This is a genomic window from Balneolales bacterium ANBcel1, assembly GCA_029688905.1.
In the GTDB taxonomy this organism is placed as follows: Bacteria; Bacteroidota; Rhodothermia; order Balneolales; family Natronogracilivirgulaceae; genus SLLW01.
Map to the genome: position 1 here is coordinate 57,672 of JARULB010000001.1, position 115,343 is coordinate 173,014.

The 115,343-nt window shown below is 54.6% G+C and carries 103 protein-coding genes (2 of these 103 cut by a window edge); 54 read left to right on the plus strand and 49 right to left on the minus strand.

Going from position 1 to position 115,343, the window contains the following annotated elements; all coding sequences use genetic code 11:
• The 4 genes from QA596_00225 to QA596_00240 form a co-directional block, all read right to left on the minus strand.
• Window positions 1-1,107: the 5' portion of a glycosyltransferase gene (locus QA596_00225; protein MDG5765868.1), read on the minus strand. The gene continues 96 nt to the left of window position 1, outside the view; 1,107 of the gene's 1,203 nt are visible here — the first part of the coding sequence; its start codon is at window positions 1,105-1,107; its stop codon lies beyond the left edge, outside the window.
• 75 nt (window positions 1,108-1,182) lie between these two features.
• Window positions 1,183-1,623 carry a CBS domain-containing protein gene (locus QA596_00230; protein MDG5765869.1) on the minus strand — a complete coding sequence of 147 codons (441 nt, stop codon included), beginning with the start codon at window positions 1,621-1,623 and terminating at the stop codon, window positions 1,183-1,185.
• A gap of 161 nt (window positions 1,624-1,784) precedes the next feature.
• Window positions 1,785-3,896, minus strand: coding sequence for a S9 family peptidase (locus tag QA596_00235; GenBank protein ID MDG5765870.1), 2,112 nt, complete (start codon window positions 3,894-3,896; stop codon window positions 1,785-1,787).
• 24 nt (window positions 3,897-3,920) lie between these two features.
• Window positions 3,921-4,367, minus strand: a complete 447-nt coding sequence (locus tag QA596_00240) for a CoA-binding protein (GenBank protein MDG5765871.1) — start codon at window positions 4,365-4,367, stop codon at window positions 3,921-3,923.
• Window positions 4,368-4,664: 297 nt separating this feature from the next.
• Here QA596_00240 and QA596_00245 point away from each other — a divergent pair, with 297 nt between their 5' ends.
• Together QA596_00245 and trxA are read left to right on the plus strand one after the other, a co-directional pair.
• Window positions 4,665-5,813 (plus strand): PQQ-dependent sugar dehydrogenase, encoded by a 1,149-nt coding sequence (locus tag QA596_00245; GenBank protein MDG5765872.1) that lies wholly within the window; start codon window positions 4,665-4,667, stop codon window positions 5,811-5,813.
• Window positions 5,814-6,094: 281 nt separating this feature from the next.
• A complete protein-coding gene (gene trxA / locus QA596_00250) occupies window positions 6,095-6,436 on the plus strand; it encodes a thioredoxin (GenBank protein MDG5765873.1) in 342 nt (113 codons plus the stop codon).
• A gap of 3 nt (window positions 6,437-6,439) precedes the next feature.
• Here trxA and QA596_00255 read toward each other — a convergent pair whose 3' ends face one another.
• Window positions 6,440-7,291, minus strand: coding sequence for a carboxylate/amino acid/amine transporter (locus QA596_00255; GenBank protein MDG5765874.1), 852 nt, complete (start codon window positions 7,289-7,291; stop codon window positions 6,440-6,442).
• Window positions 7,292-7,306: 15 nt separating this feature from the next.
• Window positions 7,307-7,831: an isoprenylcysteine carboxylmethyltransferase family protein gene (locus QA596_00260; protein MDG5765875.1), complete on the minus strand. Its 525-nt coding sequence runs from the start codon at window positions 7,829-7,831 to the stop codon at window positions 7,307-7,309.
• 444 nt (window positions 7,832-8,275) lie between these two features.
• Between QA596_00260 and QA596_00265 the strand changes: the two genes are divergently transcribed.
• Window positions 8,276-8,818, plus strand: coding sequence for a vitamin K epoxide reductase family protein (locus QA596_00265; protein MDG5765876.1), 543 nt, complete (start codon window positions 8,276-8,278; stop codon window positions 8,816-8,818).
• 53 nt (window positions 8,819-8,871) lie between these two features.
• On the opposite strand, the gene QA596_00270 is transcribed toward QA596_00265, so the two are convergent.
• The 4 genes from QA596_00270 to ggt form a co-directional block, all read right to left on the minus strand.
• On the minus strand, window positions 8,872-10,074 hold the full coding sequence (locus QA596_00270; GenBank protein ID MDG5765877.1) for an ABC transporter permease: 1,203 nt from the start codon (window positions 10,072-10,074) through the stop codon (window positions 8,872-8,874).
• Window positions 10,071-11,003 (minus strand): ATP-binding cassette domain-containing protein, encoded by a 933-nt coding sequence (locus tag QA596_00275; GenBank protein ID MDG5765878.1) that lies wholly within the window; start codon window positions 11,001-11,003, stop codon window positions 10,071-10,073. The genes QA596_00270 and QA596_00275 overlap by 4 nt, the downstream gene beginning before the upstream one ends.
• 106 nt (window positions 11,004-11,109) lie before the next feature.
• On the minus strand, window positions 11,110-13,803 hold the full coding sequence (locus QA596_00280; protein ID MDG5765879.1) for a S9 family peptidase: 2,694 nt from the start codon (window positions 13,801-13,803) through the stop codon (window positions 11,110-11,112).
• A 217-nt stretch (window positions 13,804-14,020) separates the two neighbouring features.
• On the minus strand, window positions 14,021-15,997 hold the full coding sequence (gene ggt, locus QA596_00285; protein MDG5765880.1) for a gamma-glutamyltransferase: 1,977 nt from the start codon (window positions 15,995-15,997) through the stop codon (window positions 14,021-14,023).
• Between the two features lie 249 nt (window positions 15,998-16,246).
• On the opposite strand from ggt, the gene QA596_00290 reads away from it, so the two are divergent.
• From QA596_00290 to QA596_00360, 15 genes are all read left to right on the plus strand, one after another.
• Window positions 16,247-17,077 (plus strand): serine acetyltransferase, encoded by an 831-nt coding sequence (locus QA596_00290; GenBank protein ID MDG5765881.1) that lies wholly within the window; start codon window positions 16,247-16,249, stop codon window positions 17,075-17,077.
• Window positions 17,078-17,137: 60 nt separating this feature from the next.
• Window positions 17,138-18,034: a cysteine synthase CysM gene (gene cysM / locus QA596_00295; GenBank protein ID MDG5765882.1), complete on the plus strand. Its 897-nt coding sequence runs from the start codon at window positions 17,138-17,140 to the stop codon at window positions 18,032-18,034.
• A gap of 132 nt (window positions 18,035-18,166) precedes the next feature.
• Entirely contained in the window at window positions 18,167-18,763 is a 597-nt protein-coding gene (gene nusB / locus QA596_00300; protein ID MDG5765883.1) for a transcription antitermination factor NusB, read from the plus strand.
• A 294-nt stretch (window positions 18,764-19,057) separates the two neighbouring features.
• Window positions 19,058-20,158 (plus strand): redox-regulated ATPase YchF, encoded by a 1,101-nt coding sequence (gene ychF / locus QA596_00305; protein ID MDG5765884.1) that lies wholly within the window; start codon window positions 19,058-19,060, stop codon window positions 20,156-20,158.
• Window positions 20,159-20,401: 243 nt separating this feature from the next.
• On the plus strand, window positions 20,402-22,357 hold the full coding sequence (gene thrS / locus QA596_00310) for a threonine--tRNA ligase (protein ID MDG5765885.1): 1,956 nt from the start codon (window positions 20,402-20,404) through the stop codon (window positions 22,355-22,357).
• A gap of 123 nt (window positions 22,358-22,480) precedes the next feature.
• The gene (infC, locus tag QA596_00315; GenBank protein ID MDG5765886.1) at window positions 22,481-23,035 is read left to right on the plus strand and encodes a translation initiation factor IF-3; all 555 of its coding nucleotides are present in this window, start codon (window positions 22,481-22,483) and stop codon (window positions 23,033-23,035) included.
• A 140-nt stretch (window positions 23,036-23,175) separates the two neighbouring features.
• The gene (gene rpmI, locus QA596_00320; GenBank protein ID MDG5765887.1) at window positions 23,176-23,373 is read left to right on the plus strand and encodes a 50S ribosomal protein L35; all 198 of its coding nucleotides are present in this window, start codon (window positions 23,176-23,178) and stop codon (window positions 23,371-23,373) included.
• A gap of 33 nt (window positions 23,374-23,406) precedes the next feature.
• The gene (gene rplT, locus QA596_00325; GenBank protein ID MDG5765888.1) at window positions 23,407-23,760 is read left to right on the plus strand and encodes a 50S ribosomal protein L20; all 354 of its coding nucleotides are present in this window, start codon (window positions 23,407-23,409) and stop codon (window positions 23,758-23,760) included.
• A gap of 227 nt (window positions 23,761-23,987) precedes the next feature.
• Window positions 23,988-25,007, plus strand: a complete 1,020-nt coding sequence (gene pheS / locus QA596_00330; GenBank protein ID MDG5765889.1) for a phenylalanine--tRNA ligase subunit alpha — start codon at window positions 23,988-23,990, stop codon at window positions 25,005-25,007.
• Between the two features lie 151 nt (window positions 25,008-25,158).
• On the plus strand, window positions 25,159-27,666 hold the full coding sequence (gene pheT, locus QA596_00335) for a phenylalanine--tRNA ligase subunit beta (protein ID MDG5765890.1): 2,508 nt from the start codon (window positions 25,159-25,161) through the stop codon (window positions 27,664-27,666).
• A gap of 47 nt (window positions 27,667-27,713) precedes the next feature.
• Complete coding sequence (locus tag QA596_00340) at window positions 27,714-28,157, plus strand: hypothetical protein (GenBank protein ID MDG5765891.1); 444 nt, start codon at window positions 27,714-27,716, stop codon at window positions 28,155-28,157.
• Window positions 28,158-28,276: 119 nt separating this feature from the next.
• Window positions 28,277-28,588: a cell division protein ZapA gene (locus QA596_00345; protein MDG5765892.1), complete on the plus strand. Its 312-nt coding sequence runs from the start codon at window positions 28,277-28,279 to the stop codon at window positions 28,586-28,588.
• Between the two features lie 325 nt (window positions 28,589-28,913).
• Window positions 28,914-29,729: a TIGR00282 family metallophosphoesterase gene (locus QA596_00350; protein MDG5765893.1), complete on the plus strand. Its 816-nt coding sequence runs from the start codon at window positions 28,914-28,916 to the stop codon at window positions 29,727-29,729.
• Complete coding sequence (locus QA596_00355; protein ID MDG5765894.1) at window positions 29,726-30,427, plus strand: ABC transporter ATP-binding protein; 702 nt, start codon at window positions 29,726-29,728, stop codon at window positions 30,425-30,427. The genes QA596_00350 and QA596_00355 overlap by 4 nt, the downstream gene beginning before the upstream one ends.
• A 75-nt stretch (window positions 30,428-30,502) precedes the next feature.
• On the plus strand, window positions 30,503-31,189 hold the full coding sequence (locus tag QA596_00360) for a tetratricopeptide repeat protein (GenBank protein ID MDG5765895.1): 687 nt from the start codon (window positions 30,503-30,505) through the stop codon (window positions 31,187-31,189).
• A 259-nt stretch (window positions 31,190-31,448) separates the two neighbouring features.
• Here the strand turns inward: QA596_00360 and QA596_00365 are convergent, their stop codons facing one another.
• Both QA596_00365 and ppc read right to left on the minus strand, forming a co-directional pair.
• Window positions 31,449-31,850: a DUF2721 domain-containing protein gene (locus QA596_00365; GenBank protein MDG5765896.1), complete on the minus strand. Its 402-nt coding sequence runs from the start codon at window positions 31,848-31,850 to the stop codon at window positions 31,449-31,451.
• Between the two features lie 205 nt (window positions 31,851-32,055).
• A complete protein-coding gene (gene ppc, locus QA596_00370; protein MDG5765897.1) occupies window positions 32,056-34,851 on the minus strand; it encodes a phosphoenolpyruvate carboxylase in 2,796 nt (931 codons plus the stop codon).
• A 285-nt stretch (window positions 34,852-35,136) separates the two neighbouring features.
• Between ppc and QA596_00375 the strand changes: the two genes are divergently transcribed.
• From QA596_00375 to QA596_00405, 7 genes are all read left to right on the plus strand, one after another.
• Window positions 35,137-35,823 carry a thymidine kinase gene (locus QA596_00375; protein MDG5765898.1) on the plus strand — a complete coding sequence of 229 codons (687 nt, stop codon included), beginning with the start codon at window positions 35,137-35,139 and terminating at the stop codon, window positions 35,821-35,823.
• Window positions 35,824-35,850: 27 nt separating this feature from the next.
• A complete protein-coding gene (locus QA596_00380) occupies window positions 35,851-37,191 on the plus strand; it encodes a nucleoside transporter C-terminal domain-containing protein (protein ID MDG5765899.1) in 1,341 nt (446 codons plus the stop codon).
• 149 nt (window positions 37,192-37,340) lie between these two features.
• Entirely contained in the window at window positions 37,341-39,305 is a 1,965-nt protein-coding gene (locus QA596_00385; GenBank protein MDG5765900.1) for a peptidylprolyl isomerase, read from the plus strand.
• Window positions 39,298-40,191, plus strand: coding sequence for a peptidyl-prolyl cis-trans isomerase (locus tag QA596_00390; GenBank protein MDG5765901.1), 894 nt, complete (start codon window positions 39,298-39,300; stop codon window positions 40,189-40,191). Before QA596_00385 ends, QA596_00390 begins: the two co-directional genes overlap by 8 nt.
• Before the next feature lie 98 nt (window positions 40,192-40,289).
• Entirely contained in the window at window positions 40,290-41,687 is a 1,398-nt protein-coding gene (locus QA596_00395) for a peptidylprolyl isomerase (GenBank protein MDG5765902.1), read from the plus strand.
• 187 nt (window positions 41,688-41,874) lie between these two features.
• Window positions 41,875-42,873, plus strand: coding sequence for a MoxR family ATPase (locus QA596_00400; protein ID MDG5765903.1), 999 nt, complete (start codon window positions 41,875-41,877; stop codon window positions 42,871-42,873).
• A 38-nt stretch (window positions 42,874-42,911) separates the two neighbouring features.
• Window positions 42,912-45,050, plus strand: coding sequence for a VWA domain-containing protein (locus QA596_00405; GenBank protein MDG5765904.1), 2,139 nt, complete (start codon window positions 42,912-42,914; stop codon window positions 45,048-45,050).
• Window positions 45,051-45,297: 247 nt separating this feature from the next.
• On the opposite strand, the gene QA596_00410 is transcribed toward QA596_00405, so the two are convergent.
• From QA596_00410 to QA596_00420, 3 genes are all read right to left on the minus strand, one after another.
• Window positions 45,298-46,542, minus strand: a complete 1,245-nt coding sequence (locus QA596_00410) for a hypothetical protein (GenBank protein ID MDG5765905.1) — start codon at window positions 46,540-46,542, stop codon at window positions 45,298-45,300.
• A 36-nt stretch (window positions 46,543-46,578) separates the two neighbouring features.
• On the minus strand, window positions 46,579-47,103 hold the full coding sequence (locus QA596_00415; protein ID MDG5765906.1) for a hypothetical protein: 525 nt from the start codon (window positions 47,101-47,103) through the stop codon (window positions 46,579-46,581).
• Window positions 47,104-47,247: 144 nt separating this feature from the next.
• Entirely contained in the window at window positions 47,248-47,790 is a 543-nt protein-coding gene (locus QA596_00420; GenBank protein ID MDG5765907.1) for an adenine phosphoribosyltransferase, read from the minus strand.
• Between the two features lie 166 nt (window positions 47,791-47,956).
• Between QA596_00420 and tadA the strand changes: the two genes are divergently transcribed.
• Window positions 47,957-48,421 carry a tRNA adenosine(34) deaminase TadA gene (gene tadA / locus QA596_00425; protein MDG5765908.1) on the plus strand — a complete coding sequence of 155 codons (465 nt, stop codon included), beginning with the start codon at window positions 47,957-47,959 and terminating at the stop codon, window positions 48,419-48,421.
• Window positions 48,422-48,472: 51 nt separating this feature from the next.
• Here the strand turns inward: tadA and nadD are convergent, their stop codons facing one another.
• From nadD to sufB, 12 genes are all read right to left on the minus strand, one after another.
• Window positions 48,473-49,081, minus strand: coding sequence for a nicotinate (nicotinamide) nucleotide adenylyltransferase (gene nadD, locus QA596_00430; GenBank protein ID MDG5765909.1), 609 nt, complete (start codon window positions 49,079-49,081; stop codon window positions 48,473-48,475).
• A gap of 4 nt (window positions 49,082-49,085) precedes the next feature.
• Window positions 49,086-49,904 carry an outer membrane protein assembly factor BamD gene (bamD, locus tag QA596_00435; GenBank protein MDG5765910.1) on the minus strand — a complete coding sequence of 273 codons (819 nt, stop codon included), beginning with the start codon at window positions 49,902-49,904 and terminating at the stop codon, window positions 49,086-49,088.
• Between the two features lie 24 nt (window positions 49,905-49,928).
• Entirely contained in the window at window positions 49,929-50,918 is a 990-nt protein-coding gene (locus QA596_00440; GenBank protein ID MDG5765911.1) for a polyprenyl synthetase family protein, read from the minus strand.
• 58 nt (window positions 50,919-50,976) lie between these two features.
• A complete protein-coding gene (gene fni / locus QA596_00445; GenBank protein ID MDG5765912.1) occupies window positions 50,977-52,002 on the minus strand; it encodes a type 2 isopentenyl-diphosphate Delta-isomerase in 1,026 nt (341 codons plus the stop codon).
• A gap of 13 nt (window positions 52,003-52,015) precedes the next feature.
• Entirely contained in the window at window positions 52,016-52,639 is a 624-nt protein-coding gene (locus QA596_00450; protein MDG5765913.1) for a DUF2480 family protein, read from the minus strand.
• Between the two features lie 19 nt (window positions 52,640-52,658).
• A complete protein-coding gene (locus tag QA596_00455; GenBank protein ID MDG5765914.1) occupies window positions 52,659-52,997 on the minus strand; it encodes an iron-sulfur cluster assembly accessory protein in 339 nt (112 codons plus the stop codon).
• A gap of 1 nt (window position 52,998) precedes the next feature.
• Window positions 52,999-53,553: a NifU family protein gene (locus QA596_00460; GenBank protein MDG5765915.1), complete on the minus strand. Its 555-nt coding sequence runs from the start codon at window positions 53,551-53,553 to the stop codon at window positions 52,999-53,001.
• A 62-nt stretch (window positions 53,554-53,615) separates the two neighbouring features.
• Complete coding sequence (locus QA596_00465) at window positions 53,616-54,071, minus strand: SUF system NifU family Fe-S cluster assembly protein (protein ID MDG5765916.1); 456 nt, start codon at window positions 54,069-54,071, stop codon at window positions 53,616-53,618.
• 157 nt (window positions 54,072-54,228) lie between these two features.
• Complete coding sequence (locus QA596_00470; protein MDG5765917.1) at window positions 54,229-55,485, minus strand: cysteine desulfurase; 1,257 nt, start codon at window positions 55,483-55,485, stop codon at window positions 54,229-54,231.
• Entirely contained in the window at window positions 55,485-56,822 is a 1,338-nt protein-coding gene (sufD, locus tag QA596_00475; GenBank protein MDG5765918.1) for a Fe-S cluster assembly protein SufD, read from the minus strand. The genes QA596_00470 and sufD overlap by 1 nt, the downstream gene beginning before the upstream one ends.
• Window positions 56,822-57,589 carry a Fe-S cluster assembly ATPase SufC gene (sufC, locus tag QA596_00480; protein ID MDG5765919.1) on the minus strand — a complete coding sequence of 256 codons (768 nt, stop codon included), beginning with the start codon at window positions 57,587-57,589 and terminating at the stop codon, window positions 56,822-56,824. The genes sufD and sufC overlap by 1 nt, the downstream gene beginning before the upstream one ends.
• Before the next feature lie 167 nt (window positions 57,590-57,756).
• Window positions 57,757-59,199: a Fe-S cluster assembly protein SufB gene (gene sufB, locus QA596_00485; GenBank protein ID MDG5765920.1), complete on the minus strand. Its 1,443-nt coding sequence runs from the start codon at window positions 59,197-59,199 to the stop codon at window positions 57,757-57,759.
• A 507-nt stretch (window positions 59,200-59,706) separates the two neighbouring features.
• Here sufB and QA596_00490 point away from each other — a divergent pair.
• On the plus strand, window positions 59,707-61,071 hold the full coding sequence (locus QA596_00490) for an alpha-amylase family glycosyl hydrolase (protein MDG5765921.1): 1,365 nt from the start codon (window positions 59,707-59,709) through the stop codon (window positions 61,069-61,071).
• On the opposite strand, the gene pta is transcribed toward QA596_00490, so the two are convergent.
• From pta to QA596_00510, 4 genes are all read right to left on the minus strand, one after another.
• Window positions 61,065-62,051 (minus strand): phosphate acetyltransferase, encoded by a 987-nt coding sequence (gene pta / locus QA596_00495; GenBank protein ID MDG5765922.1) that lies wholly within the window; start codon window positions 62,049-62,051, stop codon window positions 61,065-61,067. The genes QA596_00490 and pta overlap by 7 nt on opposite strands.
• 42 nt (window positions 62,052-62,093) lie before the next feature.
• On the minus strand, window positions 62,094-63,884 hold the full coding sequence (locus tag QA596_00500) for a caspase family protein (GenBank protein ID MDG5765923.1): 1,791 nt from the start codon (window positions 63,882-63,884) through the stop codon (window positions 62,094-62,096).
• 9 nt (window positions 63,885-63,893) lie between these two features.
• Entirely contained in the window at window positions 63,894-65,117 is a 1,224-nt protein-coding gene (locus QA596_00505) for an acetate kinase (GenBank protein ID MDG5765924.1), read from the minus strand.
• A 95-nt stretch (window positions 65,118-65,212) separates the two neighbouring features.
• Window positions 65,213-66,496, minus strand: a complete 1,284-nt coding sequence (locus tag QA596_00510) for a hypothetical protein (GenBank protein MDG5765925.1) — start codon at window positions 66,494-66,496, stop codon at window positions 65,213-65,215.
• Window positions 66,497-67,101: 605 nt separating this feature from the next.
• Here QA596_00510 and QA596_00515 point away from each other — a divergent pair.
• Complete coding sequence (locus QA596_00515) at window positions 67,102-67,506, plus strand: DUF2914 domain-containing protein (protein ID MDG5765926.1); 405 nt, start codon at window positions 67,102-67,104, stop codon at window positions 67,504-67,506.
• A 75-nt stretch (window positions 67,507-67,581) separates the two neighbouring features.
• Here the strand turns inward: QA596_00515 and QA596_00520 are convergent, their stop codons facing one another.
• The 3 genes from QA596_00520 to greA form a co-directional block, all read right to left on the minus strand.
• Window positions 67,582-68,517 (minus strand): SDR family oxidoreductase, encoded by a 936-nt coding sequence (locus QA596_00520; protein ID MDG5765927.1) that lies wholly within the window; start codon window positions 68,515-68,517, stop codon window positions 67,582-67,584.
• Complete coding sequence (locus QA596_00525) at window positions 68,510-69,856, minus strand: UDP-glucose/GDP-mannose dehydrogenase family protein (protein ID MDG5765928.1); 1,347 nt, start codon at window positions 69,854-69,856, stop codon at window positions 68,510-68,512. The genes QA596_00520 and QA596_00525 overlap by 8 nt, the downstream gene beginning before the upstream one ends.
• 93 nt (window positions 69,857-69,949) lie before the next feature.
• Complete coding sequence (gene greA / locus QA596_00530; GenBank protein MDG5765929.1) at window positions 69,950-70,423, minus strand: transcription elongation factor GreA; 474 nt, start codon at window positions 70,421-70,423, stop codon at window positions 69,950-69,952.
• 192 nt (window positions 70,424-70,615) lie between these two features.
• On the opposite strand from greA, the gene QA596_00535 reads away from it, so the two are divergent.
• From QA596_00535 to QA596_00555, 5 genes are all read left to right on the plus strand, one after another.
• Window positions 70,616-71,167 carry a TrmH family RNA methyltransferase gene (locus QA596_00535; GenBank protein MDG5765930.1) on the plus strand — a complete coding sequence of 184 codons (552 nt, stop codon included), beginning with the start codon at window positions 70,616-70,618 and terminating at the stop codon, window positions 71,165-71,167.
• A 42-nt stretch (window positions 71,168-71,209) separates the two neighbouring features.
• Entirely contained in the window at window positions 71,210-72,565 is a 1,356-nt protein-coding gene (locus QA596_00540) for an N-acetylmuramoyl-L-alanine amidase (protein MDG5765931.1), read from the plus strand.
• Window positions 72,566-72,599: 34 nt separating this feature from the next.
• On the plus strand, window positions 72,600-73,220 hold the full coding sequence (gene udk / locus QA596_00545) for a uridine kinase (GenBank protein ID MDG5765932.1): 621 nt from the start codon (window positions 72,600-72,602) through the stop codon (window positions 73,218-73,220).
• Window positions 73,221-73,668: 448 nt separating this feature from the next.
• Window positions 73,669-75,684 carry a methyl-accepting chemotaxis protein gene (locus QA596_00550; GenBank protein MDG5765933.1) on the plus strand — a complete coding sequence of 672 codons (2,016 nt, stop codon included), beginning with the start codon at window positions 73,669-73,671 and terminating at the stop codon, window positions 75,682-75,684.
• Window positions 75,685-75,787: 103 nt separating this feature from the next.
• Entirely contained in the window at window positions 75,788-76,219 is a 432-nt protein-coding gene (locus QA596_00555) for an energy transducer TonB (GenBank protein MDG5765934.1), read from the plus strand.
• Between the two features lie 59 nt (window positions 76,220-76,278).
• Here the strand turns inward: QA596_00555 and QA596_00560 are convergent, their stop codons facing one another.
• Window positions 76,279-77,022, minus strand: a complete 744-nt coding sequence (locus tag QA596_00560; GenBank protein ID MDG5765935.1) for a type III pantothenate kinase — start codon at window positions 77,020-77,022, stop codon at window positions 76,279-76,281.
• Window positions 77,023-77,153: 131 nt separating this feature from the next.
• Here QA596_00560 and QA596_00565 point away from each other — a divergent pair, with 131 nt between their 5' ends.
• From QA596_00565 to QA596_00575, 3 genes are all read left to right on the plus strand, one after another.
• On the plus strand, window positions 77,154-77,570 hold the full coding sequence (locus QA596_00565; protein MDG5765936.1) for an energy transducer TonB: 417 nt from the start codon (window positions 77,154-77,156) through the stop codon (window positions 77,568-77,570).
• A gap of 280 nt (window positions 77,571-77,850) precedes the next feature.
• Entirely contained in the window at window positions 77,851-78,576 is a 726-nt protein-coding gene (locus QA596_00570) for an SDR family NAD(P)-dependent oxidoreductase (protein MDG5765937.1), read from the plus strand.
• A 70-nt stretch (window positions 78,577-78,646) separates the two neighbouring features.
• Complete coding sequence (locus QA596_00575; protein ID MDG5765938.1) at window positions 78,647-79,051, plus strand: DUF4296 domain-containing protein; 405 nt, start codon at window positions 78,647-78,649, stop codon at window positions 79,049-79,051.
• A gap of 133 nt (window positions 79,052-79,184) precedes the next feature.
• On the opposite strand, the gene QA596_00580 is transcribed toward QA596_00575, so the two are convergent.
• The 5 genes from QA596_00580 to QA596_00600 form a co-directional block, all read right to left on the minus strand.
• Entirely contained in the window at window positions 79,185-81,107 is a 1,923-nt protein-coding gene (locus QA596_00580; GenBank protein MDG5765939.1) for a RecQ family ATP-dependent DNA helicase, read from the minus strand.
• A gap of 48 nt (window positions 81,108-81,155) precedes the next feature.
• A complete protein-coding gene (locus QA596_00585) occupies window positions 81,156-81,515 on the minus strand; it encodes a DUF1330 domain-containing protein (protein MDG5765940.1) in 360 nt (119 codons plus the stop codon).
• A gap of 325 nt (window positions 81,516-81,840) precedes the next feature.
• Entirely contained in the window at window positions 81,841-82,602 is a 762-nt protein-coding gene (locus tag QA596_00590; GenBank protein MDG5765941.1) for a succinate dehydrogenase/fumarate reductase iron-sulfur subunit, read from the minus strand.
• Between the two features lie 95 nt (window positions 82,603-82,697).
• Window positions 82,698-84,632: a fumarate reductase/succinate dehydrogenase flavoprotein subunit gene (locus tag QA596_00595; protein ID MDG5765942.1), complete on the minus strand. Its 1,935-nt coding sequence runs from the start codon at window positions 84,630-84,632 to the stop codon at window positions 82,698-82,700.
• A gap of 15 nt (window positions 84,633-84,647) precedes the next feature.
• Window positions 84,648-85,325, minus strand: coding sequence for a succinate dehydrogenase cytochrome b subunit (locus tag QA596_00600; protein ID MDG5765943.1), 678 nt, complete (start codon window positions 85,323-85,325; stop codon window positions 84,648-84,650).
• 495 nt (window positions 85,326-85,820) lie between these two features.
• Here QA596_00600 and glmM point away from each other — a divergent pair, with 495 nt between their 5' ends.
• The 7 genes from glmM (at window position 85,821) to QA596_00635 (ending at window position 92,314) form a co-directional block, all read left to right on the plus strand.
• A complete protein-coding gene (glmM, locus tag QA596_00605; protein MDG5765944.1) occupies window positions 85,821-87,167 on the plus strand; it encodes a phosphoglucosamine mutase in 1,347 nt (448 codons plus the stop codon).
• A gap of 96 nt (window positions 87,168-87,263) precedes the next feature.
• Window positions 87,264-88,145, plus strand: coding sequence for a YicC family protein (locus tag QA596_00610; protein MDG5765945.1), 882 nt, complete (start codon window positions 87,264-87,266; stop codon window positions 88,143-88,145).
• Window positions 88,142-88,756 (plus strand): guanylate kinase, encoded by a 615-nt coding sequence (gene gmk / locus QA596_00615; GenBank protein MDG5765946.1) that lies wholly within the window; start codon window positions 88,142-88,144, stop codon window positions 88,754-88,756. The genes QA596_00610 and gmk overlap by 4 nt, the downstream gene beginning before the upstream one ends.
• A gap of 11 nt (window positions 88,757-88,767) precedes the next feature.
• Entirely contained in the window at window positions 88,768-89,073 is a 306-nt protein-coding gene (locus QA596_00620) for a DNA-directed RNA polymerase subunit omega (GenBank protein MDG5765947.1), read from the plus strand.
• A 5-nt stretch (window positions 89,074-89,078) separates the two neighbouring features.
• Window positions 89,079-90,440, plus strand: a complete 1,362-nt coding sequence (locus QA596_00625; GenBank protein MDG5765948.1) for a bifunctional phosphopantothenoylcysteine decarboxylase/phosphopantothenate synthase — start codon at window positions 89,079-89,081, stop codon at window positions 90,438-90,440.
• 26 nt (window positions 90,441-90,466) lie between these two features.
• The gene (locus QA596_00630; GenBank protein ID MDG5765949.1) at window positions 90,467-91,444 is read left to right on the plus strand and encodes a hypothetical protein; all 978 of its coding nucleotides are present in this window, start codon (window positions 90,467-90,469) and stop codon (window positions 91,442-91,444) included.
• 18 nt (window positions 91,445-91,462) lie between these two features.
• Entirely contained in the window at window positions 91,463-92,314 is an 852-nt protein-coding gene (locus QA596_00635; protein ID MDG5765950.1) for a hypothetical protein, read from the plus strand.
• Between the two features lie 2 nt (window positions 92,315-92,316).
• Here the strand turns inward: QA596_00635 and surE are convergent, their stop codons facing one another.
• The 6 genes from surE to QA596_00665 form a co-directional block, all read right to left on the minus strand.
• Window positions 92,317-93,090, minus strand: coding sequence for a 5'/3'-nucleotidase SurE (surE, locus tag QA596_00640; protein ID MDG5765951.1), 774 nt, complete (start codon window positions 93,088-93,090; stop codon window positions 92,317-92,319).
• Window positions 93,083-93,910 carry a 3-methyl-2-oxobutanoate hydroxymethyltransferase gene (gene panB, locus QA596_00645; GenBank protein MDG5765952.1) on the minus strand — a complete coding sequence of 276 codons (828 nt, stop codon included), beginning with the start codon at window positions 93,908-93,910 and terminating at the stop codon, window positions 93,083-93,085. The genes surE and panB overlap by 8 nt, the downstream gene beginning before the upstream one ends.
• Window positions 93,907-94,344 carry a 3-hydroxyacyl-ACP dehydratase FabZ gene (fabZ, locus tag QA596_00650; GenBank protein ID MDG5765953.1) on the minus strand — a complete coding sequence of 146 codons (438 nt, stop codon included), beginning with the start codon at window positions 94,342-94,344 and terminating at the stop codon, window positions 93,907-93,909. Before fabZ ends, panB begins: the two co-directional genes overlap by 4 nt.
• A 102-nt stretch (window positions 94,345-94,446) precedes the next feature.
• Entirely contained in the window at window positions 94,447-95,145 is a 699-nt protein-coding gene (locus QA596_00655; GenBank protein MDG5765954.1) for a ubiquinone/menaquinone biosynthesis methyltransferase, read from the minus strand.
• A gap of 6 nt (window positions 95,146-95,151) precedes the next feature.
• On the minus strand, window positions 95,152-95,808 hold the full coding sequence (locus QA596_00660; protein ID MDG5765955.1) for a hypothetical protein: 657 nt from the start codon (window positions 95,806-95,808) through the stop codon (window positions 95,152-95,154).
• A 260-nt stretch (window positions 95,809-96,068) separates the two neighbouring features.
• Window positions 96,069-96,770, minus strand: a complete 702-nt coding sequence (locus QA596_00665) for a ComF family protein (GenBank protein MDG5765956.1) — start codon at window positions 96,768-96,770, stop codon at window positions 96,069-96,071.
• Between the two features lie 484 nt (window positions 96,771-97,254).
• On the opposite strand from QA596_00665, the gene QA596_00670 reads away from it, so the two are divergent.
• The 6 genes from QA596_00670 (at window position 97,255) to mtnA (ending at window position 105,873) form a co-directional block, all read left to right on the plus strand.
• Window positions 97,255-98,580 (plus strand): helix-turn-helix domain-containing protein, encoded by a 1,326-nt coding sequence (locus QA596_00670; protein ID MDG5765957.1) that lies wholly within the window; start codon window positions 97,255-97,257, stop codon window positions 98,578-98,580.
• 334 nt (window positions 98,581-98,914) lie between these two features.
• The gene (ligA, locus tag QA596_00675) at window positions 98,915-100,909 is read left to right on the plus strand and encodes an NAD-dependent DNA ligase LigA (protein ID MDG5765958.1); all 1,995 of its coding nucleotides are present in this window, start codon (window positions 98,915-98,917) and stop codon (window positions 100,907-100,909) included.
• A 135-nt stretch (window positions 100,910-101,044) separates the two neighbouring features.
• A complete protein-coding gene (locus tag QA596_00680; protein ID MDG5765959.1) occupies window positions 101,045-101,401 on the plus strand; it encodes an STAS domain-containing protein in 357 nt (118 codons plus the stop codon).
• Window positions 101,402-101,478: 77 nt separating this feature from the next.
• Window positions 101,479-103,902: an HDIG domain-containing protein gene (locus QA596_00685; protein MDG5765960.1), complete on the plus strand. Its 2,424-nt coding sequence runs from the start codon at window positions 101,479-101,481 to the stop codon at window positions 103,900-103,902.
• Window position 103,903: 1 nt separating this feature from the next.
• Window positions 103,904-104,809, plus strand: coding sequence for a site-specific tyrosine recombinase XerD (xerD, locus tag QA596_00690; protein MDG5765961.1), 906 nt, complete (start codon window positions 103,904-103,906; stop codon window positions 104,807-104,809).
• Window positions 104,806-105,873 carry an S-methyl-5-thioribose-1-phosphate isomerase gene (gene mtnA, locus QA596_00695; GenBank protein ID MDG5765962.1) on the plus strand — a complete coding sequence of 356 codons (1,068 nt, stop codon included), beginning with the start codon at window positions 104,806-104,808 and terminating at the stop codon, window positions 105,871-105,873. Before xerD ends, mtnA begins: the two co-directional genes overlap by 4 nt.
• Before the next feature lie 9 nt (window positions 105,874-105,882).
• On the opposite strand, the gene QA596_00700 is transcribed toward mtnA, so the two are convergent.
• Complete coding sequence (locus QA596_00700; protein MDG5765963.1) at window positions 105,883-106,554, minus strand: L-threonylcarbamoyladenylate synthase; 672 nt, start codon at window positions 106,552-106,554, stop codon at window positions 105,883-105,885.
• 354 nt (window positions 106,555-106,908) lie between these two features.
• Window positions 106,909-108,213: a diphosphate--fructose-6-phosphate 1-phosphotransferase gene (gene pfp, locus QA596_00705; GenBank protein ID MDG5765964.1), complete on the minus strand. Its 1,305-nt coding sequence runs from the start codon at window positions 108,211-108,213 to the stop codon at window positions 106,909-106,911.
• 224 nt (window positions 108,214-108,437) lie between these two features.
• Here pfp and QA596_00710 point away from each other — a divergent pair, with 224 nt between their 5' ends.
• On the plus strand, window positions 108,438-109,148 hold the full coding sequence (locus QA596_00710; protein ID MDG5765965.1) for a metal-dependent hydrolase: 711 nt from the start codon (window positions 108,438-108,440) through the stop codon (window positions 109,146-109,148).
• Window positions 109,149-109,221: 73 nt separating this feature from the next.
• Here QA596_00710 and QA596_00715 read toward each other — a convergent pair whose 3' ends face one another.
• Window positions 109,222-109,668 carry a DUF420 domain-containing protein gene (locus QA596_00715; protein MDG5765966.1) on the minus strand — a complete coding sequence of 149 codons (447 nt, stop codon included), beginning with the start codon at window positions 109,666-109,668 and terminating at the stop codon, window positions 109,222-109,224.
• Window positions 109,669-110,001: 333 nt separating this feature from the next.
• On the opposite strand from QA596_00715, the gene QA596_00720 reads away from it, so the two are divergent.
• The 4 genes in view from QA596_00720 to QA596_00735 are tightly spaced (at most 54 nt apart) and all read left to right on the plus strand, a layout consistent with a single transcriptional unit that may run on beyond the window.
• Window positions 110,002-110,649 carry a cytochrome c3 family protein gene (locus tag QA596_00720; protein MDG5765967.1) on the plus strand — a complete coding sequence of 216 codons (648 nt, stop codon included), beginning with the start codon at window positions 110,002-110,004 and terminating at the stop codon, window positions 110,647-110,649.
• Window positions 110,650-110,688: 39 nt separating this feature from the next.
• On the plus strand, window positions 110,689-113,718 hold the full coding sequence (locus tag QA596_00725) for a TAT-variant-translocated molybdopterin oxidoreductase (GenBank protein ID MDG5765968.1): 3,030 nt from the start codon (window positions 110,689-110,691) through the stop codon (window positions 113,716-113,718).
• A 54-nt stretch (window positions 113,719-113,772) separates the two neighbouring features.
• Window positions 113,773-115,167, plus strand: coding sequence for a polysulfide reductase NrfD (gene nrfD, locus QA596_00730; protein MDG5765969.1), 1,395 nt, complete (start codon window positions 113,773-113,775; stop codon window positions 115,165-115,167).
• A 9-nt stretch (window positions 115,168-115,176) separates the two neighbouring features.
• Window positions 115,177-115,343: the 5' portion of a DUF3341 domain-containing protein gene (locus tag QA596_00735; GenBank protein ID MDG5765970.1), read on the plus strand. Its footprint extends 376 nt past the window's final position; the window shows 167 of its 543 coding nt (coding positions 1-167); its start codon is at window positions 115,177-115,179; its stop codon lies beyond the right edge, outside the window.

Consider the following 115,343-nt stretch of genomic DNA (forward strand, 5'->3'; position numbering starts at 1 on the left):
CAGCGTGCCGATGGAGTGTTCTGCCGCTACCGCGCATGCTCGGACCATCGCGGGCCTGTCACGGTCAAGCATCCGCAAGATCGCCTTTGAGAGATCCACGGAATCACCCGGTTCATACACTTCGGAATACTCGCTGTCGGCAAGGTCTCCGGCCCCTCCATGCGCAGGAACAATTACCGGCAGGCCACTGCAAATCGCTTCGGCTACCACCAGTCCGTACGTTTCGGCTGCCGAGCCATGCACAAAATAGTCGGCGCTGGCCAGATAATCGGCGAGCTCCTCCCGGTTTGATTTAAATCCCATCAGTTTGATGTGAGGAATCCCCCGGGCCTGATGCTTGACCATCCATCGAAACGGCCCGTCACCAAAAATCACCAATCCGATTTGACGATGCTCCGAGGCCATCCGAAATCCCTCAAAGATGGTTCCGAGGCGTTTTTCCGGATGGTGCCGGCTGATGCCGATCATAAGGATGGCATCTTCAGGCAGACCGAGCTCTTCGAGGATTATCTTCCGGAGCTCCGTGCTCCGTCGGTTGGGAGTAGAGAACAGTTTATCGATACCGAAGGGCACCGTAACGGGGTTATTGATCTTGAAACGGCTCAGCCGGTTGGCCAGCCACTCTCCGCTGACGATCGTCGCATCGTACCGTTTACTCAGCCTTCGCAGGTAATTCCAGTAAAACAGGAAAAGTTTGTCAACCCTGGCCGATTTGATGAATTTTCCCAAAATCGTATGCGGATAGACGGCCACCGGATCCTGGTGGAAAATGAAGGCTTTAACCGCATCGCCTTTCCATCGGGCGGCAAACCACCCACCGGTCCATGGTGACGATCCTTCCACAACATCGGGTTGTTCGCGGTCAAGAATTTCATGGACCATGCGTTCACGCCACAAAATATAATAACGCCGGTCTACTGGAAGCGCGGGCCCCGGAACCCAGATGATACGGCCGCCATTGCGTTCCGTCTCCCCTGCTTCAGCACCGGGTGCTACAACCACGATCTCGTGCCCCAGCTTACTGCCTGCGAGAAGCTTCTGGTTGATGTAGGTTTTAACCCCACCCCCCTTCTCCGCGTAAAATTCTGCGATATCAACAATCTTCATAGGAATATTCTGTAAAAGTCCTAGAAGTTATCGCAGTTGCACCATTTAAACAATGTGAATCGCCAAATCGAAGAATCAACCGGGATAACCGGAGGAGATGTATTTTCTCAGGTCCTGTATTTCCAGTTTTTGTTCGTCAATAATGGCTTTCACGATATCTCCGATGGAGATCACCCCGATTACGCTACCTTGTTCATCAAGCACGGGAAGGTGGCGGATTTTTTTCTCCGACATGATTCCCATGCAGTCGTGAAGGTCATAATCGGCCCTCACGCAAAAAACGTTCTCGGTCATGATCTCCTTGACTGCGGTATCTTTTGAACGGCGGCCTTTCAGAATAACCTTATTGCGGTAGTCCCGTTCGGATACAATTCCACTCATTTTCCCGCGGGTCATTACGATCAGCGCTCCGATGTTCTTGTTCGACATCGACGCAATGGCATCGAAAACCGAGGAGTCGCAATCCACACTGAATACTTCCCTTCCTTTCTTGTGTAAAATGTCCTGTACTTTCATTGATCCGTCCACTTTATTTTAAGTTGAACCGACTTCGCCTTTCTTCATACAAATAAATGAAATTACAATAAGTTACAAGGATTTTTTCAGAGCCAGCCGCAGGTCGCAAAGCCTGCTGTAATGAGACCGGCCCGGGAGGCAGCACCTTTCATTTACATGGCTTATCGCGGTCCCGGTTCCGCGAAACGGGCCATCCAGCTTCTTACCTCATCATACCATTTCAGGGAGTTGTTCGGCTTGAGGATCCAGTGGTTTTCGTCCGGGTAATAGATCAGTCGGGATTCAATTCCTTTGTGCTGAAGTGTGCGGAACAGTTCAAAAGCCTGACCCACAGGAACCCGGTAATCCAGCTGCCCGTGAATGATCAGGGCCGGAGTTTCAAAGTTTTCAGCAAAGTAGTGCGGCGATATCTGCTCGTAAATATCGTGTTCCCAGTAATCGCCGAAGCGGGTGGTATGCACTGCGAAGTCGGCAGCCAGCTGGGAGTACATGTTATATACGGGCGCGTGGATGAGCAGCGTGTTGAACGGATGCTCTTTTCCAAGCAGGATGCTGGAGAGATATCCACCGTAACTGCCACCCCCCGCAACCATGCGATCGGCATCAATCCAGGGTTGATCGGCAAACCACTCTGCGGCTTTTCTGGTATCGGCATAGGGCTTGGTAATCCAGTCGGGATTGATGGCATCGGCAAAATCCTGTCCGAAGCCGGAAGAACCGTGGAAGTTGTGCCATGCGGTGACATAGCCCCAGGAAGCGAAGGTCTGGGCATTCCAGCGAAAGTGGAATCCGTCGGGTATGGCGCTGTGCGGACCGCCGTGAATCAGCAGAAAGAGCGGATACTCCTTGCTTTCATCGAATCCCGGAGGATAATGGACCCACATCTGGATTTCGGCACCGCCATAGCCCTCGTAGGTAACCGATTCGTATGTACCAAGTTCCACCTTATCCAGGATGTCGTCATTGCGTGTATCCAGCCGGGTGACACGGCCACCGGACGGATCCACAAGTACCAGCCGGTTGGGATAGAGAAAACTCTGGTTCAAGGCGGCAAGTGTGCCGTTTCCGGCAACGGACAGGGAAGAATAGCTCGTCTGGCCGGTAACAGGCGCGGGGGCGCCGGTAGAAGCATCAATCCGGTAGATACGATAGGTTCCGGCATCGTCGATGGCACCATACAGGGCGGAGCCGTCCGGGGCCCATACCAGTCCGTCGGCCGAGCGATCCCAGTCGCCGGTCAGTTCACGATGCTCCTCACCGGCCACATCATACAGGACGAGGCGCCGCGTATCGGCGTAAAAACCCTTGATCTGCTGCCGGTTGTAGGCGATTTGGGAGCCATCCGGACTAAAAAGCGGGTTGCTGTCGCCCGCGTCGTTATCAACGGTTATGTTGACGGCTTCATCGCTTCCGGGCCCCATCAGATAGATATCCATTTTGGGATCGGTATCGTCGTGATTGGTGTCGCTGACAAATGCCACCAGGGATTCATCAGGAGCAACATCATAGCTTCCGGGACCCTGGGTCGAGCGCGGAAGCTCCCGGCCCGAAGTTCCGGTCACCGCTTCGATCTCATCCCGGCCGACCAGGGCCTGGTCGCCGGAAACCCTGTTCATTCGAAGTGACAATTCAGACGCGGGAACCCGGTAGACATGTGCCTGGCGCTCTTCATCAAGCCAGTGATCCCAGTGGCTGAACGGAAGCTCATTCCAGATGCGGGCAGAAACATGGGAATCGCGCTGAGAGGCGATCTCCTCTTCCATCTCGTCCCAGGTTTTGCCGTGCCAGACGCTGGTGATGAAATATATGTGATCGCCCACCCATTTGATCACATTGACACCGGTAGGCACATCGGTCACTCTGCGGGCTTCGCCGGGCTCGCCGATCGGCAGCACATAGACCTGCGATGCGTTGTCATCATCGCGGCGAGTTACAAAGGCGATCATACTGCCGTCTGCGTTAAATGCAGGCTGACCATCAGCGGAGCCGTGCCGTGTCAGCGGCCGCTCAACGGAACCGTCCGAACCAAAAAGCCAGAGGTCTGTATGGCTTTTGTCGTCATCCAGGGTATAGCGGGTGACCGGTGCCACAACCCAGCGGCCGTCGGGCGAAATTTCCGGGGAACCGATGCGCTCCATTTTCCAGAGTACTTCGGCAGAAAGCAGTTTGCTGTTGCTGTCGTTTGCAAGGGCGACGGATTGTGTCGTAAACAATCCCTGCAACAGAAATATTAAAATCAGGAAAGCGAACAATGGTGATTGTCGGGAAATCATATTATCGATTGATGTGGTTGATAGTTAACGAAAAGTAAACCAGCGCAGGCATTTGTGGAATACATCCACCGGTTCGCAAAACATCATGGGACATCCGCGGGGGATAACGGTGATGCCTGCCTCCCGGGCCTGACGGGCAGCTTCTTCATCATAACTGCCCTGACCGATGGAGCGATGAAACCAGATTCGGGAAACGCCCGCATCGCGGCATTGCCGAACCAGATCCGGGGCCTGATCCGGATGACACCCGATGACCAGGCCGTCGATACGCTCGGGAAGAGCGGAGATGTCCGGGTAACAGGTATCTCCCTCCACCTGCCCGGCATTGGGATTAATGGCATAAACCCGGTAACCTCTGTCGCGAAGCTTGCGGTAAATATAATTTGCGGCGGTATCCCCTTTTCGGGAGACTCCGGCAACTCCGATCGCTTCTCCCCCGAGAAAATCGGAAACGCTGTCTTCTGGTTTCATCTTGTTCCGGATGCTTGTGTGATTCCATACCGGCCGGCATGGCCGGGCTATCGCGCAATCTATCGCTTTTGGCAATAATACGTAAATAAAAAAACGGTTTCGGCGGCGCGGGCAGACCGGAACATATTCTGCGGGCATGGTGTTACTAGACAAGCGGCTGAACGATTGTCAACCGATACGGAAGGTAACCCAGGATACGCTGAAATATGATTGTTATCCGATCGTCCCGTATCACCACACAAATTATCTCTCATGAATCATCACATGAAAAGCGCAGCTCACCTGTTAATCGCCTCAATGGCAATGTTGCTCGCAATATCCGCATGCAGCCCGTCCAATTCCAACGAATCCCTGAGCAACACCGATGAAAGCGAAAGCTGGGTTGTCTCCAGCCAGTATACCGATATCAGGCTGACAAAGATTGCCGGCGGACTCGAACACCCCTGGTCGCTGGCTTTTCTGCCGGATGGCCGCATGCTGGTGACCGAACGCCCCGGACGGCTTAACATATTGGACAACGGTGAGATCACATCCGTTGACGGGCTTCCCGATATACATGCAAGGGGCCAGGGCGGACTCATGGAAGTTTCCCTGCATCCCGATTATGAATCCAACGGCTGGATCTATCTGACCTACTCCAGGCCCAATGACCAGGGTCAGACCGCCACCGCATTGGCACGTGCCCGCCTGGATGGAAACAACCTGATCGACTCTGAGGATATCTTCATCCAGAACCGCTACTCGCAGCCCGGCCGACATTACGGATCCAAGCTGGCATGGGACCATGACGGCAAACTGCTTATGAGTATCGGTGACCGTGGTTCCGAACCTCCCAGAGCCCAGGACCTGATGGATCATGCCGGTACCCTGCTCCGGCTTAATGACGACGGCACCGTCCCGCCGGATAATCCTTTTGTGGGAGATGACAGCGCCCTGGATGAAATATTTACATACGGCAACCGAAATATCCAGGGACTGATCGTCCATCCAGAAACCGGTGAAATCTGGGCCACCGAACATGGGCCGCGCGGCGGCGATGAACTCAACCTGCTGGAGGCGGGAAAGAATTACGGGTGGCCGACCGTCACGCTCGGACTCGACTACCGCACCCAGGAGGAGTTCCCGCATTCGGAAGCACGCCACAGCGTGGAAGGCATGACGGACCCTGTTTACGAATTGCTGCCCACACACGCCCCCTCCGGACTCGCCCACATTTCCGGTGACCATTTCACAAGCCGCTGGGATGATAATCTGCTGGCCGGCGGCCTTCGCGCCGAACGGATCCGCAGGCTGGTTATCCAGGACTATGAAGTCATCCACGATGAAGAGCTGATCCTGCAGGAGATCGGACGCATCCGCGATGTCCGTGTCGGGCCCGACGGCAATATCTATGTGCTCACCGACCACCCGGACGGAGGACTCTACCGGCTGGAACCCGGAAGCTGACAGAAAGGCATCCAAAGTGAAATCTTGTCCGATAACGGCCATCGCATAACCGGCGTGGCCAGCCGGTTATAATTGGGTGGAAACGTTCCACACGCCCAATTGATACGTGGGTTAGTCACCGATACTCCCAGTGTACAGACATAATACCCGTTATCAAATTGAAACGGTATAAGACTTACCCGGTTTGCAATTTTTAATGAGCTTAACGGTTGGCTCCAGAAATGGAAGCAACCTGTGCCATCGGCAAAACAATGTTCCCATCCACCAAAACAGATATGGTTATGAGTCCGGATATCAAAGACAAACGGTTTTCTGAAGTGATCAGGGGCGAAACGCCGGTACTGGTCGATTTTTATGCCGACTGGTGCGCGCCTTGCCGGATGATGCCACCCATTCTCAAAGAGCTCAAGAAGAGGATGGGCGATTCGCTCCACATCCTTAAAATCGACACCGAGAAGAATGCCGACCTGGCGATACGTTACCAGGTACGCGGAATTCCAACACTGCTCCTGTTCAAGGAAGGCCGGGTTATCTGGCAGCAATCGGGTGTGATGCAGGCGCCGCAACTGGAGGAGGTAATCCGGCGCGAGCTGGAGGATTACGAAACAAAAATGGGTGCATAGATATTATATGCGCGAGAAACGGCGGTTTACCCAGTAGGCCGCAACAAGAATGACGGCACCGGCGGCCAGCCGGATGAGGTCCGCGTCCCTGTTCCAAATCAGCAGGTTGACCAGCAGTCCGGCCGGGATGACCGCATTGTTCATGACCGCAAGAGTTCCGGCATCGACTTTGGTGGCGCCGTGGTTCCATAAAAAGAGTCCGGCTGCTGATGCGCCGAAGCCGAGCCACAGCAAAACGGCCCAGTGCGTGCCGGTCTGCGGCATCAGCGTGGTGTCACCAAAAATCAGATAGGACGGCAAGGTGATCAGCAGGGCGCCGGCATAGAAGTAGCCGAAAAAGCGGACAGGCGGGATTTCGGTGGGATACCACCGGACCAGGTTTTTATATCCGACCTGGCCTGCGGCGAACGAGGCATTCGCAACCTGCATCAATAAAAACCCGAACAGATAGCCGCTTGTGATGCCGTCGTAGCGGATCACGCCCGCACCTACAACCGCGAGAATGGCGGCAATCAGCGCCACCGGCGAAAAGCGGCTGTTCAGGGCATCATCAAGGACGGTGACAAACACCGGTGTCATGATGGTGAAAAGCAGCACTTCCGGTGCCGTCAGAAACTGAAATGAGCGGTACAGGCACAGGTAGGTCACACCGAACTGAAGCGCGCCGACCAGGATCATACCGGTTACCAGTTCGCGCCTAACACCGGTCCACCGGGTAAACGGAAGCATCACAAGTCCGGCGAAAACCACCCGGGAGAGAACGGCAAAATCACTGTCCACCTGTCCGGCCAGGTACTCATCGATAAGGCTGAACGAAAAGGCCCAGAGCAGGGTCACAAAAACGAGGTACTTCATACCGGCGGTCCTCCGCTACAGCCAGCGCGGTGTGCGATCGGTATAGGCGTCATAATCCTCCCCGAACTTTTCACGCAGGGCACGCTCCTCGGAAATAATTTGAAACCGGGTCATATATATGTAGAACAGCGGCATGAGCATCAGGCAGAGCAGGTCGGAGAGAAAGATCGCCCAGCCAATAAGCACAAGCGACAGAGAAAGATACATGGGATTGCGACTGTGCCGGTACGGCCCATCGGTGACCAGCGCTGTCGTTTCGGCGGGTTTTCCGGCATGCACCGTTGTTTGATTCTTCATGAAGAGATAAATGCTGTATGCGGCGGTCAGTATCGCTGTACCCATCAGAAAAGCGGTCAGATAATACTGAAACGGAATATCTACGGCAAAAACCGGGAAGTAACGGGCTATCGCCCACATCGCCAGGGCAAAAAAACCAAAAACCACAACTGGGGGAATCTTCCGTTCCAGAGGATGTTCTGCCGGGACCGATGCCGTGTTTTCCCGGCTGTCTTCATTTTCGTTGCTGCTATCAGGATTCATAAAGCCATATTGGTTGACAGGTTTTTTTCGGATGTCCTGCTTTTAGGAGGCCACCCCGAATATCAAAGGTCCGGACATTACATGCTCTGCTTTCGTGTTCCGCAAATTCGGGTGATGCCGGATAACAATGCGCAAATACCGGTTGAAAAGGCCTCTGTACTGATAATGTCGGATACTTTCACCAGCCCGCCGCGTGGCAATATAACACTGACGGACCAAGCCGGCAAGCGCCTGCCACGCCGATGAACAGACAGGGCTATATGCCGCGATACACCGATCGGGCTTACCCAAAAACACTGCAGGTAACAGGAAAAGAGACAGCCGGGACTTGACAGCCATCAACCCTTTACTTATATTTGTATATAAATATTTAAATATATATATTAAGCACATCTTCTAACGAGTGTTGCTTATTTGATTTCATAACCAAAAAACGGAGTTGTCATGAACAAGTTCATTATCGGTTTCATTGTTGTAGCCATGCTGGGTTGGGTAGCCAGCGTCATCCTCACTGCGGTACATTTCTGGGCGATACCGCTGATTCCGGCCGGTGCCGATTTACCGGGAAGCATGCAGGTCATCACCAGCCAGTGGGCGTATGTCGGACCGATTCCTCTTGCCACTATCGGAGCCATTTATTACATCGCCATGATTGCACTTGGTGCTTTCTGGCTTTCCACAAAAAACGAGCAGGTGGAGAGATGGCTGCTGCCGGTCACGGCTCTCGGATTCCTTGCTTCACTCGGGTTTGTCTATCTTCAGCTGGGAGTGATTGGAGCCATTTGTCCGTTTTGCATGATGTCGGCTGCCGCGACCACGATTTTGCTGGGGATTGAGCTGTTTGTGAAATACCGCGGCGGAGCGGCCTCCACCCCGTCCGTATCGCCTTCAAAAGTCTGGCCCACGGTATTCGCGGCGACCATGCTGCTCACGATCTTTGCGATGTGGACCCTCACTGTGCTCCCCCTTCCGGGTGGCGGGGCGTAAAGGATTGCGTTTTCAGAGGGTGGGAGGTTTATGCAGTGGCCGTCCCACCCGATTCAGGCCCTGCGAAACCAGTAGTACATTTCGCGCAATCCGGGCTCCTTGCCGTAAATGAGCATGGCGACGGCGAAAATTCGTCCGGCTGCCTTCCGGAAGAGCCATACGGTTGCAACCAGAAGTACCAGTGCCAGAATCGGTTCCCAGAACGCAACGTCGGTCAATACCATCCTGGCGGGCAGTACGGCATAGGATGTGAGCGGAAACCAGCCCATGAAAGTAATTGCGGTACTGTCGGCATTTACCAGTGCGTAAAACGCGAACATAACCGGAACTGTGGGCAGCAACATCAACCCGGAACGTTCCGAAGCATTGGGGTCGTCGATGGTGGCGGCAACTGCTGCAAGGAACGAGTTCCACATGAGAACACCCAATATCGCAAGCAGCAGAAACGTAACCAGTAGAACAGGATCGATCATCAGGATCACGTTTTGAAATGCCGATGGCGCGATAAACCAAAAAACCATTGCGCCGAAAACTCCCATAGATCCGTAAATCAGCACGTAGGCGATGCCGATAGCGCTGATCCCCAAAATTTTTCCGTCAATCCAGGCCTGCGGTTCGATAGCTGCGACAACCTGCTCGGTTATCCGCTGCTGTTTCTCACCGGTGATGGCGGTGAACTGGTAGGCAAATCCCAGAAACACGGCCATCAGAACCAGGCCGATGGCGGCCCCGGCGAGAATTTTATCGGCGGTTCCCACACGATGCTCGCGGGTATTCAGAATTTCAAGCGCGACAGAGGCGGTCAGATCCTCAAATTGCCCGGCATCAATGCCATGTTCGTCAAGCTTGACTCCGGTGCGCAGTTCGTCAAGAAGCCGGGAAATCTGGGTTGTCCACCCCGGTTCGCCATGCACCTTCAATCGGGCCTCATCCGTGGAATCAAAAAAGAGGATCCCGTCAATGTTCCCTTCTCTCAGTGAGACCATCATGGTATCGGGCGAGCCCTGACTGTAATCCATAAAATGGAATCTTTCGTGCTCCACTTCCTCCACGGTATACGGACCCCAATCGGCCACGGCGATGTCGATTTGTCCGTGAACACTGGAAGCGGCCAGCCAGTATCCGCCAATTCCGCCGATCACGGCAAAACCGATCGTCCACAGAACACCGGAGATAACATTCCGAATTTTGAAAAAACGGTTGAATTCCCACCGGGCCACCTGCATCACGGTGCCCCATTTGTTTGCCGCTGTCATTTCGACTCCATATTTGTGTTCGTAAAACTGTGCAGAAAGATTTCATGCAGGCCCGCATCGGCGGTTTGCAGGTGTCTGACCCGGCCGGCCTCTGTGAAGCCATTCAGGATGCGGTTCAGGTCGGCGTTTTCTTCCGGGTAAACCGTCCATACTTCCTGTTCCAGCGATTCCACCGCTTTGATTCCGGGGATGCGTGACAGAGCGGACGGGTCCACTCCGGCATCAAAACCGACTTCAATTTTCCGGGCCGAGATGGTTTTTTTACGAATTTCTGCGAGAGTCCCGCAGATACGCTCCCGGCCGCTGTCCAGAAGCAGGATACGGTCGGCGATACGCTCAACCAGCTGCATCTGGTGCGCGCTCAGAAGTATGGTGGTGCCGGCATTTCGCAGATCGCGGATCACATCCGACATCAGCTCCTGGTTGATGGGGTCGAAGCCCGAGAACGGCTCATCCAGCACGGCCAGAGCGGGGCGATGAAGGATGGATGCGATGAACTGGATTTTTTGCTGATTCCCTTTGGAGAGAGCCGAAACCTTGTCGCGCTTTCTGTCTGCCAGCCCAAACCGTTCCAGCCACTGCAGGGCTTCCTTTCTGATACTGTTCGGGTCATTCGAGCACAGCCCTGCCAGATAGACCAGATTTTCCAGAACTGGCATATCCTGATACAAGCCCCGCTCCTCCGGGAGATAGCCCAGCCTGGAGCGCATCACCCGGCCCTGCCCATTGATGGCCGGATCAAAACGTATCTCTCCGCGGTCGGGCTGGATGATCTGCATGATCATGCGAACCGTGGTGGTTTTTCCGGCACCGTTGGGCCCAAGCAGGGCAAAGATCTCCCCATCTTCCACCGAAAAAGAGAGCTCGTCAACGGCCTTCGCTTTTTGAAACTCCTTGACTACCGAAGACAAGGTCAGAATAGTTTTCATAGCTGCATATCGTTACGTAATCAGATAAAAAAACGGACGGCGCCCGGCCAACAAGTACACACTATTACCCAACGGCCCGGAACCGTCCGCTCATCACTGCAAATCGTTAATCCTGTTTTAGTGTCATTTTCATGGTGCCTCCACCCATCTGTGCGGGGAGGGAATCCTCGATGGAGTGGATGACTCCATCGGCTGCCACCCGGTAGGTCCGGGAGCTGCTTTTGCCGTCCAGCGCTTCAAAACGAACCTTTGTCAGTTCTTCTCCCGGACTGGACACCGCGCGCACATAGCGCACTTCCTGGCTGTTGATGTCAAAGTAGCGCAGCATGGCCGCCTCCATTCCGCTTTGAACCATGTGCGAGACAAAGAAATCGGCATGAATACCTTCCGCAAAAACCGGCGCTTCGAGGGCAACATCGATCTGATGCTGTTGTGGTCCGGCCTGAATGGTGCCGGCCACCTTGTCGTCGCTGAACGCGACCTCGATTTGGGCCATCGGCTGCTCCATCTTCCTGAGAAGCGGAATAAAGGTGGCGGGATCGGTATGGACGGCATCGGTCATGGATCCCATCGGCGAAGAGATGGCATCTTTCAGTTCGAGCACTTCGCCCTCTCCGGTTTCAACCAGCGTGGCGGTGCGTACGAGCTCCATTCCGATCTCGTTACCCTGGACATTCATGGTAATGCCGTACTCCAGCGAAGTTCCGTCGAAACCGGTGGCATCAAACCGTGGCAGAACCACCATTTTGGCCGCCTCCAGCTCCGGAGACTCCTCGGGAAGCTCTACGGTATCAACATCCACGGTTATCTCCCGAAGACGTTCGCGGTACTCCTCTTCGAGCTCCGCCTGATAGCGTCCGCCCAGATGCTCGGCGAAGAATTGCTCCATGGCATAAGTGAAGGCGAGGCGGTTGACCTGCCGGGCGAACCCGTGGCCTTCATCCTCGGCAACCAGATACTCCACATCGCGGCCCAGATCGCGCATGGCCACTACAATCTGATCCGATTCGGCCTGGACAACGCGCGGATCGTTGGCGCCCTGGACCACCATCAGCGGCGCGGTTATGTTTTCGGCAGAAAAGAGCGGCGACTGCTCCATCAGCCGGGCGTAATCCTCCGGGTCGTCGGGATCTCCGACGCGGGTGTGGAAAATCTTGCGAATGGGTCCCCAGTAGGCCGGGATGGAGTTAAGCAGCGTAATGATGTTGGACGGGCCGACGAAAGAGATGCCGGCGGCGTACAGATCCGGGGTGAATGCCAGTCCGGCAAGGGTGGCGTATCCGCCGTATGATCCGCCAAAAATGGCGATGCGGTCGGGATCGGCGATTCCTTCATCGATCAGGTAACGGACTCCGTCGGTGATGTCGTGCTGCATGGCGCCGGTCCCCCACTCCCGGTTTCCGGCATTCAGAAACGCCTTGCCGAAGCCGGTCGATCCGCGGAAATTGATCTGCAGGACGGCATAGCCTCGATTGGACAAGAACTGTGCGTACGAGTCGTAGCCCCAGTAATCGCGGGCCCAGGGTCCGCCGTGCGGAACCACTATCACCGGAAGGTTTTGCGGCTCCATGCCGTGCGGGACGGTGAGATAGGCCGGGATTTCGAGTCCGTCGCGCGCCGTATAGCGAATCGGCGTCATCTCCGAGAGATACTCCGAAGGCAGATCCGGGCGGGTCTGATAAAGCAGTTCCAGGTCACCGGACGAGAAATCATGGTAGTACACCGATCCGGGGTCGACATCGCTGCCCACATGAAAGAGCCAGCGCTGCTCGTCATGGGTGCGTGAAGTCGGACTCACCTCGCCGGGACCCAAACGGCTCTGGACATCCTCGAACATCTCTTCATATTCGGCATCCCTGAAATAGGTGCGCCGTTTGTCGCCTACATAGTAGGTTGCCAGAATTTCGTTGGTGATCTCCGAGAATGTGGCACCGCCGAAATCAACCTTCCCTTCGGGATCGCGTTCGATGAGTTCAGATTCCCTGGTATCGGGATTAAACAGCACGAACTCGGCAAGGTCGCGGTCGCCGGTGTTGGTACTCATGTATATATGTATACCATCTTCATGATAGCGCAGCGGTGAGAAAGACTCTTCCGGTCCGGCGGCATACACCTGTTCAAAGCCGTCATCACGAATCATGAGCAGTTCGGAGCCGCCGTCGGGTGTCTGGCGGATACCGGCACGGATGTTCGCTTCGCGATCGGCGACCCATCCGGCAATATTATCGGTGTTTTCAATGAGCAGGGTACGTTCACCGGTTTCGATGTCCAGATGATAGGCATCGTGAAGGGCGGGATCACGGTCGTTGATACCGACGATCATGCGGTCGGGGAACTCGCGCGGCAGCGAATAGATCTGGGCACGGATTCCATCGATCGGTGTGAGGTTGACCGCTTCCGGGACGCCCGTCTCAGGATCGGGCTCCTCATTGATATCTACGCGATAAATATGAAAATTTTCGTCCCCTCCCCTGTCCTGTACATACAGGACATAGCGGTCGTCATGGCTCCAGAAATAGGAGCTCACCGGTCGCTCGGTGTCGGCGGTAAGCGGACGAGCCGCTTCAAAGTCCTCATCCACCCCCTTGATCCAGATATTCATTACTCCGTTGTACTGCTTTCGGAACGTGATATATCTGCCGGTGCGGGAGAGCTGGGCGCCGGCGTATTGCGGATCGCCGAAAAAGAGGTTGCGATCGATCAGGGGTGCCGTGTATGGGTCGGTGGCAGGGCCCGACACACCCGAATCAGCAGCATCAAGCGGCCTTTCGGGCGAACAGCTGGAAAACATCATCATCATACCTAAACTTAACAGCAGTGAATAAAAAAGCGGGTAACTGCAGGTAACGGTTCTCATGGTGACTGGGATTGGTTGCAAGTAAAATACAGCTTCGAAGATACCTGTTTTTCAGGAAGTTGCACACTGTACAAAAGCAGATTAACCTCGGGTTTACGTGCTGTCTGAAGAAAAGTTGCAACACCCGGCGGATGGTTCTTAACATGCGCCTTTACTGCGGTCAATCGCCTTTCGCCACGCCCTCCATGCGAGGGTCGGCGCCTCCGCGCCAACGATAACGGACACCCTGGGCCGGCTCCCTGTCTACTCCGGTTTCGAGCGCGGCGGTGTTCCGGCCGGCCGGATGGTCTGTCTGCCCCTGAGGAGATCTCTTATCGCGCGCATCCGTTGCTCCCGATACGCGGTTTGCCGCGCCGCCCCGGTATTCGTCCGGGATCCGTTCGATGCCGTGCACCCCGCTCTCGAGCGGCAGCACGCTCACCTGATGGCCCATGCCGGAGAGCAGCTCCGCATATTCGGCCCACTCCGTGCCCTTCTCGATCTCCAGCTCATTGCCGCGATGCAGCAGATTGGGCAGTGCGATGGCCTCCTGCAGGGGGAGCCCCCAGTCAAGGACCCCGATCAGGGTTTTAAGCACATAGCCGATAATCCGGCTTCCTCCGCGCGATCCCACGAGCAAAAGGACGTCACCATCTTCATCCAGAACCATAACGGGTGCCATGGAGCTGCGCGGCCGTTTGCCGGGTGCCACGGCGTTGGGGGAATAGTAGCCGTTCCGGTGCGGGTCGAAGGTGAAGTCCGTGAGCTGGTTATTCAGCAGGAACCCGTTGGCCATGATTCTGTTGCCGAATGGCGCCTCTATGGATGTCGTCATGGAGACCATGTTGCCCCTGGCGTCTGCAATTGAAAAATGGGCCGTGCCGGTGGTTTTGAGGTCGTCGCCATGTTCGGACGGGGATTTGCCCGCGGTATGGAAGATCTGCGGATTGTTGCGTTCGGCATCATCCGGCTGGGGGTGCCACCCCGGAGGCCGGCCCGGAGCTGCCGACGTCATGGCGTGACCGGGATCAATCAGCGCCGCACGGGCGGCGAGGTAGGTGGAGTCGATGAGTCCGGCTACCGGAACCGGGACAAAAGCCGGATCTCCGATAAACCGGGCCCGGTCGGCGAATGCGAGCCGGGATGCCTCGGCTATCAGATGGAGTGCTCCGGGATCACCCGGAGGCATTTCGTCGATGGGAAAGTGCTCCAGCATCCCGAGGATCTGCAACAGGGCGATTCCTCCCGAAGAAGGAGGCGGGATGCCGCATATCGTCCGGTTCCGGTAGCGGGCGCACACGGCGTCCCGGTTTACCGGCTGATAATCCAGAAAGTCGCGGCGGGTAAGGTCGCTCCGTCCCGGCCAGCGTGCATCGGCGGCATCGATCATCGGACCGGTAAGGGGTCCAGAATAGAAGGCTTCGGGGCCTTCGGCGGCGATGAGGCGGAAGGTGCGCGCCAGTTCCGGATTCCTGAGTACGGGGTCATCCGCCCTGCGCGGTCGCACAAAGTGCCGTCGTGTATCACGAAAGATCCAGAGTGTCGGGTCGTTGTCTATTTGTCGTTTCAGCCGGCCGGACATCGGCACGCCGCTTTCGGCGAGGGCCGCCGCCGGCTCGAACAGTTCGCTCCACGGGAGGCTGCCGAAATCACTGTGTGCCCTGTGAAGCATGGCCGGGATTCCGGGCACTCCGGTGGCGAGTCCGGTGGGAACCGCTGCCCACAGCGGGAGAGTACGGCCACCCACCATGAAACGGGTATCGGTTGCAGCGGCCGGGGCGGTCTCTCTGCCGTCATAAACCGTCAGTTCTCCCGTCACTCCATCCCTGTAAAGCATAAAACCGCCACCGCCGATTCCACTTTCCGGCGGCTCAACGACGGTCAGCGCCATTTGCACGGCTACGGCGGCATCGACCGCATTCCCCCCATTCCGAAGAATTTCGAGTCCGGCTTCGACAGCCAGAGGATGGGAGGCAGATATCATGTACTCTTCGGCAAGCATCTGCTTACCGGCTTTCTCGTCGAGGCGGTTCACATCATACCCTTCCCCGCAGGAAGTCAGTGTCATGGCGACGATCAGCAGCAGGCATCTGCTCACGGCACTTGCGGCATCCTTTCCCGGTATGTCATTAAAAAGCGGACTCATATCTGTTACCATGTATTGATGAAAACCGTTTGCCGGGTTCGCACCCAGAATCGGTCAACCGTGCTACGCAGGAACGTTAACCTCCGTTTCGACTGAAATCAACTCCTTTCTTTCCGCGTGTTCGGGCAGAAGGCCGGCGGCGGAAATCCGGATGAACCCGTGGCGCGCCATACTTGTTGCCATCAATGCAAGGCGAAAAACAGTGATAATTTCAATATCTTTCGGGCTGATCAGATACAGACAGACCCGAGCAGGCATAACATGGAGAAAAAATTCCTTCAGGAACTATTTGACGAACACAGAAGGGCGGAAAGCTGCCCTTCTCCGGAACAGGTGGTGGCCTTTTTCAACCGGTTGCTGGGATTGCTGTTTCCGGAATACAGCAACACGCGATACCGAAGTATCGAGAAGCTGGAGAAACTCGACGCCGGGCTGAAGCGGGAGTTCTGTGATGTTCTTAAAAAGTGTTCGGAGTGTCCGGGCACCCATGTGGAGGAACTTGCCGAGGCGTTCTGGTCAGAGTTGCCCAACATCAAGGCCGGACTGGAACATGACATTCAGGCCATTTACGAGGGCGATCCTGCGGCAAAAAGCCGTACCGAAGTGGTGCGCACCTACCCCGGCTTTTACGCGATCACCTCATACCGCATCGCCCATTATCTGCATGGCAAAGGGTATCGGCTCCTCTCGCGCATGATCACCGAAAACGCCCACAGCCGTACCGGGATCGATATCCATCCCGGTGCAAAAATCGGGCAACATTTCTGCATCGACCACGGAACCGGAATTGTAATCGGGGAAACGACGGTCATCGGCGATTATGTCAAGATCTATCAGGGGGTTACCCTGGGCGCGCTGAGTGTGCGGAAGGAGGATGCGGCGGTGAAGCGCCACCCGACCATCGGCGATCATGCCGTAATCTACGCCGGAGCCACCATCCTGGGGGGTGAAACCGATGTCGGCTCCCACAGCGTGATCGGCGGGAACGTCTGGCTCACCGAAAGTGTACCGGAATGGACACGGGTCACTTATGTCGCCCGTCAGGAAAACCGCAGCGCCCTGAAGAATTCCGTTCAGGACAGCGGCGAATAACAGATTACGAACCAGTTCCGGTTCCGGTACATGGAGCCGGGCAACACATACCAATCAGCCATGACTCTGGAAGACCTTATCGGCAATACTCCCATAGTGCGCCTGCCACACCTGTCCCCTTCGCCAGATGTGGCCATCTACGCGAAACTTGAAGGGCGCAATCCCGGCGGGAGTGTCAAGGACCGGGCGGCTTTCGGAATGATCAACGCCGCGCTCGAACGGGGTGACATCCAACCCGGAGACAAGCTGGTGGAGGCAACCAGCGGCAATACCGGGATCGCCCTGGCCATGATCGCCCGGCTCAAGAACCTGCACATGACGCTTGTGATGCCGGACAACTCAACCCGGGAACGAATCGACACCATGCGTGCCTACGGTGCGGAGCTGATTTTGACTCCCGGCGAAAAAACGATCGAATACTCCCGTACCGTTGCCGAAGAGATGGCCGAAACCGGGGAGTACTATCTGCTCAACCAGTTTGCCAATGCCGACAACTACCGGATGCACGAACGCACCACCGGACCGGAGATCTGGAGGGACACCAAAGGCTCCATCACCCACTTCGTCTCCTCGATGGGTACCACCGGTACTATCATGGGCGTTTCACGTTATCTCAAGGGACAGAACCCGGATGTTCAGATTGTTGGCGTACAGCCTACCGAAGGGTCGCAGATTCCGGGAATCCGCCGCTGGTCGCCGGAGTTCCTCCCGAAGATATTCGAAGCCGACCGTGTTGACCGTATCATCGACGTAAGCCAGGAGGAGTCGACGGCCATGACCCGCCGGCTTGCCCGGGAGGAGGCCATATTCGCCGGCATGAGCAGCGGCGGGTGTGTCGCCGCCGCCGTGAAACTGGCAGAGGATTTGGAGCAGGGCGTGGTAGTCTGCATCGTTTGCGATATCGGTGACCGGTACCTGAGTTCACCATTGTTTGCCGAAGAAGGGCACGCCGGATAGGGGCATTGCTCGCGGCCGGCCGCTGCGAGTCTTCCGCTGCGATAACACCACACGATTATCCCTCCCATTTTTAGTTGTAACATTCGTATCTTGTAAAGATTTAACCGACGGCAGCAATCACGAAAACAAGGTATGTCCAACAGGCGAAAAATTCGGGAAACCGTACTTCAGGCGATTTATTCTTCCATCATCGGCGACCATTCTCCCGAGCATGTTCTTCAAACCATTGTCAAACCGAACCTGAGCCAGGACACCGCCGGTCTTGCCTTCGCCGAAAAACTGTATCTGCGGTCTTTGGACAACCGGAGCGATGTTGAGGAGATCATCAGTAAGCATATCGCCAACTGGGAAATCGAGAGGCTGGCAACGGTGGACCGTTTTATTCTTCAGATGGCCATAACGGAGCTGCTCACGTTTGAAGACATCCCCACAAAAGTGACCATCAACGAGGCCATTGAAATTGCCAAAGAGTATTCTACGGCAAAATCGGGGCGGTTCGTGAACGGCATCCTCGACGCCGCCCTGATATCGCTTCAGCAGGAAGGCAAGCTGAAGAAAAAGGGCCGCGGCCTTATCGATGCCCCGGCAAGAAGGCCGCACGCCGGGCCGGTGGATTACGGGCAGGATGAGGATTTTCCGGAGGATGCTTCTCAGCAGGAGCCGATAGACCCCGACCGGCCGGCTGCAACCAAAAAAAAGCGGATCAAACGGCCCAAGCGATCACCGTAATCCGCGCAATCGGTGGCATGGAAACCCCGCAAAGCTCTTCCTCCGTTAAACCGGCATCGCAAAAATCTGCCGGATGTCACGGTTTTCAGAAGAACGTGCCGGCACGCATTCATCGCAGGAGCCGTTTCCAAACCCTTCCGGTCGACGAAGTAAATATGGCCGGCAAAGCGGCTCACCCGGCCAATTGATATACCTGGCCGAAATCCCGGCGGCCTGCAGCAAACCCGAGTATTATCTGGCGCGATTACCGTTGCCAGTCCGTTTTTTCAATTTAACCCAATCAGTCATTTACCTATGAGTCTCACCTGTGGAATTGTCGGTTTGCCGAATGTCGGCAAATCAAGCTTGTTCAATGCGTTAAGCAACGCCGGAGCCGAGGCGGCCAACTTCCCGTTCTGCACTATCGATCCAAATGTGGGCATCGTGCCCGTACCTGACGAACGTCTGGATCATCTGGCGGAGCTGGTCAATCCCCGCCAGGTGACCCCCACATCCATCGAGTTCGTGGATATTGCCGGCCTGGTAAAAGGGGCTTCGGAAGGCAAGGGCAAAGGCAATGCGTTCCTGTCGCATATTCGGGAGGTGGACCTGATCATCCATGTTGTCCGGTGTTTTCAGGATGATGACGTGGTGCATGTGGAGGGCGGCATAGACCCGGTCCGTGACATCGGCATCATTGAGAGCGAATTGTTGTTCAAGGACCTCGAAACACTGGAGCGGCGGGAAGAGCGCGTGAAAAAAATGGCGAAATCCGGCGACAAGGCGCTTCAAAACCAGCTCTACAGTCTGGAGCAGCTCCGCCACCACATTGAAGAAGGCAAGCCGGTGCGTTCGTACAGTGGCTGGGACCCGGCCAATCCCGCCTTTCAGGAGCTGTTTTTCCTGACGGCAAAGAAAGTGCTCTACCTGTGCAACGTCTCCGAAGACGACCTTCCCGAAGGCGAGGGCAACAGTTACGTTATGAGCGTTCAGGAACACGCGGAGAAAGAGGGAGCGGAAACGGTGGTCGTATGTGCCAAGATCGAAGCGGAGATCGCCGAACTGGATGAGGAGGAGAAGCGGGAGTTCCTGGCTTCGCTGAACCTGAAGGAGTCGGGACTGAAGCGGCTCATATCGGCGGCCTACAGCAAGCTGGGACTGATCACTTTCTTCACCGCCGGCCCGAAAGAGGTGCGGGCATGGACCATCACCCGAGGGACCAAAGCGCCCCAGGCAGCCGGGGTCATTCACTCCGATTTTGAAAAGGGATTCATCCGGGCGGAAACCATATCGTTCGACGATTACTCCGCATGCAAATCGGAAGCGGCAGCACGGGAAGCGGGAAAAATGCGATCGGAAGGGCGCGGGTACACGGTCAAGGACGGAGATGTGATCCTGTTCCGCTTTAATGTATGATCCGAAGAGAATTTCTGTTATTGTAGTCTTATATTGCGACGTTCCGACCGTTTCTGATCCGGTACCGATGGCGGAGAATGCCGACATCCCATCCGCAGCAACAGATTGCGGAAACCGGTCAGGGACCCTTCCTCCCGCAAATGGGCGTCGTTGCAAATTCGGCCCTGCCCTTGCAACCGGATGCAGCCGGACGAAAAGGGTCAGAGGATATCATTTCAAACCAACAAGTCAAAACCGCGTTACATGTCAGCACAGACCACCGACAAAGAGCAGCAACTGACGTTTACCTTTCCCGACGGTAGTGAAAAACAGTTCCCGGCAGGCGTTACGGGACATGAAATTGCCGGATCGATTTCGGGCCGGCTGGCCAGGGAAGCCCTCAGCATCACCATCGACAACACGGTAGTGGATTTGCATCGACCGCTGCACTCCGGCGGCAGGATCACGATTAACACCTGGGATGATGAAGACGGCAGGATGGCGTTCTGGCACTCATCGGCCCACGTTCTGGCCGAAGCGGTGGAAGCACTCTACCCCGGCGTAAAACTGGGTATTGGTCCGCCCATCGAACAAGGTTTTTACTATGACATCGATTTCGGAGACCGTCACATCGGCACCGAGGACCTTCCGGCGATTGAGAAAAAAATGCTGGAGCTGGCCCGTCAGAAAAACCGATTTGAGCGGTTCGAAATTTCAAAAGACGAGGCGGTCGACCACTATCGCAAGAAAGACGATCCCTACAAGCTGGATCTTCTGGATGGGCTGGAAGATGGCACCATCAGCTTTTACAAGCAGGGCGCTTTCACCGATTTGTGCCGTGGTCCGCATATCCCCGATACCGGGAACATCAAGGCGATCAAACTGCTGAACACCGCCGGGGCTTACTGGCGCGGGGACAACAGCAGCAAGCAGTTGACCCGGATTTACGGCATCAGCTTCCCCAAGAAATCGATGCTTGACAGTTTTCTCACCCAGCTGGAGGAGGCCCGCAAGCGGGATCATAAAAAACTGGGTCCGCAGCTCGGCATCTATATGATCGACCGGATGGTGGGAAGCGGCTTGCCCATGTGGCTGCCCAACGGAACCATTCTGCGCCGAACCCTCGAGGCTTTTTTGAGGGATGAGCAGGTGCGACGCGGTTATGAGGAGGTGATCACCCCCCACATCGGGAACCTGGAGCTGTACCGCACATCCGGCCATTACCCCTATTACAAGGATTCGCAATTTGCCCCGATGGAGATCGACGACGAGGGGTACCTTCTGAAGCCGATGAACTGCCCGCATCACCACCGGATATACGACCACGAGATGCGAAGCTACCGTGATTTGCCGGTAAGGCTCGCGGAGTTCGGCACGGTTTACCGCTACGAACAAACCGGCGAGCTCAACGGCCTTTCGCGCGTCAGGGGATTCACCCAGGACGATGCGCACATCTATTGCACCAACGACCAGCTCAAGCAGGAAATCATTCACTGTATCGAGCTCACCCAGTTTGTTTTCTCCACATTCAACATGCCGGTCGATATCCGTCTCTCCTTCCGGGACGAAAGCGAGGAGAAATACGGCGGCGACCTGGAGCTGTGGGAACGCGCGCAGCGGGAAATCCGGGAAGCGGCCGACGAAATGGAGCTGGAGTACAAAATCGCCGAGGGCGAAGCCAGCTTCTACGGACCCAAAATCGATTTTATCATCCACGATGCGCTGGGTCGAAAATGGCAGCTTGGCACGGTGCAGGTGGATTACGTTATGCCGGAGCGGTTTGACCTGACCTATGTGGGTTCCGACAATCAGAAACACCGGCCGGTGATCATCCACAGAGCGCCATTCGGCTCGATGGAGCGGTTCACGAGCATACTGATAGAGCACTTTGCAGGATACTTCCCGCTGTGGCTGAGTCCGCAGCAGGCGGTCATCATTCCGGTATCGGACCAGTTCAATGACCTGGCGGAGACTTACAGGGAGCAGCTTGAACAGGCGGGCATTAGGGTGAAAAGCGACCTTCGGGGGGAGCAAATCGGCGCAAAAATCCGAAATGCGGAAACCCGAAAGATCCCATATATGTTAATAGTGGGTGAAAAAGAGGCTGAAAATCACAGCGTGTCGGTCAGAAAACACAAAAAAGGTGACATCGGCAGCTTTAATTTTTCAGATTTTCTTTCGATTATAAAAAAGGAAGTGGACGAAAAAGTGTTGCCGTAACGTTCATTCGGGGTCACATGCAGCGAAATGTGCGGCATGATGCATTCACCGGGAAGCCCTGGTGACTCCCCGTGGAAGCCGGCACGATCGTCTTAAATTTTAAAAAAAAACGGAGAAACAGCCATCGGAAAACGATTTAAAAGTTATCCCGTCCGCAGAGCGGAACCCAAAGAACGGGTCAATGAACAGATTCGTGCGGATGTGGTCCGGGTGATCAAGCCCGATAACGAACACGTCATCATCCCCATACAGGAGGCGCTGGACATGGCCGGCCGCCTGAACCGTGACCTGGTTGAAGTCGCACCGAATGCAGATCCGCCGGTGTGCAAGATTATGGATCACGGCAAATACATCTTTGAGAAGAAGAAAAAGGAGAAAGAGGCCAAGAAGAAGCAGCATGTCGTGGTTCTCAAGGAGCTTCGGTTCCGGCCACAGACCGACGACCACGACTATGAGTTCAAAAAGCGCCATGCCGAAGGATTCCTGAAAGAGGGAAACAAGGTAAAAGCGACGGTTCAGTTCAAGGGGCGTGACATCATATACAGTGATCAGGGTAAAAAGCTGCTGGACCGGCTCACCAAGGATCTTGAAGATCTGGGCAAGGTGGAAACTCCGGCCAAGCTGGAGGGCAAACGCATGTCGATGGTTATCGCGCCGTCAAAAGGGCCCGGCTCCTGAACCTGCCCGGCAGCTCTCCCTCTGACCGCAAGCCATGGAATGCCGGGGTGACACTATGGGTATCGAGTCTACCTTGCTGCTCACCATCCTTTTTACTATATTGTGTTCTTGCAAAATTTTAACGAATTACCGGGTGTATCATGCCTAAAATGAAAACCATAAGCGGCGCCAAGAAGCGTTTCAAGCTGACAAAGTCCGGCAAAATCAAGCGCAAGAAGGCGTTCGCCAGCCATATTCTTACCAAGAAGACACCGAAGAGAAAGCGGAATCTGCGTGCTGCAACATTGGTGGACAAATCCGATGCCCCTCGCATGCGTGATCTGATTCCATACGCTTAATCTCATATCAACAACCATTAAAATCCTGATAAAATGCCACGATCGTCCAATAATGTGGCTTCCCGTCGCCGTCGCAAACGCGTATTAGAGCGTGCGAAAGGTTACTGGGGTGCAAGGAGCAAAGTCTACACTGTCGCGAAAAATGCGGTAGAAAAGGCCCTTCAGTACCAGTATCGCGACAGGAGAGTCCGCAAAAGAGAATTCAGAAAACTCTGGATAGCCCGTATCAACGCGGCGGCCCGCCTTAACGACACGACCTATTCCAAACTGATGGGCGCCTTGAAAGCCCGGAATATGGAAATCAACCGGAAAGTGCTTGCCGACCTGGCAGTTCACGACCCCCAGGCCTTCAGTGCCGTGGTTGAAACGGCTCTCAAGAAATCCTGACGGTTTTCAAAGCCTCCAGCCGGCAGTATCCCAGCGATGCTGCCGGTTTTTTTATTTTTTGCTTCCGTGACTGCAGCGGCACACCGGAATCCCATTTCGCTTTTCCCTATATTCCGGCTCATGGTACCAAACGTATCTGATTCCCGTTCAGTGACATCGGCTGCGGGTTCGGATCAGGGCACGTTTGACGCTGCCACGACATCCACCAAACAGTTTTTTATTCTGATATGGCAACCCCTCCTGATATTGACGCGGTAAAAAAGGAAATTTCATCGATCACGCTGGATTCGGCGGAAAACCTGGAAACTTTCCGCCTGAAGTATCTGTCGCGGAAAGGGCTCATCACCGGTATGCTCGCCGGAATCGGCAAGGCCGCTCCGGAGGACCGCGCACGTCTTGGCAAGGAGCTTAACGAACTCAAGAAACTGGCCGACTCCCGGTTTGAAGAGGCGAAACAGGCACTGACCGCCTCCGCCACATCGCATGCCGCCGCCACCGACGACCCCACCCTGCCGCCGGCGCCGCTTCCCGTCGGCTCCACCCATCCCCTCACCCAGACTCTTGAGGAGATAAAATCCATTTTCTACCGCCTCGGGTTTACCATTGCGGACGGCCCCGAACTTGAAGATGACTTCCACAATTTCACGGCGCTCAACTTCCCGCCCGAACATCCGGCAAGGGATATGCAGGATACGTTTTTTATCCGAAAGGATGAGCGTCAGCCGGAGCGGGATCTGGTTCTGCGGACCCACACCTCACCGGTGCAGATCCGCCTTATGAAGGAGCAGAAACCGCCGTTTCGCGCCATTATGCCCGGACGCGTATACCGAAACGAGTCCATCACCGCCAAATCGTACTGCCTGTTCCATCAGGTCGAGGGACTGTATGTCGATAAGGGCGTAAGCCTGGCGGATCTCAAACACACCCTGATCACTTTTGCCGGGCATCTGTTCGGGAAGAATCTGAAGTACCGGATTCGCCCCTCCTTTTTTCCGTTTACCGAGCCCAGCCTCGAAATGGACATCTGGTGGGAAACCGGCAGCCGACCCGGTCAGTGGATGGAGATCCTCGGTGCGGGTATGGTGCACCCCAACGTGCTCAAGGCGGTGGATATAGACCCGGAAGTTTATACCGGATTCGCCTTTGGAATGGGTGTGGAGCGCATTACCATGTCGCGCTACGAAATCGACGACATTCGCCTGCTGTACGACAACGACCTCCGTTTCCTCAATCAGTTTCCCGGATGACGGCGCAGGCATGCGGCTCCGTTCTCCAGGAAGGAACGCTGGAACGGCGGCCGCATGAAACGGCTCCGAGGCCGTCCGTACCACAGCAGCCGGGCACCCCTCATCTTGATCATTCACTTTTTGAAATCACATATTCAGGACAGATAAACCGATGAAAATCTCGTACAACTGGCTATCCCGCTACCTCTCAGAAATACCGGACCCCGCCGAAACCGCCGAGCGCCTCACCCTTACCGGCCTGGAAGTCGAAGAGATCGAAGAAACCGGAGCCGATCTGAGTGGCATCGTGGTGGGAGAAGTGCTTGAAGTGAAACCCCATCCTGATGCCGACCGGCTGGTTGTCTGCACGGTGGATATCGGAGATGACGGGATTTCACAAATCGTCTGCGGGGCTCCGAATGTTGCGGCCGGACAAAAAGTGCCCGTCGCTACAGTGGGCTCGGTGCTTCCCAAACCACTGCCCGACGGCAAGCCGTTTAAAATCCGGAAAGCCAAAATCCGGGGGCAAAAATCCGCCGGAATGATCTGTGCCGAGGATGAACTGGGGCTGGGCGACGACCACAGCGGAATCATGGTGCTGGACCCCTCCATCAAGGCGGGTACCCCGTTTTCTGAAGTGGCCGGGGTAGAAAAAGATTCGGTGTACGAAATCGGTCTGACCCCCAACCGGCCCGATGCAACCTGCCATCTGGGAGTTGCACGGGATCTCGCTGCCGCTACCGGAGCCGCCCTCAAAAAACCGCTGGAGAACCTGCCGCACATATCGGCACCTCTTCCTCCGGACACCATCCGTATCGTCGATACCGACAAATGTCACCGCTATGTGGGGATTCTGGTACGCGGCGCCAACGTTGATGAATCGCCCCAATGGCTCAAAGAGTCTCTGCTGGCGATTGGCCTTCGTCCCGTCAACAATGTGGTGGATATTACCAATTTCGTGCTTCAGGAACTGGGTCAGCCGCTGCACGCATTTGATTACCGGCATCTGGCCGGCGGGATAATTGAAGTCCGTTCCTTTGAAAACGACCGGAAGTTTACGACCCTCGATGACGTGGAGCGCACCGTACCCGCAGGCTCGCTGTTTATTTGTGACGCAGAAAAGCCGGTGGCCCTGGCCGGGGTCATGGGTGGACTTAATTCGGAAATTGAGTCTGAAAGCAGTGATATCCTGATCGAATCGGCCTGGTTTGAACCCACCGGAATCCGGAAGACCGCCCGGCAACTGGCTCTGCAAACGGACTCCTCCTACCGTTTTGAGCGGGGAGTTGATCCCAATCTGACCCGCAACGCGGCTCTTCGCTGCGCACAGCTGATCATCGAAGTGTGCGGCGGAACCATTGAAGGGATGGAGGATGTCCACCCGGTGAAAACGGAACCCCTGGAAGTGGAATTGCGCCATGACCGCCTCAACCGGCTTTTGGGCATGGAAATTGATCCCGATGTGGCCGTAACGCTTCTGGAGCGGCTTGAAATCGCGGTGAGCAGCGAGCGTGCGGAACCCCTGACCTGGAAATGCCGGGTGCCCACGTTTCGCCCCGACATCACCACCGAAATTGACCTGATCGAGGAGGTGGCCAGGATATACGACTACAATAACATCCCGGATCCCGAACACATTGCGATTGCGCAGCCCGAACCGATTCCCTACGGAGAAACCTTCCGTGAAAACATCCGGAGGGCAGCCGTTTCTGCAGGTCTCAAGGAGATCTACTCCAACAGCCTGTTGCCGGAACAACTGCTTGACCCCCTCGGCGGAGAGGCGGTTGTAGTGCCCACGCTTAACCCCATCACCAAAGACCAGGCGCTGCTGCGTACCAGTCTGAAGTACGGATTTCTCCGTTCGGCGGCCTACAATTTCAACCGCAACGCCGCTGGTGTCCGTTTTTTTGAAATAGGCAATGTATTTCGTCGCGCCGAAAACGGAGGCACCTGGATTGAGGGCATCCACGAATCCACCCACATTCATATCGGGGTGGCGGGACAGGCCTCGCCGGAACACTGGAAAACCGACGCCAGGGCGTTTGACCTGTTTGACCTGAAGGCGCTGGTTAACGCCATGCTCAGCAAACTCGGCATCGGACACCTGACACGCTGGGAGTCGGCCGATAACCGCCTGCTGCTGGTTGCCAATAATCCTGCCGGGACGAGCAACGGACAGGGCGGATCAGCCGGCAGTTCGGGGAACATCGCGGACCGCTCCGTTTCACCGCCGTCATCTGCAGACGATAACATCATCGGCATCCTGGAAGCCGTTGACAGCGAATGGAAAAAACGGACGGAAGTGGAAACGGCCGCATTTTCGGCCGAGCTGAACATCGGCAAACTCGAACTAATTGCGCGGCAGGCCGGACAGCGGATATACAAGCCGGTATCCCGGTTCCCCGCATTTGAATTTGACCTTGCGCTGGTCGTGGATAAGTCCGTTGCAGCGGGCGATCTGGAGCGGAGGATGCATGATATTGCGGGAAAAATACTTAAGACTTCCGAGGTTTTTGACGTATTTGAGGGCGGTTCTCTGGAAAAACATCAAAAAAGCATTGCTTTTCGTCTGATGTTTCAGGATTATGAAAAAACATTAACCATAAATGACATCGACCCTGTCATCCGGAAGATTCTTAAAAAGCTGGATGAAGATTTTTCTGCAAAGTTGCGTTCTTGATGGATTAAAGGGCATAATTCGGGGCGTTCAAACATGGAGCGCGAAACGTGACGTATCAGGATCAACCATACTACAAGGAGTATCGTGATCTGCTCAAGGAGTTGTCCGGAGCGATTTCGACACTGAAAGCCGACAAAAAGCGCCTTGAAGAGGAGAACCGCGATTTGACCGGTGAGCTGAGGGCCGTGCGTTCGGAGCTGACGGAAGCCACAAATCTGCTGGACTCGCTGAAATCGGAAAATGAACATCTGAAGACGGCATCTCCGCAAACCGTGGCTACGGAAAGGCAAGCAGAAGCCTCCGCCTCTGCGGATTTCTCCGGAAAAGGCACCGGAGTTGCGCAATCCCTTTCAGCCAGAGATGCAGGAAGTAACGAATCTCCTTCCCTGTTTTCAGATCTGGATGAGAATGAAAAAATTATCCTTCGCCAGCAAATCCATGATCTGATCAGCCGAATCGACCACCATCTTGCCGGCTCCGGAAAAGCCTGAAACAGAGGATGGGTACCGGCATCCGGATCGGGGCGCCGGGCAACTGACAGATCCACGACAACATCACATCCGGAACAACCAATTTGGGGATATTCGAATCCCTTAACCGCCAGGTAGTTATGAAATCCATAAAAGTCTCCATACTGGGAAAAACGTATCCCCTCAAAATCAACGAAGGTGATGAAGAGGCCATGCTCAATATCGCCTCCTATGTCGACAAGCGGTTCTATGATTTCCGCAAGGCGCTGATCAACCAGCCGGAATCCACCATCATGGTGCTGGCGTCTCTCAGTATCGCCGAGGAACTCTTTCTCAAAAACAATGGAAACAGGCCGGATATAACCCCGGATGCCCCCAAAATCTTCGGAGAAATTAATGAATCCCTGCGTGAGATTTTGGATGACATTGAGCAGGAAAATCGCGATATTTAAGTTGTATTGAGTTACAACGCTTTTGAGGCAGGGTTAACATAAACAAGCACAACACTCAAAAACAAGGGCGTTTAACTTCGTTCGGCAATGCCAGGCCTCACGTCACCTCGCGTGAATAGTGGAAGGCAGACCCGATCGAGTGGATGCCCGCACTGTCATAGACGGTAGCTTGTCTTGTGCCTGCTTCATTAGCGTTTTTTTTATCCTTCTGCCCGCACTGTCGCCCGATTAATATTTGCCGCAGACATCCGGCCCCGCCTTGCCGGATGACGAACTGCACCAGACAGCGTGCATCAATCCAGACATAACCCAGGAAGGCTCACACATGTCGCAACCCGTAAAGGTTCTGTTCATCGGTGATATTGTCGGATCACCCGGCCTCTCCCTTCTGGAAACCCTGCTCCCCTCTCTCATCAGCAAATACGAAGCGCAGTTTGTCATCGCCAATGCGGAGAACTCCCATGAGGGTATGGGAATAAACGAAGAAATCATCCGGACTCTGTACCGGCTGGGAGTTCATGTGATTACTGGTGGAAATCACAGTTTTGCCAAGTGGAAGATCTATCCGTACATGAAAACGGACCCCCGGCTGCTGCGCCCCATGAACTATCCGAAGGGAGCGCACGGATACGGATTCGGCGTATACGACATACCTGATTCCGGTCACCGGATCGGAGTCGTAAACCTGCAGGGCCGAACCTATATGCAGCCGATCGATGATCCGTTTCGCGCCGGTGACTGGGTGCTCGAAAAAATCCGGCAGGAGACAAAAATGGTCTTCATCGACTTCCATGCCGAAGCTACAGCCGAAAAGATGGCCTTTGGGTGGTATATCGACGGGCGCGCCTCCGTAGTTGCCGGCACCCACACACACATACCGACCGCCGATGCACGGCTGCTGCCCAAAGGCACCGGTTATATTTCCGATGTGGGCATGACCGGCCCCTACCAGTCCGTTATCGGCATGGACAGAGACACGGCTGTCAAACGGTTCCTGCTCCAGACCCCCCACAAATACAAGATGGCCAACGGAGACAACCGGATCTGCGGCCTGTTTACAAAAATCGATCCCGAGAGCGGATCATGCATTCATATCGAGCCGATTATCTTTCCAGCATTTGAAACCGGAAAATCATCGTGAAGAAAGACGAATTGCTTCTCAAGGCAACCGATATCCACAAAACATATCGCGGAAAAACCGAACCTGTACAGGTTTTGAGAGGGCTTGATATTTCCATTCACCGAAATGACCTGGCTGCGATTGTCGGCGCCAGCGGTTCTGGTAAAAGCACGCTTCTCCACATTCTTGGGGGGCTGGATCGTCCCGACAGCGGCAGCATCCGCTTTCGCGACAGGGAACTCTCCTCTATGGATGACGAGACCCTGGCAGGGTTTCGAAATCGCAATATCGGGTTTGTATTTCAGTTTCATCACCTGCTTCCGGAATTCTCCGCCCTTGAAAACGTCTTCATGCCCGGACTCATCGCCGGAAAGTCCATGGCAGAGATCAAGCAGCGAGCCGAATACCTGCTCGAGGAGACGGGCCTGAAGGACCGGATCGACCACCGCCCTTCCGAACTCTCCGGCGGTGAACAGCAACGGGTAGCAGTCGCCCGCGCACTTATGAATGAGCCCGAGATCATCATGGCGGACGAACCCACGGGAAATCTGGACGAGCGGAATACCGAAAAACTGCTGGCCCTGCTGATGGACCTCAAGCAGAAAGAGCAGAGCGCCATCGTACTGATTACTCACGACCATCGAATTGCACACATCACCCCTTCGGTTTTCCATCTGCAGGAAGGGCGATTGACTCCCGAGAAAATGCACCATACCTGATTTTGTCCTCTGGCAAAACAGTCATATATTTACCTCACTTTTTAACATCGTTTTTTACCAGGTTAGAACAACATTATGGCCAAGCGACTCTCCAAAGAACAACTCGAAACGGATCCCCTCCTTACCAGTTACTATATTTTTGTCAGTTTCATCAAACGCAACATGACCGCCGTAATCGCCGTTTCGGTTGCGGTACTGGTCATCGTTGGCGGAGGAATCTATTACTATCTCCACTCCCAGGCCCAGGAACAGGAAGCCCAGGAGCTTCTGGCACAGGTGGATCCGGCATTCCAGGCCGGTGATTACGAAATCGCCCTCGAAGGGGGCAGCACCCGTATTACCGTGGGCCTGATCGACATCATCAACAATTATGGCCGTACCAATGCCGGCAACATGGCCCGCTATTACGCGGCCGTAGCAGAGTCGGAGCTGGGTAATTACGCCCAGGCGCGATACTACATCGAACGGTTCAACCCGCCCGAGGGGATACTCGGAGTAGGTCCGATCGCGCTCCACGGCGTCATTCTCGCAAATCTCGGTGAGTTTGAAGAGGCGGCGGATATCTTTGTTAAAGCAGCGGAGTGGGATAAAAACAACTCTACCACGCCCCAAAACCTGCTGCAAGCCGCCCAGGTGTCGATGGAAGCCAACAACTACAGCCGTGCCACAGAGTATGTGAACCGCATCCTGCGGGATTACCCGGATTCGGAATTTGTAGACCGGGCGCGCAGGCTGGAAGGCATGCTTCTGGCTCGCGGATAAGCCTAACGAATGGGAGTGAATCAGGCTCCGTTCACACCGCCCTTGCAAACGGTCACGTAAGTACCCTCAAGAAGGCGTTATTTTCCCTGTTCCGTACACTTTATATTTTTTTTAAGAAATATATAATAATCGGGTACTCTGAACCGTAACATAGTCAAGTGCAGCAAGCGAACAGCACTGCATGGACAGGACACAATAAACTACATTGACCTCTAAGTTTACAGCCCCGAATACTGATTCTATTCGGGGCTTCGTTTTTTCAGCTGTTTTTCTCACCGCTCATATCACTCAGCTGGATGTTCAACGCCCTGATCGAAATCTGGATTTCCCAGATGGACAAGCCCAGTGAGGCCAGAAGAAAAAGCATGCTGGCTCCGAAGGTATATTCCGCAGCCGTTATGTATCCCTGAAACAGGAGCAGCATGCAGAGTGCCGACAGGAACAGGCTGATCACGCCCAGGACCTGCATGTCACGAATCAGACGGGTTCGCAGCCGTAAATTGGCGATCTGTGAGACAAGGGCAGGGTCACCGTCCTCCTGATACCGTTTGTGAAGATTCCGGATAAGTGTGGCGAGGGTCAAAAAGCGGTTGGTATAGGCCAGCAATAAGAGAGAAATCGCCGGAAACAGAAGCGCCGGTGTCGCCAGGTCTAATGACATGATGCCGATGGGTTGGGGTGATCGGGCAGCCCGCCGCAATGCTCCGACAGGCAGAATGCCGCTGAAAATCGCAGTTTATCGTATTGGCAGACATGATAGCGTATTTTATGCTGCATTGCACCATTGCTGTTCATTACCCGCCTGCCACCTGTAGCCGCAGCCCCTGATCCTGCTGCAATAACCGCCCGATCCCGTTTTATGAGTCTCAGCCGGTACTCTGCATTCCGGCTGCAATTCCGTTGATACTGGAAAATAGCGCATGACGCAGCCGGGAGCTTTTTTCCTTCCTGTTCCGCTGCATTAGTTCAATCTGCAGCAAATTGAGCACATCGGTGTATGGATTGCGCAGCTGGATGGACTTCCGAATCACCGGGTTGGATGTCAGCAGCTCCTCCTCCCCGGAGATGCTCAGCAGCACCCTGCGGGCTTTGCTGAATTCCTCTTCAATAACATGATGGAACTCTTTCTCCACCTGCCGCGAATAATACCTGGCGATGTCGAGATGGGCCCTGGCCAACTCACGCTGTGCATTGTCGATCACCGAACGGAAAAAACGTGACTCCCCGTACAGGTTTTGCATCCGTTCCAGGTCATCGGGAAAATCTTCAAGATAGGAGTCGAGAGCCGAGCCGATGCCGAACCATCCCGGCAGATTGTAGCGGGTCTGTGTCCATGCAAACACCCATGGAATCGCGCGAAGATTGTCGAAATCCACCTCCTTGCCGGACTTCCTTGAAACCGGACGCGAGGCGATCGGCAACGCGCTGATAAACTCAATGGGCGTGATGGTGGTGTACCACTGCCAGACCTCGGTCTTGCGGGTAAACTCCATGTACGATTTCATCGAACGAGCCGATATTTCCTCCATCATGGCCACGGCCTGTTCATCATTCTTGAATCGATGTGTTTTCTTCCGGCCGGCCCTGGCTGTCGACTGGATCATGGCATTCACGATCTGTTCAAGGTGCCGGCGCGCAATACTCGGCAGCGCGTAGCGGAAAGAGATGACCTCCCCCTGTTCGGTAAAACGGATTTTTCCGTTATGGCAAGCCTGGGGCAGACCGAGCACTGCCTGATTCGAGCGCCCGCCTCCGCGTCCCACGGTCCCTCCCCTGCCGTGAAACAGCCTGCAGGTCACATCATGGTCCCGGCAAACCGTAGCAAGGTCTTCCTGGGCCTTGTGAAGCGCCCAGTTGGCCATCCAGTACCCGCCGTCCTTGTTGCTGTCGGAATACCCCAGCATAATCTCCTGAAACATTCCGCGGCTTTGCAGATGCTTACGGTAAATGCCATCTTCAAAGAGGCGGGCCATCACCTCCCGGCTGGCATTCAGGTCTTCAACCGTCTCAAACAGCGGCACCACATCGATCAGGGTGTCCACACCGGCGTGGGAATACCGCCAGATACCGGTCTCCTTGGCGATAAGCAGCACCTCCATGAGATCACTGACGTCGTGGGTCATGCTGACGATGATGCTTCCGATCGCGTTTGGATCGCGCTCCAGGGCCTTGTAAATCACGCGGAATGTAGCCAGTAGATCAGACGAGGTTTCGCCAAGCCGGGTGTTTTTCGGAATCAGCGGCCGGGGGCTTCTCAGCTCCTGTTCCAGCAGCTCCCGCTTCTTTTCTTCCTTCATGTTACGGTACCCGGTGGCCACCCCGGCAGATTCCAGCATTTCGGCAACACAGGTGCCGTAGATGTCGCTATGCTGACGAATATCGAGCGCCGCCATATGATACCCGAATGTCTTGATCTGGTAGTGCAGCTTCCGGAGGGATCCACGGTCGGCCAGCTGGCGGAAGCCGGCCTGGCGCAATGCCGAGATGAGCTGCTCCACATCATCCAGAAACACCGGTATGGGATAGGGGCCGGCCTCGGTGGATGCCATATCGAGCAGAGAGCGGCGCTGCAGCATCAGTTTGTGCTGCATAAAATGGACTTTAAGACGATAGGGCTCGTGCCAGTAGTCGGCAGTTTTCAAACCGGTATCACACACTTCTTCATCGCTCTTTATACCGTCGATCAGAACCTGCGGAACTTCCATGTGCCGGGAAGAAATGCTCAGTTCGTACCAGACGGCGCTCAGGGCCTGCTCATACCGGTTAAACGCCGATTCATAATGCAGGCGGAGCGTCTCCCCGGTCATTTCCGAAGTAACCCTGGGGTTGCCGTCGCGATCGCCGCCGATCCAGCTGCGGTATTTCAGAAACGGAGGGAGCTCCGGGCGCTTGCCGTAATAGATATCGGCGGCATCCTCCAGGTCGGAGTAGATTTTCGGCACCGTATTCCAGATGGAGTTGCTCAAAAAATAGAGGCCGTTGCGCACCTCATCGTGCACACTCAGGCTGGATGGACGGACATCATCGGTCGATATCAGAATACAAATCTGTGAAAACAGTTCTGAGAGAAGCTGTTCCTTTTCGGATGGGATCAGCGACTCGTTGTTGAGCCTGAGGATCAGGCTGGAGATGTTCTGCTGGATGTGCAGGATACTGCGGCGGCGGGCTTCGGTCGGATGCGCGGTCAGGGTAGGCTGGATATCCAGGCTGGCCAGAATGCTGGTGAACTCGAAATAGGTGAGGCCCGCTTCCCTGATGTAGTGAATCGCCTGCATCACCGATTCATCCCGGGGGTGGTCTTTATCGGCATTGAGCTCCCGCTCCCGGTTGATTCTGGTGATCTCGATCTGCTCGGCCCGATTGACCAGGTGAAAAAACGAGGTAAACGCCCTGAGAAGCCAGTCCATCTGGTTGGTTGTCAGGGCCGCCAGTGTCTGCTGCACCTCGGACCGGAGAGCACCGGCGTCCTGCCCTTCCTCATAGGCCAGTTTGCATCTGGCCCGAAGGGATTCCACCATGTCGAACATCTCCTCTCCCGCCAGGTCTCTGACGGCGTGCCCAAGCATTGAGCCCAGCAGATTCACATTGCGGCTGAGAGGCCGGGAGATGCCCTCTCCTTCCGCCTCAATGTCCAGTCCCTTCCATTCTTGCATAGGTCCCATGCTGTAAGTCCCGTTATTCTGATTCATTGTTATCATCCGCCCGGGGCCGCACACAGGTGCAGGCGGGGCCGGGGCCGACGTCTTTGCCCGCCGGTAAATATAACATTGTTCCGGACATGGATGAACCTCACCGGGAAAAAGTCTTTTGAAGATTCCATTTTTCTTTTTACGAATCGGCAGATATATTGCGCTCCATGTATCCTGCCACACCGATTCCGGCGGTACATTGGCCGGTCCGGCAACACCTATTTAAACGCCCTTTGCGTAACCAGTTAGAAAACAGATATGCTCAGCGAACCTACGATTCTCTCAAAAAAAATCGGCTGGATTGAAGTCATATGCGGAGGCATGTTCAGTGGCAAAACCGAGGAGTTGATACGGAGGGCGCGCAGAGCCCAGTTCGCGGGTCAGCATGTGGTTATTGTGAAGCCGGAAATAGACAAGCGCTATGACGATGTGAACGTGGTTTCGCACAATGCGACCAGACTGCCGGGCATTGTATCGGCGACGGCCGATCAGATCGTGCTTATGACCGGCAACGCAGAGGTGGTCTGCATAGACGAAGCGCAGTTTTTCGACAGCCGCTTGGTGGATGTGGCCAATACGCTGGCCAATAACGGAAAGCGGGTCATTATCGCCGGGCTGGATATGGACTTCGAGGGCAAACCTTTCGACCCCATGCCCGACCTGCTGGCCGTCGCCGAATATGTGACCAAACTCCATGCTATCTGCGCCGAAAGCGGCATGCCTGCCAACTACTCCCAGCGGGTAGTAGAAAGCAGCCAGAGGATACTGGTCGGCGAAGCCGAAGCGTACGAACCGCGGGCGCGCCACTGCTTCCGGCCGCCGGTCGACGCTCCGAAACGCAAGAAGACGATCGCCTTCAACCAGGCCGGAGGTTCCAAAGGAGCTTCCGGAGAGACCGCCGAAAAAGATGACAGCCCCGCCCAAACAACCTCCGGCCGGGATTAATGCTCATTTCCTAATAACCGTTGTTACATGGATTTTACCGACTTACTCCGAGGCATCATCGGCATGGCCTTTCTCATCGCCCTTGCCACTTTGTTCAGCAGAAACCGACGAAACATCAACTGGCGGCTGGTCGGAACAGGGGTTTCCATCCAGGTAGTCCTGGGGATCTTCATCCTGAAAGGAGAACAGATGGCAGAGTGGTTCTCGCCGCTGGGTTGGCCCAAGGAGCTGTTTCGATTCATCTCCTCTTTTTTCGTTCTGATACTCGATTTCACCACGGAAGGAGCCCAGTTCATCTTCGGTGATCTTGCACTGAGTCCCGGCATGGACGGCAGCATGGGCCATTTTTTTGCGTTCCAGGTGCTGCCTACCATCGTCTTTTTCGCCTCCATCACCACCATTCTCTACCATTACGGAATTCTTCAGGCGATCGTCAAGGGGATGGCCTCCGTAATGAGAAAGCTGCTTGGAACCTCGGGGGCCGAGACTCTGAGCGTCACCGCCAATATTTTTATCGGCCAGACAGAGTCGCCCCTGCTCATCAAACCCTACATTGAAAAAATGACCCGCTCGGAGCTGTTGACGGTCATGACGGGCGGGATGGCCACAATCGCCGGTGGCATCATGGCTGCCTATATCCAGATGCTCGGGGATGCGTACGCCGTTGCCAACGAAGTCACCCTCACCGTCGGACGCCAGCTTTTCGCCGAGCAGCTGCTGGGTGCCAGTATCATGGCGGCTCCCGCAGCCATTGTGATCGCCAAAATCTTCTATCCGGAAGATGATACCCCGGCGACCATGGGGGATGTCAATATCAGTGTTGAAAAAACCGATGCCAACGGCATCGACGCGGCATCGTCGGGTGCCGCCGAGGGACTTCGTCTGGCGCTGAATGTTGGTGGAATGCTGCTCGCTTTCATCGCGCTGCTGGCTATGATCAACTCCATGTTCATGTGGTTCGGGGATACGGTTGGCCTCGAACGATTCTTTCCCGGGTTCACTCTGACCATGCAGTCGCTGCTCGGCATTATCTTCGCGCCGCTCATGTTCATTCTGGGGGTTCCCTGGGCCGACGCGGTAACCGCCGGATCCATGCTGGGAACCAAGATTGTCCTGACCGAGTTCATCGCTTATTCCGACCTCTCGGAGTTCATACGAATGGAGTCCCTGGATCCGAAAACCATCGCCATGGCCACATTTGCCCTTTGCGGTTTTGCCAATTTCGCCTCCATTGCCATCCAGATCGGGGGGATCGGCGGGCTCGCGCCGTCAAGAAAATCAGAGCTGGCCGAGTTTGGAATCCGGGCCGTCGCTGCCGGTACCATGGCCAACCTGATGTCCGCCACCATCGCGGGCATTCTTTACTGATACAGGTACAGTAACTCCGTACATACTATCAGGAAAGAACCGGCGTTTTGCTACGGAATAGTGGATAAAAATGCTATCTTTATAGCTTGAAAGAAATACGCCTTTTTGACATTAAACCCTAATTGAACCAAGTCATTATTTCACAGCATATGTTTCGAATTATTGGTATGGGCGTCATTGCGACGCTGCTCCTCACAACCGGGTGCACCCTGTTTGAATCCTCCAGAAGCACATCAGATGAAAAAACGGTTGTCGGAAAGATCGGTGGACAACCCGTCACTCTGGATGAATTGACCGCCCAGTACAATAAATCAAGCGCGATGATGGGCGATGCTGAAGATGCCGACGGCTTGAGGGAGTTTTTGCCGCTGTACATGGACTACCGGCTGAAACTGGCCGTTGCCGAAGACGCCGGTTACATGGAAGATCCGGAAATCCTTGCGGAACTGGAGCAGTATGAGCGTCAATCGGCCTACCCTTACTGGCTTGAGCGGCATATTAGAGACCGATTGCTCGATGAGCTCTACGAGCGGTCGAAGGAGCTGGTGCATGCACAGCACATACTCATATCCATTCCGGAAAACGCAGCGCCGGCCGACACCGCCTGGGCGTACGAAAAACTGATGGAGGTTCGTGAGCAGTTTCTTGACGGTGAAGCGGAATTCATGGACCTTTCCAACGAGCACTCGAGCCGCCAACGCGGCCAGAGCATGGGAGGCGACCTTGGATATTTCAGCGCGGGATGGGCTGTCAAGCCCTTTGAGGATGCCGTCTATTCGCTGAAACCCGGCGAAGTGAGCATGCCGGTACGCAGCTCTTTCGGCTATCACCTCATTTATCTGCTCGACCGAAGGGAAACTGGTCCGGATAAACATTTTTCCCATATTTATTTCATGACCCGCAGAACCGGGCAACCGGTCGACTCGATTATGGCAAGAGCCGAAATAGCCCACGAAGAGCTGGAGCAGGGCGATGCCTGGAGCTTTGTGGTTGAGCGCCATACCGAAGACGAGCAATCCCGCCTTGCCGATGGAAACATCGGATGGGTTGAGTACGGAAGGTATGATCACGCGTTCACCGACACGATCATGCAACTTGAAAACCCCGGTGACTATACCCGGCCCTTTGTCAGCCGTTACGGCATTCACATTGTCCGCCTGGATTCGATCAGGCAGCCCTCGGAAGCAGAGCACCGCAGTGAACTGGCCGAGAGGCTCAAACAGCTCCCCCGTTACCGGGAAAACGAGCAGGCCGTACTCGACAATGCCGCGGAAATCGGTAACGCCCGGTTCCATACTCAAAATCTGAATGCGCTCGAAGACTACCTCCGCTCCAATGAGTTCGAGAATCTGAACGAACTTTCGATCCCGGACTCCCTGCTTAACAAACCGGTGTTCTCTTTCCATACGGTCACCAAGGACGGAGCCGCATTCGTGGAATGGCTTGCCGAGAGCTCAGGTGCGGGAAATAACCCGGACTACCACCACCGCCAGGCACAACGCTTCCGCGACCATGTCATTGACGATCAGCTCCTTTCACTTACACGGGAACACTTTTCCGAATTCAAGGAACTCAGCAAGGACTACCACACCGGCCTTGCCGTGTTTCGGGTCAATGAAGACTCCATATGGACCTACGCGCGTCAGGATACCGCCAGGCTTCGCCAGATCTTTGAAGAGCAACCTGACGAATACCACTATGACCGGCGTTATCGCTACGTGAGACTGTCGGCCAGAGCGGACAGTACCCTGGACATGGTCCGGGAAAGAATTGTGGCCGGAGAACCCCTGGACAGCATCCGCAATGACTTCGCGAATGTGGTCATTCGCAGGGATATTGCCGCCAGCCTCGAGAACGAACCCTATTCCCGTCTGCAGGGGCTGAGTGAGGGCGAGTTTTCCGAATATTTCGACCATCAGCGCCGCCGTACGGTCATGTACCTTGCGGAAGAGCTGGAAGCCCGCCCCATGACGTTTGATGAAGCCTACAACAGGCTGGTCACGGAATACCAGCCGATTCGCGAAAGAGAGTGGCTGGAAGCGATGCGGGCCAAATACCGGATGGAGTATTACCCGGAAGCACTGAAAGCCGGACGAAACGGTAACCATGACTGACTCTCTCCGTTTTATTCTGATACTGGCCATAGCATTGTTCCTGGCCTCCTGCGAACATCATGTGCGCGATGCACATGATGTGTTGCTGGCCGAGGTAGGCAATGAGGTGCTCACGTTGGGTGACATTCGGAACAACGTCTCGCCCGAACTTTTTGCACAGGACAGTATCAGTGCAATTCAGGAGTATCGGAACAACTGGATCCGCCGACAGCTGAAAATTCGCGAAGCCCGGCGCCTGGGACTGCATGAACAAGAAGCCGTCGAACAGCGAATTCGCCGGGCGCAGGAAACCATTCTTGTCGACGCCTACAATGAAGCGGTATTTCTCGACCTGAAAGACAGTCCCGTAACACGTTCCGAAGCCCAGACCTACTACGAAAGCAACAAGGAAAAATTTGTACTTGCGGAGCGGCACGTTCGTTTCAGACATATGATGACGAACACCCTCAACGAAGCCCAGAATGCCAGGAATGCCCTGCAGCGCGGACAGAGCTGGAGAAATGTAACCGAGACGTACTCGGTCAATCCCCGGCAGACATACCGGCATTCCACCCGGTTTTTCGCGATCTCTGATGCTGCCCGGGGTTACGAGCCGCTCAACAACTTTCTGCAGGTCATTGGCGTCACCGAGATATCCCCCATCAGACGCATCGGTGATCATTTCCATTTTGTTCAGCTGATGGAGACCCGTGACGCGGGCGAACACCCCGAGATGGAGTGGGTCATCAACCAGATAACCGAGTGGCTGGAGATTGATCGAAAACGCAAACAGTTGCGGGCATTGGAAGAGAACCTGTTTCTTCAGGCACAGGCCAACAACGAAATCGTCATCTACGACATTCGGACTCCGAACCGGGAGATTGACATTGTTACAGACAGTTTGTGATCTGCTTTCATTCACCCGACTCCCGGATCACAGCGATTCATAAAAACCAGTAAGGTAGTACATTACATATGCGTTATCCCCTTATCATACTATTGATTATGGCAACAGCCGGTACGGCACTGGCACAACAGCAAAAGCGGATTGCCGACCAGATTGTGGCCGTAGTCAACAACCATATCATCCTCAAGTCCGATGTCGACCAGCGCATGTTCGAGTTCATGCAGCAGCAACAAATCCGTGAATTCGACGAAGCCATCTGGTACCATGTACTCGAGTCGATGATCGATAACTACGTTCTGGTTGAAAAAGGAAGAATTGACTCGGTTGTCGTGAGTGACGCCGAGGTGGAGCGGCAGCTTGATGACCGAATACAGCAGTTGGTCAGACAAGTGGGCAGCGAACGGGAACTGGAGCGGGCTTTTGGTCAGCCTATCGTTGAAATCAAGGCCGAGTATGCCGATGAATTCCGCAGAGAGATGCTGGTAAACCGTGTTCGGCAAAGCCGACTGGAGCGCATCAACATAACCCGGCCCGAGGTGGTCGAATTCTTTGAAAGCATACCTACGGATTCCCTGCCCGTAATTCCCGAGTCGGTAGCACTGTCACAGATAACCGCAATCCCGCCGCCGAAACCTGATGCCAGGGAGAATGCCCGCCGGCTTGCGGAGCAGTTGCGGGACTCCCTGATCAACCACGGCGCAAGCATGGAGGAGCTGGCCATGCGCCACAGTGACGGCCCGACAGCCAGCCGCGGCGGGGGCTTGCCGATGGTTTCGACCAGCGATCTGCTCCCGGAATACGCCGCAGCTGCCGCAGCCCTGGAGCCCGGTGAAATTTCGGAAGTCGTCAATACCCGCGAAGGCCTGCACATCATCCGCCTGAACGAGCGTAGCGGGCAGAACATTTCCACACACCATATCCTTATTACGGTCGATGAAGTGGAGCTTGACGAAGAGTTTGCTATTGAAAAACTTACGGCGATAAGGGACAGTGTGATGCACCACGACAGGTCCTTTGCCGAAATGGCGCGCAAACATTCCGAGGATCCCAATACCGCGCCGGCCGGCGGACGCCTTATGAACCCGCGTACCGGACAGCGCAGTATTCCCGTCAACGAACTCGATGCTTCTTTGTACAGGCTGGTCATGCTGCTGGATGAAGTCGGAGATATCTCCCCGCCGCGGTCATACCGGTACGGAGAGGAGGAACGAACAGCCTACCGCATTGTTAAACTGAACAACCGCATCGAAGAGCACAGAGCCAACCTGGAACAGGATTATTCGCTGATAAGAAGCTTTGCCCTTCAGAATAAACAGCAGCGGGTCATGGAGGAGTGGATGGACCGGCTTCGCAATGAAATGTATGTCGAGTACCGTATCTCCGTGCCCGATACCGACCTGGATATGGATCTGACACCTCCCATTCCGGAGAGCCCGGAGGATATACCTGACGATCAGCCTGTGCAGCAGCCAATGCCTCAACAGCCGCCTCCGTAATTGCCTTCCACTCTGTGAGCAAGGGAAGTCCATTTCGGAAAGAGACTCCGGCCCTGTTTGCCGAAGTGCAGCTTTCGGCTTCTTTTTGTGCAACCTGGCCGCGAACCATACCCGAAGCTGCCTGAAGTGCACCAGACACCGGACAGGCCCCGAACTCTGTAACTACGAAATATAAACCACTTCTTATATGCCTAAGCAACCTGATTTCAGCAATGTAGAAATGGCCGAGTCATTCAGAAACCACTTTCAAACCCTGCGTGATGAAATCGGGAAAGTGGTTGTCGGACAGAATGATATCGTTGAACAACTGCTGATCAGCCTGTTTTCGCAGGGGCACTGTATCCTCGTCGGTGTACCCGGCCTGGCCAAAACCCTGCTCATTCGCACGCTCTCTCAAAGTCTGAGCCTTTCTTTCAACCGAATCCAGTTTACTCCGGATTTGATGCCTGGCGATATTACCGGTACCGAAATTCTCGAAGAGGACCATTCCAGCGGCAAAAAAGTGTTTCGCTTCATTCACGGTCCCCTGTTTGCCAATATCATCCTTGCCGATGAAATCAACCGGACACCTCCCAAAACCCAGGCGGCACTGCTCGAATCGATGCAGGAGTACCATGTCACTGCCGGCGGTCAGCGCCACGATCTGGACAAGCCGTTTTTTGTGCTGGCAACGCAGAACCCGATCGAGCAGGAAGGAACCTATCCGTTGCCGGAAGCACAACTTGACCGTTTCATGTTCAATCTCTGGCTCGATTACCCGGCATTCCAGGAGGAACTGGATATCGTGAGTCAAACCACCGCACCCCGACACGTGGAAGTGAATCCTGTGCTCGATGCCGGTCAGATTATGGCCTACCAAAAGCTGGTTCGCGAGGTTCCGGTACCGGACAGCGTTCTGGAGTATGCCGTCAGACTGGTTTCCCGGACCCGTCCGAAAACCGCCGATGCCCCCGACTTCGTCAATAAGTACATGAGCTGGGGAGCCGGACCCCGCGCTTCCCAGTATCTGATTATCGGGGGCAAAACCCGCGCCCTGGCCCAGGGACGCTTCAACGTCACCGAAGATGACATCCGCCATCTCTCCATTCCCGTCCTGCGCCACCGCGTGGTTACAAACTATGCCGCCGAAGCCGAAGGCCACACCACCATCGCGCTCATTGAACGCCTGCTAGACCACAGCGGCTGATAACTTACCGCTCACGCAACAGGCCGGTAGTCCCTGCTATGGATATTCAATTTGACGGTTTTCAACAATCTGTTTCCCTCACGTGGGCGGTACTGCTCCTGGTTGTTGTTCTGGGTATCTCCTACTGGACCTACTTCCGGGTGGAGGGCCTCACCCCTGCCTTCAGGTGGATACTCACCGGCCTTCGGGCCGCCGCTTTCACACTGCTTCTGCTGCTCCTGCTCAATCCGGTTATAGCCCTCCATGATCAACTCACTCACCCGCTCAGAATCGCGCTGGTGCTGGACAACAGTCAGAGTACTGGCATTGAGAAAGGGCAGTACCGTGGCGCCGAACACTACGAAGAGATCATCCGGCAAATTGTACCGGGCGAGGGCGAACGCTTCCGGCATGTCGATATTTCCTCCTACGGATTTGACGCGGATTTCTTCCCGCTAGAATCCCCGTTCGACCTGGACTATTCCGGCTCACGGACCAATATTGACCATGCTCTTACCGGCTTTATGGATATTTTCGACCGGGAGGAGGCCGTTATTCTCGTTACCGACGGCATCGTTACCTCGGGACGTGATCCCTCTGCTTCCTCTTCGCGCATGCCGGTCCCGGTATTCACCGTTGGAATCGGAGACACAACCCGGCAAAACGACATTGTTGTGCAGCGGGTGTCCAGCAATCCCACCGCTTCCCTCAACAGTACCCTCAGTGTGGAGGCCTCGATCCTCAATGAAGGCTTTCCGGATCAGGATATTGCCGTTCAGCTTCGAAGGGACGAGGAAGTGCTGGATGAGGCAACCATCCGTTCATCCGAACAGCGATCGATTCAGCAGGTTCGGTTTGAACTCGCACTCGAGGAAGAGGGGCTTCAGCAGTTCAACATCCATGTTCCCGAACTGGAAGGCGAATGGACCGCGGAGAACAACACCCGCTTTTTTTCGGTGAATGTTCGTGACGACCGGATCCGCATTCTTCACCTTGCATTCGAAGTGCATCCGGATGTCAGGGTCGTGCGCTCCTTTCTGAGGGAGGATCAGCAAGTATCGTTGGAAAATCGAACCTGGACAGGCGGTGACCGTTACGTCGAGGGAGAGCTACCGGATCGCCCCGACACGCTGGACCTGGTCATATTACACGGTTTTCCGCACACCGATCTGCCCGCTTCTGAAGCCGCTGCCGTTGCCGACCGCTTTGGCGAGAACGCTCTTTTCATCATCGGATCGCCCGGTCAGGAGGTCAGGAGGCTTTCTGCCCACTTCCCCGGCATACTCCCCCTGCAGTTTGAGGATGGCTACAGCTGGCACGATGTGAGTATTGCCATTGCAGCGGAGCACGCCGGACATACCATTCTGGACTTCGACAAGGCTGATGATTTCCGGCCGGAATCGGTCGGCGGAGGTATTCGAAACGTGACGGTTTCTGCCGGAGCCGAAGTGCTGCTGCAGAGTGTCTACCGAGGCAGTCGGACCAATACGCCTTTGCTCGGCGTACGAACCGCCGGCGACCGGCATATCGCGCATTTGAACGGTTACGGGTTTTTCCGGTGGGCCCTGAGCACGAGGAATGAAACCCGTGATTTTTGGGAGCACTTGTTGAATAATACCACCAAATGGACAGCGGCACGCCCTGATGATGAGTTACTCGACCTGAGGCCGTCCGATCCGGTTTTCCAGGCGGGTGAACCAGTGATACTCGATGGTTTTCTGAGAAACGAAGCGGGAGACCCGGAACCAAACGGAGTGGTGGAAGTTGAAGTTGGGCAGGAAGGCCGCGAATCGCGCCGCTATGTTATGAGCAACGAAGGTGAAGGACGATATCAGTTGGAAATTACCGGTCTGCCGGAAGGTGTCTACGAATATGAGGGAACGGCAAGCCGTTCGGATCGTGAAATCGATACTCGCAGCGGCCGTTTTACGATCGGTGGAGTCAACCGGGAGTATGTAAACACCATCCGCGACGATGCCGTACTCGAGCAGATAGCCTCCTTGTCGGGCGGCCAATACCTTCCGCATGAAGAAGCCGCTGATCTGCCGGATCTGCTTGAAGAGAGGCTTGGTTTCGAACAGCGAACCGAGACCGTCACCCGCTCTATTTCGCTTCACCGCCACCCGATCTGGTTTATTCTGCTCATTGTGATGCTTACCGCCGAGTGGTCCTTGCGCAAATACAAGGCGTTGGCCTGAGGCTCATCTCATCCAGCCAACCAAGTTCACCATTTTATCGCGTTTTCACCCGGTATATGTTGGCCCGATACTCCTCTCATCCAGCCGCATATGTATCCGGCTATATCCGACAAAAAAAAAGCCGAACCTCGAGATGAGGTCCGGCTTGATAAACATCATTTGCCGCAAGGCTGACTCGCCTCAACGCGGAAGGTATTCATTCAACTTTCCGTGAAGAGCCGGTCTTGCGATTCGCGACTTCAGGAGTCTATTTCCTGGTGCGCTCACGCAGCCAGAGGCCAAGCAGTACAAGAGCGATTATAATGGCAAGGCCGAGAAGAATCGCTGTGGTATACGATGTGGGCTGAGCCTGAAGCTTCCACTCGGTGAGCTTCTCGTCGATAGTATTGAAGTTATCGTACGTCAGCATGTTAGCCGAAACGAGGTACTCCTGCCAGCGGGGCTTCACATCGTTAAACCAGAAGTCGGCGAAGTTTTGGTAGCGTGCCACTTCCTCTTCGCTGCCGTTCTCTTCCGCACGTGCGATAGCTTCGTCAAGATAGGTATTCAGCGATGTGTAGAACTCCAGGGAGTTGCTGAACGGGGCAAGATTGATGCCGTTCTGTTCGAACCCTTCTGCGAGGGTTGTCCATGCGGCGTCATCAATCAGCATTTCCCACTCGTCAATCTTCTCAACGATACGTGTGAGGCGTTCCTGGCGGTTGGTTTCGGATACATAAATCTCGGCGAGATCATGGCCCATGTTCTGCCACATTCGCTCAAACTCAACCTGTACACCGTACAGCTTCAGGAAATCCTGGGTGCTGAGTTGTGTATGGGTATTGAGGAAATCGATGTTGTTATCCACAACCGTCTCGATGAAGCCGAACACGTTCTGGGCATCGATTTCAAGCGCGAGGCCACGGCGTTCTGCGGGGGAGAGAGACTCCAGGTCAACGTTTTCATACGCGACGAAGGTGGAATCCACCATTTTGATGATAAACGCGTCGCGCTGATCCAGCTCCTGGCGAAGACGTCGGGCCTGGGCGGCATTGGCGTCACGCGAGCGGCGCATGGCTCTCAGCTCATTATTGAGCGAGTCCGCTTTTTCCTGATAGCGGGTGGCATCCGTAGTCAGTTCGGCAATTCGCTCCTCAAGAACGATAACGGTATCCCCTTTCTCGGCAATCATGGCTATACGTGCACCGGTAGCCTCGGTCAATTCCCTGAGGTTGGTGATGCGCACATCAAAGGTTTCGGGATACAGAACGCGGTTGAGCAGTTGTCTGTGATCGTTGTAACGATCTTCCATTGCGTTAACGGCCTCGTGCAGAGAATCCGCCTGCTCTTCGGTTTGAATACGTTTCAGACCCTCAAGAACTTCCGCATGATCCTGATCGAAGTTCTGTTTGATCCGAAAATCAGACTGAAATTGTGCCTGTACCTGGCCGGTAAAACCGATTGCAAGTACGAGTAATCCTGCCAGTACAGTTTTAAAATTTAGCTTTTCCATTGTTCTTTAGTCTTAATCGTAGCTTAAAATTTCGGTTTAATTAACGATGCCATTAATCGTCAGGCGATAATCAATACCTTCGTCAACCAATTGGATATGAGGGCTGCGCTGATTAAACGCCGGGTTTGCCAGTCCGGTGCTGGAAACACGGATGGTCTCCTCGAGATCCATGGCACTTTCCTTGGCTTTAAATACATATACATTCCGGAATCCCGGAGCTGTGACGAAATAGTACCCGTCGCTGCTACGAATAAGTCGCACTTCCGCAGGTAAGGAAGCACCCTCTCCCCGCTCCTTGACGTTAAGCGGAGTTACATCGAAGCTGATACCCATGCGTGGATCTTCAACATTTCCATTAGCATCAGGTGTCATCACTGATTCCATGGGCTGTGCATATTCCACACCGGTAAGTGTCAGGGAAGGACCGCAAGCAACCGTAAAAACGAGCAAGGTTGCCGCCGAAATATTCCCCAGTAGTCTGAGATGTTTTTTTGAGACCATTTTTTTGTGCGTTAAATGATTGATTGTTCGTTTTTGTTTTTTGTTCTTGTTGAAACTCAAAAATTTACCTGATAATAGTGGCAATCAGGAGACAGTTTATTGGGTGAAAATATCAAAAAAAAGCACAGAATAAAACAAGCGTTGAAACAATATCACATATTGTTTTGAATTTTGTTCCAGTTTTCTGATTTCTTCAACACTTTATCAAACTTTTACGAGTGATTCTATCATGACATCCGTTTCTAACTGACTCCTGCCGTTGAGAAACGTCAGTTCTACAATGAAAGAATAACCAACGACCGTGCCCCCCAGTTTTCGGATCAGGTTTGATGCCGCCCTGGCAGATCCGCCGGTGGCCATCAGGTCGTCGTGGATAATAACCCGGTCACCCGGTTTGATGGCATCCGCATGCAGTTCCAGCGCGTCGGTGCCATATTCCAGCTGGTAGGTCTCAGAGATGGTATCCGCCGGCAGTTTTCCGGGCTTTCGAACCGGAACAAAGCCCGCGTTCAGATCGGTGGCAAGCCTCGGGCCAAGCAAAAAACCGCGCGATTCAATACCTGCCACGATATCCACTGACTCCGTTTCAAAAGGGGCCAGCAACAAGCGGGAAGCCAGTTTTAGTGTTTCCGGGTCCTTCAACACCGGTGTGATGTCCTTGAACAGGATTCCTTTTTTCGGGAAATCGACAATATCCCGAATTTTTTCCCGAATGCGGTTACTTTGATCGGAGTGCTGGTCGGTCATAAAAACTCTAACAAATTAGAAATGAAAGCACATGATAACGAAAATGAAGATTTTTTAAAATTCTGATTCTTCTGATTCGGCCCATATATTGCACTACTCTGCTTGCACCCAGGTTACCAGCTGTCTGTCATTTGTCATCTTCTCTTCTGCCATGTTACCAAACGAAATGAACCATCTGTTCCCGTCGGATAGTGAACGCTTCATGCGCCAGGCCATGAATGAAGCCCTGAAAGCAGCGGATGCGGGGGAGGTTCCTGTCGGGGCGGTTATCACCTGCCGAAACCGTATCATCGCCCGTGGCCATAACCAGGTGGAGATGCTCAGCGATCCCACGGCTCATGCCGAGATGATCGCAATTTCAGCGGCTGTCCAGCACCTGGGCGAAAAATATCTGAACGAGTGCACCCTCTACGTAACGCTGGAACCCTGTCCGATGTGTGCCGGAGCACTGGTTTGGGCAAAACTCGGCCACATGGTGATCGCCGCCCAGGATGAAAAATCCGGAGCTTGCGGCAGCATCTTCAATATCGGGGCACACCGAAAGCTCAATCATCAAATCCAGATTACCTATGGCGTGTTGGAAGACGAAAGCGAGGCTCTGCTCAAAGAGTTTTTCTCCGGGCTTCGTTGAAAACACCCCGGTGGTATGGATTTCCACTGGCGGCGAAGGAGATAACGCGTGTTAATCCGGCAGGCCGAACGGTTTCTCTTCCCGGTAGAGGCCATGTTTTTTAATATATGCGGCAACTTCAGGGTGAAGGTCACGGGCAGATTCCTCATGTCCCGATGCCATCCTTTCGCGAATATCTGTTGAAGAGACCTCAACCGGATCGTGTTCACAGAAATGGACGCTAAAGGCGGAGAGTTCGTCGGGAACATCCAAAGAGACTCCGGGCCGCTCGGCAACCAGCAGTTCCGCCTTTTGGCCAATGCTGCGGTAATCAAACCAGTTTGGAAGATCCTGCAGAGAGTCGCCGCCGATACAGAGAATCAGGGAGCGATCCGGGTAACTCGCCTTCAGATACGACAGGGTCTTGAGCGTGTAGTGAGGCGGAGTAATGCGTTGCTCGACATCCGAAAGGCTTACCTCTGACCGGGTGCCGAAGACAAGTTGCAGCATGTTCCACCGGTGTTCAAAGGGAGCAAGCGATGCGACATGTTTGTGGGGCGGACTTGGAGTTACAATAATCCACAAGTCATCCAGGTGATTGGAGTGCAAAAACGAATGCACCAGCGCTTCATGTCCGCGATGGACCGGGTTGAAGGTACCGAAGAAAAGTCCGGTAACCATCGGTTCAGCGTCCGGCGGTTATCGTGGCCAATTCAGCAAGGCCGTCCAGAGCCCGGTTGTAATGCTCCTCGGCTTCAGGCCGGTTTGGTCCCCTCGGAAAGATCTGCACATAGGATTCGTAGCTTTCGACCGCTTTTTCGAATCGTTCCTGCTGCCGGGCACGGACACTGTTTTCGGCATACTCCACATAGGCCAGAATCCGATTGGCCAACGCCTTTTCCGCCCATTGGCTCTCCGGGTAGTTATCAACCGTGAGTCCGTAATAAATGGCGGCCGATTCATACTGGCCGATCCTGAAATACATTTCGGCGGCGTGGAACATCTTTTTAGCCAGCTTGTCTCTCAATTCATCCATGTATCCAGCTGCCTCTTCGGCGAATTCGGAGTCCGGGTACCGGGTAATAAATAGTTGAAACCGGCTCAGCGCATTATAGGTCTCGGTCTGGTCGAGGTTGAATCTCGGGCTCATCCGGTAGTGGCTGTAAGCTTCCAGGAACTCCGCTTCCATCCTGCGTTCATCGGTGGTGTAGTTTCTGGCAAACCTGCGAAATTCACTTGCTGCAAGCAGGAAGGATCTGTTCTGGTAGTGACTTTTAGCCAGATAGTACTGTGCATCGGCCGCCAGAGCGGTTCCCCTTGCAATCGAAAGGACCGTCTCGAAGGCATCCACAGCCTGGGAGTAGCGCTCCCGGTCATAAAACCCCATGGCCTTCTCGAATGCCACCTCCAGGGTGTCGCCAGGCTTTATCGCCTGTCGTGAGCCGCAGGATGCTATCGTAACCAAAACCAGCAGCAGTGTAATAAGTTTGATAATGTTCGGCATAAAAAACAGTTGGTGTTAAGCCCGTTATTGATCTCGTATCTTCAACTTGTCCAGCAGCACTTTTATTTCATGGCGGTATTCGGAATCCTCGAAAATCCCCAATTTTTCAAGTGCTATTTGATAATTCCGCTCAATTTCCGAGGCAGCATCCTCAATTACTCCGAGGTCATGGTAGCACCGGATCACTTCTGAAATCGCCCCATCTCCGGCCTGTCGGTTACCCAGTGTTTCGGCAAGCATTCTACGGCCGGCGTCATCCGCCCGTTCTGTTGCGAGGATGGAAAGATACGTCTTTTTTCCCTGGATGATGTCACCGCCCACGCGCTTGCCAAATTTCCCCGTATCGCCGGTGGCGTCGAGCAGATCATCCTGTATCTGAAATGCGATACCGGTGTGTTCTCCGATATCGGCACAGTTATTTTCGGCGTCGGAATCAGCTCCAGCAACAATCGCTCCCATCTGCATGGAGCAGCGAATAAGGGCGGCGGTCTTGGCGTGGATCATTCCGATGTACTCACCCAGCCTCACATCCGCCCTTTTCTCGAAATCCATGTCCATCGCCTGGCCTTCACAAACGGTTTGGGTGGCCTCGAGAAGGCAGTGCATCAACCGGTCTTTTATGTTACCGGGGAAGGAGTTCTTGCCGTCATGCCCGATGAGCGTTCTCAGTGCCATTACAAATAGCACATCCCCGGAGAGGATGGCGGTCGATTCATTCCATTTCCGGAAAACGGTCGGTTCTCCCCGCCTTGTATCCGCCTGGTCCATGATATCATCATGGATCAGTGTAAAGTTGTGAAGCATCTCAACCGCCACGGCCGCGGGAACAGCCCCCGAAGGATCCTCTCCGCACAACCCGGACGCGATGAGTACCAGACGTGGACGAAAACGTTTCCCGCCCTGAGCCATGGTGTACCTGACAGGTTCATACAGTGAGTTCGGTTCTGCAGTTGATGACAGAGCCTTGAACCCGGACTCCAAAAGCCGGTCCAGATATTCGTTTGTGCTATTCAATACAGACAGCCGTTGCGTGAAGGGTTACAGCTTGTGAAGATACAAAAAACTCCGGGACTCACCTCATGGAAACCCGGCGAAGGTGGATCATGTCCAGATCCGTGGGCCGTTCGCATCCAAGCAGGAAAAGTATGGTCCTGAAATCCTCCTGCCACTGTTTATACAGGGTCTCGAGGCCGTCGTAACCGTGATCCAGTACCACCCGGATTACCGGCTGGGCAACAGCGGCTATGACAGCTCCCATGCACAGGCTTTTGGCAATATCTTCGCTTCCGCGAATACCCCCGGATGAGATAAGCTCACACCGTTCATGAACGCTCTCCCGGGCGGAGAGCAGACAATCGGCGGTCGGAATACCCCAGTTATCGGTGAAATGGATCTCCTGCGGATCGTTTCTCATATTTTCCACCTTGCCCCAGCTTGTACCGCCGGCGCCCGCAACATCCACGGCGGCAACACCGCAGTCGATAAGCTGCTCAATCACTCCCGGTGACAGCCCCGCCCCGGTCTCCTTTACAATCACCGGCACTTCCGTATCCGTTACCAGGGTACGGATCCCTTCCCGGATACCGCTAAAATTCCGGTCGCCCTGTTTCTGGCGCAGTTCCTGCAGCGGATTGAGATGTACGATGAGGGCATCCGCCCGAATGGTATCGTTCAGCAGCGATACCTGCTCTTTCGAGAGGCCGTTTACCAGCTGTGCACCACCGATATTGGAGGCGATGAACGCGGAGGGCGCTTCATTTCGCACCACTGAAAACGTATCCGTCAGCGAGGGATCTTCCAGCATGGCTCTCTGGCTCCCGACACCGAACGGCAGATTGTACCGTTCACAAAAGGCGGCGATAATGGCATTTACCGGAGTGGCTTCGTGATGTCCGCCGGTCATAGACGAAATAAACAGCGGAAAACCGAACCAGCGGTTTAAAAAACGGGTGTCACAGGAGATATCCTCCTGGTTCAGCTCTGCCAATGCATTGTGGATAAAATCATAGCGCTCGAACCCGGTCGTTTTCTCGTATGCGGCGTTTCCCGTACGGGTTATCTCGAGATGGTGTATTTTTCTACTGCCTAATTCATCCATGAATCACGTTTTCTTATGCACGATAGACCGGCACAAATGAGCATGCCTCGCCATACATCAGGCGTTCTACATAAGGTAAGAGTTTTTGCGTAGCATATAAATAGACGGCCGGAGGCAGTTCCATGCCGGCGCATCCCTTGAGCAAAACCCGCTTTCCCTTGAAACGTGACCAGTCTTCGGCATCCAAGGCCTTTCGAAACTGCTCAAAGCGTACCTCTTCCGGCGTGCCGAATACCACATCCGAAGCCACTCCTCTGAGGTGAGCCGCGACCAGCATGTAGGCCCAGGAGGCGACAATGGCATCCGAAGAACAATACACAGCCACCATTTTTCCTTGATAGGCGGAACCGTCCAGGTCGTTGAGCGCCTCACGGAACATTTTTTCCTTCAGAATAAGCTCCATGTGGAGGTAGTCTTTCAAATCGAACGGGACGATGTCGTGTCCGGCGTACCAGTCCTCCAAATCCAGTGTGATCAGTCCCGAACGGGCCACTTTGTTTACTACCGGTGTTGACTCACTTGCTGCCATCTTTTTGTCATCCAGTTTTTGTCGGACTCCGGCGACCTGTGAAGACGCAATCCAGGCCCGTCCGGTACAGCCCCCTGTTGTTGTGTGCGATGTGTCTATATTGCTCAACCGGCACCCAGCCGGTACTTTACACGGAAAAGGATTCCCCGCAGGAGCAGGTGCGCGCAGCATTCGGATTCACAAAATGAAACCCTTTTCCCTCCAGACCGTCGGAGTAATCCAGCTCCGTGCCGGCAAGATAGAGAAAGCTTCTCATGTCAATGACCACGCGGATTCCATCGACATCAAACATCTTGTCCTTTCTCTCCTCGGAAGCGCCGGATTCATCAAAATCGAGTTTGTATGTAAGTCCGGAGCACCCTCCGCCGACTACACCAATCCGCAGGGCGGTATCTTCGGAAGCTCCTTCGCTTAATCGAATGTCCCTGATGCGTTCCCGCGCATTTTCACTGATCTTTATTGCCATATTACACGGACTCTATACGAATGTTCGGATCGATTCTTCTGGCCATACTCTCGATGGCATACAGGGTACCCGTAGTGGCTGTCGGGCACGTTCCGCAGGCTCCCTGGTAGTGAACTTTCAGGACATCGTCCTTCAGGCCGATCACTTTGAGTCCGCCGCCATCGGCAAGCAGATACGGCCGGACCTGCTCATCCAGCATTTTGTTGATTTCTACGAGGCGGGGGTCGTCGGAGTTTTGCGCCTCTTCGCTCACATTTACGTTCGGATCGTCGGTTTCAAGCTGCTCAATGGCTTCGGCTTCCCGGATCGGCGGTGCCAACTGCCTGAGCAACGTATTCCAGTCGATGCCACCATCCTGGGTAATCGTGATATAGCGATCCACGTAATAGACGGAAATCACATGCGGAATAGTGAACAATTCCGAGGCGAAGGGATCGGCTACGGCCTCTTCCGGCGATTCATATGAGCGGGTGACACCCTGCGAAATCGGCTCACGCAGTACAAACCGCATGGCGTCCGGGTTGGGTGTTCTTTCAATTTCGGCAATCTTGGGCATGATACTATCTTTTCGTTAATGCATAATCACGGTTACAACGCAGCGGCAACCGCGTCCTTGTGCTATTCGGTAGAAACTTTTTCTCTTCCCTTCAAGGCGGCATTCAGCGTATGCCATGAAAGCGTAGCGCATTTGACCCGTGCCGGAAGATTGCGGACACCGGCAAAGACTTTCAGCCTTCCCAGGTCATTGGGTTCGGTTTCCGGATCCATCCGCCCCTGTGTCATATCCTGGAACTGTTGAAACAGCGTTTCGATTTCATCCACGTGCCTTCCTTTTACTATGGTGGTCATCATGGAAGCGGAGGCCTTGGAAATCGCGCATCCGTCACCGAGAAAGGTTACGTCGGTGATGATATTTTTTTCATCAATATTCACGAACACTTTCAGTTTGTCGCCGCACAGGGGGTTATGACCGAGCGACTCCTGATCAGCAGGTTCAAGAGCCCGATAATTCCTTGGTGTTTTGTTGTGATCCAGCAGAACCTGCTGGTAAAGCTGACTCATTTTGTCATTCATGTTGCGGCTGCGCTATGTTTCAAATATCCTTGCAGATGCTCTTTATTTTTAATGGCCGCCCGCCGGCTTACTCATACCGGAGCTTTGTCTGTTGCCGCCGATAGCGGTTGTGGATGGCATGCTGCCGATGCGATAATAAGCAATTCCATTTCATATCTCACCGAAAAAGTTCAACGGTTTTGTGCAGCGCGGCAACCAGCTGATCGATCTCTTCTTTACGATTGTACATCGCCATGGACGCACGCGTGGTAGCCACAACGCCCATACGCTCCATAAGCGGCTGTGTGCAGTGATGGCCTGTCCTCACCGCCACTCCTTCCAAATCCAGGATGGTACCGATGTCATGCGGGTGGATACCGTCCATCACAAAAGAGATTACCGCAGACTTCTGCGGCGCGGTTCCCACTATTCGAAGCCCCTCGATGGCCGACAACTCACGGGTTGCGTAGTCCAGCAGCTCCTGTTCTTTCCGGTGGATGGCATCGTAGCCGACCGACCGGATATAGTCCGCTGCCCGGCCCATCCCGATGGCTCCGGAAATGTTCGGTGTTCCCGCCTCGAACTTGTACGGGAGATCGCTGTAAAGCACTTCGTCGAAAGAGACGCTCAAAATCATGTCGCCGCCGCCGCGGTAGGGCGGCAGGCCGGAAAGCATCTCCTCCCTGCCGTAGAGAATCCCGATACCGGTCGGGCCGTACATTTTATGGCCGGAAGTGGCGAAAAAGTCACATCCGATCTCCTGCACATCCACCTGAAGGTGAGATACCGCCTGGGCGCCATCCACCAGAACCGGCACGTCATGGTCGTGCGCGATACGCGTAATCTCCTTCACCGGATTGATGGTGCCGAGGGTATTGGAGACATGGACGATCCCAACCAGCCTGGTTCGATCGGAAAACATGGATGCGTACGCGTCCATGTCCAGCACGCCGTCATCACCGATCGGAATGACTTTCAGCACCGCGTTTTTCTCATCACAGAGCATTCTCCAGGGAACAATATTGGAGTGGTGTTCCATGGTACTGATGATGATTTCATCCCCCTCGCCGATCTGGCTCCGCCCGTAGGTCTGCATCACCAGATTCACCGCATCGGTGGCGCCGGAGGTGAAAATGACCTCCCTGGCACTGCGGGCGTTGATCAGCTCCCGGATAGATTCGCGCGCCGCTTCCATGGCACCGGTGGCCTCCTGGCTGAGCAGGTGAACGCCTCTGTGGACGTTCGCATGGTACCGGCTGTGATAATCGGTATAAGCCTCCATCACCTGCACGGGCATCTGGCTCGATGCGGCGTTGTCGAGAAAGGCCAGCGGCTTGCCGTGGACTTCCCGCTTCAACACGGGAAAATCATCACGGCAGCGTTCAATATCGACGGTCACGTCATTGTGTTTCGGTATGGATGCGGCGTTGCTCATCAGGCATACTGCTTGATTGACTTGCTTTGGCGGGTGAAATTCTCCACTTCCTTACTCAGCCGTTTCTGAATGGAATCGACCGGAATGGATTCAATTACATTCAGGGCAAAGCCATAGGTGAGAATTTCGCGGGTCTGCGCTTCCCGAAGGCCTCTGGTCTTGAGGTAAAACACCTCCTCGGGATTCAATTGTCCGATGGTGGCACCATGGCTGCAGGAGACATCATCGGCGAAAATCTCAAGCTGCGGTTTGGCATAGGCCGTACCCGTGTCGGAGAGCTGCAGATTCCGGTTTTCCTGGAAGGCATCGGTTTTCTGGGCGTCCTGCCTGACAAAAATCTTGCCATTGAATACCGACGTGCCGTCGCCGTCGATGATACATTTGTGCAGCTGATGGCTTGTGCAGTTCGGCATGGTGTGATCCATGATACTGTGGGTATCGGAAAGCTGGTCGCCGTTGACCATAACCAGTCCGTCCAGGGTAGCATGGGTGTTTTCGTCCGTGAGCACCGCCTTCACATCACTGCGTGACAGGTGCGCGCCGAGCTGAACCGCATAGGACTTGTAGTCGCTGTCGCGGCTGATGTCCGCGGCCAGGCGCGAAATGTGATAGGCATTTCTGCTGTCACGCTGCAGTTTGACATGCGTCATATGCGAATTTTCCGCGAGCTTTATCTCGGAAACCGGTGAGTTGAAATAGACATTGTCTCCCAGTCCGATGTGATCCTCGACCACGGTCATTTCGCTGGAGCGGTCCCCCACGATCAGGCTTCGCGGTGCAAGCATGTACTGTTTGTTCTCATCCGTATTGATGAAAAGCAGCTGGATGGGCTCCTCGATCTTCACCGATTTGGGAACATAGATAAACGCGCCGTCACGGAAAACCGCCGTGTTCAGCGGGGCAAACGGATCATCTTCCCATTTGGCGTACCGGCCGAGATGCTCCAGCGCAACCTCATTGCCGTCACGGAGTACATCGGCCAGATTGGCAACGATTACCCCTTCGGGAAGCTGGTCGGTTTTCGAGTACTGCGCACTGTAAACCCCGTTGATAAAGGTGAGGTGGTGGTGCTCCGCCTCCGGATAGATGTACCCGGAGACATCATCCGGCAGGTTGGGTGTCTTGATTTCGGCCGGCGGTACAAACGTTTCGTTGTCAAGCGATTTGAGATTGCAGTACTTCCACTCTTCGTGACGGGGCGTCGGAAGCTCCTTGCCGGAAACCTCCCGGCGGGCCTCCTCCTGAAGCTCCGCAAGCTTCGGGTGCAAAGGCTCAATCTGACCGAAATTCCCGATCAGTCGATCCAGAAAAACTGTTTCCTTGGTGATATCTGACATTACCTGGCCTCTCCGTTTACTTCCGTGTTGGCAGTTACCCATTCGTATCCATGCTCTTCCAGCTCAAGTGCGAGCTCTTTTCCACCCGACTTGCGGATGCGTCCGTTTACCAGAACATGGACATAATCCGGTGTGATATAGTTCAGGATTCGCTGATAGTGTGTCACGAGAAGAACCGCGTTCTCTTTTCCGGACAGTTTGTTGATTCCTTCGGAGACGATGCGCAGAGCGTCGATATCCAGGCCGGAGTCGGTTTCGTCAAGCAGCGCCAGCTTCGGGGCGAGCACTGCCATCTGGAGAATCTCGTTTCGCTTCTTTTCACCTCCGGAGAAACCGGCATTGACATTACGCTCCAGAAATTTGGCATCCATCTCGACAAGGTTGAGCTTCTCGGTGATATAGTCTTCAAACTCAAGAGGATCCAGCGGGTCGAGCCCCTGCTCTTTCCGGATTTCGTTATAGGATTCGCGCATCAGCATGGAGTTGCTGACCCCGGGGATTTCCACCGGGTACTGAAACGCCATAAAAACCCCTCTGCGGGCGCGCTCATCCGGCTCCATTTCGGCCAGGTCCTCACCCTCATAGATTATTTCGCCTTGTGTGACTTCATAGGAAGGGTGTCCGGCGATGATTTTCGCCAGGGTGCTCTTGCCACTTCCATTGGGACCCATGATCGCATGGACTTCGCCAGCTTTGATTTCAAGGTCAATTCCTTTCAGGATTTCTGCTCCGTCCACTTCTGCGTGGAGATTTTTGATAGTCAGCATGTATGTCAGTCTGTTTGGATATCGATTGTGGTTATAATCTGTTTTGGATGGCGCCTGTCACCAGATTGCGTCAGGCATCGGCTTTGCCGAACCGGAAGCGTACTGCCGCACATTGAGCGGGCGACAGGCGGGCAGCCGTCTGTCGCGAAAGGCGCCGGTGCCCGGCCTTAGCCGACACTGCCCTCGAGTTTGATGCCCAGAAGTTTGATGGCTTCGACGGCGAACTCCATGGGAAGCTCCTTGAACACCTCTTTGCAAAAACCGTTGATGATCAAAGAAACGGCGTCCTCCTCATCCAGTCCGCGCTGCTGCAGGTAGAAAATCTGATCCTCGCCGATTTTGGAGGTGGTCGCCTCGTGCTCCACACTGGAGGAGTTATTCTTTGCCTCCAGGTACGGAAACGTATGGGCTCCGCAACGGTCGCCGATCAGCATGGAGTCACAGACCGAGTAATTTCGCGAATTCTTGGCATTTGCCCCGATTTTGACCAGGCCCCTGTAGCTGTTTTGTGACTTGCCTGCAGCAATACCCTTGGATATGATCGTGCTGTTGGTATTCTTGCCGAGGTGAATCATTTTGGTACCGGTGTCCGCCTCCATCATGTCATTGGTGACGGCGACCGAGTAAAACTCACCGATCGAATTGTCCCCTTTCATGATGACACTGGGGTACTTCCAGGTGATGGCCGAGCCGGTCTCCACCTGGGTCCAGGAGATCTTGGAGTTGACGCCCTTGCAAAGGCCTCGCTTTGTAACAAAGTTGTAGATACCGCCAACACCTTCTTCGTTGCCGGAGTACCAGTTCTGAACCGTGGAGTACTTGATCTGTGCGTTGTCAAGCGCCACGAGCTCAACGACGGCGGCGTGCAGCTGGTTCTTGCTGAACATGGGTGCCGTACAGCCTTCAAGGTAGCTCACGTAACTGTCCTCTTCAGCGACAATGAGGGTCCGCTCAAACTGGCCCGACTCTTCATTGTTAATCCGGAAATAGGTGGAGAGCTCCATCGGACTGACAACCCCTTTCGGGACGTAGCAGAACGAACCGTCTGAAAAGACCGCGGAGTTCATGGCCGCAAAGTAGTTGTCGCTGTAGGGAACAACCGAACCCATATATTTTTTCACCAGATCCGGATAGTTCTTGACCGCCTCGGAAATTGAGCAGAATACTACGCCCGCCTCCGCCAGTTTCTCCTTGAACGTGGTTGCAACCGAGACACTGTCAAAGACGGCATCAACGGCAACTCCAGCAAGCATTTTCTGTTCAGAAAGAGGGATACCCAGCTTCTCATACGTTTCCAGAATTTCGGGATCCACCTCGTCAAGGCTGTCCAGCTGAGGCTTCTTTTTGGGAGAAGAGTAGAACTGGATGTCATTATAGTCAATCCGGGGATACTTGATATTGGCCCACAAGGGATCCTTCATGGTCTTCCAGTGGCGAAACGCCTTCAGGCGGAACTCACGCATGAAATCGGGCTCCTCCTTGATGTCGGAGATCATGTTGACGATATCCTCATTGAGCCCTTTCGGGAAGTAGTCGTATTCGACATTGGTCTTGAAGCCATACTTGTATGGCTGCTTGACCATTTTTTCGATGGTTTGGGTATCACTCATAGTGGAAAAACACCTTGTTTGATTGTAACGCCCCGGCTTTGATTGCAGGAGCTTGTTGCAGCAGTATTCAAAAAATCTCTCGTCCGTTTCAGAGTTTACAGCAGGTAGCGGCTCCGAATCGGCGAACCCGCAGGCGATGGACGAAACGGCCGGAATAGCAGCAACCGGAGAACCGGAAGACTCGGCTTCTTCCAACCGACACTGTTTGTAACTACATCGGGGACCTGAGAAGTTCCTTATTTTTAAACAATCTAAATATAAGGAATAACCCGCCGTAAATCGAATTAAAATAGACGTCGCAGGTACACTCGCTACCTCCTCCCGTACCGTTCTTAAAAGCCCGTATGGCGGTCAATTTGGAAAAGTAAGCGCTTTCATTTTAAATTTATTACCTTGTTAAGACCCTGTTCAACAGACCGCGACATCCTTTCTCACGTATTATGAACTCGTGAAAAACTCTGTGAAACAGGAAATTTTCCATTACCTGCTTACCAATTCATACTGATTATGGCTTCTCGAGTGATTTTTCCCCTGCTAATTGCGGTACTGCTGCTTTCTGCCTGCTCCGGTAACGACCAACCCGTCACCGGCTATCCCTCTCCTCCCCAAACTCCCGACTGGGCGAAGAATGCGACGATATACGAGGTTAACCTCCGCCAGTACACCGAAGAGGGCACCTTTGAGGCTTTTGCGGAACATCTGCCCCGGCTCCGGGATATGGGGGTCGACATTCTCTGGTTTATGCCGATCCATCCGATCGGTGAGAAAGAACGCAAAGGCTCCATGGGAAGCTATTACTCGGTATATGACTATTACGGTGTAAACCCGGAGTTCGGTGACAAGGACGATTTTCGCCGGATGGTATCCGAAATTCACGACCTGGGCATGTATGTAATACTGGACTGGGTTGCAAACCACACCGCCTGGGATGCCGTCTGGACCGAAACTCACCCCCATCTGTACGAAACAGATGACGAGGGCAATTTCATTATTCCTCCCGATACCGACTGGACCGATGTCATCCAGCTGGATTACAGTCTGGATGAGACCCGCGAAATGATGCACGATGCGCTGTTATACTGGGTCGAGGAGTTTAACATTGACGGGTACCGGTGCGATGTGGCGGATTATGTGCCCACTGATTTCTGGAATGAGGCGCGCAGCCGGCTGGATGCGGTAAAACCGGTCTTCATGCTTGCAGAAGCGGAAACCCCGGAGCATCACATCCACGCATTCGACATGTCTTATGGGTGGGAAACCCATCACAGGATGAATGAGCTGGCCGCCGGGGACCTGACAATTAACGAGTTTGAGCAACACCTGGAGGAGAATCGCCGCCGCTTCCCGGATTACGCCTATCGCATGCAGTTTACCTCGAATCATGACGAGAACAGCTGGAACGGCACTGTCTTTGAGCGCTACGGCGACGGGGCCGAAACATTTGCCGTACTGGCATCTACGATTCCCGGCATGCCCCTGGTGTACAGCGGTCAGGAGGCGGCCATGGACAAACGGCTCGAGTTTTTTGAAAAAGACCCCATTGAGTGGGGCGACTATCCCCTGCTTGATTTCTACACGCGCCTGCTTCGTCTGAATCAGGAGAATCATGCGCTTTTCAACGGCATACACGGCGGGGAGCTGGTGCGGGTATCAACCTCGGAGGATGACCGGGTATTCGCCTTCTACCGGCAGAAAGAGGGAAACAGAGTCTTCACCCTGCTCAACCTCAGTGATGAACCGGTCACCTTCGACATCTCCTCCCATGCCATTGCCGGAAGTTATACGGAGCTGTTTACCGACGAGCAGGTGACGCTCACCGACCGGGAGTCCTGGGAAATGGACAGCTGGGGGTACCGGGTCTATTTCTATTGATCCGCAGCCATCAGCGCGGTAACGCAGGCCGTATTGACGATATCTTCCCAGTTGCATCCCCGGGAGAGGTCGTTCATCGGCCTGGCCAACCCCTGAATCACCGGGCCGGTTGCCGTTGCGCCGGCCAGTCTTTCAGTGATTTTGTAACCGATGTTGGCCGCGTCCAGATTCGGGAATACGTAGACATTGGCTTTGCCGGCCACGGTTGAGTCGGGGGCCTTGCTTTTGGCAACCGATGCGACGTAGGCGGCATCAAACTGCAGCTCTCCGTCGATATTCAGTTCGGGCTGACGCTCTTTGGCCAGAGCGGTTGCCTGTGCCACCATCTGGCTGCGCTCGTGCTGTGCGCTTCCGCGGGTAGAAAAGGAGAGCATGGCGACCGAAACTGACTGACCGGTCAGGGCCTCGTGTGTGGCGGCCGAATCGACGGCGATGCTGGCCAGCTGGTTTTCGTCAGGATACGGTACCACGGCACAATCGCCGAAGGTCAAAACGTGACCGTCCATCGTGCTCATCAGGAAGATGCTGGATACGATTCCGGATCCTTCCTTCAGTCCGATTCCCTGAATGGCGGCCCGCAGCACATCGCCAGTGGTATTGACTGCTCCGGCTACGGCTCCGTCGGCATCGCCTGAAGCCACCATAAGCGCGGTAAAATAGAGCGGTTGAGCGGCGACTTCCTCTGCCTGTTCCGGTGTCATGCCCTTGTGCTTGCGCTTCTCGTGCAGCAAAGCGGCATAACGACCCAGGGTCTCCCCCTTTTCAATTTTTACAAATTCAATTGAATTCGGCAACACTACTGACTCAGAGGAGGCTTTCTGCCTGATGGCCTTTTCCGAGCCCACCAGGATAACCCGGGCGAGATCGTTATCCGCCAGAAACGCAGCTGCCTTGACGGTTCTGATGTCATCGGTTTCGCACAGGGCGATACGCTTTTTCTGTAGTCCGGCTTTGTACCGAATCTGGGCAATTATATCCATTTTTCTTTAATTATTATTTCCAAAAAAACTTACTGTCAGTTTCTATCTGACGAGATTCATGTTTGAATTGCCGATAAACCGCGGGTTCTGGGCGCGGTCATGCAATCTGCGTGAAGTGAAGGGAATATTGCGTTCCAGGTGCTGCTCCACTGCTCCGGTTGTTGACGCACCGTTCTGCAGCGCCTCAAAAAAATACCAGGTAAAAATGTCATAGGGATAGTCGCTTCTCTCCCCTCCATCGGAATAGGAGGAGGCATGCTGACCGGGTTCCGCGGCCCAGAATATGGCTCTACTCTCGGAGTTTGCGGTGAAGTTTTCTGACGTCCGTTCCAGCAGCTGCGAACGCGACCGTACCTGACCCGCGGGGGATTGTCCATATACCGAACTTCGCTCCCAGTCGGTATCCATAACCAGTAGTGTTTGCCTCGACCGGATGTCGCCCAGAATATTGGAGAAATCATCGAACGCGACAAGCCGCTCGGTTCTTGCGCCCGGATCATAGTCGACGGGAAGCATATAGAGCCGGTCGCCGTCATCGGTAAAAGCATGTCCGTAATAATAGACAAAAAGATCCGACTCATCCATGGAAATATGACGCCCGCCGATCATCAGGGAGTCGCTCTCCTGCATAAAGGCCTGCCATTCATCCAGGGTAAGGTTCTCAAAAACGCGGACATTATCGCTGTAAAAGCCCATGGTCCGGGTCAAATAGTGTGATACCAGCTCGGCGGTGCGAGCGGCATATGGCAGGCTTCTCACCGGAGTGGAGTACTCCCCGTTTACAATCACGATGGCAATGCCCTCTGGATTACTGTGCCGGTTTTCAGGAACATCACGCTCTATCGAGAGATCTCCGAATACCGGTTTCCCGGCTCCAGCAATAACGGTACCGGAAAGGTCCGATTCAGCCGCACGCCAGACAAGCCGGGATCGCTCCCTTTCGACATAGGCAGGTCCGCTGCTTTCCAATATGCGAAACCAGCGGTCATTGATCGTGCTCAGATACGGAAAAAAGCCGGAAGATGACGCATGGCGGATGATATTGCCGCTGATCGCCGCGGGATCGGTCCGGAGCGGCACATTATTCTCCATGATCTCCACATACTCCTGCAGAAAGTGATCGACAGGGATATGCCTGCTGAAATGCTTCCCGTCATAGGACACTTCCACATGCACCCCGGCTGTGTCGGCAATATCGAGGATGCGAATTCCGGTCTCCTCTGGCAGGTTGACGGTCAGCTGGTCGTTTTCGAGAGCGATTTCCCGGCCTTCGGCAATCAGGGAGTCCGCTCTGGTGATGGTGACCCTGGCCGCCACGTCATCGGGGGCAGAAACGGTCAGCGTATCGGTGACAAGATGCAGCCCCGTCTGCTGCAGCAGTCGTTGCTCATCGGCATACCGCGGTTCCCCAACCGGTTTCATGGAGAGAAATGACGCAGCTCCAATACCCACGGACGCCAGGTTCAGCATGGCCCGCTCGCGATTGGAAAGTCGGTCGGCATCCACAACGGAAGTATTGGACAGATAGAGGCCGGCCGTCATGCCTGCAAGTCCCAGCGTCAGGTACCCGTAACGGGGGTGGTAGCTCTGGACATATCGCCTGGACACCAGATGTTCCTGATAGCTGAGTTCGCGACGAACCACAGGACTCAGTACCAGCAGCGGCTGTTGAGGCGTGGGAGTCACAATCACATCCAGAAAAGACGTTTCCGATAGAATCTCTTCTGTAGCGGGATCCGTAACGGGTTCCTCTTCCACGATCCAGGAAGCCGTTGTGCACCCTGCCCCAAGCAGCAGCAAGAGGCCGAACAAAAGAAACCGGTGAAACGACATTAGCTCGCTTTAAATCCAGGGTGACTGCTTGGATGCGGTGGCAATTTTTGCTGCATCGATGGCAATCACAAGTTCTTCATTGGTTGGAATAACGTAGACATCCACGCTTGAGTTGTCTGCACTGATTTTTCGCTCACCACGGGCATCCGGATCCCGGTTTCGGTCTGGGTCCAGAATCACCCCCATCGCCTCCATGTTTCCAAGTGCCCGCTCTCTGATGTCCGGAGCGTTCTCTCCGATTCCCGCCGTAAAAATGATGGCGTCGCATCCGTTCATCACCGCAAAGTAGGAACCTGTGAATTGCCGGATCCGATAGCAAAAAGATTCTATCGCCTGTTTGCATCTTCTGTCGCCGTTTTTTGCTTCTTCTAGCAGATCACGCATATCGGCGGCATATCCGCTCATGCCTAGCAGGCCGCTGTGGCGGTTCAGCAAGCCGTGCAGGCTGCTCAGCGGCAGCTCCTCTTTTTCCACCAGATAAAAAAGTATGGATGGGTCGATATCGCCGCACCGGGTACCCATAATCAGGCCGGACAAGGGGGTAAATCCCATGCTGGTATCCACCGAGTTACCGTCCTTGATTGCCGTGATGGACGAACCATTGCCCAGGTGACAGGTAATGAGCCTGGTATTTTTCGGCCCCTGCCCCGTAAGCCGGTAATAGCGGCGGCTTACAAAATAGTGTGATGTTCCGTGAAAGCCGTATTTCCGGATGCGGTATCGGCGGTACATCCGGTTGGGGATTGCGTAAAGATAGGCCTCGGGAGCCAGCGACTGGTGAAACGCCGTATCAAAAACTGCGACATGCGGAACATCGGGCAGGCTTTGACGCGCCGCCTCAATTCCCCTGAGGTTGGGTGGATTGTGAAGCGGGGCCAGGTCGATGGCCTGTTCGATCGCCTCAACCACCGTATCGTCTATCAATACCGAATCCTTGAACGATTCACCGCCGTGAACAACGCGGTGTCCAACCGCCTTTATATCATCCTTGGATTTCAGCAGCTTATTGTCCTTGTCCAGGATGTAGTCCATGATCGCCTTGAGCGCCTGGGTATGGTCTTCAATCACGGTGCTCTCCTTCACCGGCTTCTGCCCCTTCACCTCGTGCTTGACTATGGAAGTCACCGCGCCGATGCGCTCCACCATACCCGTGCAGAGATACTCCTCGCTTTTTGTCTCGATTAACTGATATTTAACCGAGGAGCTGCCACAATTGATAACCAGAACTAACATAATTCCAACCTGTTTGAAAGCGATATTATAATGATAAAACGGAAATGCAAAGCGAGACGATCACAGCCGGCAGCCTTGCATGGAAAAAAGGATACTCAGAAAAGGAACTGGGCTCCAACACCTAGCAGATGCCTGACATCAAGGGCGCTGTCTTCGCCTGCGGGTTCAGAAAGCCAGACCGGTAATTCATAACGAATGAAAAAACCGCGATTCCTTCCCATATAGTCCGGAATATTGAGCGACAACATGAAGCCGGCTCCGGCGTTTGCCTGCACTTGTTGCCAACCGTTATGATCATGGAACAGGCCGGCATCAGCGAAAACATAGGACTCGAATCTCAGCAGATCGCCAAGATACGGGATTTTTGAGAAATATGTGTCCACCGGATTGGGGTAGTAAATATCGATATTGCCCGAAAAAGCGTGGCGTACCCAGGGCGGGCCGGCGGTTTCCAGTGCTTCGGCGGTCTGCATGCTATAGCCGCGCAGACCGGGGCCGCCGGGGATATGGATCCAGCCGGACTCAACCCATCCCTGGGGGATGGTTCCGCGTGCTCTGGTAAACCGGGAGTCCAGCAGGGCGAATGGAGCCGCATCAGATGGAAGGTAGCGGTGTTCCGGTGGCAGCGCATCCGAAGAAAAGCCTGCGAAGAGTCGCGTTCTGGCGTAAAACGGACCTGATATCCCGATTTGGTTCAGCAGTTCAAGCTGAAGCTGCCCGAACAGCCCCTCGGGTCCTGTTCCATCCGGGCGGTCGGCCGGCAGGCCGGAGTAATCCAGGAATTGGGCATCGGTGGATAGTGGCGCGCCCGCGATAGCCGCCCCTCTGAACGTCCAGCGCCCCAGCGCGTTGTGGTCCCTCCTGCGCACTGACGATCTGACAAATAAAACCGGATCATCCTGCCACAGATCATTATATATCAGATAGTCATCGTCGAACCGCTTGTACAGACCGGCGTCAAATCGAACGTCGGTCGCGACAAATTCGTCGAAGCCGCGCTGCCAGCGTTTCCGGATTCCCGCTTCGTGCAGATGCACCCCGGCACGCATGCTGCTGAACAGGCGAACAGCCCCCTCGCTTCGCGGAGCAGTGATAGCCGCTATGGGATGTGTATAAGAGATATGGTAGGAAACCGGCGTATCCGGGAGCCAAGTGGCCAGGCTGAACCCCGCGCTGAGTCGGTGCGGACCGTCCAGAAATGTGCGCGGATCCTCTCCGCGAAACCTGGCCCCTAGAAGGATACCATCGACTGCATTGAACCAGACATCCGGGGCCACACGAAGCTCATAGCCTTCGCCCGAGACAATCTGGGCATGAGTTTGATGTGTTGTGACAACCGTCACAAACAGCATAAAAACGCAGAAAAAAAATAATTTCATCGGTTTCAATCTCGAATCTCTGATTATTGGGCCAAGGTAAGCCGTAAGACCTACGTTACGAAATATCTTCCGTGCTTGCTTAAAAAATCTGACCTGGCTCTACCGGCAGCAGACATCTGTCAAATTGCCGCAAATCGCCCCTTCCCCGATGATTCGGCCATTTCAGATGATACCCGGTGAAAGGCAATGATCCAAAGTTCTTCGGGCCACTTTTAAAAAAAAATCGCATCTTGTTTCCTACCCGATTGTTCAATCCGAAAATCGCCGGCAACACTCATTAGAACGTAGCCGGCCGGGTGAACGTCAACAATTATCCGCCTATTATGAAACGAAACCGAAGTTTCTGTTTTGCCTTAGCCGGGCGGTGTCCGGTCAAGAGGAACGCCATCGTCCAAAGCGGTGCAGCACGCGACACAAATACATCCGGGAGATTCTTCACCCCGGCTCAAGTGGCCTTAATACTGTTTTTTGCCTGGTTTGCGGGTGTTCCCGCTGTTCACGGCGCATCCCATGCAGCAGCCGGATCTGAAAGCAGCCCTCCAAATACGATCGGGCAGTCCGGTTCTCTGCCGGAACGTGACGGTGCAGAGCCTGAGTATCGTGGTTTGGCTGACAGTTATGCAGTGGAAATATCCACAACTGCCGGACACCGGAGCTTTGCAGGTCAGCCCCCGGAAGAAAACCATTCCGACACACTGTTCATCCGAGATTTTCTGCTGGCAAGGGATGTCGTGGAGAGAGAGCCGGTAGACACCCTGCAGTCTTACAACATGAGCGACGCAAGGGCCTGGTGTTTTGCGCGCATACACAACTCCGACTCCATGCAGGATGTCACTTTTGAGTGGTATTACGAGGAGGAACTCTATTTTGAAATGAGCAGCAAAATCGGGTTGTCGCCCAACTGGCGTACCTACTCATCCGTCGGGCTGCAGCCGGGTTCATGGCGCGTCCTCATCAAAAACCGGGATGGGAGAGTTCTTGAAGAGATCCGTTTTATGGTCACCGGGTAGCAGTCGGTACGGCCGGCTTTTTGCGTGAATAATCCGGATTGAAAAGCGAGGCGCTCCGTTTTATGAAACCGTTTCCTAAATGTGTTTCCGGAAGTACTCGAGCGTGCGATCCAGTCCTACAGACCGATCCACTTCGGGTTTCCATCCGATCACGTTCCAGGCTCGGCTGATATCCGGCTTTCTGACCAGGGGATCGCCTGCGGGCAGATCATGGTAGGTAATTGTGCTGGAGCTTCCGGTTCGGTCGATGATCGCGCGGGCAAGCTCAATCATGGTTATCTCATCGGGATTGCCGATATTCACGGGGTCGTGGAAATCCGACCGGCAAAGCCGAAACAGCCCTTCCACCAGGTCGTCGATATAGCAAAAGGACCGGGTCTGGGAGCCGTCCCCATAGACGGTAAGCGGTTCGCCCCGAAGCGCCTGCGTAATGAAGTTGGGCAGAACGCGGCCGTCATCCATCTGCATGAAGGGCCCGTACGTGTTGAAAATCCGGGCGATATATGTGGGGATTCCGTGGCTGCGATGGTAGGCCATGACCAAGGCCTCTCCAAAGCGTTTGGCCTCATCATACACACCGCGAAGGCCGACGGGATCGACGTTGCCCAGGTAGGATTCCTTCTGGGGATGCTCCTTCGGATCTCCGTAAACTTCACTGGTTGATGCCAGCAAAAACCGTGAGTTCTTGGCCCTGGCCAGGCCCAGAGCCTTGTGTGTACCCAGGGATCCGACCTTGAGGGTCTGAATCGGAAGCTCGAGATAATCCACCGGTGATGCGGGCGAGGCAAAATGGAGCACCAGATCGACCTTCCCGGGCACATACAGAAATTCGGTTACATCATACTTGATAAACCGAAAGCGTTCATGGTCCAGAAAACGGGAGATGTTACCGGGATGGCCGGTGGAGAGATTGTCTATGCAGATGACATCAAAACCCTCGTCCAGAAAGCGGGCGCACAGATGCGAGCCGATAAAACCGGCACCTCCGGTAATAACTACTCTCTCAGGCATTTGCGGTTTTCCGGTTAACATTCACGGCATTGCGTCCGACACTGAAGTAGGTGATATTGAGATCCGACATGCGGTCCAGGTCGTAGAGGTTGCGGCCGTCGAAAATGACCGGCTGTTTCATCAACTTCAGGAAATTGTCGAAATCAGGCCGGCGGAACTCATTCCATTCGGTGCATATGATGAGGGCGTCAACATCCATCAATGCTTCCTGCTGATTATTCACATAGTCGATTTGTGAGCTGACCTCCTCCCCAACGGCAGCGGGGAAGGTTTTCCGGGCTTCTGGATCGTACGCTTTCACATGGGCTCCCATGGCGATCAGTGCCTGGATGATATAGATGGCGGGCGCTTCGCGTACATCATCGGTTTCGGGCTTGAAGGTCAGGCCCCACACTCCGAAGGTTCGCCCTTCAATACGATCGCCGAAGTAGGCTTTGATTTTTTCGACGATGGACAACTTCTGCTTGTCATTCACCTCCTTGACGGCCTCAAGCAGCCGGAAGTCGTAGTCGTTCTGCCCGGCGGTATAGTGGAGCGCCTGGACATCTTTCGGGAAGCAGCTTCCGCCAAATCCGATCCCCGCAAACAGAAATCGTTTGCCGATCCGGGAGTCGGTTCCGATACCGCGCCGCACATGATCCACATTGGCACCGACCCGCTCACAAAGATTGGCAATTTCATTCATGAAAGTGATTTTTGTTGCCAGAAAGCCATTGGCCGCGTATTTGGTCATTTCCGCGCTGCGCTCGTCCATTATGATGATCGGATTGCCGCTTCGCACAAAGGGTTCATACAACTCTCTCATAACTTGAGCTGCCTTTTCGCTCGATGTGCCGATTACCACCCGTTCCGGTTTCTGGAAGTCGGCTACCGCCGCTCCCTCCCTCAAAAACTCCGGATTTGAAACCACGTCAAACGGCACCTTTGCCCGCGCTTCAACAGCCATTCTGACCTTGTCGGCCGTACCGACCGGAACCGTGCTTTTATTGACAATAATCTTGTATCCGTCAATCAGCTCACCAAGCTTTTCCGCTACGCTGATGACCGCGCCAAGGTCCGCCTGCCCATTGGCGCCCGGAGGAGTCGGAAGACACATAAACAGGATGTCTGAGGAGCGGACGGCCTCAGCAAGATCATCCGTAAACGTCATTCGTTTTTCACGAATGGCCCGGTTGAACATGGTGTCCAGGCCGGGTTCGTAAATGGGGACCTTGCCCTCTTTCAGTGTTTTGAGCTTTTCGGGGTTGTTATCCACACAGATAACATTGTTTCCCGAATCAGCAAAACAGGTACCTGTAACCAACCCTACATATCCGGTTCCGATGACGGCAATTTTCATAGCATATCACTTTTTGTATTCTGGTTCCGTGTTCTCCCGGTCACCGGTGAACACACTCATGATGAATTTTTGCAAGTTACAAAATCCAGAATCTCAGTGACGTTCAATTTTCTTAATCTCCAGCTCCAGAGCACCCGCCGGAACTTTCACCTTAACCGTCTCCCCCACCGAATGCCCCATCAACGCTTTCCCGATCGGGGAGTCCACCGAGATCTTCCCCTGATCAAAGTCCGCTTCGTCCTTGGAGACGAGGGTGTAATTCATCTCTTTGCCCGTTTTTTTGTTGAGGATGGTGACTGTGGACAGAACGTACACTTTGGAGTTGTCCATGTTGCTGTCGTCCAGTACGCGTGAATTGGCCATGATCTGCTCCAGCTCCGAAATGCGGGCTTCCATCTTGCCCTGGGCTTCCTTGGCGGCATCATACTCGGCGTTTTCGCTCAGGTCACCGTGGGAGCGCGCTTCATCGATCTGCTGTGCAATTTCCTTGCGTCCCCTGGTCACAAGATCACGCAATTCCTTTTTGAGCTTGTCATAGCCTTCCGGGGACAAATAATTGATTTTCACGATATTCTCACTTTCGGTTGATGGTTCTGGTACTAAAGAGGTTTCTGTAATAAAAAAAGACCCGCGACATCGTACGGTGACAGATGCAACGGGTCGTTAAAAAACGTATTTTCGATTCGGGCAGTTTCCCTTGATGCCCTGTAAATCTCAATAATAGCATAATTTACTTAAAAATTAAAATCTCGCATGGAGATGAGCGGTATACGCCGTACGGTTCGAAAAAAGACCACAAAGGAGATTTTTGAAACAAACCGGAGCCGCACGCCACCTCCATTGATGTCCGGACTGGTATTGTGGCTTCACAACATCCGGAGCCTGCATAATGTGGGATCAGCTTTTCGCACCGCCGACGCATTTGGAATCCGGAGCCTGTTTCTCTCCGGCTACACCCCGTATCCACCCCGTCCGGAAATCACCAAAACGGCCCTGGGGGCAGAAGAAAATGTTCGATGGGAGCATTCGGCAGACCCCGGCGTTCCTCTGGAATGGTGCCGGCGAAACGGCTACACACTGGCCGGACTGGAACAGACCGATCACAGCACATTGCTTCCCGAATACCGGGACGGTGGCCGGGACAAGTTGTGCCTTTTGTTTGGAAATGAAGTAACGGGAATCGAGCCCGATCTCCTTGAAAAATGTGATGTTCTGCTCGAAATCCCTCAGTACGGAGAGAAGCACTCGTTCAACATCTCTGTAAGCGTTGGCATCACCCTCTATCATTTTCTTTCCACACACTTGCCTTGATAGCGGAATCTGCCGTATTTTTATTGAAAACCCGAATTTTCAATGCGGTTATTTTCAGGCAAACCGGTATCCGGCGTCAAAGCCCGGTCACCCGGCCGGATCAATTCCTCCCCCCTTCTGTTACCGGCACTACTTGTGCTCACCGCATTGCTGTCTGCGCCATCCCCCGGGCTTGCGGCTCCTCCTCTCGAAAAAGTATCTACCGTTGAGCGCTCCGACGGACTCGGATACGTTGTCCGGTTTCACCTGTCCAGCCGCCCGGACTCATTCCATATCTGGCAGCCCAATCCAAAGCTTATCCAGCTGGCCCTCTACAAGGACGGAATCTCTTCGGAGCATATCATCACCGAAAATAATAACGGCGGCACATTCGACAGCTTTTTTTTCCAGGACATACAGGGAGGCATCGGTGCCGATATCTACCTGTATGAGGGGATTTACATGATTGCCGACGCGTACCTGGACGCAAACCGCCAGGACTTGCTTGTCGGCCTGACAGAAGCATCGCCCTACGACCTGGAGGTTCTGACCGACGGACTGTACCCTATTTTCTGGGATGACCTTCTTGATGATGTCGACACCACCCCCGATCTCGCCCTCAACACCTGGAGCGAACCGGATGCCGGATCATCACCTGCCGATCCGATGGGAGACATCACCTTTACACCGGAAATGGCGGGGCCGTTTCTGCAACTCAACAGAATTGTCATAGATCCGGGGCATGGTGGACGCGATCCCGGTGCGATCGGCCATCGGGGAACCTATGAGAAAGATGTGGCATTGGCCGTTGCCCTCAAACTCGGGGAGTATATCGAACAGTACCTCCCCGAGATAGAAGTAGTTTACACCCGGAAAGACGACCGCTTTATTCCACTCCAGGAGCGTGGGCAAATTGCCAACCGGGCGGAGGCCGACCTGTTTGTCTCCATCCACGCCAATGGAAACCAGAACCGCCACGCGCACGGAACCGAGATCTATTTTCTGGGAATGCATCGCAGCCAGGCCGCATTCGAGGTGATGAAAAAGGAAAACAGCGCTATCCGCTTTGAACAGGAGGAGGAGCGGTCCGAAGAGCTAACCCCCGAGCAGCTTGCAGTCTATGAACTCTCCAACATAGGTTTTATGGCCAGCAGTGAAATGCTTGCCGGTAAAATGGACCGGCAGTTCTCAGAACGGGCCATGCGCCGCTCGCGAGGGGTCAGGCAGGCCGGTTTTATTGTGCTCTACCACGCATCCATGCCGGCGGTGCTTGTAGAGTTGGGTTATATCACCAATCCCCAGGAAGAGCAGTTCCTTGTCAGTGATTACGGGCAGAGCATCATGGCCTCCGCCATATTTCGTTCCATTAGAGATTACAAAGAACGGCTCGAACGGAGCCGAAACCGGGAAAGCCGGTAACCGGCGTTCACACGTATCGAAAACCAGGTATCACATGGAAAAACCCCTGATTATCGGAGTTGCAGGAGGAAGCGGTTCCGGCAAGACCACCGTTATCAGCCATATTGTCCGTCAGATCGGCGAAGACAGCCTCTCTCTTATTGCTCACGATGCCTATTACAGAGACCTGAAGCACCTCTCTTTCGAAGAGCGCTCAAAACAGAACTTCGACCATCCCGCTTCTCTGGAAACCGAATTGCTGACCCGGCACATCAAGGCTCTCTGCTCGGGATACAGCATTGACTGCCCGATCTACGACTTCACCAATCATATCCGGAAAGAGGAAGTCCTGACCATCACCCCGAAAAAAATCATTTTGGTTGACGGCATCCTGATTTTTTATGAACAGGACCTCCGCAATCTGATGAATATCAAGCTGTTTGTAGATACCGACGACGATGTCCGGCTTCTGCGCCGCCTGAGACGCGATATCTGCGAACGCGGACGCTCGATCGAGGGGGTGCTGGATCAGTACGAACGGCACGTGCGCCCGATGCACCTGGAATTTGTGGAACCTACCAAGAGATACGCCGACATTATTATTCCCCACGGCGGAGAAAACCAGATAGCCCTGGAAATGGTCAATGCCCTGATCAGTGAAAAGATTCGGCAGTAGGACCAGCCTGAGAGCCGTTTTTCCCAAGTGCCGGTTTCCCTGACCGACCGTGACAGAATCCCGCTGTACACGTATCTCACCCGGGTATGGCGAACCGCCGGTACTGCATCTGTGCTGCAGCCCTGCAACAATCGAGCGCAACTCACCCCGAAAGCGGTTTTATCGGTACCGTTTTTCTGAAAAAATATTAGAAAAAATTTAAGAACAAGAGAGTTTTATGCGATAACTACGACATGGAGACCAGATTGCAACTACAATCACAAAATCTTGTTTCAGACGGAAGCTAATTTCAACTCACCCGGCTTACATCGATTCCGTGTAAACCGGCTGATTCAAAACGTCTGCCAAACCGGGCAACCTCGAAATCCGATCCAAAATGAGTTTCTTAAAAAACATATTCCGACGAGATAACACATTCTCAGCCGGTAGTTCCGCAAATGGCTGGACTGTGGGCAAGAAAATTCTGGCATCGTCTCTGGGCGTGGCCGGTATTACATTGGTACTCGGCATTCTGGCTATTGTCGCCCTGCGAACCATAGACGGTTTCTCAAACCGGCTGATCAACGTCAATATCGCAGAGTGGGCTCTTGTACAGGAAGTTGAGGATAATATTACGGATGCGGGCCTTTACATGCTGGATTACCAGTACAGCTACAACCCCGAGAGTTGGGAGCAGGCGCACGAGCAGATTCTCGCCGCCCGCGAACGCTTTACCGAAACCCTTGCCCTTGCCGAGGCCAATAACGACCGCCAGCTTGTCAACCACCTGCAAACCATGGAGAGGGCCCTTGATGAATATGAAGGGGCCATGGAAAACACCCTGAGTGCCGGGCAAAACCTCTCCAATTACCGCAACATGGTGGATGCCTCTTTTGATGATTTCGTAGAGAGCATGGAAGACTTCATCTTTACCCAGCGGGATGCCCTGAGCGGCCAGTTTGGATCGGCCGGACGCCAGGAGCTCCAAAGTCAGCTCCGCCAGCTTACCGACGGTGACGACATTCTCGGAAAACTGAAAGTACTTAACAAGGATCTCTGGCAGGCGGAAGCGGTTAATGACCAGGAGTCGCTTTTTGCCCTGCAAAGCGAGTTCAATAACCTGCGAAATGACATGGGGGCACTGACCTCCCGTGCCACTGGCGGACTGGCTCAGACCTTCCTCAGCATAGCCATGGCCACACTCAATGACAATGTGGAAATCATCCGCGCGATGATCGAAGCCCGAGAGGCATTCAATACGGCGGAAAGTCGCCGCATGACCGCATATGCGGACATCCAGGAGTACACCAACCTTTTGGAAGAAGAAGCGCAGCAAGCCGTTTTTGCCCAGGGTTCGCGAACCCGGAACACCGTAACCCTGTTCAGCTGGATTCTTGGAATCGGAGTACTTGTCTGTGTCGGCGGCGCCTTTATTGTCGGGATGGTGACCAGCCGGTCGGTAAACAGCACTTTGCGAAGAATCATAGATGGTTTGAACAGCGGCTCGGAACAGGTCAACTCCTCCGCCATCCAGCTCTCAAGCTCCAGTCAGGAACTTTCAGAAAGCGCCAGCCAGCAGGCGGCCAGTTTGCAGGAGACCTCATCTTCGCTTGAGCAGATCCTGGCCCAAACCAAGCAGACCAGTGAAAATGCCGGTCAGGCTGAAAAAGCCATGAGTCAGTCAGAACAAATCGTTAATCGCGGTGTTGACGTTATGAAGCGGATGTCCGACGCCATGGCCGAAATCCAGAACTCTTCCGAGGAGACCTCCAAGATTATCAAGACCATCGACAACATCGCCTTTCAGACCAATCTGCTGGCATTGAACGCCGCTGTGGAAGCGGCCCGGGCCGGTGAGGCCGGCAAGGGGTTTGCCGTGGTGGCCGAGGAGGTTCGTAATCTTGCCCAGCGAAGTGCGGAAGCTGCACGTAGTACGGCCGAGCTCATCGAAAAGTCCCAGACGAATACCGAACGGGGTGTCTCCCTCTCCAAGGAGGTATCGGATGACCTTCAGGAAGTCAGAGACAGTGCCATGAACGTCAGCACACTGGTGGTAGAGATCTCCGCGGCCGCCCGTGAGCAGACCAGCGGCATTTCCGAACTGAACTCGGTGATGTCTGAAATGGACAAAGTGGTGCAGCGGAACGCATCGGGTTCCGAAGAGTCGGCCAGCTCCGCCGAAGAGCTGACCTCACAAGCTGCCGAGCTTAAGAGAATGGTGGAGGATCTGGTGAAAATCGTGGGTGGCGGAGCCGGAGCAGGTTCCCTGGCCGGTTTTACCGATACAGACGATGATTATGACCACGATGAAGAATACGAAGCGAGTGATCCTCAAAGCCATATGGCGCATGAATACGATTCCAACGGACATGGCAACGGCCAGAGCAACGGGCATGATTCCCGGAAAGCCCAGCCCGCCCGCAAGGCAAAACAGAGTCACGAAGAGCTGATCCCGTTCGAGGAAGACGATTACGACGACTTTTGACAGGCTGCGGAAACCGTCAATGCCCTTTCCGTTTATTGATCATTAACCAACCGGAACTGATCCTATTCACCAACACAACGATTAATTTTAAAAAACACTCTCTATGAACCAGGTACCTTTTTTCCCAAACAAAAAAGCCGGTACAACCGGCCATGTAGCGATATTTGCCATCCTATTGCTGGCAGCAAGCTTCATGGGAAACCATTCCGCAACAGCCATGGCGCCGGATGAAGATGAAGTTTACCGGGTTGTCGAAGAGATGCCGGAAATCATCGGCGGCATTCAGGAACTGTACAAACATCTGCAATATCCCGAGCGGGCCGTCCGCGGTGGCGTTGAAGGGCGGGTTGTCGTTCAGTTTATCATCGATGAAAACGGGGAAATTCACAATCCGGAAATACTCCGTGACATCGGTGCCGGATGCGGCGACGCCGCTGTTGAAGCGATCAAAAGTGTACGGTTTTCACCGGGGCGCCAGAACGGCCAGGCCGTTGCGGTACTCTACGCACTGCCGATCACCTTCCAGATCCAATAATACCTTGTAGATTGGCAGTCCCATCCGGGTGATTCTTCCGACCGAAATACTGCCGATAGTCAACCGCCAAACAACCGTTCGGGCCGGTTCCGATCCATCCACTTGCGCATGCCCTCGAATACCAGGTGGGGATGGTGGTTTGCAGAGATACGGCTGTTTCTGATCAGAAAACCGGCATCTCCTCCCGTTATCCATACTTCAGCATCGGGCCACTTTGCCTGATGCTGTCTTACGTGATCATACCAGGCCGCAAGAAATGTCCCGGTCGTCCCGGCTTTCAGTGCCGAATCGGTGGTGTCCGGCGGCCAGCTCTCCGGCAGGCCCGGTTCGACATCAAACAGTCCATCGGCCCCTCCGCCCAGTGCCCGGATCAGCATATGCAACCCCGGCATGATGACACCGCCGCGATATACTCCGGCCTGGTCCATCACATCGATCGTACAGGCTGTGCCGGCGTCGGTCACGATCACCGCCCGGCCTTCACTCCAGGCACCCAGACACGCCAAATAGCGGTCGACTCCAAGTGTATCAACCGATCGGTACGCCAATTTTTCGGAAGGAATATCATAGCGGGTAATGCCTGTTACCGGCACCGACACCATGCGACCCAGGACGTCAGGCTGCAGCGTTTTGCGAACCGAGGCCACGACCACTGACCGGTACGGCCGAACCTCTTCCTGCAACCTGACCGGTAAATCCGCATCAGTTGTATCAAGGCTGGCGATGTCCCTCCAGGCGCCATCAACAAAATCCGCCGCCTTGATCCGGCTGTTTCCAATATCCATGAAAAGCGTATGGTTCATACCCGTTGATTCACTTAATTAAATCACAATTTCTGTCGATAACTGCACGGGCGCTGTTTCCCCGATCCGAAAGCCGATACTTATAAAACACATTTGCAAATAATATGATATCCAATCAAGAAAACACAATTATGGGTAAGTTTGGTTACTATTTCATTTCTGCCATCATACTTTTTTTGCTGGTTCCGGCAGGAACGTCACATGCCCTGGAAGCCGGAAATATTGCCTCCCTCTCCAATACGGATCAGGAAGTCCGTGTCTATGCCGATCAAATGCCGGAAATAGTCGGTGGAATTGAGGAGCTGTATCAGCACGTCACCTATCCCGCAAGCGCACGCCGCAGCCGGATTGAAGGCAGGGTTGTCATCCGGTTTGTAGTCGATGAGCAAGGCAATGTTCTCAATCCTGAAATCCTGAGAGACATCGGCGGGGGATGTGGCGAAGCAGCCATTGAGGCAATTCAAAGCGTTCAATTCAATCCGGGCATTCACAACGGGGAGCCTGTACCCGTACTCTACTCCCTGCCGGTCACTTTCCGGTTGCAGTAACGGAACCATTATCCCGTTCTCCGAGGTCTCAGCAGCCGGTTGTTTTGGAAATTTCTCAACCGTGAACGATACTGGATGCTGTCAGCCTTATAGAGGGTAACAGTGATCCCATCGGCATGCCGGCTGGTTTCCGGATCAGCCGGCGACTGCCCTGCCATCGCATAGATGCGGCGGGCAACAGTGGAACCCGCTGCTGTCAACAGATAACAGCGGTTGTCGGACATCCGACCGGTGGGCTATCCTGCAGATGCAAAGGTTCACAGTAAATTCTGAAGACATCATGCAACTCAAAGGAAAAACCGCCATCATAACGGGAGCCAGTAGCGGAATCGGGGCTGAATTCAGTAAAGCATTGGTAAGCAAGGGGTGCCGTGTCCATGGCCTGGCCCGGCGTTCGGACCGGCTGGAACAGATTCGTTCGCAACTCGGAGAACTTTTCATTCCCGTTCCGCTCGATGTCAATAACCATACCGAGCTGGAACAGTGGGTGGACAACACATTCGCGGCTAACGATTCCGGAAAGCCGACTCCCGACATTCTCATCAACAATGCCGGTATCGGCCTGTTCGGTGCCGTTGACTCACTCCCCCCCGAAGAGTGGGATCTGATGGTCCAGACGAACCTGACCTCCCTGTTTCGTCTTACCCGCCTGATTGTCCCCCTGATGAAAGCGCACGACGCCACCGACCATATCATCAACATCGCGTCGGTCGCCGGCCTTATCGGCAACCCGAACATCTCCGGCTACAACGCTACGAAATTCGCCGTTCGCGGATTCAGTGAAGCGCTCATGAAAGAGCTTCGCAACGACCGCATCAAGGTGACGTGTGTCTACCCCGGCTCCATTGCCACCGAATTTTTCGACAAACACGGAGGAACCCATGCCAATATGCTGCAGGGTTCGGACGTTGCAGAGATGGTCGTACATCTGCTTGAGACCCCCGACAATTTCCTTGTCGATGAAATCACCTTGCGGCCGCTGATCCCCAAACCGCCTCAGAAATAGCCGCGGTTTTTTTCGTCTATTTTAACGGGTTTTCCCGTAATTTTCCGGAATGTTCAGATCCTCAATTCACATGCTCCTTCCACCAGGACGGCCATCAGGACGGTATGCGCCGGCCCTGCTGCTCGTGCTGATGCTGTTGTTTTCGGGATGTGAATCGCCGCCCCCCGACGATCTGATCAGCGAAGATGAGTACATCAACATTCTCGCCGAGATGCACCTGCTGGCCGCTATCAAAAATCTGGACGGGGATGACAAGCGGTATCGGAAGGGGCAGCAGGCGGTGCTGGCGCATTACGCCATCACCCCGGAGCAGCTGGAAAGAAGCCATGACTTCTACTACCGTGATGTGGACGCCCAGCAGCGAAGGTTCGTCAAGGCCAGGGAACGGCTTAACAGGGCAAACATCGAGCTGAATGAATTTATTTCCGATTACAATGCCGCGGTAGCGGATTCCCTGAAGATCCAGACGAAATAGGCATCTGCATCGGTATCTCTCCGGTCGGCCATGCTGCCATCGATGCCGTGGCGGTGTCTTTCTGTGACAGTAATGGAAATGTAGTGCCGTTTCAACCGGACTGTAATGCCACCGGCGCAACGACGGCTGTCATTCAGGATCGAATCGAGTACGCTGCCTGCTCGTCACGGGCCTGACTCACCTCCTCCTCCCGCATCATGTGTGCCAGTACGCTATTCAGGTGCCTGCGCTTCCACCTGGTTCGGGTGCGGAGGGTTTCGAACGACATGGGCTCCTCCTCAAGCAATGAACGGACCATCTCGATATCATCGGGCCGCACTGTTGCATGGACTCCCCTGTCACCTTCACCCTGTTTGCAGCGATCGCACTTGCCGCACCTTTCGGGAACCCGCTCCTCCCCGAAATAATGGCGGATGTAGCGACTGCGGCACTCCCGCGTCTGCACATAACCGATCATGAATTCCAGTTTTTTCAACAGACGGTCGCGGTGCCGGATAATCTCCTCCTCACTTATGCGGAACTTCTGGTAACGTCCTTCCATGATTTTTGCAACCGGTTCATCCCGGATGATTTCGTATGACAGAAGCCCTTCGGATGCCAAAACCTCCAGGCCGTTCTCCAGCAGCCGCGACGAAAGTTGCAAACGGGTCCGGATCTGTCGCTCATCCAGGTAGACCATCTGCCGGTGCACCTCCGGCCCCATCAATCGTGCCAGCTGGTCGGTGAAATCCCGCTTACGGACTTTATCCATGCGCGACAGGCGATCCTGGAGTCCCTCCCGCGATGGTATAAACTGAATACCGACCTGCGGTTCATGTATTCTTGCAAGGCGAATGACGTCCGTTTGATCCAGTACGCGCAACCCGGACCAGACCAGGCGCCGTGACAAACCCGATCGCAGCGTCACTTGATCAAGGTCAATTTTTCGCATTTCATCCATCATCGAGCCGGCTGCCAGATCCCAATGGTCACAAACCGCGTTATAGACCGCCTTGAGCTGCCGGCGGTCGGGCCAGGAGTCCATGATATTTTTTCGTGCGGCTTTAAAATCGGCCTTTCGTGATAAAAGGATCGGATAACTCTCCTTGCCGTCGCGGCCGGCACGTCCCGCTTCCTGGTAATAGGCTTCCATCGATGTCGGCATGTCGAAATGGACTACAAACCGGCAGTCGGGCTTGTCGATCCCCATGCCAAAGGCGTTGGTGGCAACCACGAGCGGCAGCCTGCCATCGATCCAGCGGTCCTGAATAGACTCCCGCTGATCCGGGGTGAGACCGGCGTGATACGCCTCCGCGGGGTGTCCCTGGCGCGACAACTCCCTGGCCAGTGCCTCACATGCCGCCCTGGTTCCCGCGTAGACGAGTCCGCTGCTTCCGGATGCCCGCCTGACGATCTCGCCAAGACGCCGTTTTTTCTGTTCCTCTTCCACCACCCACCAATGCAGGTTGGGACGGTCGAAACCCCTGGATATTATTTCAGGGGATGGAAGGCAAAGGGCTTCTACAATATCCCGGCGCACCTCCGGAGTCGCCGTAGCGGTGAGCGCCAGCCAGCGAATATCATTCCCTGCCGGGGCCATCATCTCCGGGATTTTTCGGTATACCGGACGGAAGTCGTGCCCCCATTCGGAAATGCAGTGTGCTTCATCAACCGCAACCAGTGAAACCGCCAGTTCAGGCAGCATGTTTTGCCACAACTCCGTCTCCATCCGTTCCGGAGCGCAATAAAGCAGCTTGTACATGCCGTTTCGCGCGTTAATCAGGCGCTGCTCTACTTTCTGCCTGGAGATAGTGCTGTTGATAAAAGTGGCGGATACCCCCCGTTCCTTCAGCTGAAAAACCTGATCCTGCATCAGCGCAACCAGGGGTGAGATCACAACTGTCAACCCCTCCAGCACCGTGGCCGGCACCTGATAGCACAGTGACTTCCCGCCACCGGTCGGAAACAGAACCAGGGTGGGTTTGCCGGCAAGAACCGCCCCGACCACCTCGTCCTGGCCCGGACGAAAATCATCAAATCCCCAATGCTTTTTGAGATTGGCCCGGGCCTGTTGCATCAATTGATTCGTTTCTTCCGTGCGGATCATACTCTCCCTTCCTCGTCGTCAATCGAGTCCTTTAACCAGAACGGTGTCGCAGCGGGCCGCTTTCAGCCGGTGCTTCAAAATCTCCTGGTACTCCTCCGAGCGGTACCACTCATCAAAATCGCGGATGGTGTCGAACCGGATCAGCACCGTGCGGTCATACTCCCGGCTGCCCTCCAAAACTTCGGTGGCATTATCAACGGCAAGATACTCACCCCGGTATTTGCTGAAGATGGCCCCGGCCTTGTCCAGATACTTCTGATATTCGTCATTGTCGTAAATGGAAATATGGGCGATAAAGTAGCAGCTCATAAGCGTTTTATGATTGGGGAAGTTGTCCGTGCCTTGCCGGAAAGTGCCGGTCGCATCAGGGGTTGCCATGACCGCCGGCAGCATCCAAAAAGATACTGCGAAATCCCCACTGTTATCATGGATCACAGGTGTGAAAGTTACCGGTGGATGTGCCCGGCTGCGAAACCGGCTCCGCAAATAAAAAAAACGCAGCACATCAAACGGATATGCTGCGTCTAACTTTACCAATACGATGATAATTCCGCAATTTCCTGACTTGCGGTGTCTGTTTGTTACCGGGATGCCGCACGGAACAGAAACGTTTCAAGCTGCTGACTTTCCTATCCGGTTCCGCCTCGCGGAATCCACCCACCATGCCGGCCGGAGAAAACCGGAGCACCGGTAACGTTTAACACTATTCGATGACCGGCAACGCCTTGAAATACTCCCGCCGCATTTCGGCAATGGCGGTAATGGAGATTTCAGCGGGACAAACGGCTTCGCACTCGGCGTAATTCGAGCAGTCGCCAAATCCCTCTTCTGCCATTTTATCGACCATGCTGACTACCCTGCTCTTTCTCTCGGGATGTCCCTGGGGAAGGTGGGCCAGCTGGGCGATCTTGGCGCCGGTGAACAATGATGCCGAAGAGTTCGGACAGGCTGCCACGCACGCCCCGCAACCGATACAGGCGGCATAGTCGAAGGCAAGATCGGCATCATACTTGTTGATAGGCAGCGCATTGGCATCGGCCGGAGCACCGGTGTTCACCGATATATATCCGCCCGCGGCCATGATGCGGTCGAGCGCATTGCGGTCAACCACCAGATCCTTGATCATCGGGAAGGCCTTGGCGCGCCACGGTTCCACCACGATGGTGTCGCCGTCCTTGTACTTGCGCATGTGCAGCTGGCATACGGCGGTACCTTTCTGTGGACCGTGTGCCATGCCGTTGAGCACCAGGTTACACGATCCGCAGATACCTTCGCGGCAGTCGTGGTCGAATTCAATCGGCACCTCGCCTTCGTTCATCAGCCGCTCGTTGAGCCAGTCGAGCATCTCCAGAAACGACATGTCCGGATTCACATCATCCACCGTGTAATCCACCAGTTTTCCCGGAGTATTGGGATCATTTTGTCTCCAGATTTTCAGGTGAATGGTCATGGTTTGGTCACTCATTATTCTATTCCTCGAATGCTTGGTTAAAAAATTGGGTCCGTTAGATGGTCGGATGCGCCCGTTGAATCCGCCGGATTCCGGGAGCTTCCGGCAGCTTATTTATAGCTTCGCTGTGTGGGGGTTACAAATTCGAAGTTCAGCTCCTCCTTGTGCTTCACAGGCTCTGCCTCTTCGCCCTTGAACTCCCAGCTCGATACATGGCTGAAGTTTTCATCATCACGCACCGCTTCTCCATCTTCGGTCTGATGCTCCTCACGGAAATGGCCGCCGCACGACTCTTCGCGATCCAGGGCATCCCGCGCCATCAGCTCGCCAAGCTCCATAAAGTCGGCCACCCGAAGCGCGTATTCCAGATACTTGTTGTAGGTGCTGTTTTCACCCGGGATGTTCACATCCTTCCAGAACTCTTCCCGCAGCGCGGCGATATCCCTGATCGCCTTCTCAAGATTCTCCCGGTTCCGGGACATGCCGACATTATCCCACATCAGTTCACCAAGCTCCCTGTGGAAGTCGAGCACGGTCTTCTTGCCCTTGACGTTCAGCAGCTTGTTGATGCGGTCCATGGTCTCTTTCTCGGCCTTGTCGAAAGCCTCGTGATCGGTAGCGACCTTCTCGGCATGCAGATTTTCGGCCAGGTAGTCCCCCAGGGTATTGGGGATGACATAATAGCCGTCGGCCAGGCCCTGCATCAGCGCGCTGGCGCCGAGCCGGTTACCTCCGTGATCGGCAAAATTGGCTTCTCCGAGCACATAAAGACCGGGAATGGTGGATGAGAGATTATAGTCGACCCACAGTCCGCCCATGGTGAAATGGACGGCCGGGAAGATGCGCATCGGCACTTCGTACGGGTTCTCGCCGGTGATTTTCTCATACATGGCGAACAGGTTGCCGTACTTGGCTTTGATGGTATTCTCCCCGAAATTTTTGATGGCATCCTGGAAATCCAGGTAGACGGCCAGTCCGGTTTTGCCGACACCACGCCCTTCGTCACATACATATTTGGCGTTTCGGGAGGCCACATCGCGCGGCACCAGGTTTCCGAAACTCGGATAGCGGCGCTCCAGGAAGTAGTCGCGCTCATCCTCGGGGATGTCGCTCGGGTGGCGTTTGTCGTCCTTCTTCTTCGAGACCCAGACTCGTCCGTCGTTACGGAGGCTCTCACTCATGAGCGTCAGCTTCGACTGATACTTGCCCGATACCGGAATACAGGTCGGGTGGATCTGGGTGAAGCTGGGGTTGCCGAACTGCGCGCCGCGCTTGTAGCAGCGCCAGATCGCCGTGGCATTGGAGTTTTTGGCGTTGGTTGACAGATAGTACACATTTCCGTAGCCGCCGGTACACATGAGCACGGCGTCGCCGGCATAGCGTTCGATCTCGCCGGTCGTCAGGTTGCGTGCCACAATACCGCGCGCCTTGCCATCCACTTTCACCAGGTCAAGCATTTCGCGCCGGCTGTACATCTGCACCTTGCCGGTATTCACCTGGCGCATCATGGCCGAATAGGCGCCGAGCAGAAGCTGCTGCCCCGTCTGGCCGCGTGCATAGAACGTACGGCTTACCTGCGCGCCGCCAAAAGAGCGGTTGTCCAGGAGTCCGCCGTATTCCCGTGCAAAGGGTACCCCCTGTGCCACACACTGGTCGATGATGTCATTGCTCACCTGGGCGAGGCGGTAAACGCTGGCTTCACGCGACCTGTAATCGCCCCCTTTGATCGTATCATGGAAAAGGCGCCAGATCGTATCACCGTCGTTGGGATAGTTCTTGGCCGCATTGATTCCGCCCTGGGCGGCAATACTGTGGGCTCGGCGCGCCGAATCCTGAATACAGAACACCTTGACATTATAGCCCAGTTCGGCAAGAGATGCGGCGGCGGATGCTCCGGCAAGACCGGTACCGACCACAAGGACCGTGAACTTGCGCTTGTTGGCAGGGTTCACCAGCCTGAGGCTGTTGATGTGATTATCCCATTTATCCTGCAGGTTGCCTTCCGGGACTTTCGTATTCAATACTCCGTTTGTTGTTGCAGTCATAATAAATTACTCCGGTTAAAACAGTCCAAAATAGATACTGAGGGGAAGTCCGATGAACCCGGCGGCGATGATGACGGCCAGCACGAACGCAATACTGTAGATGACCGGGTTGGTTTTGCGGGACATCCATCCCAATGATTGAAATGAGCTCCATACACCGTGGCGCAAATGCATCCCCAGCAGGATCATGATGGCGACGTAATAGACGGTGTAAAGCGGACTCTGAAATACCTCGGTCAGCCGCTGGTGGACATCATGCATCTCCACGCCTCCGACTACCGCCGTCTGGAAATCGTGAAAGGCAAAGGTGTTCAGGTGTGTGATGATAAACAGAAGAAGCAAAATGCCGGTCAGGATCATGGAACGTGAACTCCAGTTCTGGCGGCTCGGCTCACCTCTTGTCGCCTGAACGACATATCCTTCGGGACGCGCCCTGCGGCGTCCCAGCCAGATGGAGATGCCAAGCCAGGCATGGTACACAAAAAAGGCCAGCAGACCCAGGCGAACCACCCACAACAGGGGGCCCAGCTGGTGGAGCGTATAGGAATAGGTGTTGATGGCGTCGGCACCGGCGAAATAGGTCAGGTTACCGATCAGGTGCACGATGATAAACAGAACCAGGCCAAGGCCCGTTACTCCTGTCGCTATCTTTCGTCCCACCTGGGAGTTCAAAAAAGTGGCTGCTTTCGACATAGGGTTACAATACGTGTTTAAGGCAGTAATAGTGAATTAATAATCGCCGCAATATATAAAAAAGGGTAGATTCATGCGTGTTATCGCCACCTCTAAGCTCTTATTTATATCAACTCTACACAAGCGGCTCTGTGGTGATGTCATCGGGACACAACATGGTCACAAGCTACTTCATAAGTATGAATATTCTGCGAAGATTCCCCCTGAAAGTGCCCTTTGCGGCGCCTCGCCCATCAATATTCATGGGTTGGAGGATTTTACACTAACCATATTATGGCCGTTCTTTGTATACTTGAACCAAAATATCACACCGGGGGACTGCAATGGCACTGCATGGTACCTCAGCAAACATTCATCCCCCTGACTCCCGCATGGACGATGGCTTCGCCAGCAGGAATTCCCGCCGGCCTGCAGCTCCCGGTTTTTTACCCTGCCTGACAGCGCGGAGCGTTGTGGCAACAAACAGCAAAGCTTTAACCTGTAACGCACAAGCTTATGTCATTGATGGTCTCGATTTCCGGTATCCGCGGCATTTTCGGATCCGATCTCACCCCCCAGAACCTGACCCTTTACGCCTCGGCCTTCGGCACCTGGCTGAAGGGCGGAACCGTCGTCATCGGCCGCGACAGCCGGGTAACCGGGGAATTATGCGAACGCACCGTCACCGCAGCCCTGCAGGCCACCGGCTGCGATGTCATAACGCTGGGAATTGTTCCGACTCCAACGGTTGCCATGGCTGTTCTCCGGCACAAGGCACAGGGCGGGATTGTCATCTCTGCCAGCCATAACCCCGCTGAGTGGAACGCGCTCAAGCTGCTCAACAGCAAAAGTGAGTTCCTGGACAGCAAACAGGGCAAACAGGTGATTGATATCGCCCGAAACCACAGTGTCGCATTCAGGAACTATGAGGAAATCGGCACCGTGACCACCGACACCAAGGCACTGGAATTGCACATTGACGCTATCCTGGCCCTCCCTTACATCGATGAAAAAGCCATTGCCAAAGCCGATCTTTCGGTAGCTGTGGATGCGGTGAACGGCGCCGGCTCGCACGCCATTCCAAGGCTGCTGGAACGCCTGGGGGTACAGACCGTCCACACCATCCACTGCAAACCCGACGGGCGTTTCCCGCACAACCCCGAGCCGCTTCCCGAGCACCTCTCCGAAATCTGCGATCTCGTCAGTGAATCGGACAGCGACATCGGCTTTGTAACGGATCCCGATGCCGACCGGCTTGCCGTAGTGGATGAAAAAGGCCGCCTGATGGGGGAAGAGTATACCCAGGCCATCGCATTTGAGTTCATGCTGAAACGGTCACCGGGTCCCGTAGCCACCAACCTCTCCTCTTCCAGGGTCACCGACGATGTCGCCGCCAGATACGGCCAGACCTGCCACCGCTCCGCCGTGGGCGAAATCAATGTCGTCAAAGAGATGCAGCGCACGGGAGCGGTTATCGGCGGTGAGGGGAACGGAGGCGTCATCAACCCCGACCTCCACTATGGCCGTGACGCACTGGTGGGCATAGCGATGATCCTGCAGTACATGGCCGAGGAGAAGAAACCCGCCTCGGAGATCCGCGCCTCCCTGCCGGACTATGTCATCAGCAAATCCAAAATGAACCTCGATGAACTGGATGCCGACGCCGTTCTGGCATCCGTGACTGAAGCGTATGCCGGAAGTCGTATCAACACCACAGATGGTGTGAAAATCGACTTTGACGATGGATGGGTACACCTGAGAAAATCCAATACCGAACCCATCATCCGGATCTATTCCGAAGCGGCAACCGCAGAAAAAGCCGAAGAACTGGCCAACGAAATCAAAATGAGGTTTTCCGGCTGACATTGACTTCCGCAGAAACTATCCGGATTTTCCAGACAGGCTGCCCGGGGCAAAGGACCCTGAAACGGCCGGTGAACGACTTATCCCAATACACGTATGCTTGAATCCATGACCGGCTACGGCCGGGGTGAACACACATCCGAAAACATTCGCGCCATCGTTGAAATCCGATCTGTAAACTACCGGTACAGCGAGATTTCAATGAAGCTACCGTCCCATCTCCAAATTTATGAGCAGCCGCTCAGAGAGGTGGTCCAGAGAGCGCTCACACGGGGAAAGATAAGTCTGACTGCCGACGTTGACTTCAAGCAGGCCGCCCCTTCCGAAGCGCACATTCGCGAAGAGGCGCTGGAACAGAAAATCGGAATTCTGGAGAAAGTGCGCTGGAAAGCCGGTATTGAAGAGCCGCTCAAACTGGAACACCTGCTTGTATTTGAAGAGCTTTTTGAAGAGACCGAAAACGATCCGGAGGTCAGGGAGAGGCAGTACATGGTGCTTGCCAGGGCCGTTGAAACCGCAGTGGAAGAACTGATCAAAATGCGGCGCCACGAGGGAGCAAATCTGCAAAAGGATCTCGCGGAGCGGATGCGTCTGCTGCGCACTCTGTGTGACCATATCCGGGACAACGAGAAGGAGCGTATTCCCGAAGCCCGTAAACGCCTGAACGACCGGCTCGAGCACCTGATAGACGACGGACGGGTGGATCAGGACCGGCTGGAGCAGGAAATTGCAATCATCGCCGACCGCCTGGACATCTCCGAGGAGCTGGTTCGCATGGACTCCCACATCTCCTATTTCACCGAATGTATTGAGAACAGCTCCTCGCAGGGCAAGAAACTGAATTTCATACTGCAGGAGATGCACCGGGAGGTGAACACGATCGGCTCCAAAGCCAACGATTCGGAGATCTCCCGAAAAGTGGTGGATATGAAGGAAATCATCGAAAACATCAGAGAACAAATACAGAATATCGCGTGAATCAGCAGAACCCGCCATCTCCCGGCAATACCGAAAAAGGAAAAGTGATCATTCTCGTTGCGCCGAGCGGAGCGGGTAAAACCACCCTGGCCCGAAGACTCCTGGACGATTTTTCCAACCTCAAGTTTTCGGTATCCGCAACCACCCGTCCGCCCAGAAATCATGAAATCGACGGACACGATTACCACTTCATGAGCAACAACGAATTCGATGATGCCGTCTCCGAAAACGCGTTCCTGGAATGGGAGGAGTTTTACGGTGGAAAGCGGTACGGCACGCTCCATAAAGAAGTTGAAAAAGAGCTGAATAAAGGATATTTTGTCCTGTTCGATATCGAAGTAAAAGGAGCGCTGAACGTCAAGGCGCAATACGGAGACGACGCCCTGGCCGTGTTTATCAAACCACCGTCCGACGAAGTTTTGATAGAGCGGTTGAAAAACAGGGGAACGGAATCTGAAGAGTCTCTGCAATTGCGACTGGACCGTGCCCGGATGGAGCTCGGGTTCGCCGACCGGTTTGACCATGTCATCATCAATGATCAGCTGGCCGACTGTTACCGCAAGCTTCACGGCATCGTTTCCGCCTTTATGAATCAATCCAGTACCAACTGACGGTTATTACCATGGGAGTCAAGTCGTTAAATCTTGAAAAAATTCAGGAAACCACCGGCAACGTCTACGAAGGCATTGTCATTCTTTCGAAACGCGCACGCCAGATAGCGGCGCAGGAGAAGATGGAGCTCGACGAAAAGCTCAAGTATTTTGAGGGTTTCGAGGACGAAGAGGAGTACACGTTCAACGAGGAGCAGGAGCGCATCACCAAAGAGTATGAGGCCCGGAAACACCCCACGCAACGCTCTATCAACGAGTTGCTGGAGGATAACATCTATTACCGCAAGCCGGAATCCGAATCCGACGATTCCCACTGATCGTCATGTTGCGCGGCAGACATATCGTCATCGGGGTCACCGGTGGCATTGCCGCCTATAAAGCGGCTTATCTCGTTCGCAGGCTGCAGGAGGCCGGGGCCGAAGTTCGAGTAACAATGACCGATGCGGCCATGCGGTTTGTCGGCCGCGACACCTTTGCCGCCATCACGCGACACACCGTGCCCGTCCGGATTTTCCCCGAAAACAGCTCCGGGATCAGTGATAACTGGACGCAGCATATTCAGTGGGCCGAATGGGCGGACATCATGGTCATCGCTCCCTGTACTGCCAACACCCTGGCAAAGGTCGTCCATGGTTTCTCCGACTCGATGCTGACGGCCACCATCCTGGCGGCCCGCTGTCCCGTTCTGATCTGTCCGACCATGGACGGTGAAATGTTCCATGCTCCGGCTACCCGTGCCAACCTTCAGGCCGCCGAAAACCTCGGTTTCCATCTCATGATGCCCGACGAAGGCTACCTCGCCAGTGGAATGCAGGGCGTCGGCCGCTTGCCCGATCCGGAAGCCATCATCCCGGAGATCGAACGAATTCTTTCCGTTTCCCGCGCACCGGATAGCCAAGGCCCGCAGTCACACCGGTCCGACGAACCATCCTCAGCGGATGAGCCGGCTGCAAAGGCCGATCCGGGAAACCCCTCATCCGGAAGCGATCCATCAGCGCAGAAACCGGCCGCCGGGACTTCCGCCCATCCCCTTTCCGGCAAAACCGTTCTGGTAACCGCCGGTGCCACCCGCGAATACCTGGACCCGGTCCGTTTTCTCTCCAACCCATCCACTGGAAAAATGGGGTTTGCAATGGCGGAAGCGGCGGCATCCCTCGGCGCGGAAGTGACATTGCTCCATGCAGAATCGGCCGACCTCTCCCGACTCACCCCGGGCATCCGAACCAAATCATTCACCGATGCCACAAATCTGTTTGAATCCGTCAAGAAACACGCTTCTGCGGATATGATTATCATGACGGCCGCGGTCTCCGATTTCCGGCCGGCGCAAACCAGTACCCGGAAAGTAAAAAAGAACCGGGCGGAAATGCACATACCTCTGGAACGCAACCCGGACATTCTCGAGTGGATCGGAGAGCAGCGCAGCGATCGGCAGGTGATCATCGGTTTTGCCATGGAAACTGAAAATCTGCTGCAACAGGCAAGGGAAAAACGTATCCGTAAAAAAGCGGACTGGATCGTGGCCAATGATCTCTCTTCCGGCGAATCCGGGTTTGCCATCGACACCAACCGGGTCATACTCGTCGGGACCCATCAGGAAATTCCTTTTAAAGGCTCGAAACGCGAAGTGGCGCAACGGGTTTTACATCATATCCTTGAACCGGAAAGAGCCTCCTCTGCCTGAATGTTGACCTACCGCCTGGATCCTGCATGAACCCGATATTCCTGTCACCTGCCAACCAGAACAAAGCGCTGCTTTGGCTGCTGGGCAGCTCATGCATCATCGCATTCGTACTCCTACTCACCCTGCCGGCCGAACCCCGCCAGGGACTGCGTGATCTGGCCGGCGCCGACTCCCTGATTCGTCAGGAGCTTGCACTCTTTAACATCCCTGACGAACAGGTTCGCGTTTTTGAGTATCCCGTAACCGATCAGTTCACCCGCAAACACTACCGGGTTGACCTCCCTCCCCAGGTTTCCAAAACGCATCTGCACGCCGAGTTGAAGCAACTGCTGCGGAATCGGCGAATCGGAACCATCGGGTATGTTGATGTACCAGCCGATGAGATGACGCTGCACCTGATTTACCGCGACAAGGTGATCCGAAGTCTGGAGCTGCGAACAGACCACCAGCTGGTGCGGATACCACATCCGGCCAGGATATACATATACTTCAATCAGCGGCCCGGAGCGGCCCAGATCAACCGCATTCGCGCGCTCAACATCCCGACAGGCATCGTATTACGGTCGGCATCACCCAGGGAACTCTCCGGATGGGCGGATCAGCTGCCGGATGAGATGCGCCCCGCCTGGGTATGGTATGATGACGGCCGATCCACATACCGCCACACGGAACTGACCGACCCCGGATTGCGCCAGGCGCTGGATGCCGTGCAACGGGTTATGGATAATCCCCGCCTTCTGGCTTTCGGCGACCCGGATGCGGAGGGGCACAGTGATCGGTTTCAGGAGCTGGATATAGCCATTGACGACGGTTCGGAAATGATGATTGTCGGCAGTGTTGACCGGTTCGAATTTGACCGCAGCATGCTGGCCTACTCCCGGCTGGCACGTCAGGCCGGCAGACCGCAGCTGCTTGTCAGGAGCACGGAACAGAATCTTGATTGGCTGGAGGAGTGGATTCCCCGCATACGACGCGGGGGTGTGGTTTTCGTAAACGCTTCATGATATCTCCCGAGAGGATGGATGATGAAATCCGATGCTGATACCAGGTCCCGGCTGCAGACGCGGGAAATGCCGCAACCGGAAATCTATCCGGTTGCCCATCCTGTTCTGCTCTGCCACGGATATGGGACCATCGCGGGGTTCATCACCCCCTCCCCGCTGCATAAAGTCTGCATGCACATGCGCAAGCACGGCATCCGGGCCTATGCTCCCAATGTGGTTCCTTACGGGAAAATTGAGGTGCGTGCCGCAGGCTGGCTGAAAACCCTGGGCGTTATTCTTAAGCAGACCGGCGCCCGAAAAGTGCACATCGTTGCCTACAGCATGGGCGGACTCGATGCCCGGTACATGATTCACCGCCACAACCTCGGCGATGTTGTCGCGTCGCTGACCACCATTGCCGCGCCGCACAAAGGCTCCTCGCTGGCCGATATCGCTCTGGATACCCCGGATACCGTCAGAAAGCAGCTTCTCAAGATCAACGACCTGGTGGGCAACAAGATATATCCCTCCATTGCCAGTGATACCAAGGGTGCGCTGGAGCAGCTCACCCGCCGCCATGTCGTCGACACCTTCAACCGGCAGATCCGGGATGTACCGGGTATTCCCTACTACTCCTTTTCAGCGGCTTGCGGGAAAGGGACCGGCGAAAAAATTAACCCGACGCTGATGCTCTTCAATCGCCTGATCCACGAGCATGAAGGTATCAACGACGGTTTTGTAAGCCGTGAAAGTGCCGTTTATGGCGATCATATCCGAACCACAAGCCTGTCGCACCTCGAACAGATCAAAGTCGGGCTCATGCGTGAGCACAAGAAAGAGTGGTTCCTTTTTTGGGAGGATGTGATGCAGCTGTTGCTGGAAACCGGGTAACCTTACTCCGGTTCGGTGCCCTGCTGGTCAAAAAAGGTGTGGGCGGTAAGATCGTACTGAATCGGGGTGATGGTGGCATATCCCTTCTGAAGCAGGTTGAGGTCGAAATCCTCGCCCGCATCCAGAATTTCCAGACGCCCGGTAATCCAGAAATAAGGCTTGTTGTGCGGATCAATACGGCCTTCAAACTCCTCCACATAGCGGCTTCTGGCCTGTTTTGCCCAGCGAAGCCCCTTGAGGGGACCGGCCGGAGCATTCACATTCAGCGTGATTCCCGCAGGCAGGCCCTTGTCCAGGACAAACCGGATGGCCCTGGACGCCGCCTCGCAGGCTCCGGACAGGTCGGCCGACTCGGAAAACTCCGTACAGCTCACGGCGATGGAGGGATATCCCAAAATCGTGCCCTCGGTGGCCGCACTCACCGTTCCGGAATAAATGATGTTGATACCGGCATTGGACCCATGGTTGATACCGCTCAGCACCAGATCCGGTTTCCGCTCCATGAGTTTGTCATGCCCCAGCTTTACACAGTCGGCCGGAGTTCCGTTCACCGCCTGGCCCTGCATTTTGGAGTTGATTTTGAACGGCGTCACACGCAGGGGATCGGATACAGTAATGGCGTGCCCCACAGCGCTTTGCTGTCGATCAGGGGCGATTACCGACACCTCGCCGAACTGTTTGGCCACTTCGGCCAGCGCCCGGATTCCCGGGGAAAAAATTCCATCGTCATTGCAAACCAGGATCAACCGGTTCGGGTCATAATGGCTGTTACTCATACTGCTCAGTCTCGTCTGGAAATGCTCCGCTTTTCACATCGGAATGGTATTGTTGGATGGCGCCGGTCATGGTTGTGTGAAGATCGGCGTAACGCCGCAGAAACCTCGGACTAAAATCCTTGTTCAGCCCCAGCATATCATGGGCGACGAGCACCTGTCCGTCGCAACCCGCACCGGCACCGATCCCTATGGTGGGGATGGAGAGTTCGGAAGTGACTTTAGCTGCAAGCCTGGCGGGAATTTTCTCAAGCACGATGGCAAAACAGCCGGCCTTTTCCAGCTGCCGCGCATCGGTCACCAGCTGTTCGGCCTCTTCACTTTCGGTAGCCCTGACCTTGTAGGTCCCGAACTTGTAGATGCTTTGAGGGGTAAGGCCAAGGTGACCCATTACCGGAATACCGGCATCCACGATTTTTTTTATCGTCGGTGCAAGAGCGGTACCTCCCTCGAGTTTTACCGCATGGGCCCCGGCCTCCTTCATCATCCGTCCCGCGCTTTCCAGGGCTCCGGTATCGGTAACCTGATAGCTCATGAACGGCAGGTCAGCCACCACCAGGGCGTGATCCACTCCCCTGGTCACACAGGCGGTGTGGTAAATCATCTGTTCCAGGGTTATCGGAATGGTGGTGTCGTGGCCCGCCATCACATTGCTGGCCGAATCGCCAACCAGAATAATGTCGATGCCGGCCTGGTCAACAATGCGCGCCATGGTGAAATCGTAGGCCGTGAGCATACTGATTTTCTCTTCGCGCCCCTTCATTTCGACAACGGTGCGGGTGGTAATTTTCGGACTGAGTGCCGATCCTGACTGGGTGCTCATAATTTCTCTTTTGATACGATGGCTGCGGTCGCCTCAATTTCACAGGCCAGGTCGCCATCCACCGTAGCCTTGCCGGCCATGGTCAAAAAGTTGCGTTTTCTGGCAATCAGCTCTACTTCCAGGAGAAGCTGATCCCCAGGAACAACAGGCCGGCGAAAGCGGGCGTTCTTGATTGCCGAGAATACAATGATCGCATCCTTCGGCAGATCATCACTCTTTTCGATGGTCAGCAGACAGCCCGCCTGGGCAAGAGCCTCAACCTGAAGCACACCCGGCATTACCGGCGCCTCCGGAAAATGGCCGTTAAAAAACTCCTCATTTGCAGATACGTTTTTTATGGCTTTGATGCTTTTCTCCCCGATTTCAAGTACCCGGTCAACCAACAGGAACGGGTAGCGGTGGGGCAGCCTCTTTTTTATCTCTTCAATGCGCATAGGATTCGGTAATTTGAAAAATCGGTGCGTAAAATAAACAAGTAGTGGCAAGGATACCAAATCCGCTTGCCGTCGGGTAAGGAATCCGCGAAATGTGATGTATCATACCATTCCGTGAACCGTACCGCCGTAAATATAGGCAATCCCATGCATTAATGGGGTACTTTCCACTTTGGAAAACCGGCTGGTACGTTTCATCACATCGACAAACCGATCGCCGGCCGGAAAAGCTGCGCTGGTTTCAGGCAGATAGCGATACGCCTCCCTGTTACCGCTCAGAAGGCCTCCCAGAAAGGGGATCACATACCTGCTGTGCCAGCGGTAGGGGTACTTGATGATACCGACAGGCTGGCCGAATTCCAGTACCATCACCTTCCCGCCCGGTTTGACCACTCTCGCCATTTCCGATAATGCAGTCACGGGTTCGTCCACATTTCGAATGCCAAAGGCAATACTGCTAATGTCGAACTCTGCGTCTTCATAGGGAAGATTCATGGCATCCGCCACTTCCCACCGAATGCTCATTCCCTTTTTCTCCGATTTTACAGGTGCTTTTTGGAGCATCTCGGCGGCAAAGTCGGTACCCGTAACCGAACCGCTTTTGCCCACCGCTCCCTTGAACTCGATAGCAAGGTCACCGGTACCGGTAGCACAATCCAGCACCTTCATTCCTTCGGACGCTCCGCTGACTCCAACCGTCTTCTTTCTCCAGCGGTGATGGATTCCCAGCGACAGGACGGAATTGATCAGATCATATCGATCCGAAATGGATGCGAACATTCGTCGCACTTCTTCGCTCATATCCGGCTATTTCCTCTTCTTTCTATATTTTTTTATCACTTCTTTCTGCTGTCTGATGAGTGACAGGATTTCTTTCTCCATCGCATCCACTTCCTTCACGGGAATATCTTCGCGGATGGCGTATTTCAGGATAATCATTTTCAGGACACGGTCATTCAGCAGCAATCTGCCCTGCTTCATTTTGGAGTACAGCCACTCCACCAGCCACCGGAACAATCCGAATTTGAGTATGCAGAAAAAGACGATGCCTACGACTACCGAAAGATATTGGCCTGTAATGCCCATCCAGCTCAATACCACTATGGAGATGAGCACAACAACCAGCTCCTTGTCCACGATCGACAGGACGCTGGTGAGTGGCAGGCTTAAAAAGCTGCTCTTGTTGACATGCCAGACCGGAACAAACAGTGCAGTGGCGATTGCGGCAACAACCGGACCCTGAGAATAGAGCAGCATCATGAACAGAATGATGCCGATATTGTCGGCACTTCTGATCCAGATTTCCGCCTTCTTTATGAGCCTGGCAAGGGGCTGTTTCTTTAGCAACCCCGGGGCGTAAGTTTCCAGTGCCTGCTTTGTTATGTGAAACCAGTTACCTGCCGAGGTAAAGATGCCACGCGGCGTTTCAATATAATGGGCGTCGTTCGGGTGGGTAGGGCTCATGCATTATCGTAGATAATCGGGATAGCTCACAGAACTGTAATTTATTGCTATCCGTTCAAAACCCCAAACGTTCCTACCGGAGGAATTGCCCCGCTCTCTATGTGAACCAGCACATCGGAAACTGCAATGAGTATTATCGGGGTGCTGTATCAGAAAAAAACGGCGTCTTGCTTCGTTCCCGGACAGGTTTCCCAGACTTGAAGAAGCAAGATGACAATGACTGCTACAGCGATCCATTTTGCAAGAATCCGTCTATAATTTCACGCACGTGCGACCGTCGCAATGCCAACCGCTTTGGCATCCTGCCGTATCTCCTGCGCCAGTGCCATCACGGTAGCACCGGTTGTAATCACATCATCAATCAGTAGCACCCTCTCGTCTCGAATACGTCCGGGGTCTTCCAGGCGAAATGCTCCATCCAGATTTTTCCGCCTTTTTTGCGCGTTCAAACCGGTTTGTGTTCGCGTTTTTTTGACCCTTTTCATCACGTTCCCGTTGAGAACCTCCGAACCGGTGACCCCGGCGGCACCTTCGGCAATCAGCTCCGCCTGGTTGTACCCTCTCTTGCGCTGCCTGGCCGGATGAAGCGGCACCGGAAGAAGCTTCACCCCGGCAACGGGTATCAGCAGGGAGTTGGCCAGCAGCGTGTTACCGAGGCTCCTTCCAAGAGCCCGGCCCAGCGCTGCTAGTCCGCCGTACTTGAGCTGATGCAGTACGTCCTGCAGATATCCCCCCTTATCAAATTCCCACAACGACTCCTGAACGACGATCCAGTCCGGGAGAATAAATCCTGCTTCCGATTCCATTCCGCCCCGGTCGGACCGGACAAACGCATGGTCCCTGCAATAGTGGCACAGATGAGCCCCATTCTGCATCCGGTCTCCACACACCAGACAGGTAACCGGATAGAGTAGGTCCAGTATGTCATTTAACACACGGGTCGCGGGGCGGAGTTTGTTCAAGGCCTGTTTGTACATTTGGAAACACGCTTTTGTCTAAAGGTTCATTAGGTACGCATCTCAGAACCGGCCGGCAAATGGAGCTACCCTTTGTTATACAGAGCCACCGGTACACTCAAGGTGCAGACTATTAACGCCCATCATATTGTCATGTACAGAAGCTATGCTCTGTTATACAGAGCCACCGTCACGGCAATCCTTACTCCGCGACAATGTCCCGTTCCGTGCTTTTTGGTGGCTCGATATTTCACAGGCAACCGGAATGCCGTCCGTAAACGGATCACGGCAAAACATGCTGGCACATCCGTCAGCAGCCCGGAATGCAGAAGCTCTTGCATCAGCCAGTCAAAAAAGTTAAAAACGCGTCAACATACTTCAGAAATGGATCGAAATTTATATGCATGAAGAAATAAAAAAGCTTTATTATGCAATGATTTTCCCCCTTTGATTTTTTTTGAGAACGGAATCATAACCCCAAGCCATTAATATGTCCAAGCTTTCAGAAGATATGGTTTTGATCCGCAAGGAGAAGCGGCTGAGCAAACAGGATGTGTTCAACAAGTGCCGCGTCCCCCTCGAGACCATCTACGCCATTGAAGACGGGTCCTTATTCAGTGATAAAAACAGGAATAAAACCTACTTGCGCAGCTATGTGCGTACCTATGCCAAAGCCATAGGGATTCGTGATGAGGATATCACTCGCGCCCTTGATCAGCTCGAAACAGATCATTACGATGGTTTCCTGGTGAAGAAATACCAGGAAACAGCAAAGGGCGCCTCAAAAGAGACTCCGCATAGCGAAGAAAAAGCCCCGGAACAAATTACGGACAGCAGCGACGAATCGGCACCGTCTGATAAAAGCGATGAGAGGAGCGGATCTGATCAGGAGAAAGTCGAACGGTCTGCCCGCATCACACCGCAAAGCCAGGAAAAAACCATCGAGGATGTGGAGTGGGAAGATCAAAGCCTCAAAGCTCCACCGTCCACTTCCAGTTCCGGTTACGCTGACCGCACAGGCAGGCCGAAGGCTTCCGGTACCGCAGCTGCACCGGATCAGCCGAATATGGAGCAAATCGACTGGGCGTTAAAAGTCAAGCAGGCGGTCTACCGTCCGCAGCGAAACCGGCTGCTTTGGGTGATTATCGCTATTCTGATAGCTCTCGGCATCGCCGTTTCATCGGTGTACTGGTTTTGGCAAAATGACGACCCGCAAATTGCCTATGACATTTCTGTCGAAGAAGTTACACCGGTAGATCCGGCTCAGCCGATGGCGGATGATCCCGTGGACTCTGCGCTGGATCCGGAAAGCGGACAGCCGGCACCGGCCGATGTCATCGAAACCGGCGAGACGCCTGTCGCCCCGGAAGAGGTCGCGGAACAGGCCGTTGATCTGCCCGGGGAACCGGCACCGGACGAGGAAATGGGACCTGCATCTTGGCAAATCTCATCTACAGACACCTTGTTCGTACTCGCTTATGCGCTTCATGGCAATCTGGAGCCGGTGCGTGTCCGATCAGACGTTTTTGCAACTGATGAATCGGCTCTTCGCCCCTACTGGGTCGAACATCAGGAGGCCATGCGATTTGAGTTTGTCAACGAAATCGTGCTTCAGGGTGCCCTATCCCGTATGGCTCTGATTGTCAACGGCCATGTGATTGACGATTTCAACCAGTTGTACATGGACGGCCCCCGCATCCGTCTTACCCGTGATTTTCTGGTGGACAGGGAGATCCTGGACGAGCCACCCCAAACTCCATTTGAAGAAGTTCCGTTTCCAAGAGCCATACGTGACCGTCCAAGGTTCACTCCCTGATTGCTCCGCATTTCAGATTCTTTATCCGGCCTTCCGGACCATGAATCCGCTGCCCTGTTCACAAAGCGCCTTCCATACCATGCATCCACTGCCCTGTTCAGAAGGCGCTGCCCGGTCAGGCTCTGGCAGCCCGGTTTTCAGCGGATACTTTCCACCGTTTCCCAAGCTTCCGATTCCGTCTTATCTTGCATTGCCGGATCGGCGAAACGGCACCATGCGCCGGCGTGTTTTTTGATTTCCATCCAGGCCGCGGTTTAAAACGGCAACGGCCCTGCGGCTTTGCGGCCCTGCACCCCGCTGAAATCCCAACAATATGTATCTATCGCTGTGAGTCATGAATGAAGAGCAAGCAAAACGACAGGTCCAGGTGCTTCGGGACGAACTCAATCGTGCCAATGACGCCTACTATCAGGAAGCCGCCCCCCTGATGTCTGACCGGGAGTATGACGATAAGATCGAGGAGTTGCGAAGTCTGGAACAGCAATTCGGACTCCAGTCCGATGACTCCCCGACCATGCGTGTTGGTGGGGAGCCGTCAAAGTCCTTTCCGACAGTCCGCCACCCGGTACCCATGCTCAGCCTCTCCAACACCTACAGCGAAGAGGAACTGGATCTGTTCGACCGCAGGGTTGCAAATCTTCTGGGCCATCAGAACCACAGCTACATGGCCGAATTGAAGTATGACGGCATGGCGATCCGGCTGCGATACGAAAACGGGGCCCTGGTACTGGGAGCTACACGTGGTGACGGGGTACAGGGCGACGACATCACCGCGAACATACGCACCATCCGCGATATTCCACTCAACCTCGAGGGAGAGCTCCCGGAAACGCTGGAAGTCAGAGGCGAAGCTTACATGGAGCGGGACGCATTCGCCAGGCTGAACGCCGCCAGGTCGGAGAACGGTGAAACGGTTTTCGCCAATCCCAGAAACGCAACCGCGGGTACGCTCAAACTGCAGAACCCGGGAATTGTATCCCGAAGGCCGATCCGCATGTTCGCCTACGACCTGTTGCTGGATGATGAGGCGGATCAACAAACCCAGCAGGAAAAACTGAATCAGCTGGAATCGCTCGGATTCCGGGTCTGCTCACACCGAAAGCACTGCAACAGTATTGCCGAAGTCCATAAAGTGATTGCCGGCTGGGAACCCATCCGAAAAGACCTCCCCTACGAAACCGATGGAGTGGTAGTCAAGGTCAATGAAGAACGCTATCGGGAAATCCTGGGTCAAACCGCCAAGGCGCCACGCTGGGCCATCGCATACAAATTTGAGGCGGAGCAGGCTGTGAGCACCATACTCGGTATCACGCTGCAGGTGGGGCGGCTCGGGACCATCACACCGGTAGCGGAGCTCGAGCCGGTGCAACTGGCCGGCACAACGGTAAAGCGTGCGACTCTGCACAACGAGGACGAAATCCGCCGCAAGGATATCCGGGCCGGTGATCAGGTGATGGTCGAAAAAGCCGGTGATATCATCCCTCAGGTAGTAAGTGTAGTCAACCGGGACAGTTCCCGTCGCGGGGATCCATTCGACATGCCGGAAGAATGTCCGGCGTGTGGTGCCGAACTTGTAAAACTGCCCGGAGAAGTCGCGTGGCGCTGCACCAACAACCAGTGTCCACCGCAGGTTAGGAGCCGCCTGGAGCACTTCTGTTCACGAGACGCCATGGACATCGACGGGATGGGTGAGGCAGTGGTGGATCAGCTCGTGACCAACGGTCTGGTAACCACCTTCCCCGACCTCTACCGTCTTGAAAAGGAGGACCTACTGCCGCTCGAGCGGATGGCCGAAAAAAGTGCCGGAAACCTCATTGCTGCCATCGACAAAAGCCGGGAACAACCTTTCGAAAAAGTGCTTTACGCACTGGGAATCCGCTATGTGGGAATTACGGTAGCTCGTGACCTGGCCCGTGCTTATCCCGACATCCACGCCCTGGCCGAAGCCGGTGAAGAGGAACTTTGCGCCATCGACTCCATCGGACCCAGAATTGCCGGGTCGGTGCGCACCTTTTTTCAGGAGCCGGAAAACCGAAAAATGATTCTGGAGCTGGAGTCTCTCGGCCTGCAATTGCAATCAGACGAGCAGGCAAGGGAGTCGGACAGTCTGCAGGACAAAACGTTTGTACTTACCGGCACCCTGCCGTCGCTTAAACGCAGCGAAGCCCGCGAACAGATCGAAAAACATGGCGGGAAGGTCACTTCGTCGGTCAGCAAGAAAACCGATTATGTACTTGCGGGAGAAGAGGCCGGCAGCAAACTCGACAAAGCCCGCAAACTCGGAATCACCATTCTGGACGAAGACACTTTTTTAAAGATGATTAAGTGAGCGGATTTCTTATTTTAGATTTCCAATTATTATCGTACCGGCATTCCTGAGACAGGGCCTAACAGGTGCCGGAGCTGCACCGTCAGGCACGACAAACAATCCAAAATCGCTCTCGAAACAGAGAATACAGAACCCATGAAATTCGAAATTCAAACTGAAAACGACTATTCCATAATGAGTTTGAAGTCGGAGCGGCTCGACAGCAAGGTGGCCCCCGGACTCAAGAGCCAGTTCATTGTATTGGCCAACACCAGCGATTCCGGGCATCTAATCCTCGACCTGGGCGCATTGACGTTCGCGGATTCCAGCGGCCTCGGTGCGCTCCTGCTGGCACAGCGCCTCTACCGCGACCTCGACCGTAACCTGGTGCTTTGCAACGTTCCGGAACGCATACACAAGCTTCTTTCAATTTCACAGCTGGATAATGCCTTTACCATTGCCGACGATGTGGCCGACGGTATCTCGCTTGCAGCGGCCGAAAGCGGCAAATAGTCTGGCCGGGACCGTCCCGGACTGCTGCATTCCGGCTCACATCCGCACGAAGGGATGATTCCACTTGATATCTCATTATGAGCATATTAGAAAAACTGGGGCTCCAACGGAAACGAAAGGCGTATGTTCCTTTCACCACGGAGAAGATGAAAAAAGAGAAAGCTCCGGGGCTCTTCAGCAAGAATAATATCCTCATGCTGCTGATGAGCATTGCTTTTCTGGTGATCATCATTGCCCTGTACCCGAGGTCACCGGTCCAGGATATGGCCTATACCATCGGGGAACCCTGGCGCGATGACGACCTCACCGCTCCGTTTACCTTCAGCCTGATGAAGGACGATTCCGAAATCCAGGCTGAGATTAACTCCATCCGTGAGACCACCCCGCCCGTCTTCCTGGTCGAAGAGCATGTCAGTGAACGCGCAATCAGCATGCTGGACACCTTGTTTTACCGGCTGGATCACGTCCTCGACACCTATCTCTCCTGGCAACACGCAATTTGGTTGGAGGATCAGGAGGCGGCGGAATCGGACAGCCTGGCTTATCACCTGGCGCTGCGTCAATCCGGCATCAGCCTGGATGATGAAGCCTGGACAACACTGCAAAACCATATCATCGATCTTCATGCCGTCAACGACGAGCAGTTGCACCGGTACAGCGGCCTTGCCGACGGGGCGTTGCATAACGACCTCAGGATACACTTCAGACAACTCTACAACAACGGGATCATCGATCGCCCCAGAGAAGAGTTCTCGAGCCGTGACATCATCATCCGGAACGTGCGCACGCGAACCGAAAGAGAGGCAAGGCTGGAGCATGTGAGAAGTCCGGGGGAAGCCCGCGAATACCTGCGCACACGTCTCTCCGACCGGCACGCTCCCGGTATACTGCGGGCGGCTTTGCAGATCGCCAACCAGGTGCTGGATCCCAGTCTCAGGTTCAGCGAACAGGAAACCGAAGCGTTGATCCAGGACCGTATCGATGCCATCTCACCGACAAAGGGGGCGGTCAGCGAGGGCCAGGTGATCATCCGCCGCGGCGACATCATCACCCCGGAACGCCACGACATGATCCAGAGCCTGCTGCTGGCAAGGGCCGAACGCACCGGTGATATCGACCTTTGGAAACAGTATATCGGGGAAACCATGCTGGTCGTCGCCGTCTTCCTGATTTTCTTTTTCTACATCTACCTGTACCGGCGTCAGATTTTTGACCAGAACGCCATGATGTTGCTGGTGTTTCTGAGTATCGTTCTGACTTACGGGGTCGGCGCGGTGGTGGCCAGAATGGATGACATCTCCCCCTATATTGTGCCTTTTGCCATCTCCCCGATCCTGCTCACCATCATTTTCGACTCCCGGGTGGGGATCATGACCACCTCGCTCATAGCGCTGATGGCCGGACTGATGTTCGGGAACAGTTTTGAATTTGTCGTCGCTACCGTTACCGCATGCAGCATCGGAGTTTATTCGGTACGGGATATCAAGGACCGAAGCCAGTTTTATCTGACAACCCCCGCGCTGATCTATTTCACGTACGCGTTCGTGCTTTTCGGCTTTACACTGACGAAAGTGGGGGGGTGGAGCGCCTACCTCGATAACCTGACATTCCTGCTCGGAAATGTGGTCGGGATCTGGCTCACCTATCCGCTGATCCTGCTGATCGAGAAGGCGTTCCGCATCACCACCGATGTCACCCTGCTCGAACTGAGCGACACCAATCAGCCGATTCTGAAAAAACTGATGCTTGAAGCTCCGGGCAGCTTTCACCACAGCCTGCAGGTAGCCAACCTGGCCGAAGCTGCTGCTACCGGCATCGGCGCCAATTCGCTTCTGGCACGCGTCGGGGCACTATATCACGATATCGGTAAGCTCGAAAAGCCGCAGTATTTCGTTGAAAACCAGCAGTCGCGGAATGCCCATGACAAGCTCAAGCCCCGGATGAGCGCGCTCATCATAAAAAATCATGTGGATGTCGGATGCAAGATGGCCGAGGAGATTGAACTGCCGGCCGTCATTACCGATTTCATACGGACCCACCACGGCACCTCGCTGATCAAATTCTTTTATGAGAAAGCGATAAACGAGTCGGACAACGAACAGGAAATCCGGGAGGAGGACTTCCGGTACGACGGTCCGCTGCCCAACAGCAAGGAGACCGGCATATTGCTGCTTGCCGACGGGGTGGAAGCCGCGTCACGGTCGATGTCGGACCACTCCTATCCCAAACTGGAAAACCTGGTGAACCGCCTGGTAGACGATCGCCTGGCCGAAGGTCAGCTTAATGACTGCGCCCTTACGCTTAAAGACCTGAACATCATCAAGGAGGTTTTTCATCGTATACTGCAGGGGATGTATCACGGTAGAGTGAAATACCCCGGCCAGGAAGAGCAGGAGCGCAAAGCATCGGACACCGAAATACCACCCTCCCCGGGCGGTGACGATGCCCCGCAACCCCCGGATGCCGGCTCCGGTGCCGGCGGCAGGAAAGGAGATGGTTAGCATGGGATATTTTGACCGGGAACGCGAGCAGTACCTCTATTTTCTAAAGCTCGAAAAAGGCCTCTCCGATAATTCTCTTGCGGCGTATAGCAACGACCTGCGCCGCTATTTGTCGTTCATCGGGCGCGATATCGGCCTTCAGGAACTGGCCGGCATCACCCTTGATCATATTGAGAAATATCTGGAAGAGCTTATGGCCTTGAACCTTGCCGTAAGTTCGCTCTCCAGGAACATCTCGTCCATTCGTGGATTCCATCAGTTTGCGGTGATGGAGCGGTGGAGCCCCGCCAATCCCGCCGAGCTGGTTGAGCTGCCGCGCAAGAACCGGAAACTGCCGGATGTTCTTGACCAGGAGGAGGTCGCCGCGCTGCTGGAAGCGCCGGACCGCACCGATGTGCTTGGAATGAGAGACGCCGCAATTCTCGAGTTAATGTACGCCACCGGAATCCGGGCCAGTGAAACCATCAACCTTGAAAACGAACAGCTGGTCAGTGAGCTTCAACTGCTCCGTGTTATCGGCAAGGGAAACAGGGAGCGGATGGTTCCCGTTGGGGGGATGGCGCTCCGGGCCATCGCGGAGTACCTGAAAAAAAGCCGCCCCCTCCTGCTGAGAAGCGGCACCGACTCCGGCAATCGCATGTTCCTGAGCTATCGAGGCAAGCCATTGTCACGCATGAGTTTGTGGCATATTGTTACAGGAGCGGCGAAGGAGGCCGGCCTCCGGAAGGCAATCCATCCGCACACCCTGCGCCATTCTTTTGCCACCCATCTGCTCGAGGGGGGCGCCGACCTTCGCGCCGTTCAGGAGATGCTGGGACACGTATCCATTATGACGACCGAAATTTATACTCACATCGACCGTTCATTCCTCGAAGAAGTACACAAAACCTACCATCCCAGGGCATGATGGCACAACAACCTGATTCCACCCCGGTTTTTCAGTCCATTTCATGGACCGGCGACCACCTGCGTATCATCGACCAGACCCTGCTGCCCGGCCGTGAAGCATACCTGGATCTTCAGGATGCCGACGGGGTGCGGGAAGCCATCCGTTCGCTTCGTGTGAGAGGTGCGCCGGCTATCGGCATCGCCGCCGCGTACGGCGTGTATTTGGGTGTTAAAACCTGTGCAGAGGATCCGCCGGAGGTGTTTGAACGCAAACTGGCCGGGGTCTGTGAGTTACTTGCATCTTCGCGGCCGACAGCGGTGAACCTTCAGTGGGCGCTTGACCAGGCGCTCGCCACAGCGCAACGGATGCGGGGCCGACCAGCCGGAGAAATTCTGGAAGCGCTGCTGAATCTGGCGAAAACAATTCACCAGGACGACAAGGCGATATGCGCCGATATCGGAATGAACGGGCAGGATCTGGTTCCCGAGAACGCGCAGATACTGACGCACTGCAACACCGGCAGCCTGGCCACCGGACAATTCGGCACCGCCCTCTCCATCATTTATCACGCCCACATTGGCGGGAAAAACATTCATGTGTGGGTGGATGAAACCCGGCCGCTGCTCCAGGGTAGCCGCCTAACCTCCTGGGAGCTTCAAAAGGCCGGCATCGACCACCACATAATCACCGACTCCATGGCCGGCTGGGTGATGAATCGCCACCGGGTGGATCTGATCGTTGTCGGTACCGACCGTGTCGCTGGAAACGGCGATACCGCCAACAAGATCGGAACCTACAGCCTGGCGGTCCTGGCACGCCATCACAACATCCCGTTTTACGTGGCGGCTCCCCTGTCGTCCATTGACCTGAACACCGCCGCCGGATCGGACATCCCGATTGAAGAACGGTCACCCGCGGAGGTTCGCCAAACAGGCGGATGCCAAACCGCACCAGACGACGCGCCTGTCTACAACCCGGCGTTCGACGTGACACCTCACGAGCTCATCACCGCATTTGTAACGGAAAGGGGAATCATCCGCCCGGATTATTCCCGCAACCTGGCGGCGGCCTTCGAACGGTAATACAGGGCGTCACGCCTCTACCGGTTCGAGGTCACAGATGGCGCACACTTCCAGAAACTTGTCAATGCCTTTGCCGGCGCGGATCACCACCGGCTGCTCATTGGACATGTCGACAATGGTGGAAGCGTCTTCGACAAGCTGCTGTTCATTATCCACAATCAGGTCTATCTGCTTGTCGAACCGCCGGAACAGTTCATGCCGGTTCGTGGTGCCATTGCCGGACGTGCCGTCATAGTCGGGATGGCGGGCGGTTGTGGCAATCAGGGGTTTGCCGAGCTCATCCACCAGACGGGCGCAAATGGGATAGTCGGGCACACGAAACCCGATGGTCTGCCTTTTGGGATTCAGCAGCAGGCGGGGCACCTCCTTGGTGGCGGGCAGCACAAAAGTATAGGGTCCGGGAATGAGGCGTTTGATCGCCTTGAACTGATTGTCCCCGAGCCTGGCGAACTGGGAGATACCGCTGAGCGAATCACAAATCAGAGTAAGCAGGTGGTCCTTTTTAAGCTGGCGTATCTGGCGGATCCGTTCGATGCCTTTCTTGTTGGTATAGCTGCAGGCCAGCGCGTACTGGGTGTCTGTCGGAAGCAGGATGATTTCATCGTTGTGAAGACGATCCGTGATATCAAAAATTCTTTTTTGATGCGGAGTTACGGGATGAAGTTTGATTTTTTCTGCCATTATGCCTCCCTGTTACGTGTGGGTAATTGGAAACATCAGAGTCTGTCCAGCGCCTGTATGCGGCCACCTCGGAAAATCCACAAAGATGTGTGTTTGCACGACGGCACGACATCCGGTCACAGGCAGGACTTGTTCTGTTCTCTATTCTGAAACATGGCCTGATGTGTGAATCATTCGGCTACTGCTACATTAACAAAAAAAAACGTGACGGGCAGTAAAAAACACTGCCGCATCACGTTTTTAAATGCCCATTTATTTCCAGGACACGATCCGGAAGGCGGCCGGAGCGTATCGGAGCCGGTGAACACATCCCGCCTAAGCGGCTGCCGCACACCGGGCCGGAACAATGAATTATCAGGAAGACGGGAAATTGACACGAATGCTTTCGCTCACTTCGTCTGTTTCCGCCTCATACTGGGTCACGCCTTCAAACTCCTTCTTAAAGGCTTCCGGAGACATTCCACAAATCTCTCCATACGTTTTCAGGGCATCTGCATCGCTGAAGTCGTTGCTGGTGAGTCGAATCATGTACTGATGCGCGATCGCGAACGACATGGAGGAGATATCCACCATACGGATCTTGGTTTTTCCGGTCTTCTTATCCAGGATATCCTTGAAGAACATCGGCACGAAGTGGCCGCCCTGGATGGAAATCATGGCGGCGGTTCCGCCCTTCACGATAAATTCCACGGCAGAGAAACCAAGGTCACGGGTATACTCCATATCAAACGGAATGGGATCGGCGCAACGAAGCTCATAACCGATATCTTTGGAGACGATAGTCGTTTTCAGATTGTAGTCATCCAGGCGCTTTCTCACCGAATTCTTCAGGATTTCACCGAGGTCCAGCTCGGCGAACCGCAGGTTGTCGTGCTCATCACGCTCGAGCTCGGCAAGGCCTTCCAGCTCTTCGGTGCTCAGCCGCTCAACCAGTCCTTCGGCAAGAATCACAACTCCGTTCTCCTGTCCGGCCGCTTTGCGCTTGACCATGGTGCCGATCAGGATGTCGGTAAGTTTCTTCAGGGAAATCACCTCTTCCTTGAACTCTTCGGGAATCAGGGTAAGTGTGGCGCCTGCCGCTTTGCCGATACCGAGAGCCAGGTGACCGGCTTTGCGACCCATGGAGACAACGAAGTACCAGCGGGAGGTGGTGCGGGCATCTTCCATCAGGTTTTTGACAACTTCTACACCGATGTGACGTGCGGTCTGGAAACCGAATGTGGGAATACCGTGGGGAAGATCCAGGTCATTGTCGATGGTCTTGGGCACGTGCACAACGCTGATTTTGCCTTCGGAGGCTTTTTCGAGGGTCATGGCGCTGAATGCCGTATCGTCACCGCCGATGGTAATGAGCTTGTCGACACCCAGCTTGAGCAGGGTGTTGATGGTGTTTTCCAGATGCTCCTTCTTCTTGGTGGGGTTGTCCCTGGCAATTCCGATGAAAGAACCGCCGCGAAGGTGGATACGGCTCACTTTGTCGATCGTCAGGTGTTCGATGTGCGAAGTATCTCCCCGCATGACCCATTTAAATCCGTCGATGAGTCCGAGTACCTCGTAACCATGTTGGATGGCACGAATGGTGGCGGCACCGATTACACTGTTGAGACCGGGTGCCGGTCCGCCGGCACAAAGTATGGCTAATCTTTTGGGTTGTGACATATGTTAGGTCTAATATTTTGTTATGGTTTTTCTGACAGACAGTCCGCTGTCGGCTTACTTAATAAAAATCGTTTGCCATGCAGGCCGGGCCGGCATTTTTTGCAGTTTTTTGAGGCCGTAAGATAGGATTATCTCAGAGCAAACGGTAGCGTTTTTTTTGCTGTTGAATTGAAAAGAACGTCTTTTTTGAGGATGACCATGTACACCAAACAGAGAGGTTTATTATGGCACAGACACGCTGGCTCGGACACTCCACATTCATCGTAACAACCCGCAACGGAAAAACCATTCTTGTAGATCCATTTCTGGACGGCAACCCGACCACCCCGGCGGAATGGAAATCGCCGGATCAGCTGGATGTCATCCTGGTAACCCACGGGCACGACGACCATGCCGCAGATACCCTCACACTGGCCGAAAAAACGGGGGCAAAAGTGGTAACCATCGTTGAACTCTCCCATCTGTTTCAAGAGGACGGACTTTCCGGAGACCAGGCCGTGGAAATGAACAAGGGCGGCACCGTGGATTTCGGTGATTTCAGGGTAACCATGACCAACGCCAATCATTCCAGCTCATGGAAAGGCCGCTATGCCGGCGACCCTGCCGGCTTCATTCTGCATATCGACGACCTGGTGATCTATCACGCGGGCGACACCAACATCATGCCTGATTTCGAACTGTATGGCACCATCTATCAGCCCGATATCGCCATTCTACCGATAGGTGACCACTACACCATGGGGCCGCTTGAGGCCGCGCATGCCTGCCGCATGCTGAAGGCCAAATATGCAGTTCCCATGCATTACGGCACCATGCCGGTGCTTTCAGGAACGCCGGATGAGTTCCAAAAGCTGGTTGAGGAACTGACCGGCAAACAGACCCGGGTGCTGGTTCCCGCCGCCGGTGAAAATTTTCTGGAATCATTGGATCTGTAACGTCTCTTTCGGGGGGAAGTCCCGCGAGTGAAGCATCAGTCCGCGCGCATGTCCATGGCCCCTGTGCGGCGACTCAGGGAAGGTGGTAGAGCTTGTCGTAGCTGCCGGAGAACTCCATCATCAGATAGACGATCACTCCGGTCACCGACACGTACATCCAGATCGGCCAGGTCCATCTGGCGATCTTCTTGTGCCTCTGATAGTCCTTTCGCACGGCGCGGTACATGGTAACCAGAATCATGGGGAGATTCACAATTGCCAGTATAATGTGGGAGATGAGGATGGTAAAATAGACAGGTCGGATCCAGCCGGTCCCGTCGTACCCGACCGATCCCACCTGATAGTGGAAGATGAGGTAGCTTGTCAGAAACAGCGCCGAGACGAAAAAGGCCGACCACATCATGCGCATGTGCGCGGCGATATTTTTCTTCTTGATAAAAATAAAACCGGCGAACAGAAAGAGGGTCGCGATGGTGTTTAGTACGGCGTTGAGCTGCGGAAGGTCTGTCAAAGAAATCATGCTTGGAAAAGATGAACTTGTTGTGGGATAACATGTAACCACGCCAATAATTCCGGGGGGGCTGCCCCTCTGGAATTCAGAACGGCACTCCCGCGGCGCGGAAAACCTAAACTACAAATCTTAAGTTTATATGAAATTAGGTTTTCTTCTTTTTTTGAGACCTGTTTTAACATATATTTATAGCCAAATTGTGTACCTGAGAGGTTGATTATCGAAAACTGCAGCGAGGTGATCCTCCCATCGAGCGTTGTTCCGTCCTGTCGCCGGCAATGATACAGCTGCTTCTTTTTTCGTCCAGCCCTGTTATTTCTCAAATTGCTTAAACGCTGATTTATGGCGCAGATTTTCCCCAAGTGGGTTGACAAAATTCCGAAACGGTTGCAGCTTGCAACCATACTTATTGTCACGGCAATCATTTTCGGTTTCTGGTACTTCGGGTCTCCCGAATATCTGGAAGTGGGATACGCTCCGAACCAACCTATCCCGTACAGCCATAAATTTCATGTCGCGGAACTCGGTATCGACTGCCAGTACTGTCATGGCACGGCATGGGAGTCGGCTATAGCCGCCATTCCATCCACCGAAACATGCATGAATTGCCATGAATACGTGGCACTGGATTCCGATAAACTTGAGCCGCTCAGAGATAGTTGGGAAACCGGCAATCCGGTTGAATGGATTCGCGTGCACGATGTACCGGATCACGCCTACTTCAACCATTCGGCGCACGTGAATGTCGGTATCGGCTGCGCCACCTGTCACGGCCGTGTCGACCGGATGGAAGTGGTTATGAAAACAGAATCCATGAGTATGGGATGGTGTCTGGACTGCCACAACAACCCTGGGCCCAATCTGCGTCCGGTCGAAGAAGTGACCAACATGGCCTGGGAGCCTCCGGATGATCATTACCAGTTTGCCCAGATGATCATTGAAAAGCGCAACATCAACGCGCCCGTGTACTGCAACGCCTGCCACCGGTAGTCCACTGTTTCTGAAGAATCGTAAACACCTTCCAATTTTATGGCAAAAGAGCAACAAAAGACGTACTGGCGAAGTTTAAATGAACTGGCACAGAACGAGGAGTACAAAAAGTTCGCCGAGCGTGAATTCCCGGAAAACGCAACGGAACTGACCGACGGGGTTTCCCGCAGAAATTTTCTGCAGATCATGGGGGCTTCCATTGCGCTGGCCGGGCTTTCGGCTTGCCGCAAGCCGGTGCAGAAGATCATGCCGTACGCCCGCCAGCCGGAACATGTGATCCCGGGCATTCCTTTATATTATGCTTCGGCTGCGCCTTTTCGCGGCAACCTGAGCGGTATCGTTGTTGAAACACACGAAGGCCGCCCTACAAAAATTGAAGGCAACGAGCTTCACCCCGACAGCGGGGGCCGGACCAACAGCCGGCAACAGGCCGCCATCCTTGATCTGTACGACCAGGACCGGTCGCGGAAAGTCCGACATAACGGGTCGGACAGCTCCTGGTCCGATTTCATCCGTTTTTGCTCCGAGCATTTCGCCGAGAACGGCAACAGAGTGGCTTTTATCAGCGAAGCCAACTCGTCGCCGACGCTTGCGCGACTCCGCGACCAGGCCATGCAACGCTTTCCGGACGCACGCTGGGTCACATTCGAGCCCTACAACGACGAATCCGTACTGAATGGGGTCAATATGGCTTTCGGAAGCCGGCTTCGTCCGCATTATCACTTCGACAAGGCGCGCATCACGCTTTCGCTGGATGACGACTTCATGCAGGACAGCGACAACAATGTGCGCTATATCGCGGATTTTGCGCAGAGCCGGGCGATTGCCTCCGCCGACGATGAACCGGCCAGGCTCTATGTCGCCGAAAGCAACTACTCCCTCACCGGCTCCAACGCCGATCACCGTCTGCGGATCAAATCATCCGAACTGCCCCGCTTCTGCTACAGTCTCGCGGCCGCCCTGTCCGAGCGCGTTTCCGGCCTGGAAGCCTATTCCGGATTCACAAGTGAGTTCAATGGACACAGCTGGATCAGTGTCCTTGTCGAGGAACTGATCCGCCACCGCGGCGAAAGCATCCTCACCGCCGGAGCCGAACACGATGGCGGCGTCCATGCCACCGTCGCCGCCATAAACCTGGCACTGGGCAACATCGGCCGGACCGTGGAATATCTCGATGTGCCCTGGCTCGCGGAAGATGACCAGAACCGGGCATTCTCCGAACTGACAGCCGAAATGACCGCCGGCAACATCGACACGGTGGTCCTGGTCGGGACCAACCCCGTCTTTACGGCCCCTGCCGACCTGAATGTTGAAAGCGCCCTTTCCCGGGTACCCGTGAGTATTCATCTTTCGTCCCACTACGATGAAACCTCACGCCACTGCACCTGGCATGTGCCCCGCGCCCATTTTCTTGAAACCTGGGGGGATGGCTATTCCTGCAGCGGAGCCTCGTCAATCATTCAACCCATGATCCAGCCGCTTCTGGGGGGCAAGAGCGAAGTGGAGTTTGTAAACGCGGTGGTCAACGCCGAAGATACGGCCAGCTATGACCTGATTCGGGAAACCTGGGTCAACCTCCTTCCCGCTCCCTTTGAAAGCCACTGGAACAGGGTGCTGCACGACGGACTGCTTGAGGATTCCCGCTTTGAAGCCGCCGATGTCGCCCTCTCCGCCGGCTTTGCCACCGATGTGGCCGAATTTACCAGCCGGCCTTACGAAATTCCGGCGGATGCGATAGAACTGGTCATGAGGCCCGACCCCAAACTGCACGATGGCCGTTTTGCCAACAACGGATGGCTTCAGGAGCTTCCCGATCCCATGACCAAGATCACCTGGGACAATGTTGCGCTCCTCTCCCCGAATACCGCCGAACGCATCGGCATTCCGCCATCCCGAAGGTTCGGGAATTTCGATCAGCCTGTGATCCGCATATCCACTGAAAACACCGGAGAGATCGAGATCGCCGCATGGGTTCTGCCCGGACACGCCGACGACAGCATCACCATCTACAACGGCTACGGACGGCAGCAGATCGGACGGGTAGCCGACCAGGTAGGCGTCAGCGCAAACCATCTCAGAACCACAGGCAACCGCCTTTTCCATCACAGCGTTACGGTGGATCAGGCCGGCCGCACCTACGAAATCGCCTGCACGCAGGACCATCACAGCCTGGAGGGACGTCCCCTCGTGCAGGATGCCGACCTGGAACACTACCGCGAAAACCCGACTTTTGCACAGGACGCGGTATATGTGCCTGGGGTGAAAGGCGACCGCGAGCACCCGATTCAGCTCTTTTCCGATACAGAGTGGCCGGAACACGAGCCGCAATGGGGAATGACAATCGACCTGAATTCCTGTGTCGGCTGCGGGGTTTGCACCATTGCCTGTCAGGCCGAGAACAACATACCGGTGATCGGAAAGCGGGAAGTGCGTCGCGGCCGGGAGATGCACTGGATCCGCACCGACCGCTATTTCAGCGGCGATGAACGGGAAAGCCCGAAGGTGATGCACCAGCCGGTTCCGTGCATGCACTGCGAAAACGCGCCCTGTGAGCAGGTGTGCCCGGTGGCCGCGACAACCCACAGCGACGACGGTCTCAACCAGATGACCTACAACCGCTGCATCGGAACACGGTACTGCGCCAACAACTGTCCGTATAAAGTCCGTCGCTTCAATTTCTTCAACTACTCCAAAGAGTACCTGACAGGCGGCGATGACCCGGAAATCATCCAGATGGCGATGAACCCCGATGTGACGGTCCGCTTCCGGGGTGTCATGGAGAAATGCACCTACTGTGTGCAGCGCATCAGCCGCGCCAAAATCGATACCAAAAACGAAACCGGAAACTCCATCAAGCCGCCCGACGGCACGGTCAAGACCGCCTGCCAGCAGGCCTGTCCGGCCAACGCTATCGCGTTCGGCGACCTGACCGACCGCAACAGCGCTGTTTCCATCGAAAAGCAGAAAGACCGCAACTACATGATGCTCGAGGAACTGAACGTGCGTCCGCGCACCTCGTACCTGGCAAAGATCCGCAATCCCAACCGGGAGATATCCCCGGCAACGTAACACGACAACCCGGAAACGAATAACGCACAAAGTAGTCCATAAAGCAGATATTCCATGAGTCAGAATACCGTAACGGCACCGGATAACCGGCTGGTGAAAGGCGATCACGATTTTGCCAGTGTCACCAAACTGATCAGTGATATTCCCCAGGAACGGACACCCTTGTGGTGGTATATCGCCTTCGGTATCTCGAACATTCTGCTTGCGGTCATGCTGGCCATGGTCGTTTGGCTGATTTGGAACGGGATTGGAGTCTGGGGCCTCAACAATCCGGTTGGCTGGGGCTGGGACATCACCAACTTCGTATGGTGGGTGGGAATTGGTCACGCCGGAACCCTCATCTCCGCCATTCTTTTCCTGTTCCGCCAGGGGTGGCGAACCGCCATCAACCGCTTTGCCGAGGCGATGACCATCTTCGCCGTCATGTGCGCGGGCCTGTTTCCCGCCATTCACGTCGGACGGATCTGGACCATCTACTGGATCTTCCCGCTGCCCAACTCCATGCAGCTCTGGCCCAATTTCAACAGCCCCCTTCTCTGGGACGTTTTTGCCGTGTTCACCTATCTGACCGTATCCACCCTGTTCTGGTATGTCGGACTGGTGCCCGACCTCGCCACCATGCGCGACAAGGTCAAGGGCAAAATCTCCAAAATCGCCTACGGCATCTTCGCACTGGGATGGACCGGTGCCAACCGGCACTGGCAAAACTATGAAAAAGCTTACATGATCCTGGCCGGTCTCGCGACCCCGCTCGTCCTCTCCGTGCATACCATCGTATCATTCGACTTTGCCGTCTCCATCATTCCCGGCTGGCACACCACCATCTTCCCTCCCTATTTCGTGGCCGGAGCCGTTTTCTCCGGATTCGCGATGGTGCTTTCGCTGATGATCATCACCCGCAAGCTCTACAAGCTTGAAGATATCATGACCCTCGACCACATCGAGAAGATGAACATCATCATCCTGGTAACCGGGAATATGGTCGGCTTTGCCTACGCCATGGAGTTTTTCATCGCCTGGTACAGCGGTGTGGAGTACGAAAAATTCGCCTTTATCAACAGGGCGTTCGGCCCCTATGCCTGGGCCTACTGGATTATGGTTACCTGCAACGTGGTGGCTCCGCAGTTTTTCTGGGTGAAGAAGTTCCGCAGGAATATCGCCCTGACTTTCGCTCTGTCCATTGTCATCAACATAGGCATGTGGTTTGAGCGGTTTGTGATTACGGTCACTTCGCTGGCCCAGGACTTCCTGCCCTCCTCCTGGGGGTACTTCTCTCCCACCTATGTGGATGTACTCACCTATGTAGGTACCTTCGGACTCTTTTTCACCTTCTTCCTGCTTTTCCTCCGGTTCCTGCCGATGGTTGCGATTTCGGAGGTGAAAGGGGTGATGCCCCAGGCCGATCCGGCCTATTACCGATCCGGCAACGGCAATACCAAGTCAAACTGACAACCGATTATGAGTGATAAAGAAAAAACCTTCGGCCTGCTTGCCGAGTTTGACAACCCCGCCGACCTGATGGACGCCGCGGCAGCGGTAAACAAGGCCGGCTACAGCAAGTTCGATACCTACAGCCCGTTTCCCATCCACGGGATGGACGACGCCATGGGCCTAAAGCCCTCCAA

Excerpts from the sequence above, each read along its gene's own strand:
- thrS (MDG5765885.1), top strand. The coding sequence starts at position 20,402 with ATGTCAGCACAGACCACCGACAAAGAGCAGCAACTGACGTTTACCTTT.
- QA596_00385 (MDG5765900.1), top strand. The coding sequence starts at position 37,341 with ATGTTTCGAATTATTGGTATGGGCGTCATTGCGACGCTGCTCCTCACA.
- QA596_00350 (MDG5765893.1), top strand. The coding sequence starts at position 28,914 with ATGTCGCAACCCGTAAAGGTTCTGTTCATCGGTGATATTGTCGGATCA.
- QA596_00265 (MDG5765876.1), top strand. The coding sequence starts at position 8,276 with ATGAACAAGTTCATTATCGGTTTCATTGTTGTAGCCATGCTGGGTTGG.
- QA596_00595 (MDG5765942.1), bottom strand. The coding sequence starts at position 84,632 with ATGACTGCAACAACAAACGGAGTATTGAATACGAAAGTCCCGGAAGGC.
- QA596_00505 (MDG5765924.1), bottom strand. The coding sequence starts at position 65,117 with ATGTTAGTTCTGGTTATCAATTGTGGCAGCTCCTCGGTTAAATATCAG.
- QA596_00565 (MDG5765936.1), top strand. The coding sequence starts at position 77,154 with ATGGGTAAGTTTGGTTACTATTTCATTTCTGCCATCATACTTTTTTTG.
- QA596_00470 (MDG5765917.1), bottom strand. The coding sequence starts at position 55,485 with ATGAGCAACGCCGCATCCATACCGAAACACAATGACGTGACCGTCGAT.
- QA596_00525 (MDG5765928.1), bottom strand. The coding sequence starts at position 69,856 with ATGAAAATTGCCGTCATCGGAACCGGATATGTAGGGTTGGTTACAGGT.
- QA596_00590 (MDG5765941.1), bottom strand. The coding sequence starts at position 82,602 with ATGAGTGACCAAACCATGACCATTCACCTGAAAATCTGGAGACAAAAT.
- QA596_00610 (MDG5765945.1), top strand. The coding sequence starts at position 87,264 with ATGCTTGAATCCATGACCGGCTACGGCCGGGGTGAACACACATCCGAA.
- bamD (MDG5765910.1), bottom strand. The coding sequence starts at position 49,904 with ATGCCGAACATTATCAAACTTATTACACTGCTGCTGGTTTTGGTTACG.
- nadD (MDG5765909.1), bottom strand. The coding sequence starts at position 49,081 with ATGGTTACCGGACTTTTCTTCGGTACCTTCAACCCGGTCCATCGCGGA.
- QA596_00400 (MDG5765903.1), top strand. The coding sequence starts at position 41,875 with ATGCCTAAGCAACCTGATTTCAGCAATGTAGAAATGGCCGAGTCATTC.
- QA596_00620 (MDG5765947.1), top strand. The coding sequence starts at position 88,768 with ATGGGAGTCAAGTCGTTAAATCTTGAAAAAATTCAGGAAACCACCGGC.
- QA596_00345 (MDG5765892.1), top strand. The coding sequence starts at position 28,277 with ATGAAATCCATAAAAGTCTCCATACTGGGAAAAACGTATCCCCTCAAA.
- QA596_00715 (MDG5765966.1), bottom strand. The coding sequence starts at position 109,668 with ATGATTTCTTTGACAGACCTTCCGCAGCTCAACGCCGTACTAAACACC.
- ggt (MDG5765880.1), bottom strand. The coding sequence starts at position 15,997 with ATGGTAACAGATATGAGTCCGCTTTTTAATGACATACCGGGAAAGGAT.
- QA596_00630 (MDG5765949.1), top strand. The coding sequence starts at position 90,467 with ATGAACCCGATATTCCTGTCACCTGCCAACCAGAACAAAGCGCTGCTT.
- QA596_00655 (MDG5765954.1), bottom strand. The coding sequence starts at position 95,145 with ATGAGCGAAGAAGTGCGACGAATGTTCGCATCCATTTCGGATCGATAT.
- QA596_00710 (MDG5765965.1), top strand. The coding sequence starts at position 108,438 with ATGGCACAGACACGCTGGCTCGGACACTCCACATTCATCGTAACAACC.
- QA596_00365 (MDG5765896.1), bottom strand. The coding sequence starts at position 31,850 with ATGTCATTAGACCTGGCGACACCGGCGCTTCTGTTTCCGGCGATTTCT.
- fni (MDG5765912.1), bottom strand. The coding sequence starts at position 52,002 with ATGGATGAATTAGGCAGTAGAAAAATACACCATCTCGAGATAACCCGT.
- QA596_00375 (MDG5765898.1), top strand. The coding sequence starts at position 35,137 with ATGCTCAGCGAACCTACGATTCTCTCAAAAAAAATCGGCTGGATTGAA.
- mtnA (MDG5765962.1), top strand. The coding sequence starts at position 104,806 with ATGATGGCACAACAACCTGATTCCACCCCGGTTTTTCAGTCCATTTCA.
- QA596_00725 (MDG5765968.1), top strand. The coding sequence starts at position 110,689 with ATGGCAAAAGAGCAACAAAAGACGTACTGGCGAAGTTTAAATGAACTG.
- QA596_00500 (MDG5765923.1), bottom strand. The coding sequence starts at position 63,884 with ATGTCGTTTCACCGGTTTCTTTTGTTCGGCCTCTTGCTGCTGCTTGGG.
- pheS (MDG5765889.1), top strand. The coding sequence starts at position 23,988 with ATGGCAACCCCTCCTGATATTGACGCGGTAAAAAAGGAAATTTCATCG.
- pta (MDG5765922.1), bottom strand. The coding sequence starts at position 62,051 with ATGGATATAATTGCCCAGATTCGGTACAAAGCCGGACTACAGAAAAAG.
- QA596_00555 (MDG5765934.1), top strand. The coding sequence starts at position 75,788 with ATGAACCAGGTACCTTTTTTCCCAAACAAAAAAGCCGGTACAACCGGC.
- QA596_00685 (MDG5765960.1), top strand. The coding sequence starts at position 101,479 with ATGAGCATATTAGAAAAACTGGGGCTCCAACGGAAACGAAAGGCGTAT.
- QA596_00270 (MDG5765877.1), bottom strand. The coding sequence starts at position 10,074 with ATGACAGCGGCAAACAAATGGGGCACCGTGATGCAGGTGGCCCGGTGG.
- QA596_00260 (MDG5765875.1), bottom strand. The coding sequence starts at position 7,831 with ATGAATCCTGATAGCAGCAACGAAAATGAAGACAGCCGGGAAAACACG.
- QA596_00420 (MDG5765907.1), bottom strand. The coding sequence starts at position 47,790 with ATGACCGACCAGCACTCCGATCAAAGTAACCGCATTCGGGAAAAAATT.
- cysM (MDG5765882.1), top strand. The coding sequence starts at position 17,138 with ATGACTCTGGAAGACCTTATCGGCAATACTCCCATAGTGCGCCTGCCA.
- QA596_00520 (MDG5765927.1), bottom strand. The coding sequence starts at position 68,517 with ATGCCTGAGAGAGTAGTTATTACCGGAGGTGCCGGTTTTATCGGCTCG.
- QA596_00700 (MDG5765963.1), bottom strand. The coding sequence starts at position 106,554 with ATGGCAGAAAAAATCAAACTTCATCCCGTAACTCCGCATCAAAAAAGA.
- QA596_00395 (MDG5765902.1), top strand. The coding sequence starts at position 40,290 with ATGGCAACAGCCGGTACGGCACTGGCACAACAGCAAAAGCGGATTGCC.
- QA596_00275 (MDG5765878.1), bottom strand. The coding sequence starts at position 11,003 with ATGAAAACTATTCTGACCTTGTCTTCGGTAGTCAAGGAGTTTCAAAAA.
- QA596_00465 (MDG5765916.1), bottom strand. The coding sequence starts at position 54,071 with ATGAATGACAAAATGAGTCAGCTTTACCAGCAGGTTCTGCTGGATCAC.
- QA596_00290 (MDG5765881.1), top strand. The coding sequence starts at position 16,247 with ATGGAGAAAAAATTCCTTCAGGAACTATTTGACGAACACAGAAGGGCG.
- QA596_00570 (MDG5765937.1), top strand. The coding sequence starts at position 77,851 with ATGCAACTCAAAGGAAAAACCGCCATCATAACGGGAGCCAGTAGCGGA.
- QA596_00625 (MDG5765948.1), top strand. The coding sequence starts at position 89,079 with ATGTTGCGCGGCAGACATATCGTCATCGGGGTCACCGGTGGCATTGCC.
- QA596_00235 (MDG5765870.1), bottom strand. The coding sequence starts at position 3,896 with ATGATTTCCCGACAATCACCATTGTTCGCTTTCCTGATTTTAATATTT.
- QA596_00410 (MDG5765905.1), bottom strand. The coding sequence starts at position 46,542 with ATGGAAAAGCTAAATTTTAAAACTGTACTGGCAGGATTACTCGTACTT.
- QA596_00720 (MDG5765967.1), top strand. The coding sequence starts at position 110,002 with ATGGCGCAGATTTTCCCCAAGTGGGTTGACAAAATTCCGAAACGGTTG.
- QA596_00670 (MDG5765957.1), top strand. The coding sequence starts at position 97,255 with ATGTCCAAGCTTTCAGAAGATATGGTTTTGATCCGCAAGGAGAAGCGG.
- QA596_00490 (MDG5765921.1), top strand. The coding sequence starts at position 59,707 with ATGGCTTCTCGAGTGATTTTTCCCCTGCTAATTGCGGTACTGCTGCTT.
- QA596_00230 (MDG5765869.1), bottom strand. The coding sequence starts at position 1,623 with ATGAAAGTACAGGACATTTTACACAAGAAAGGAAGGGAAGTATTCAGT.
- QA596_00600 (MDG5765943.1), bottom strand. The coding sequence starts at position 85,325 with ATGTCGAAAGCAGCCACTTTTTTGAACTCCCAGGTGGGACGAAAGATA.
- fabZ (MDG5765953.1), bottom strand. The coding sequence starts at position 94,344 with ATGCGCATTGAAGAGATAAAAAAGAGGCTGCCCCACCGCTACCCGTTC.
- xerD (MDG5765961.1), top strand. The coding sequence starts at position 103,904 with ATGGGATATTTTGACCGGGAACGCGAGCAGTACCTCTATTTTCTAAAG.
- pheT (MDG5765890.1), top strand. The coding sequence starts at position 25,159 with ATGAAAATCTCGTACAACTGGCTATCCCGCTACCTCTCAGAAATACCG.
- sufC (MDG5765919.1), bottom strand. The coding sequence starts at position 57,589 with ATGCTGACTATCAAAAATCTCCACGCAGAAGTGGACGGAGCAGAAATC.
- QA596_00635 (MDG5765950.1), top strand. The coding sequence starts at position 91,463 with ATGATGAAATCCGATGCTGATACCAGGTCCCGGCTGCAGACGCGGGAA.
- QA596_00575 (MDG5765938.1), top strand. The coding sequence starts at position 78,647 with ATGCTCCTTCCACCAGGACGGCCATCAGGACGGTATGCGCCGGCCCTG.
- sufB (MDG5765920.1), bottom strand. The coding sequence starts at position 59,199 with ATGAGTGATACCCAAACCATCGAAAAAATGGTCAAGCAGCCATACAAG.
- ychF (MDG5765884.1), top strand. The coding sequence starts at position 19,058 with ATGAGTCTCACCTGTGGAATTGTCGGTTTGCCGAATGTCGGCAAATCA.
- ppc (MDG5765897.1), bottom strand. The coding sequence starts at position 34,851 with ATGGGACCTATGCAAGAATGGAAGGGACTGGACATTGAGGCGGAAGGA.
- QA596_00460 (MDG5765915.1), bottom strand. The coding sequence starts at position 53,553 with ATGCCCAAGATTGCCGAAATTGAAAGAACACCCAACCCGGACGCCATG.
- trxA (MDG5765873.1), top strand. The coding sequence starts at position 6,095 with ATGAGTCCGGATATCAAAGACAAACGGTTTTCTGAAGTGATCAGGGGC.
- QA596_00680 (MDG5765959.1), top strand. The coding sequence starts at position 101,045 with ATGAAATTCGAAATTCAAACTGAAAACGACTATTCCATAATGAGTTTG.
- QA596_00240 (MDG5765871.1), bottom strand. The coding sequence starts at position 4,367 with ATGAAACCAGAAGACAGCGTTTCCGATTTTCTCGGGGGAGAAGCGATC.
- rpmI (MDG5765887.1), top strand. The coding sequence starts at position 23,176 with ATGCCTAAAATGAAAACCATAAGCGGCGCCAAGAAGCGTTTCAAGCTG.
- udk (MDG5765932.1), top strand. The coding sequence starts at position 72,600 with ATGGAAAAACCCCTGATTATCGGAGTTGCAGGAGGAAGCGGTTCCGGC.
- QA596_00405 (MDG5765904.1), top strand. The coding sequence starts at position 42,912 with ATGGATATTCAATTTGACGGTTTTCAACAATCTGTTTCCCTCACGTGG.
- panB (MDG5765952.1), bottom strand. The coding sequence starts at position 93,910 with ATGAGCACCCAGTCAGGATCGGCACTCAGTCCGAAAATTACCACCCGC.
- QA596_00390 (MDG5765901.1), top strand. The coding sequence starts at position 39,298 with ATGACTGACTCTCTCCGTTTTATTCTGATACTGGCCATAGCATTGTTC.
- sufD (MDG5765918.1), bottom strand. The coding sequence starts at position 56,822 with ATGTCAGATATCACCAAGGAAACAGTTTTTCTGGATCGACTGATCGGG.
- nusB (MDG5765883.1), top strand. The coding sequence starts at position 18,167 with ATGTCCAACAGGCGAAAAATTCGGGAAACCGTACTTCAGGCGATTTAT.
- QA596_00360 (MDG5765895.1), top strand. The coding sequence starts at position 30,503 with ATGGCCAAGCGACTCTCCAAAGAACAACTCGAAACGGATCCCCTCCTT.
- pfp (MDG5765964.1), bottom strand. The coding sequence starts at position 108,213 with ATGTCACAACCCAAAAGATTAGCCATACTTTGTGCCGGCGGACCGGCA.
- QA596_00380 (MDG5765899.1), top strand. The coding sequence starts at position 35,851 with ATGGATTTTACCGACTTACTCCGAGGCATCATCGGCATGGCCTTTCTC.
- glmM (MDG5765944.1), top strand. The coding sequence starts at position 85,821 with ATGTCATTGATGGTCTCGATTTCCGGTATCCGCGGCATTTTCGGATCC.
- QA596_00245 (MDG5765872.1), top strand. The coding sequence starts at position 4,665 with ATGGCAATGTTGCTCGCAATATCCGCATGCAGCCCGTCCAATTCCAAC.
- QA596_00560 (MDG5765935.1), bottom strand. The coding sequence starts at position 77,022 with ATGAACCATACGCTTTTCATGGATATTGGAAACAGCCGGATCAAGGCG.
- rplT (MDG5765888.1), top strand. The coding sequence starts at position 23,407 with ATGCCACGATCGTCCAATAATGTGGCTTCCCGTCGCCGTCGCAAACGC.
- QA596_00510 (MDG5765925.1), bottom strand. The coding sequence starts at position 66,496 with ATGAAATTATTTTTTTTCTGCGTTTTTATGCTGTTTGTGACGGTTGTC.
- QA596_00455 (MDG5765914.1), bottom strand. The coding sequence starts at position 52,997 with ATGGCAATAAAGATCAGTGAAAATGCGCGGGAACGCATCAGGGACATT.
- QA596_00580 (MDG5765939.1), bottom strand. The coding sequence starts at position 81,107 with ATGCAACAGGCCCGGGCCAATCTCAAAAAGCATTGGGGATTTGATGAT.
- tadA (MDG5765908.1), top strand. The coding sequence starts at position 47,957 with ATGAACCATCTGTTCCCGTCGGATAGTGAACGCTTCATGCGCCAGGCC.
- QA596_00255 (MDG5765874.1), bottom strand. The coding sequence starts at position 7,291 with ATGAAGTACCTCGTTTTTGTGACCCTGCTCTGGGCCTTTTCGTTCAGC.
- ligA (MDG5765958.1), top strand. The coding sequence starts at position 98,915 with ATGAATGAAGAGCAAGCAAAACGACAGGTCCAGGTGCTTCGGGACGAA.
- QA596_00585 (MDG5765940.1), bottom strand. The coding sequence starts at position 81,515 with ATGGCAACCCCTGATGCGACCGGCACTTTCCGGCAAGGCACGGACAAC.
- QA596_00280 (MDG5765879.1), bottom strand. The coding sequence starts at position 13,803 with ATGATGATGATGTTTTCCAGCTGTTCGCCCGAAAGGCCGCTTGATGCT.
- QA596_00540 (MDG5765931.1), top strand. The coding sequence starts at position 71,210 with ATGCGGTTATTTTCAGGCAAACCGGTATCCGGCGTCAAAGCCCGGTCA.
- nrfD (MDG5765969.1), top strand. The coding sequence starts at position 113,773 with ATGAGTCAGAATACCGTAACGGCACCGGATAACCGGCTGGTGAAAGGC.
- QA596_00660 (MDG5765955.1), bottom strand. The coding sequence starts at position 95,808 with ATGAGCCCTACCCACCCGAACGACGCCCATTATATTGAAACGCCGCGT.
- QA596_00535 (MDG5765930.1), top strand. The coding sequence starts at position 70,616 with ATGAGCGGTATACGCCGTACGGTTCGAAAAAAGACCACAAAGGAGATT.
- surE (MDG5765951.1), bottom strand. The coding sequence starts at position 93,090 with ATGAGTAACAGCCATTATGACCCGAACCGGTTGATCCTGGTTTGCAAT.